This window comes from Leisingera coralii (genome assembly GCF_049056525.1).
Classification (GTDB): domain Bacteria; phylum Pseudomonadota; class Alphaproteobacteria; order Rhodobacterales; family Rhodobacteraceae; genus Leisingera; species Leisingera coralii.
This window is the reverse complement of record NZ_JBHUPT010000014.1, coordinates 1-111,291: the sequence shown is the minus strand read 5'-3', so window position 1 is coordinate 111,291 and position 111,291 is coordinate 1. Positions and strand designations below refer to the sequence as shown.

General features: G+C 65.1%; 108 protein-coding genes, 1 tRNA gene and 1 pseudogene (1 of these 110 only partly in view). 53 read left to right on the top strand and 57 right to left on the bottom strand.

Annotated features, from left to right (window positions below; genetic code table 11):
• The 7 genes from lptG to ACFMBG_RS05325 form a co-directional block, all read left to right on the top strand.
• Positions 1-75: the end of an LPS export ABC transporter permease LptG gene (gene lptG / locus ACFMBG_RS05355; protein WP_421053685.1), read on the top strand. The gene continues 1,029 nt to the left of window position 1, outside the view; only the last 75 of its 1,104 coding nucleotides appear in the window; its start codon lies off the left edge, out of view; its stop codon occupies positions 73-75.
• Positions 59-2,239 carry an LPS-assembly protein LptD gene (locus tag ACFMBG_RS05350; RefSeq protein WP_421053684.1) on the top strand — a complete coding sequence of 727 codons (2,181 nt, stop codon included), beginning with the start codon at positions 59-61 and terminating at the stop codon, positions 2,237-2,239. Before lptG ends, ACFMBG_RS05350 begins: the two co-directional genes overlap by 17 nt.
• Positions 2,224-3,483, top strand: a complete 1,260-nt coding sequence (locus ACFMBG_RS05345; protein WP_421053683.1) for a peptidylprolyl isomerase — start codon at positions 2,224-2,226, stop codon at positions 3,481-3,483. Before ACFMBG_RS05350 ends, ACFMBG_RS05345 begins: the two co-directional genes overlap by 16 nt.
• A complete protein-coding gene (pdxA, locus tag ACFMBG_RS05340) occupies positions 3,480-4,451 on the top strand; it encodes a 4-hydroxythreonine-4-phosphate dehydrogenase PdxA (protein WP_421053682.1) in 972 nt (323 codons plus the stop codon). Before ACFMBG_RS05345 ends, pdxA begins: the two co-directional genes overlap by 4 nt.
• Before the next feature lie 84 nt (positions 4,452-4,535).
• Positions 4,536-5,378 (top strand): 16S rRNA (adenine(1518)-N(6)/adenine(1519)-N(6))-dimethyltransferase RsmA, encoded by an 843-nt coding sequence (gene rsmA / locus ACFMBG_RS05335; protein ID WP_421053782.1) that lies wholly within the window; start codon positions 4,536-4,538, stop codon positions 5,376-5,378.
• 38 nt (positions 5,379-5,416) lie between these two features.
• Positions 5,417-6,184, top strand: a complete 768-nt coding sequence (locus ACFMBG_RS05330) for a pyridoxine 5'-phosphate synthase (protein ID WP_421053681.1) — start codon at positions 5,417-5,419, stop codon at positions 6,182-6,184.
• A gap of 95 nt (positions 6,185-6,279) precedes the next feature.
• Positions 6,280-6,819, top strand: coding sequence for a GNAT family N-acetyltransferase (locus ACFMBG_RS05325; protein ID WP_421053680.1), 540 nt, complete (start codon positions 6,280-6,282; stop codon positions 6,817-6,819).
• A 105-nt stretch (positions 6,820-6,924) separates the two neighbouring features.
• Here the strand turns inward: ACFMBG_RS05325 and ACFMBG_RS05320 are convergent, their stop codons facing one another.
• The 3 genes from ACFMBG_RS05320 to prfA all read right to left on the bottom strand — a co-directional run bounded on the left by ACFMBG_RS05320 (position 6,925) and on the right by prfA (position 9,728).
• Positions 6,925-7,605 (bottom strand): DUF4167 domain-containing protein, encoded by a 681-nt coding sequence (locus ACFMBG_RS05320; protein WP_421053679.1) that lies wholly within the window; start codon positions 7,603-7,605, stop codon positions 6,925-6,927.
• Between the two features lie 213 nt (positions 7,606-7,818).
• Entirely contained in the window at positions 7,819-8,670 is an 852-nt protein-coding gene (prmC, locus tag ACFMBG_RS05315) for a peptide chain release factor N(5)-glutamine methyltransferase (protein WP_421053678.1), read from the bottom strand.
• A 2-nt stretch (positions 8,671-8,672) separates the two neighbouring features.
• Positions 8,673-9,728, bottom strand: a complete 1,056-nt coding sequence (gene prfA, locus ACFMBG_RS05310) for a peptide chain release factor 1 (RefSeq protein WP_421053677.1) — start codon at positions 9,726-9,728, stop codon at positions 8,673-8,675.
• A 60-nt stretch (positions 9,729-9,788) separates the two neighbouring features.
• Between prfA and ACFMBG_RS05305 the strand changes: the two genes are divergently transcribed.
• A complete protein-coding gene (locus ACFMBG_RS05305; protein ID WP_421053676.1) occupies positions 9,789-10,088 on the top strand; it encodes a hypothetical protein in 300 nt (99 codons plus the stop codon).
• 61 nt (positions 10,089-10,149) lie between these two features.
• Here ACFMBG_RS05305 and ACFMBG_RS05300 read toward each other — a convergent pair whose 3' ends face one another.
• From ACFMBG_RS05300 to ACFMBG_RS05280, 5 genes are all read right to left on the bottom strand, one after another.
• On the bottom strand, positions 10,150-10,353 hold the full coding sequence (locus ACFMBG_RS05300) for a hypothetical protein (protein ID WP_421053675.1): 204 nt from the start codon (positions 10,351-10,353) through the stop codon (positions 10,150-10,152).
• A 437-nt stretch (positions 10,354-10,790) separates the two neighbouring features.
• Positions 10,791-11,231: a DUF1499 domain-containing protein gene (locus ACFMBG_RS05295; RefSeq protein WP_421053674.1), complete on the bottom strand. Its 441-nt coding sequence runs from the start codon at positions 11,229-11,231 to the stop codon at positions 10,791-10,793.
• 74 nt (positions 11,232-11,305) lie between these two features.
• A complete protein-coding gene (gene speB / locus ACFMBG_RS05290; RefSeq protein ID WP_421053673.1) occupies positions 11,306-12,253 on the bottom strand; it encodes an agmatinase in 948 nt (315 codons plus the stop codon).
• Complete coding sequence (speB, locus tag ACFMBG_RS05285) at positions 12,246-13,214, bottom strand: agmatinase (RefSeq protein ID WP_421053672.1); 969 nt, start codon at positions 13,212-13,214, stop codon at positions 12,246-12,248. Before speB (ACFMBG_RS05285) ends, speB (ACFMBG_RS05290) begins: the two co-directional genes overlap by 8 nt.
• A gap of 80 nt (positions 13,215-13,294) precedes the next feature.
• A complete protein-coding gene (locus ACFMBG_RS05280; protein WP_421053671.1) occupies positions 13,295-14,461 on the bottom strand; it encodes a M20 aminoacylase family protein in 1,167 nt (388 codons plus the stop codon).
• 63 nt (positions 14,462-14,524) lie between these two features.
• On the opposite strand from ACFMBG_RS05280, the gene mazG reads away from it, so the two are divergent.
• A complete protein-coding gene (gene mazG / locus ACFMBG_RS05275; RefSeq protein WP_421053670.1) occupies positions 14,525-15,340 on the top strand; it encodes a nucleoside triphosphate pyrophosphohydrolase in 816 nt (271 codons plus the stop codon).
• A gap of 77 nt (positions 15,341-15,417) precedes the next feature.
• Here mazG and ACFMBG_RS05270 read toward each other — a convergent pair whose 3' ends face one another.
• The gene (locus tag ACFMBG_RS05270; RefSeq protein WP_421053669.1) at positions 15,418-15,972 is read right to left on the bottom strand and encodes a hypothetical protein; all 555 of its coding nucleotides are present in this window, start codon (positions 15,970-15,972) and stop codon (positions 15,418-15,420) included.
• 268 nt (positions 15,973-16,240) lie between these two features.
• Here ACFMBG_RS05270 and ACFMBG_RS05265 point away from each other — a divergent pair, with 268 nt between their 5' ends.
• The 3 genes from ACFMBG_RS05265 (at position 16,241) to ACFMBG_RS05255 (ending at position 18,161) form a co-directional block, all read left to right on the top strand.
• Positions 16,241-17,182, top strand: coding sequence for a nucleoside hydrolase (locus ACFMBG_RS05265; RefSeq protein WP_421053668.1), 942 nt, complete (start codon positions 16,241-16,243; stop codon positions 17,180-17,182).
• On the top strand, positions 17,179-17,628 hold the full coding sequence (locus ACFMBG_RS05260) for a GNAT family N-acetyltransferase (protein WP_421053667.1): 450 nt from the start codon (positions 17,179-17,181) through the stop codon (positions 17,626-17,628). The genes ACFMBG_RS05265 and ACFMBG_RS05260 overlap by 4 nt, the downstream gene beginning before the upstream one ends.
• Before the next feature lie 257 nt (positions 17,629-17,885).
• On the top strand, positions 17,886-18,161 hold the full coding sequence (locus tag ACFMBG_RS05255) for a glycine zipper 2TM domain-containing protein (RefSeq protein ID WP_421053666.1): 276 nt from the start codon (positions 17,886-17,888) through the stop codon (positions 18,159-18,161).
• A 66-nt stretch (positions 18,162-18,227) separates the two neighbouring features.
• Here the strand turns inward: ACFMBG_RS05255 and ACFMBG_RS05250 are convergent, their stop codons facing one another.
• From ACFMBG_RS05250 to ACFMBG_RS05230, 5 genes are all read right to left on the bottom strand, one after another.
• Positions 18,228-18,395, bottom strand: a complete 168-nt coding sequence (locus ACFMBG_RS05250) for a hypothetical protein (protein WP_421053665.1) — start codon at positions 18,393-18,395, stop codon at positions 18,228-18,230.
• Positions 18,396-18,510: 115 nt separating this feature from the next.
• Entirely contained in the window at positions 18,511-18,963 is a 453-nt protein-coding gene (locus tag ACFMBG_RS05245; RefSeq protein ID WP_421053664.1) for an MEKHLA domain-containing protein, read from the bottom strand.
• 183 nt (positions 18,964-19,146) lie between these two features.
• Positions 19,147-20,421 carry a phosphopyruvate hydratase gene (eno, locus tag ACFMBG_RS05240; protein ID WP_421053663.1) on the bottom strand — a complete coding sequence of 425 codons (1,275 nt, stop codon included), beginning with the start codon at positions 20,419-20,421 and terminating at the stop codon, positions 19,147-19,149.
• A 183-nt stretch (positions 20,422-20,604) separates the two neighbouring features.
• Positions 20,605-21,501, bottom strand: a complete 897-nt coding sequence (locus ACFMBG_RS05235) for a DMT family transporter (protein ID WP_421053662.1) — start codon at positions 21,499-21,501, stop codon at positions 20,605-20,607.
• A gap of 244 nt (positions 21,502-21,745) precedes the next feature.
• On the bottom strand, positions 21,746-22,159 hold the full coding sequence (locus tag ACFMBG_RS05230) for a Fur family transcriptional regulator (protein ID WP_174146276.1): 414 nt from the start codon (positions 22,157-22,159) through the stop codon (positions 21,746-21,748).
• A 352-nt stretch (positions 22,160-22,511) separates the two neighbouring features.
• On the opposite strand from ACFMBG_RS05230, the gene ACFMBG_RS05225 reads away from it, so the two are divergent.
• Positions 22,512-23,834, top strand: coding sequence for a DEAD/DEAH box helicase (locus ACFMBG_RS05225; RefSeq protein WP_421053661.1), 1,323 nt, complete (start codon positions 22,512-22,514; stop codon positions 23,832-23,834).
• Positions 23,835-24,065: 231 nt separating this feature from the next.
• Here ACFMBG_RS05225 and ACFMBG_RS05220 read toward each other — a convergent pair whose 3' ends face one another.
• Both ACFMBG_RS05220 and ACFMBG_RS05215 read right to left on the bottom strand, forming a co-directional pair.
• Positions 24,066-24,770 carry an endonuclease/exonuclease/phosphatase family protein gene (locus tag ACFMBG_RS05220; RefSeq protein WP_421053660.1) on the bottom strand — a complete coding sequence of 235 codons (705 nt, stop codon included), beginning with the start codon at positions 24,768-24,770 and terminating at the stop codon, positions 24,066-24,068.
• A 154-nt stretch (positions 24,771-24,924) separates the two neighbouring features.
• The gene (locus ACFMBG_RS05215) at positions 24,925-26,343 is read right to left on the bottom strand and encodes a protein adenylyltransferase SelO (RefSeq protein ID WP_421053659.1); all 1,419 of its coding nucleotides are present in this window, start codon (positions 26,341-26,343) and stop codon (positions 24,925-24,927) included.
• Positions 26,344-26,400: 57 nt separating this feature from the next.
• Between ACFMBG_RS05215 and ACFMBG_RS05210 the strand changes: the two genes are divergently transcribed.
• Both ACFMBG_RS05210 and ACFMBG_RS05205 read left to right on the top strand, forming a co-directional pair.
• Positions 26,401-26,820, top strand: coding sequence for a cupin domain-containing protein (locus ACFMBG_RS05210; RefSeq protein ID WP_421053658.1), 420 nt, complete (start codon positions 26,401-26,403; stop codon positions 26,818-26,820).
• Positions 26,821-26,864: 44 nt separating this feature from the next.
• Positions 26,865-27,767: a fatty acid desaturase gene (locus tag ACFMBG_RS05205; protein ID WP_421053657.1), complete on the top strand. Its 903-nt coding sequence runs from the start codon at positions 26,865-26,867 to the stop codon at positions 27,765-27,767.
• Between the two features lie 82 nt (positions 27,768-27,849).
• Here ACFMBG_RS05205 and ACFMBG_RS05200 read toward each other — a convergent pair whose 3' ends face one another.
• Entirely contained in the window at positions 27,850-28,959 is a 1,110-nt protein-coding gene (locus ACFMBG_RS05200) for an anhydro-N-acetylmuramic acid kinase (RefSeq protein ID WP_421053656.1), read from the bottom strand.
• 143 nt (positions 28,960-29,102) lie between these two features.
• Between ACFMBG_RS05200 and tyrS the strand changes: the two genes are divergently transcribed.
• Positions 29,103-30,359 (top strand): tyrosine--tRNA ligase, encoded by a 1,257-nt coding sequence (tyrS, locus tag ACFMBG_RS05195; protein ID WP_421053655.1) that lies wholly within the window; start codon positions 29,103-29,105, stop codon positions 30,357-30,359.
• A 595-nt stretch (positions 30,360-30,954) separates the two neighbouring features.
• Here the strand turns inward: tyrS and ACFMBG_RS05190 are convergent.
• The gene (locus ACFMBG_RS05190) at positions 30,955-31,092 is read right to left on the bottom strand and encodes a hypothetical protein (RefSeq protein WP_421053654.1); all 138 of its coding nucleotides are present in this window, start codon (positions 31,090-31,092) and stop codon (positions 30,955-30,957) included.
• A gap of 46 nt (positions 31,093-31,138) precedes the next feature.
• On the opposite strand from ACFMBG_RS05190, the gene ACFMBG_RS05185 reads away from it, so the two are divergent.
• The 3 genes from ACFMBG_RS05185 to ACFMBG_RS05175 all read left to right on the top strand — a co-directional run bounded on the left by ACFMBG_RS05185 (position 31,139) and on the right by ACFMBG_RS05175 (position 33,759).
• Positions 31,139-32,065: a GNAT family N-acetyltransferase gene (locus ACFMBG_RS05185; RefSeq protein WP_421053653.1), complete on the top strand. Its 927-nt coding sequence runs from the start codon at positions 31,139-31,141 to the stop codon at positions 32,063-32,065.
• 101 nt (positions 32,066-32,166) lie between these two features.
• Positions 32,167-32,922 (top strand): 3-hydroxyacyl-CoA dehydrogenase, encoded by a 756-nt coding sequence (locus ACFMBG_RS05180; RefSeq protein WP_421053652.1) that lies wholly within the window; start codon positions 32,167-32,169, stop codon positions 32,920-32,922.
• A gap of 282 nt (positions 32,923-33,204) precedes the next feature.
• Positions 33,205-33,759, top strand: coding sequence for a sugar O-acetyltransferase (locus tag ACFMBG_RS05175; protein WP_421053651.1), 555 nt, complete (start codon positions 33,205-33,207; stop codon positions 33,757-33,759).
• A 146-nt stretch (positions 33,760-33,905) separates the two neighbouring features.
• Here the strand turns inward: ACFMBG_RS05175 and ACFMBG_RS05170 are convergent, their stop codons facing one another.
• From ACFMBG_RS05170 to ACFMBG_RS05160, 3 genes are all read right to left on the bottom strand, one after another.
• The gene (locus ACFMBG_RS05170) at positions 33,906-35,714 is read right to left on the bottom strand and encodes an ABC-F family ATP-binding cassette domain-containing protein (protein ID WP_476703264.1); all 1,809 of its coding nucleotides are present in this window, start codon (positions 35,712-35,714) and stop codon (positions 33,906-33,908) included.
• 63 nt (positions 35,715-35,777) lie between these two features.
• Positions 35,778-36,524, bottom strand: coding sequence for a GNAT family N-acetyltransferase (locus ACFMBG_RS05165; protein ID WP_421053650.1), 747 nt, complete (start codon positions 36,522-36,524; stop codon positions 35,778-35,780).
• A gap of 80 nt (positions 36,525-36,604) precedes the next feature.
• On the bottom strand, positions 36,605-37,078 hold the full coding sequence (locus tag ACFMBG_RS05160) for an outer membrane protein assembly factor BamE (RefSeq protein ID WP_421053649.1): 474 nt from the start codon (positions 37,076-37,078) through the stop codon (positions 36,605-36,607).
• A gap of 100 nt (positions 37,079-37,178) precedes the next feature.
• Here ACFMBG_RS05160 and ACFMBG_RS05155 point away from each other — a divergent pair, with 100 nt between their 5' ends.
• The 8 genes from ACFMBG_RS05155 (at position 37,179) to ACFMBG_RS05120 (ending at position 43,602) form a co-directional block, all read left to right on the top strand.
• Positions 37,179-37,715, top strand: a complete 537-nt coding sequence (locus tag ACFMBG_RS05155; RefSeq protein WP_421053648.1) for a YceD family protein — start codon at positions 37,179-37,181, stop codon at positions 37,713-37,715.
• A 225-nt stretch (positions 37,716-37,940) separates the two neighbouring features.
• Positions 37,941-38,147: a 50S ribosomal protein L32 gene (rpmF, locus tag ACFMBG_RS05150; protein WP_008558107.1), complete on the top strand. Its 207-nt coding sequence runs from the start codon at positions 37,941-37,943 to the stop codon at positions 38,145-38,147.
• A 37-nt stretch (positions 38,148-38,184) separates the two neighbouring features.
• Positions 38,185-39,297, top strand: coding sequence for a phosphate acyltransferase PlsX (gene plsX, locus ACFMBG_RS05145; RefSeq protein WP_421053647.1), 1,113 nt, complete (start codon positions 38,185-38,187; stop codon positions 39,295-39,297).
• 16 nt (positions 39,298-39,313) lie between these two features.
• Entirely contained in the window at positions 39,314-40,288 is a 975-nt protein-coding gene (locus ACFMBG_RS05140; RefSeq protein ID WP_421053646.1) for a beta-ketoacyl-ACP synthase III, read from the top strand.
• Positions 40,289-40,389: 101 nt separating this feature from the next.
• Positions 40,390-40,692: an integration host factor subunit alpha gene (ihfA, locus tag ACFMBG_RS05135; protein ID WP_008207184.1), complete on the top strand. Its 303-nt coding sequence runs from the start codon at positions 40,390-40,392 to the stop codon at positions 40,690-40,692.
• Positions 40,693-40,708: 16 nt separating this feature from the next.
• Entirely contained in the window at positions 40,709-42,157 is a 1,449-nt protein-coding gene (locus ACFMBG_RS05130) for a MerR family transcriptional regulator (protein ID WP_421053645.1), read from the top strand.
• 150 nt (positions 42,158-42,307) lie between these two features.
• A tRNA-Pro gene (locus ACFMBG_RS05125) sits at positions 42,308-42,384 on the top strand.
• 138 nt (positions 42,385-42,522) lie between these two features.
• Complete coding sequence (locus tag ACFMBG_RS05120; RefSeq protein ID WP_421053644.1) at positions 42,523-43,602, top strand: 2'-deoxycytidine 5'-triphosphate deaminase; 1,080 nt, start codon at positions 42,523-42,525, stop codon at positions 43,600-43,602.
• A 91-nt stretch (positions 43,603-43,693) separates the two neighbouring features.
• On the opposite strand, the gene ACFMBG_RS05115 is transcribed toward ACFMBG_RS05120, so the two are convergent.
• Positions 43,694-44,191, bottom strand: a complete 498-nt coding sequence (locus ACFMBG_RS05115) for an Lrp/AsnC family transcriptional regulator (RefSeq protein WP_421053643.1) — start codon at positions 44,189-44,191, stop codon at positions 43,694-43,696.
• Positions 44,192-44,295: 104 nt separating this feature from the next.
• Here ACFMBG_RS05115 and ACFMBG_RS05110 point away from each other — a divergent pair, with 104 nt between their 5' ends.
• Positions 44,296-45,447 (top strand): MFS transporter, encoded by a 1,152-nt coding sequence (locus tag ACFMBG_RS05110; RefSeq protein WP_421053642.1) that lies wholly within the window; start codon positions 44,296-44,298, stop codon positions 45,445-45,447.
• Here ACFMBG_RS05110 and ACFMBG_RS05105 read toward each other — a convergent pair.
• The 8 genes from ACFMBG_RS05105 to ACFMBG_RS05070 form a co-directional block, all read right to left on the bottom strand.
• Positions 45,422-45,628, bottom strand: a complete 207-nt coding sequence (locus ACFMBG_RS05105; RefSeq protein WP_421053641.1) for a hypothetical protein — start codon at positions 45,626-45,628, stop codon at positions 45,422-45,424. The two genes, ACFMBG_RS05110 and ACFMBG_RS05105, sit on opposite strands and share 26 nt — an antisense overlap.
• Before the next feature lie 125 nt (positions 45,629-45,753).
• On the bottom strand, positions 45,754-46,431 hold the full coding sequence (gene scpB, locus ACFMBG_RS05100; RefSeq protein WP_421053640.1) for an SMC-Scp complex subunit ScpB: 678 nt from the start codon (positions 46,429-46,431) through the stop codon (positions 45,754-45,756).
• Positions 46,431-47,225 carry a segregation and condensation protein A gene (locus ACFMBG_RS05095; protein ID WP_421053639.1) on the bottom strand — a complete coding sequence of 265 codons (795 nt, stop codon included), beginning with the start codon at positions 47,223-47,225 and terminating at the stop codon, positions 46,431-46,433. Before ACFMBG_RS05095 ends, scpB begins: the two co-directional genes overlap by 1 nt.
• The gene (gene nagZ / locus ACFMBG_RS05090; protein WP_421053638.1) at positions 47,218-48,222 is read right to left on the bottom strand and encodes a beta-N-acetylhexosaminidase; all 1,005 of its coding nucleotides are present in this window, start codon (positions 48,220-48,222) and stop codon (positions 47,218-47,220) included. Before nagZ ends, ACFMBG_RS05095 begins: the two co-directional genes overlap by 8 nt.
• 117 nt (positions 48,223-48,339) lie before the next feature.
• Entirely contained in the window at positions 48,340-49,521 is a 1,182-nt protein-coding gene (locus ACFMBG_RS05085) for an SPOR domain-containing protein (RefSeq protein WP_421053637.1), read from the bottom strand.
• 118 nt (positions 49,522-49,639) lie between these two features.
• Positions 49,640-51,385, bottom strand: coding sequence for an arginine--tRNA ligase (gene argS, locus ACFMBG_RS05080; RefSeq protein ID WP_421053636.1), 1,746 nt, complete (start codon positions 51,383-51,385; stop codon positions 49,640-49,642).
• Between the two features lie 175 nt (positions 51,386-51,560).
• Positions 51,561-51,860 carry a YciI family protein gene (locus tag ACFMBG_RS05075; protein ID WP_421053635.1) on the bottom strand — a complete coding sequence of 100 codons (300 nt, stop codon included), beginning with the start codon at positions 51,858-51,860 and terminating at the stop codon, positions 51,561-51,563.
• 167 nt (positions 51,861-52,027) lie between these two features.
• On the bottom strand, positions 52,028-53,179 hold the full coding sequence (locus ACFMBG_RS05070) for a deoxyguanosinetriphosphate triphosphohydrolase (protein WP_421053634.1): 1,152 nt from the start codon (positions 53,177-53,179) through the stop codon (positions 52,028-52,030).
• Between the two features lie 90 nt (positions 53,180-53,269).
• Between ACFMBG_RS05070 and ACFMBG_RS05065 the strand changes: the two genes are divergently transcribed.
• Positions 53,270-53,593, top strand: coding sequence for a HesB/IscA family protein (locus ACFMBG_RS05065; RefSeq protein WP_421053633.1), 324 nt, complete (start codon positions 53,270-53,272; stop codon positions 53,591-53,593).
• 121 nt (positions 53,594-53,714) lie between these two features.
• Here ACFMBG_RS05065 and ACFMBG_RS05060 read toward each other — a convergent pair whose 3' ends face one another.
• From ACFMBG_RS05060 to ACFMBG_RS05050, 3 genes are all read right to left on the bottom strand, one after another.
• Positions 53,715-54,626, bottom strand: coding sequence for a DMT family transporter (locus ACFMBG_RS05060; RefSeq protein WP_421053632.1), 912 nt, complete (start codon positions 54,624-54,626; stop codon positions 53,715-53,717).
• A complete protein-coding gene (locus tag ACFMBG_RS05055) occupies positions 54,626-55,687 on the bottom strand; it encodes a DUF6902 family protein (protein ID WP_421053631.1) in 1,062 nt (353 codons plus the stop codon). Before ACFMBG_RS05055 ends, ACFMBG_RS05060 begins: the two co-directional genes overlap by 1 nt.
• Positions 55,688-55,781: 94 nt before the next feature.
• Positions 55,782-56,450, bottom strand: a complete 669-nt coding sequence (locus ACFMBG_RS05050) for a hypothetical protein (protein ID WP_421053630.1) — start codon at positions 56,448-56,450, stop codon at positions 55,782-55,784.
• A 360-nt stretch (positions 56,451-56,810) separates the two neighbouring features.
• Between ACFMBG_RS05050 and xth the strand changes: the two genes are divergently transcribed.
• Entirely contained in the window at positions 56,811-57,617 is an 807-nt protein-coding gene (xth, locus tag ACFMBG_RS05045; RefSeq protein ID WP_421053629.1) for an exodeoxyribonuclease III, read from the top strand.
• A 100-nt stretch (positions 57,618-57,717) separates the two neighbouring features.
• Here the strand turns inward: xth and ACFMBG_RS05040 are convergent, their stop codons facing one another.
• Complete coding sequence (locus tag ACFMBG_RS05040; RefSeq protein WP_421053628.1) at positions 57,718-58,884, bottom strand: FAD-dependent monooxygenase; 1,167 nt, start codon at positions 58,882-58,884, stop codon at positions 57,718-57,720.
• 102 nt (positions 58,885-58,986) lie between these two features.
• The gene (gene dksA, locus ACFMBG_RS05035) at positions 58,987-59,409 is read right to left on the bottom strand and encodes an RNA polymerase-binding protein DksA (protein ID WP_421053780.1); all 423 of its coding nucleotides are present in this window, start codon (positions 59,407-59,409) and stop codon (positions 58,987-58,989) included.
• Between the two features lie 186 nt (positions 59,410-59,595).
• On the opposite strand from dksA, the gene ACFMBG_RS05030 reads away from it, so the two are divergent.
• The 8 genes from ACFMBG_RS05030 (at position 59,596) to minE (ending at position 67,357) form a co-directional block, all read left to right on the top strand.
• Positions 59,596-60,435 (top strand): AAA family ATPase, encoded by an 840-nt coding sequence (locus ACFMBG_RS05030; protein WP_421053627.1) that lies wholly within the window; start codon positions 59,596-59,598, stop codon positions 60,433-60,435.
• A gap of 237 nt (positions 60,436-60,672) precedes the next feature.
• Positions 60,673-62,043 carry a DUF2927 domain-containing protein gene (locus ACFMBG_RS05025; protein ID WP_421053626.1) on the top strand — a complete coding sequence of 457 codons (1,371 nt, stop codon included), beginning with the start codon at positions 60,673-60,675 and terminating at the stop codon, positions 62,041-62,043.
• Between the two features lie 33 nt (positions 62,044-62,076).
• Positions 62,077-62,244: a hypothetical protein gene (locus ACFMBG_RS05020; protein ID WP_421053625.1), complete on the top strand. Its 168-nt coding sequence runs from the start codon at positions 62,077-62,079 to the stop codon at positions 62,242-62,244.
• 20 nt (positions 62,245-62,264) lie between these two features.
• Positions 62,265-63,449: a vWA domain-containing protein gene (locus tag ACFMBG_RS05015; protein ID WP_421053624.1), complete on the top strand. Its 1,185-nt coding sequence runs from the start codon at positions 62,265-62,267 to the stop codon at positions 63,447-63,449.
• Positions 63,450-63,811: 362 nt separating this feature from the next.
• Positions 63,812-65,242, top strand: a complete 1,431-nt coding sequence (locus ACFMBG_RS05010) for an alkaline phosphatase D family protein (protein WP_421053623.1) — start codon at positions 63,812-63,814, stop codon at positions 65,240-65,242.
• A 198-nt stretch (positions 65,243-65,440) separates the two neighbouring features.
• Positions 65,441-66,205: a septum site-determining protein MinC gene (gene minC, locus ACFMBG_RS05005; protein ID WP_421053622.1), complete on the top strand. Its 765-nt coding sequence runs from the start codon at positions 65,441-65,443 to the stop codon at positions 66,203-66,205.
• Between the two features lie 37 nt (positions 66,206-66,242).
• Positions 66,243-67,091, top strand: coding sequence for a septum site-determining protein MinD (minD, locus tag ACFMBG_RS05000; RefSeq protein ID WP_476703263.1), 849 nt, complete (start codon positions 66,243-66,245; stop codon positions 67,089-67,091).
• Positions 67,092-67,093: 2 nt separating this feature from the next.
• Positions 67,094-67,357: a cell division topological specificity factor MinE gene (gene minE, locus ACFMBG_RS04995; RefSeq protein WP_421053621.1), complete on the top strand. Its 264-nt coding sequence runs from the start codon at positions 67,094-67,096 to the stop codon at positions 67,355-67,357.
• A 97-nt stretch (positions 67,358-67,454) separates the two neighbouring features.
• On the opposite strand, the gene ACFMBG_RS04990 is transcribed toward minE, so the two are convergent.
• Positions 67,455-68,627, bottom strand: coding sequence for a threonine/serine exporter family protein (locus tag ACFMBG_RS04990; protein ID WP_421053620.1), 1,173 nt, complete (start codon positions 68,625-68,627; stop codon positions 67,455-67,457).
• A 161-nt stretch (positions 68,628-68,788) separates the two neighbouring features.
• Here ACFMBG_RS04990 and ACFMBG_RS04985 point away from each other — a divergent pair, with 161 nt between their 5' ends.
• Positions 68,789-69,475, top strand: coding sequence for a M48 family metallopeptidase (locus tag ACFMBG_RS04985; RefSeq protein WP_421053619.1), 687 nt, complete (start codon positions 68,789-68,791; stop codon positions 69,473-69,475).
• 55 nt (positions 69,476-69,530) lie between these two features.
• On the opposite strand, the gene ACFMBG_RS04980 is transcribed toward ACFMBG_RS04985, so the two are convergent.
• From ACFMBG_RS04980 to ACFMBG_RS04960, 5 genes are all read right to left on the bottom strand, one after another.
• Positions 69,531-70,079 (bottom strand): RSP_2648 family PIN domain-containing protein, encoded by a 549-nt coding sequence (locus tag ACFMBG_RS04980; protein ID WP_421053618.1) that lies wholly within the window; start codon positions 70,077-70,079, stop codon positions 69,531-69,533.
• Between the two features lie 5 nt (positions 70,080-70,084).
• Positions 70,085-71,299, bottom strand: a complete 1,215-nt coding sequence (locus ACFMBG_RS04975) for an RSP_2647 family RNA methyltransferase (protein WP_421053617.1) — start codon at positions 71,297-71,299, stop codon at positions 70,085-70,087.
• 84 nt (positions 71,300-71,383) lie between these two features.
• Positions 71,384-72,052: a DUF6778 family protein gene (locus ACFMBG_RS04970; protein ID WP_421053616.1), complete on the bottom strand. Its 669-nt coding sequence runs from the start codon at positions 72,050-72,052 to the stop codon at positions 71,384-71,386.
• A 171-nt stretch (positions 72,053-72,223) separates the two neighbouring features.
• On the bottom strand, positions 72,224-72,496 hold the full coding sequence (locus tag ACFMBG_RS04965; RefSeq protein WP_421053615.1) for a hypothetical protein: 273 nt from the start codon (positions 72,494-72,496) through the stop codon (positions 72,224-72,226).
• The gene (locus ACFMBG_RS04960; protein WP_421053614.1) at positions 72,477-75,284 is read right to left on the bottom strand and encodes a [protein-PII] uridylyltransferase family protein; all 2,808 of its coding nucleotides are present in this window, start codon (positions 75,282-75,284) and stop codon (positions 72,477-72,479) included. The genes ACFMBG_RS04965 and ACFMBG_RS04960 overlap by 20 nt, the downstream gene beginning before the upstream one ends.
• Positions 75,285-75,630: 346 nt before the next feature.
• Here ACFMBG_RS04960 and ACFMBG_RS04955 point away from each other — a divergent pair, with 346 nt between their 5' ends.
• From ACFMBG_RS04955 to ACFMBG_RS04940, 4 genes and pseudogenes are all read left to right on the top strand, one after another.
• Positions 75,631-76,092 carry a DUF2852 domain-containing protein gene (locus ACFMBG_RS04955; RefSeq protein WP_421053613.1) on the top strand — a complete coding sequence of 154 codons (462 nt, stop codon included), beginning with the start codon at positions 75,631-75,633 and terminating at the stop codon, positions 76,090-76,092.
• Between the two features lie 85 nt (positions 76,093-76,177).
• Positions 76,178-76,609 carry an RDD family protein gene (locus ACFMBG_RS04950; protein ID WP_421053612.1) on the top strand — a complete coding sequence of 144 codons (432 nt, stop codon included), beginning with the start codon at positions 76,178-76,180 and terminating at the stop codon, positions 76,607-76,609.
• 143 nt (positions 76,610-76,752) lie between these two features.
• Positions 76,753-77,577: an arginyltransferase gene (locus ACFMBG_RS04945; protein WP_421053611.1), complete on the top strand. Its 825-nt coding sequence runs from the start codon at positions 76,753-76,755 to the stop codon at positions 77,575-77,577.
• Positions 77,577-77,960, top strand: a pseudogene (locus tag ACFMBG_RS04940) (VOC family protein). The gene ACFMBG_RS04945 and the pseudogene ACFMBG_RS04940 overlap by 1 nt, the downstream one beginning before the upstream one ends.
• A 171-nt stretch (positions 77,961-78,131) precedes the next feature.
• Here the strand turns inward: ACFMBG_RS04940 and ACFMBG_RS04935 are convergent.
• The 3 genes from ACFMBG_RS04935 to ACFMBG_RS04925 all read right to left on the bottom strand — a co-directional run bounded on the left by ACFMBG_RS04935 (position 78,132) and on the right by ACFMBG_RS04925 (position 82,651).
• On the bottom strand, positions 78,132-80,486 hold the full coding sequence (locus ACFMBG_RS04935) for a TRAP transporter large permease (protein WP_421053610.1): 2,355 nt from the start codon (positions 80,484-80,486) through the stop codon (positions 78,132-78,134).
• A gap of 14 nt (positions 80,487-80,500) precedes the next feature.
• Positions 80,501-81,427, bottom strand: coding sequence for a TRAP transporter small permease subunit (locus ACFMBG_RS04930; RefSeq protein WP_421053609.1), 927 nt, complete (start codon positions 81,425-81,427; stop codon positions 80,501-80,503).
• A gap of 141 nt (positions 81,428-81,568) precedes the next feature.
• Entirely contained in the window at positions 81,569-82,651 is a 1,083-nt protein-coding gene (locus ACFMBG_RS04925) for a TRAP transporter substrate-binding protein (protein WP_421053608.1), read from the bottom strand.
• 282 nt (positions 82,652-82,933) lie between these two features.
• On the opposite strand from ACFMBG_RS04925, the gene ACFMBG_RS04920 reads away from it, so the two are divergent.
• The gene (locus ACFMBG_RS04920; protein ID WP_421053607.1) at positions 82,934-84,361 is read left to right on the top strand and encodes a cache domain-containing protein; all 1,428 of its coding nucleotides are present in this window, start codon (positions 82,934-82,936) and stop codon (positions 84,359-84,361) included.
• A gap of 61 nt (positions 84,362-84,422) precedes the next feature.
• Entirely contained in the window at positions 84,423-85,067 is a 645-nt protein-coding gene (locus ACFMBG_RS04915; RefSeq protein WP_421053606.1) for a response regulator transcription factor, read from the top strand.
• A gap of 24 nt (positions 85,068-85,091) precedes the next feature.
• Here the strand turns inward: ACFMBG_RS04915 and ACFMBG_RS04910 are convergent, their stop codons facing one another.
• From ACFMBG_RS04910 to ACFMBG_RS04900, 3 genes are all read right to left on the bottom strand, one after another.
• Complete coding sequence (locus tag ACFMBG_RS04910; protein WP_421053605.1) at positions 85,092-86,237, bottom strand: lytic murein transglycosylase; 1,146 nt, start codon at positions 86,235-86,237, stop codon at positions 85,092-85,094.
• A 122-nt stretch (positions 86,238-86,359) separates the two neighbouring features.
• Positions 86,360-87,442 carry a capsular polysaccharide export protein, LipB/KpsS family gene (locus ACFMBG_RS04905; RefSeq protein ID WP_421053604.1) on the bottom strand — a complete coding sequence of 361 codons (1,083 nt, stop codon included), beginning with the start codon at positions 87,440-87,442 and terminating at the stop codon, positions 86,360-86,362.
• The gene (locus ACFMBG_RS04900; RefSeq protein WP_421053603.1) at positions 87,439-88,290 is read right to left on the bottom strand and encodes a HalD/BesD family halogenase; all 852 of its coding nucleotides are present in this window, start codon (positions 88,288-88,290) and stop codon (positions 87,439-87,441) included. The genes ACFMBG_RS04905 and ACFMBG_RS04900 overlap by 4 nt, the downstream gene beginning before the upstream one ends.
• A 405-nt stretch (positions 88,291-88,695) precedes the next feature.
• Here ACFMBG_RS04900 and ACFMBG_RS04895 point away from each other — a divergent pair, with 405 nt between their 5' ends.
• Both ACFMBG_RS04895 and ilvN read left to right on the top strand, forming a co-directional pair.
• Positions 88,696-90,447, top strand: coding sequence for an acetolactate synthase 3 large subunit (locus tag ACFMBG_RS04895; RefSeq protein WP_421053778.1), 1,752 nt, complete (start codon positions 88,696-88,698; stop codon positions 90,445-90,447).
• Positions 90,448-90,536: 89 nt separating this feature from the next.
• Positions 90,537-91,097, top strand: a complete 561-nt coding sequence (gene ilvN / locus ACFMBG_RS04890; protein ID WP_027237223.1) for an acetolactate synthase small subunit — start codon at positions 90,537-90,539, stop codon at positions 91,095-91,097.
• A 31-nt stretch (positions 91,098-91,128) separates the two neighbouring features.
• On the opposite strand, the gene ACFMBG_RS04885 is transcribed toward ilvN, so the two are convergent.
• On the bottom strand, positions 91,129-91,485 hold the full coding sequence (locus tag ACFMBG_RS04885) for a hypothetical protein (RefSeq protein ID WP_421053602.1): 357 nt from the start codon (positions 91,483-91,485) through the stop codon (positions 91,129-91,131).
• Between the two features lie 275 nt (positions 91,486-91,760).
• Here ACFMBG_RS04885 and ACFMBG_RS04880 point away from each other — a divergent pair, with 275 nt between their 5' ends.
• Positions 91,761-92,519, top strand: a complete 759-nt coding sequence (locus tag ACFMBG_RS04880; RefSeq protein ID WP_421053601.1) for a helix-turn-helix domain-containing protein — start codon at positions 91,761-91,763, stop codon at positions 92,517-92,519.
• 2 nt (positions 92,520-92,521) lie between these two features.
• On the opposite strand, the gene ACFMBG_RS04875 is transcribed toward ACFMBG_RS04880, so the two are convergent.
• From ACFMBG_RS04875 to prfB, 3 genes are all read right to left on the bottom strand, one after another.
• A complete protein-coding gene (locus ACFMBG_RS04875; RefSeq protein ID WP_421053600.1) occupies positions 92,522-93,292 on the bottom strand; it encodes a DUF2189 domain-containing protein in 771 nt (256 codons plus the stop codon).
• A 185-nt stretch (positions 93,293-93,477) separates the two neighbouring features.
• Entirely contained in the window at positions 93,478-94,923 is a 1,446-nt protein-coding gene (locus ACFMBG_RS04870) for a calcium-binding protein (protein WP_421053599.1), read from the bottom strand.
• A 76-nt stretch (positions 94,924-94,999) separates the two neighbouring features.
• Positions 95,000-96,127, bottom strand: a complete 1,128-nt coding sequence (gene prfB / locus ACFMBG_RS04865; protein WP_421053598.1) for a peptide chain release factor 2 — start codon at positions 96,125-96,127, stop codon at positions 95,000-95,002.
• A 100-nt stretch (positions 96,128-96,227) separates the two neighbouring features.
• Between prfB and ACFMBG_RS04860 the strand changes: the two genes are divergently transcribed.
• The gene (locus tag ACFMBG_RS04860; protein WP_421053597.1) at positions 96,228-96,545 is read left to right on the top strand and encodes a Hint domain-containing protein; all 318 of its coding nucleotides are present in this window, start codon (positions 96,228-96,230) and stop codon (positions 96,543-96,545) included.
• A gap of 9 nt (positions 96,546-96,554) precedes the next feature.
• Here the strand turns inward: ACFMBG_RS04860 and ACFMBG_RS04855 are convergent, their stop codons facing one another.
• The gene (locus tag ACFMBG_RS04855) at positions 96,555-99,056 is read right to left on the bottom strand and encodes a penicillin-binding protein 1A (protein WP_421053596.1); all 2,502 of its coding nucleotides are present in this window, start codon (positions 99,054-99,056) and stop codon (positions 96,555-96,557) included.
• Between the two features lie 328 nt (positions 99,057-99,384).
• Between ACFMBG_RS04855 and ACFMBG_RS04850 the strand changes: the two genes are divergently transcribed.
• Positions 99,385-100,788, top strand: a complete 1,404-nt coding sequence (locus tag ACFMBG_RS04850) for a nucleotidyl cyclase domain-containing protein (RefSeq protein ID WP_421053595.1) — start codon at positions 99,385-99,387, stop codon at positions 100,786-100,788.
• 55 nt (positions 100,789-100,843) lie between these two features.
• Here the strand turns inward: ACFMBG_RS04850 and ACFMBG_RS04845 are convergent, their stop codons facing one another.
• A complete protein-coding gene (locus ACFMBG_RS04845; protein WP_421053594.1) occupies positions 100,844-102,073 on the bottom strand; it encodes an N-acetylmuramoyl-L-alanine amidase in 1,230 nt (409 codons plus the stop codon).
• A gap of 92 nt (positions 102,074-102,165) precedes the next feature.
• Positions 102,166-103,311 (bottom strand): pyridoxal phosphate-dependent aminotransferase, encoded by a 1,146-nt coding sequence (locus ACFMBG_RS04840; RefSeq protein WP_421053593.1) that lies wholly within the window; start codon positions 103,309-103,311, stop codon positions 102,166-102,168.
• On the opposite strand from ACFMBG_RS04840, the gene ACFMBG_RS04835 reads away from it, so the two are divergent.
• Both ACFMBG_RS04835 and ACFMBG_RS04830 read left to right on the top strand, forming a co-directional pair.
• On the top strand, positions 103,310-104,689 hold the full coding sequence (locus ACFMBG_RS04835) for a M48 family metalloprotease (protein ID WP_421053592.1): 1,380 nt from the start codon (positions 103,310-103,312) through the stop codon (positions 104,687-104,689). The genes ACFMBG_RS04840 and ACFMBG_RS04835 overlap by 2 nt on opposite strands.
• Positions 104,686-105,450, top strand: a complete 765-nt coding sequence (locus tag ACFMBG_RS04830) for a DsbA family protein (protein WP_421053591.1) — start codon at positions 104,686-104,688, stop codon at positions 105,448-105,450. Before ACFMBG_RS04835 ends, ACFMBG_RS04830 begins: the two co-directional genes overlap by 4 nt.
• 76 nt (positions 105,451-105,526) lie before the next feature.
• Here ACFMBG_RS04830 and ispG read toward each other — a convergent pair whose 3' ends face one another.
• The 3 genes from ispG to hemA all read right to left on the bottom strand — a co-directional run bounded on the left by ispG (position 105,527) and on the right by hemA (position 109,324).
• Complete coding sequence (gene ispG / locus ACFMBG_RS04825; RefSeq protein WP_421053590.1) at positions 105,527-106,648, bottom strand: flavodoxin-dependent (E)-4-hydroxy-3-methylbut-2-enyl-diphosphate synthase; 1,122 nt, start codon at positions 106,646-106,648, stop codon at positions 105,527-105,529.
• A gap of 103 nt (positions 106,649-106,751) precedes the next feature.
• The gene (locus ACFMBG_RS04820) at positions 106,752-107,960 is read right to left on the bottom strand and encodes a helix-turn-helix domain-containing protein (RefSeq protein ID WP_421053589.1); all 1,209 of its coding nucleotides are present in this window, start codon (positions 107,958-107,960) and stop codon (positions 106,752-106,754) included.
• Between the two features lie 128 nt (positions 107,961-108,088).
• On the bottom strand, positions 108,089-109,324 hold the full coding sequence (gene hemA, locus ACFMBG_RS04815) for a 5-aminolevulinate synthase (RefSeq protein WP_421053588.1): 1,236 nt from the start codon (positions 109,322-109,324) through the stop codon (positions 108,089-108,091).
• Positions 109,325-109,715: 391 nt separating this feature from the next.
• Here hemA and ACFMBG_RS04810 point away from each other — a divergent pair, with 391 nt between their 5' ends.
• Positions 109,716-111,107: a M20/M25/M40 family metallo-hydrolase gene (locus tag ACFMBG_RS04810; RefSeq protein ID WP_421053587.1), complete on the top strand. Its 1,392-nt coding sequence runs from the start codon at positions 109,716-109,718 to the stop codon at positions 111,105-111,107.
• Positions 111,108-111,291 lie beyond the last annotated feature (184 nt).

Here is a 111,291-nt window from a genome sequence, read left to right as displayed (position 1 = left end):
CTGGCCGCCTGGGCGCCGCCCGCCGCTGCAATATTGTTGACCTTGGGACTGCTTCTCCATGCCGAAGACGGGTAATCTGCGCCGGGCGCTGCTTCTTTCCGCCGTACTGCCCTGGCTGGCGCTGACAGCCCCTGACCTGCAAGCGCAGACCGCAGTGCCGCCCGATCCGGCGCAGCCTGCGATGCTGGTGGCCGACCAGGTCTTCATCACCCCGGACCGCACCCTGGTGGCCGAGGGCAACGTTGAGGCGTTCCAGGGCAATATCCGGCTGCGCGCCCGCAAGATCACCTTTGACCAGAGCACCGGCACCCTGCAGATCGAAGGCCCGATCCGCATCGATCAGGACGGCGACATCACCATCCTGGCCAACGCCGCCGAGCTGGACCAGGACCTGCGCAACGGCCTGCTGACCGGCGCCCGCATGGTGTTCCAGCAGCAGCTGCAGCTGGCCTCGCTGCAGATGACCCGGGTCAGCGGCCGCTACACCCAGTTGTACAAGACCGCCGTCACCTCCTGCCACGTCTGCGACGACGGCCGCCCGCCGCTGTGGCAGATCCGGGCCGAGCGGGTGATCCACGACCAGCAGGAACGCCAGCTCTATTTCGAGAGCGCCCAGCTGCGGGTGCTGGATGTGCCGGTGTTCTATTTCCCGGCGATCCGCCTGCCGGATCCCTCGCTGGAGCGCGCCAGCGGGTTTCTGGTGCCGTCCGTGCGCTCCACCTCGAACCTCGGCACCGGGGTGAAGGTGCCGTATTTCTTCACCCTCGGCCCGCACCGCGACCTGACGCTGGCCCCCTATATCTCCTCCAGCACCCAGACGCTGGATGTGCGCTACCGCCAGGCGTTCCGCCGCGGCAGGATCGAATTCAACGGCGCCTATACCCGCGATGACCTGTTCTCCGGCGAGGACCGCGGTTATCTCTTTGGCGAAGGCCAGTTCGACCTGCCGCGCGACTTCCGCTTCACCTTCGACGTCAAGGCGGTCTCGGACGACGCCTATGTCGCCGACTACGGCCTGCCCGACCTGGACCGCCTGCGGTCCGAGGCGGTGCTTACGCGGTCCAAGCGCGACAGCCTGTTCCGGACCTCGCTTACCCACTACAAGACCCTGCGCGACAGCGAGGAGCAGAGCGACATCCCTTCCGGCATTGCCGAGGCCTTTTATCAGACCCGGTATTTTCCGGCCCTCACCGGTGGTGAGCTGCGGCTGACGCTGCAGGGCCACGGCCACCACCGCAGCTCCAGCGTCGAGGCCACCGCCACCGACAGCAACGGCCGCGACCTGTCCCGGCTGACCGCCGATGTCGACTGGCGCCGCAGCTGGCGCCTGGGCTACGGCATCCTCGCGGAATGGGAAATTGGCGCCGCAGGCGATGCCTTCCGCGCCTACGACGACGCCTTCTTCACCGAAGAAGTCACCCGCCTCACTCCGCGCAGCGCGCTCACCCTGCGCCTGCCGATGAGCCGACGCGAAGCCGGCGGCGCCAGCCAGTATCTGGAGCCAATCCTGCAGCTGGGCTGGCGCGACGAGGGCGGCGGCGACGTGGTCAGCGAGGAAAGCCGCTTTGTCGAATTCGACCAGGGCAACCTGCTGTCGCTGTCGCGCTTCCCCTCAACCGATGCCCGCGAAGACGGGCTGACCCTGGTCTACGGCGCCAACTGGGCCCGCTACGCGCCCACCGGCTGGCAGGCCTATGCCACCGCGGGCCAGGTGCTGCGCAGCGACGGCGACGACCGGTTCACCAAGAGCTCGGGGCTGGGCGGCACCACCTCGGACATCCTGCTCGCAGGCCAGATCAAATACGGCGACAGCCTGGCGATCTCCACCCGCGGCCTGCTGAACGGTTCGCTCAATTTCTCCAAGGCCGAATTCCGCGGCGAATGGCACACCGGCCGTTCCAGCCTTGCCGGCACCTACCTGTGGCTGGGCACTGACCCGGACGAGGACCGGGATGAGGAAAGCTCGGAGCTGTGGGTTGACGGTCGCTATGACATCAACCCCAACTGGTCTGCCAGCGCCCGGCTGCGGTATGACATCGCCGGCGCCCAAGCCACCCGCGCGGGCCTCGGCGTGGCGTACAGCAACGAATGCGTGACGGTCGACGTTTCGGTCAACCGCCGCTATACCTCAACAACAAGTGTTGAGCCGACAACGGATTTCGGCTTTACCATCTCGCTGAGCGGATTTTCCGTAAAAAGCGGCAGCAAACAGTACAGGCGGTCATGCAGCAAGACGTGAATACCCGGTTCCCGGCTCCTTTCCTTTCCCGTGCTCTCAGAACTGCGGCCGCGCTGGCCCTGGCCGCGGGGCTGGCCTGGAGCGGTCTGCCCGCGGGCGCGCAGAACCTCTTTGCCCCGGCGATCACCGTGAACGACCAGGTCATCACCCGTTACGAGCTGGAACAGCGCGCCCGCTTCCAGGCGGCGCTGCGGGTGCCCGGCGATCCGCTGGAAACCGCCCGCGAAGAGCTGATCAACGACCGCCTCAAGCTGGACGTGCTGCAGCAGGCCGGGATTGAACTCAGCGAAGAAGACATCACAGCGGGCATGGAAGAACTGGCCGGGCGCGCCAACCTGTCGCTCAACGATTTCCTCACCGCGCTGCAGCAGCAGGGCGTTGCGCCGCAGACGCTGCGCGATTTCACCAAGGTCGGGCTGGGCTGGCGCGAGTACACCCGCGCCCGCTTCCTGTCCCGCGCCCGTCCCACGCCGGAAGAGATCGACCGCGCCATGGGCACGGCGGGCACCGGCAGCGTCCAGGTGCTGCTGAGCGAATTCATCGTCCCGGTCAACGACCAGAACGCCGCCCAGGTCGAGGAACTGGTGGAGCAGGTCGCCCAGCTCAAAGGCTATGACAGTTTCTCCGCCGCTGCCGCCCAGTATTCGGCGGCGGGCAGCCGTAGCGACGGCGGACGCCTGCCCTGGATGCCGCTGACCAAGCTGCCGCCGCAGCTGCAGGAGGTTGTGCTGGCACTGCAACCGGGCGAGATTTCCGAGCCGCTGCCGCTGCAGGGCGCCGTGGCGCTGTTCCAGATGCGCGGCCTGCGCGAGGTGGAAGGCGCCGCCCCGCGCTACACCGCCATTGAATATGCCACCTATTTCCTGCCCGGCGGGCGCACGCCCGAAGCTTTGGCTGCTGCGCAGAAGGTGGTGAACAGTGTCGACACCTGCGAAGACTTCTATGGTCTGGCACAGGGCCAGGATCCGTCGGTTCTGGCGGTTGAAAGCCTGCCGCCTTCGGAGATCCCCAGCGATATCGCGCTGGAACTGGCCAAGCTGGATCCGGGTGAAACCTCCACCGCGCTGACCCGCAACAACGGCCAGACCCTGATGGTGCTGATGCTCTGCGGCCGCACCGCCGACCTCGGCGAAGGCGCCAACCGCGAAACTGTCGCCAATGCATTGGCGGCGCAGCGCATGACCTCTCTGGTTGACAGCTACCTGGAACAGCTGCGCGCGGATGCGCGGATCGACGTCAAATGAGCAAGCCCGGGCCCATTGCACTGAGCTGCGGCGAGCCCGCAGGCATCGGCCCGGAAATCGCCGTCAAGGCCTGGGAAACCCTGCGCGCCGCCTGCCCGTTCTTCTGGATCGGCGACCCGCGCCACCTTCCCGCTGGCACCCCGGTCAAGGAAATTGCCGCCCCGGCAGAGGCTGCGGCAGCTTGCGCGGACCACTTCCCGGTGCTGCCCCTCGCCTTCGGCGGCAGCGCGGCCAAGGGCACTGCCGACCCGGCCAACGCCGCCGGAGTCATCCAATCCATCGAAACCGCCGTGCGGCTGGTCCAGCAAGGTGAAGCCTCTGCAGTCTGCACCGCCCCCATCCACAAGAAGGCGCTGATTGACGGTGCAGGCTTTGCCTACCCCGGCCATACCGAATTCCTCGCGTCACTTGCAGGCCGGGACCGCGTGGTGATGATGCTCGCCAGCGAGCAGCTGAGAGTGGTGCCTGCCACCATCCACATCGCGCTTGCGGACGTGCCCAAGGTACTGACCCCTGAGCTCCTGCGCGAAACCGTTGAGATCACCGCTGCCGGCCTGCGAGAGCAGTTCGGCATCGCGTCGCCCCGCATCGCTGTCGCGGGCCTCAACCCGCACGCGGGCGAAGGCGGCGCCATGGGGTCCGAGGAGCTCGATTGGATCAACGGTCTGGTCGGCCAGATGCGGGACGAGGGGCTGGACATCACCGGCCCGCATCCCGCCGACACGATGTTCCATGCCGCTGCCCGCGCCCGCTACGACGCGGCCGTCTGCATGTACCACGACCAGGCGCTGATCCCGATCAAGACGCTGGATTTCGACCGCGGCGTCAACGTGACCCTGGGCCTGCCCTTCATCCGCACCTCGCCCGACCACGGCACCGCCTTCGACATCGCGGGCACCGGCCGGGCCAACCCCTCCAGCCTGATCGAGGCCCTGAAGCTGGCGCAAGCCATGGCCGCCAGCACTTGAATCTTCTTCTGGCGGGAAATATCCCCGCCGGAGGCATGAAAATTCTGGCGCACGGCCCGCGCCATGTCCCAAGGTACAGATGACATGAGCGCCATCGACTCCCTCCCTCCTCTGCGCGAAGTGATCGCAAAGCATCAGCTGTCCGCCCGTAAATCGCTGGGCCAGAACTTCCTCCTGGACCTGAACCTGACCGCCAAGATCGCCCGCCAGGCAGGCGACCTCACCGGCTGCGACGTGCTGGAGATCGGTCCCGGCCCCGGCGGCCTCACCCGCGGGCTGCTTGCCGAGGGCGCCCGCCGGGTGCTGGCGGTGGAGAAGGACAGCCGCTGCCTGCCCGCGCTGCAAGAGATCGCAGAGGCCTATCCGGGCCGCTTTGAGGTGATCAACGGCGACGCTCTGGAAATCGACCCGCTCGAGTATCTGACACCGCCGATCCGCATCGCCGCCAACCTGCCCTATAACGTCGGCACTGAGCTGCTGGTCCGCTGGCTGACGCCCAAGGAATGGCCGCCGTTCTGGCAGAGCCTCACCCTGATGTTCCAGCGCGAGGTGGCCGAGCGCATCGTGGCGCAGCCCGGCTCCAAGGCCTATGGCCGCCTGGCGATCCTGGCCCAGTGGCGGGCTGATGTCCGCATCGTGCTGTCGCTGCCGCCTGGCGCCTTCACCCCGCCGCCCAAGGTCTCCAGCGCCGTGGTGCATCTGGACGCCCTGCCCGAGCCGCGCTTCCCGGCCGATGCCGCGATCCTGTCCCGCGTGGTCGCCGCAGCCTTCAACCAGCGCCGCAAGATGCTGCGCGCCTCGCTCAAGGGTATCTCCCCCGATATCGAGGCGCATCTGACCGCCGCCGGCATCCCGCCGACCGAGCGCGCCGAACAGGTCAGCCTGGAGGCCTTCTGCGCGCTGGCCCGCGAACTGGCCAAGGCCTGAGCCCCTTCCCGAATTCCTTGCCGGAGCCTGATTTCCCGATGACCCAACCGGTTACGCCCCGCCCGACCCTGCTGTCCGTGAACGTCAACGCCGTTGCCTATCTGCGCAACCGGCGCGAGGTGCCCTGGCCCAACCTGATCGACATCGCCCGCGCAATCCTGGAGGCCGGGGCCCATGGCATCACCGTCCATCCGCGCCCGGATGAACGCCACATCCGTTTCTCCGATGTGCCGGATCTCTCACGCCTGATCGCCGAGGAATTCCCGCAGGCGGAGTTCAACATCGAAGGCTACCCGACCCGCCACTTCATCGACCTGGTGCTGGAGAACAAACCGCATCAGGTGACGCTGGTGCCTGACACGCCGGAGCAATCCACTTCTGATCACGGCTGGGATTTCGCCGCGGATGGCGGCATGCTCCTGCCCATCGCTGAGGAGTTCAAAGCGGCCGGAATCCGGGTTTCCTATTTCGTGGACGCAAACCCCGCCGATCCGGAACTTGCGCGGCAAGCAGGCGCCGACCGGATCGAATTCTACACTGGCCCCTACGCTGACCAGAGCGATTCAGATGCGACGGCCCGCGAATTGGACAAAATCACAGCCACCGCAAACGCCGCCCGCGCCCTTGGGAGCCTGATGATGAACGCAGGCCACGACCTGACCGTGGACAACCTGCCCGCCCTGCGCCAGGCCATTCCCGATCTGGCCGAAGTCTCCATCGGCCACGCTCTTACCGCCGATGCGCTGATGCTGGGCTTCCCGGAGGCAGTCCGCCGCTACCTGCGGGTGCTGGGCCACGAGGCGTGACCATCCAGGGTCCAGCCGCTGCGGAGCTTGACCGCCCGCCCCTCTGAGCGCCTATGGTGCGTGCAGCAGCCAGCCACCAGGGACAGGAGCAGCAGATGAAGTTTTCATCAGAGTACCGCGGCCACACCAGCGGGATCATCAGCCTTTTCCGGGCGGTTTTCGCCGACTCGGAGGGGGACGCCGAAGGCGATCTGATCGCGGGCCTCGTCAGCGATATCTTCACCAAAACACCGGAACAGGACTTTTTCGTCTATTCGGCCTGGGACGGCGGCACGCTCATCGGCTGCATCATCTTTTCACGGCTGCGCTACGATCAGGACAGCCGCACGGTGTTCATCCTGTCGCCTGTTGCCGTCGCAACCAGCCGGCAAAAGCAGGGGATCGGGCAGGCTCTGCTGAGGCACGGGCTGAATGAGATCCGCAACAAGGGCGCCGACGTCGCCGTGACTTACGGCGATCCCGCTTATTACAGCAAGGTTGGCTTCCGCCAGATAACCGAGGCGCAAGCCGCATCCCCTGTGCCGCTGCGGTTCCCGGAAGGTTGGCAGGCTCAGCCGCTCAACGGCGGAGAGCTTGCGCCCCTGCGCGGCCCATCAATGTGTATCGAGGCCCTGAACAATCCAGTTTACTGGTAGCGAAAGCACCAAGATCCGGATTGCCCCCGCAGCGTCACTTCAACAAGTAAAAACGCCCCGGGGCCATAGGCTCCGGGGGTCTTTGTTCATAGGAAATTGGGCCGCTTATTCAGCCGCTTCCGCAGGACCGTCTTCGGTCTTGGGCTTGGGCTTGGCACGCGGGCGGGTGGTCTTCTTCGGCGCGGGCTTGGCCTCTGCATCGCCGTCCCCAGCCGGAGCCGCATCCTCGGCCTTGGCTGCGGGCTTGCGGGTCCGCGGCTTGCGGGCCGGAGCCTTTTTCGGGGCCGCCTCAGCCGGAGCGTCCGCCGGGGCCGCTGCCTGGCTTTCCGGGGTCTCGACCAGGCCGCTGTCGGCGCCATTGCCGTTGTCGCCGCGCGGGTCGATCACCTCGGGCTGCGGAGAGCCTGCCGGATCCGCCGCTGGAGCAGCCGCCGCGGCCTCACGCTCCTGGCGCTCCAGCCGCTCGGCACGCTCGCGGTCGCGCTCGGCCTGGCGTTCGCGGTTCTGCCGCTCCTGCTCCTCGCGGCGCGCCTCGATTTCGCGCTGTGCTTCATTGAGCATGCGCAGATAATGCTCGGCGTGCTGCTGGAAGTTTTCCGCAGCAACCCGGTCATTGCTCAGCTGCGCGTCGCGGGCCAGCTGGTTGTACTTGTCGATGATCTGCTGCGGCGTTCCGCGCACCTTGCCTTCGGGACCGGAGCTGTCAAACACGCGGTTGACAACATTGGCGCCATTGGGACGGTTCCGGTTCGACTTGGAACGTGAACGTGATTTGGACGATCTCATCTGCCTAACGTCAGCCTTGAGTTAATGCGCCGTAGACCCAATCGTGCGCGCCTCAGCGCCGGATCATCAGCTTTTTTGGGCTTGATGCCGCGGGAAGGCTTGCAGAGCGTTCTCCTCAAGCGGCTGCCTCTGAGTAACCATTTTACGAAGCCCCAGACAAGGGGCACAATAGTATTTTCTGTGTTTTTTCTTTCGAAATCGCGAATTTCCGCGTCAAATGCTGCTCTTTGCCCCGGATTGTGCCCGCACCACCCGGTCGCGGCCGTCCAGATCCTGCAGCACGGCGATGCCGCTGAGCCCCGCCGCTTCCAGCAGCGCACTGACCGCCGGGCCCTGCGTCGGGCCGATTTCCAGCAGAACCCGGCCGCCCGGCGCCAGGTGTTCAGCCACCTGCGCCGCAATCCGCCGGTAGGCTCCCAGCCCGTCGCCGCCATCGGTCAGCGCAATGCCCGGCTCATGCCCGCGCACCTCCGCCGACAGGTCTTCCATCTCCTCCAGCGCGATATAGGGCGGGTTCGAGACGATCAGGTCGAACTGCCCCTCGACCCCCTCGAACCAGTCCGACTGCTGGATATCGGCACGCGCCTGAACCCGGTGCAGCACCGCATTGGCGCTGGCCTGCAGACAGGCCGCCTCGCTGATGTCCACCCCCAGCCCGGTCGCCTCCTGCCGTTCCGCCAGCAGCGTCACCAGGATGCAGCCGGAGCCGACGCCAAGGTCCAGAACCCGGCTGTAGGGCTCCGCCAGCGCCGCCTCGATCAGGATCTCGGTCTCGGGCCGCGGGTCCAGCACATCGCGCGAGACCTTGAAACGGCGGCCATAGAACTCCCGCTCGCCGATCAGATGCGAGACCGGAACCCGCACCGCCCGCAGCGCGATCAGCTGCTCATAGCGCTCGGCCACTTCCGGCGCCAGTTCCTCGGGGGCGATCAGCGTCACCCGGCTGGCCTCGATGCGGGCCGCGTGAGCCAGAAGCACCCGCGCATCCCGCGCCGGGTCCTGAACCCCTGCCGCCCGCAGCCGTGCCGTTGCTGCTGCCATCGCCTGTGCCGCGGTCTCTGCCATGCTCACTGCCCCATCTCTGCCAGCAGCCGCGCCTGATTGTCGGCGGTCAATGCGTCGATGATCTCCTCCAGGTCGCCGCCCATAACCTGATCCAGCTTGTAGAGCGTCAGGTTAATGCGGTGATCGGTCATGCGGCCTTGCGGAAAGTTGTAGGTGCGGATCCGCTCCGAGCGGTCGCCCGAGCCCACCTGGCTCGCCCGGTCCGCCGAGCGTTCGCTGTCAATCCGCTGCCGCTCCATGTCATAGAGCCGCGTTTTCAGCACCTGCATGGCAATCTCGCGGTTGCGGTGCTGGGACTTCTCCGAGCTTGTCACCACGATACCCGTAGGCAGGTGCGTGATCCGCACCGCCGAGTCGGTGGTGTTCACATGCTGCCCCCCCGCGCCGGAAGACCGCATGGTATCGATACGCAGGTCGTTGGGGTCGATCTGGATATCCACGTCCTCGGCCTCCGGCAGCACCGCCACCGTGGCTGCCGAGGTATGAATGCGCCCGCCGCTCTCGGTCGCAGGCACCCGCTGCACCCGGTGCACGCCGGATTCATACTTCAGCCGGGCAAAGACATTCTCCCCCTTGATATGGGCAACCACCTCCTTGATGCCGCCCAATTCTGTGGCCTGCTCCTCGATGATGTCGAATTTCCAGCCCTGCCCTTCGGCATAGCGCTGGTACATGCGCAGCAAATCCCCGGCAAACAGAGCCGCCTCATCGCCCCCCGTCCCGGGCCGGATCTCCAGCATCGCCGGACGGCTGTCCGCCGCATCCTTGGGCAGCAGGGCCAGCTGCAGCGCGTGCTCGGCCTCGGGGATCGCCGCCTTCAGCGCCGGGATCTCCTCAGCGGCCAGATCCTTCATGTCCGGATCCGACAGCATCAGCTCGGCCTCCTCAAGATCGCTCAGCAGCTTGCGGTAGGTGCCGATCTGTTCTGCCACCGGCCGCAGATCGGAATATTCCTTGGCCAGCGCGGCAATATCCCCGCCCCCGGCACCGTCCGCCATCGCGGCTTCAAGATACTGAAACCGCTGCAGGATCTGTTCCAGCCGTTCTTCGGGGACCATGGGCGCGCCTATTGCTGTTCATGTTTTGGCCATTTCACCCCCATGTGATATGCTAGAGCCATGAAACATGCCAGTGCCCTTGTCGTTTCCATTGTCATGACCGTTTCCGGCAGCGCCCTGGCAGATGTGACCGGACCGGGCGGCAAGACCATCGACTGCTACTGCACCGACAAGTCCGGCGCCCGGGTCGAACTGGGCGAGCTGCGCTGCCTCCAGGTGGACGGCCGCATGTTCATGGCGCAATGCCAGATGTCCCTGAACGTGCCGGTGTGGCGCGAGGTGCAAAGCAGCTGCCTGTCGGCGTCGCTGGAGCCGCTGCCCGGCCTTTCTGGCATCTCCTCAGAGCTGCCCCAGCTCTGAATTATGACGACCCAACAGCGTCACAGTTAATTCAGGGAGAAACAGAAGCCCTGCAACCGCCTCATTTTGACTTCACCCATTTTTCCAGCTCGCCATCGTAGCGGTAGGTCACCACCACGCCGCCCAAACTGATCGGATAGAAAACGTCGATGGTAGCGTCACCGATGCGAGAGTAGTGCTGAGCCCACTTGGATTTTGCCGCCTCAACACCCCTGCAGTGTATCCGCCGCCCGTCACCAAGATCGAGCACTGCAATATAATCCAACTGGCATTCCCCTCCTTCGCTGGGCGCATTCCAACTGGCGCCGGACCTCTTGGCACCCGAGGTGCGCCCAGGATTCATCACCATCATTCAAACCGGTAGAATTTCGGTCAGGCCTCCCCTCATCGGATGGCAGAGACTTCTTCCACCTTTGCCACCCTTGGGTTTATTCGCATTCTTGGAGTGTTTTCTGAGAGCGCAGCCGGGTCAAGGGTGGCGCAGCCACCGCGCGCACGCGCGGCTTGCCCTCGGCGCGGCAAGGCAAAGCACAATCGGAATGGCGTCTTCAGGGCCAGCCCTGCACCTGATGCGCTTCTCAGCAGACCAAAGGCTCATTCGCCGCAGGCGAAAGAGCCAGCGCCGCGCCCAGCGCGGCGCCCGGCCCAACTGTGAGGGGCTTTTTCCAAAAGCCCGCGAACAGGCGGGAGCACACCCCCCGGTCACTCGCTGGCCGAGGCTTCCTGCGAGGCCTCTTCCATCGCCGCCAGCCAGCCGTTGATCCGCTCCTTGTTGGCCCCCAGGTCGGATCGGCCGAACCGCAGGCGGGCGTAGACCTTCAGCAGATCCCCGTCCTGCGCCGCAGTGGTGTAATCGGGAAAGCCCAGCACCTGGGTGCGGGTGATATAGGTCACCATCCCGTCGTCCGGGCCGCCCGCCAGCACGCTGGTGCGCGGGGCATGGCTGGCGATGCGGTGGAACCGCTCCAGCCCGTCCGGCCCGGTGCGCACCACCCGGAACACGCCGCCGCGGAATTCCTTGTCCTCGGTGAACTCCGGCTGGGTGTTCCAGTCCAGCGGATCGCTTGGCGCCAGGCGGACAAAGCCCAGCCCGGCGACAACGGCGGCCAGCAGCAGCCAGCCAAACAGCATCAGCCGCTTCATTGCGGTTTCAAGGTCAAGCCTTGCCTCCTCCCTGCGCGGCCCTCCCCCGGCCTATTCGCTTGAGGCCGGACCGCTTATCTCGTTGCCACGCCCGGCAGCACGCACAGCAGCTCATAGAGCAGGTTTGCACCCACCAAAGCCGTGTTGCCCGAAGGATCATAAGGCGGCGACACCTCCACCAGGTCGCAACCCACAATGTTGACCCCCTTCAGCGCCCGGATCAGCTCCAGCGCCTGCGGCGTTGTCAGCCCGCCGATTTCCGGCGTGCCGGTGCCCGGCGCATAGGCCGGGTCCAGACTATCGATATCATAGGTCACATAGACCGGCCTATTGCCGATATCGCGGCGAATTTCCGCACCCATCTGGTGCAGCTGCCGCCCCCACAGCTCCTGCGCCGGGAAGTGCTGGAAGCCCCAGCTTTGCGCCTCCGTGAAATCGGTTGCCGCATAGCCGGTGCCGCGGATGCCGATCTGATAGGTCTTGTCCGGGACGATCAGCCCTTCCTCAAAAGCGCGGCGGAAAACGGTGCCATGGGTCTCGCGCTCGCCGAACATCTCATCGTTGACGTCGGCGTGGGCGTCCACATGCACCAGCGCCACGGGGCCGTATTTCCTGGCAATGGCGCGCAGGATCGGCAGGGTGATCGAATGATCGCCGCCCATCGCCACCGGGATCACCCCGCCCGACAGGATCGCGTCAAAGCTCTCCTGAATGATCCTCAGCGAATCCGGCAGCGAAAAGGTGTTGATCGCCAGATCGCCGATATCGGCAATGTTCAGGCTGTCGAACGGCGCCGCGCCGGTGGCCATGTTGTAGGGCCGCAGCATCGCGCTTTCGGAGCGGATCTGCTTGGGACCAAAGCGGGTGCCCGACCGCCAGGAGGTGCCGATATCCATCGGAACGCCCAGAACCGCAACATCCAACCCGTCCAGCGAGGTTGCCTGCGGCAGCCGCATAAAGGTGTTCGGACCCGAGAACCGGGCCAGGTCATTTCCGCTGATCGGTTGATTGAAGTCAGTCATTGTCTCTCATGTTCCAGCCCAGAAGGCAGATGATCTCCGTCGCCACATGTGCCCCGGCAATAGCAGTTGCGCCGGTTGTGTCAAAGGGGGGAGAGACCTCCACCACGTCACCGCCCTTGATATTGATGCCGGCAATCTCCCGCAGGATGCGCGCGGCCTGCGCCGAGGTCAGCCCGCCCCAGACCGGTGTGCCGGTGCCGGGGGCATAGGCCGGGTCCAGACAGTCGATGTCAAAGGTCAGGTATGTGGGACGGTCGCCAAGGATTTCCTTGATCCGCCGCGCGGTCTCAACCGGCCCGATCTCATGCACCGTGGGTGCGTCGATGATATTGACCCCCAGCGTATCCTCATTGGTGGTGCGGATCCCCACCTGGACGGAGGTCTTGGGATCCACGATCCCCGTCTTCACGGCCTTATAGAACATGGTGCCATGATCCACCCGGTCCATGTTGTCATCCGGCCAGGTGTCTGTGTGGGCGTCGAACTGCAGCAGCGAAACCGGCCCGTATTTCTCCGCATAGGCTTTCAGGACCGGAAAACTTATATAGTGATCCCCGCCCAGCACGACCGAGGCCGCATCCGCGGCCAGGATACCGCGGATATGCTCGGTCACGGCTGCCGGGAACTCCGGCACATTGGCATGGTCAAAGGCCATGTCGCCGTAATCCGCAATCGCCAGCGTGCTCAGCGGCTTATGCGGCCAGCCATAGGGCTCATCCGGGCTCTGCAGGGCAGACGCCTCGCGGATCGCCCGCGGCCCCAGCCGGGTGCCGGGCCGGTTGGTCACCGCCTGGTCGAACGGAATGCCGGTGACGGCAATATCCACGCCGGTCAGGTCCTTGGTGTACTTGCGGCGCAGGAAGGACGCCGCCCCGCCAAAGGTGATCTCGAAACTCAGCCCCTTCAGATCCTCGCGGGTGAAGGCGTGATCGATCATGTGCTTTGCGTCTTCGAGTGCCATGGCGGTACGTCCCTGTTGTGAGAATTCAGTTTTTTGATCAAATACCCGCTGCGCAGGCCCCTGTCATCTGCTCCGAGGCCTTACCCGCTCACCGGCTGCGCCCGCTCCACCAGCCGGGCAAAGAAGGAGGCACCCACCGGCGAAATCTCGTCATTGAAGTCATACTTCGGGTGATGCAGCCCGGCAGTGTCCCCCTGCCCCAGGAACAGGTAGGAGCCCGGCCGCGCCTGCAGCATATAGGCGAAATCCTCCGCCCCCATCTCGCGACCGCCGTCCGGCTCCACATTGGCCTCGCCCGAGATCTCCTTGGCCACATCGACGGCAAAGGCGGTCTTCTCCGCGTCGTTGTATGTGGCCGGATAGCCAATCTCATAATCCAGTTCCGCCTCAACGCCATAACTCGCCGCCTGCCCCGCCACGATCTCCTTCATCCGCCGCATCACCATCTTCTGCACTTCCGGGTTAAAGGTGCGCACGGTGCCGTTGATATAGGCAGTGTCCGGGATCACGTTGTCGGTGCTGCCGGTATGGATCTGGGTGACGGAGACCACCAGATCCTCCAGCGTATGGTGATTGCGCGACACGATAGTCTGGATCGCCTGGGCCATGCCACAGGCCGCCATCACCGGGTCACGGGTCTCATGCGGCATGGCACCGTGGCCGCCGACCCCCTGAATATGAATGTGGAAGGTATCAACCGCCGCCATCAGCGCCCCCGGCGTGGTCAGGAAATGCCCGACAGGCAGGCCCGGCGCATTGTGCAACGCATAGACCTCACCGATATCGAAGCGCTCCATGATGCCTTCTTCCACCATGATGCGGGCACCGCCGATCGCTTCCTCGGCAGGCTGGAAGATCAGCGCCGCCCGGCCCTTGAAGTTCCGCGTCTCCGCCAGGTATTTCGCCGCCCCCAGCAGCATCGTTGTATGCCCGTCGTGGCCGCAGGCGTGCATGTTGCCCGCGTGGCCGGAGACATACTCCACCCCGGTCTCCTCCGGGATCGGCAGCGCGTCCATATCTGCGCGCAACCCGATTGTCGGACCCTCCCCCTGCCCGTTGATGATCGCCACCATCCCGGTCTGCGCGATCCCTTCATGCAGCTCATCGACCCCGAACTCCCGCAGCCGCTCCGCCACAAAGGCGGCGGTCTTGGGCAAGTCCAGCGCCAGCTCCGGGATCTGGTGCAGATGCCGCCGCCAGGCCTTCATCTCCCCGGCGTAATCGGCAATACGGTTCACTACGGGCATTGGGGTGGACTCCTGCTCCAGACTCGGGATGATGCATCTGACACCGGAAAATGAGCAGCCGCAATGCAAGAAACAGACCTGATCCACGACGAAACCGCGGGCATTGAAAGGCTCCTGGAGATCATGGCGCGCCTGCGCGATCCGCAATCCGGCTGCCCCTGGGATATCGAACAGGATTTCGCCACCATCGCCCCCTACACCATTGAAGAGGCTTACGAAGTTGCCGACGCGATCGAGCGCGAAGCCTGGGATGAGCTGAAGGGAGAACTGGGCGATTTGCTGTTCCAATCCGTCTTCCACGCCCAGATGGCAAAGGAGGCCGGACACTTTACGTTCCAGGACGTGGTCAGGACGATGTCGGACAAGATGGTCTCGCGCCACCCGCATGTCTTCGGCGACGAAAGCCGCGAGAAATCAGCCCAACAGCAGACCCGCGACTGGGAGGCGATCAAGGCCGCCGAGCGCGCCGGCAAGGCGCAGAAGGGCACGCTGGATGGCGTTGCCGTCGGCCTGCCCGCCCTGTTGCGCGCCTACAAGCTGCAGAAGCGCGCCGCCCGCGTCGGCTTTGACTGGCCCTCTGCCGACAATGTCATCGCCAAGATCACCGAGGAATGCGCCGAGCTGGTCGAGGCCCGCGACACCCTCTCCCATGCGGACGTCGAAGAGGAATTCGGCGACCTGCTGTTTGTGATGGCCAACCTCGGCCGCCACCTGGGGGTCGAACCCGAAGCCGCCCTGCGCCGCGCCAACGCCAAATTCACCCGCCGGTTCGAAGGCGTCGAAGCCAAGCTCGCCGCCCGCGGCAAACGCCCCGAGGACAGCGATCTGGCGGAAATGGACGCGCTCTGGGATGCGGTGAAAGCGGACGAGCGCGCCTGAGCGCGCCCCGCATCTTCATCTTTCCCCAAATACTCAAATCCCGGCGGCCCCGCCGCCGGGTCCCGCCGGTTCCGGGATCAGACCAGGCTTGCCTTTTTCAGGGCCGAGGACATCGCCTTGTAGTCCTCGATGATCTTTTCCTTTTTCGCCAGCTCTTTCCACAGCTTCTCGGCGGTCTTCTTGTCATCAACCGCGACGTTGACCATCACGTCTTTCAGCTTTTTCACGTCAGTGATACCCAGCAACTTGGCCGCCTTCTTGGGATCGCCCATGCCGTTTTCGGCGACGTATTTCTTGTATTCATCGCTGCCGGTGAACCCCATCACATCCTTGTTCAGCATCTTCACGACCTCATCCTTGCCGGCCGCAATGATCTTCTTCCAGTCGCCGTTCTTGAAGTCGCCCTTGTCGGCCAGTGCCTTGGCGGCGAGATGGGTCTTGGAGGTGATGTTGACTGGCTCCTTGCCCTTCTTCTGGTCCATGTAGCGGGTCCACAGCGATTCCGGATTACCCTTGTTCTGGGTGAACATGAACTCGTTCAGGCAATAGCGCCGCTTGCAATAATCCATGTAGGCGGCGGTCATCTTCTTGTCCTTCAGAATGTCGCCAACAACTTTGGGTTCTTTGGGCATGTCTTGTTTTCCCTCAAAATTCAGAACTATGCTTTTTGTGGCAAACCGCGCCGTACACTTAACGCCCTGGATCCGGGCCGAAAAACCGCTCCCGCCTGCGGGCCGCCCCGCCCGTGACGCTGCGTAATCAGACCATAGGAAGCAAACGCCACAGCAGCAAACTTCCGTCGCAGAAAAATTCGGGAAATTTGCACGGGCTTGCCTGACGGCGGTTCAATCCCGGCTGAACTGCGCGTAGTCTCGTGGCTCACGATTTGCGGAGACAGCCATGAGCGCCAGGAAAATCATCATCGACACCGATCCGGGCCAGGATGATGCCGTCGCCATCCTGCTGGCGCTGGCCAGCCCTGAGGAGCTGGACCTGCTCGGCATCACCTGTGTCGCGGGCAATGTGCCGCTGGAGCTGACCAGCAAGAACGCCCGCATCGTCTGCGAGGCCGCAGGCCACACGGATGTAGCCGTATTTGCGGGCAGCAAGGCGCCGCTTTCCCGGCCGCTGATCACCGCGGAACATGTGCACGGCCAGACCGGACTCGACGGCCCGGAGCTGTGGGAACCGCAGATGCCGCTCGCCGAGGGCCACGGCGTCGATTTCATCATCGAAAGGCTGCGGGAGCATGATCCGGGCACCGTCACCCTCTGCACCCTGGGTCCGCTCACCAATATCGCCGCCGCCTTCAATACCGCGCCCGACATCATCGAACGGGTGCAGGAGATCGTGATGATGGGCGGCGCCTATTTCGAGGTGGGCAACATCACCCCAGCGGCAGAATTCAACATCTATGTTGACCCGGAAGCCGCTGAAATCGTGTTCAGATCCGGCGCACCGATCACCGTGATGCCGCTTGATGTGACGCATAAGGTTCTGGCGACCAAGCCGCGTGTCGAGGCGATCCGCGCCCTCGATACCCGCGCCGGCCATTTCACCGCCGAAATGCTCGACTTCTTCGAACGCTTCGATGTGGAGAAATACGGCTCCGAAGGCGGCCCGCTGCATGATCCCTGCGTCATCGCCTGGCTGCTCAAACCGGAGCTGTTCTCCGGCCGCCATGTGAATGTGGAAATCGAAACATCTTCCGATCTCACTCTCGGCATGACCGTTGCCGACTGGTGGGGGGTCACCAACCGCACACCCAATGCCCTGTTCATCGGCGACGCGGACGCGGACGGCTTCTTTCACCTTCTGACCGAAAGGCTCGCCCGCCTATGAGCGCCGCCCTGCACCTTGCCAAGCCCGAACACCTGGACACCGTGCTCGCGCTGGTCGCCGCCTTCCATGCCGAATCCGGGCTGGAGAGCAGCGACGAGCACCGCCGCGCCGGGATCGAGCCGCTGCTGAACGGCCACCCCTATGGCGCGGTCTACCTGATCGGCCCAACCCGGGCGCCGATCGGTTATATCGTGATCACCTTCGGCTGGTCAGTGGAGTTCGGCGGCATGGACGGATTTGTCGATGAGCTTTACATCCGCCCCGCCGTGCGCAGCCGCGGCATCGCTACCGAAGTGCTGACCGAGCTGCCGAAATCGCTGGCCACCGCCGGCATGCGCGCCCTGCATCTGGAAGTCGACCGGGAGAACGAGACCGCACAGCGGCTCTACCTGCGCACTCGCTTCCAGCCGCGCAAAAACTACATCCTGATGACCAAGAACCTGTAACGCTGGGCCCGGCAGCCGTTTCCCGGCGCGGGAAACGATCCGGAAATCACCTGATTTCCGGGCCGGAATTCGTGCCGAATTCCGGTGCGCCACAGCCGCCCGGCGGAAGCTTGCCGCCAGATACCCTGCGCGGGCGGAACGGCGCCGCAGCCGGAAACTCACACCATAAAACGGAACCATCCGCCAGCGGCCGGCGTTATAGTGCCATCCGCGGCCCTGAAACAGGCCGCCCGGACCAACGAAATTGGAGGAAAAACATGAATTTCCGCTGGATCCCCGTTCTCGCAAGCAGTGCCGTTCTGGGCCTGGGCGCCTGTACCAACCTGACCCCGGAACAGCGCACCGTCGCTGGCGTGGCAGGCGGCGCGGCAGCCGGCCTGATTGCGGCCGACGCGCTCAAGGCCGATGACGACTGGCGCCTGATTGCCGCCCTGGGCGGCGCAGCGGCCGGCACCCTGGTTGCGCAGAACAACCAGTCCAATCAGTGCGCCTACTCCCGCGGCGACGGCACTTACTACACTGCCCCCTGCTGATGCTTCAAACTGGCGTCCCGCCCCGGCGGGGGCGCCAGTTGCAGGCGGACGTCCCCGGACGCCGGATTACAGCCCGGCCAGCAATGGGTAATTGTCGTACATGTTCATCCGCAGCACCGGATCATCGGCCGAGGCCGGCTGGCCGCTGAACGGATAGGTCCCGGCACCGCTGCACCCCAGAAGTGTTGAAAGAATTGCACAGATTGCCACTGTGCGCAGTGTACGCGTCGTCATGGCCTGTTCCCCTTTCCCGCAGCGCTGACCGCGCCGCGCAAGGTAAACTTACCATAACACCAGCGTGAGTGTCTGTGATCCGGACCACTCAAGCGCAGTGTTTACAGCTGCAGCCTTACAGAATGGCGTACTCCCGGAAGGTGGCGGCCTCCCCCGCCTTGGCGCCACCCGGTCCCAGCAGCGGCCAGATGACCGCATTGCGGATCTCGAACCGCCGCCCCGAGGCGCTGATCCGCACACCCGCGTAATTTTCGATGAAGCCCTTCTCCCGCATCCCTGCAAACATCGCATCGCGCTGCTCCCGGTGCGCTGGCTCCGCCGTCAGGCGCGATGGCATTGCGGTCAACTGGTCCCACCCCATCTCCCACAGCCGCTGCGCCGCCAGGTTGCCATAGGTCAGCACCGGGTCCTCCGCGGTGTTGTGCGACAGCACTGGAAACGGCGCGCGGTACAGCGCCTCGGCATCCGCCCCTTCGAGCAGCGCCCGGCCTGTTACTTGCGCAAAGGACCGCAGCAGCAGCTCGGCATGCGCGGATTGATAACGGTTTTCCGAACCCGGTGCCTGCATCTCTGCCTCTCAAGGAATAGTATCCTGCAGGAGCAATAGACCGCCCCGGCCCATTCTTCCAGCCGCTTCCCCGCAAACGGGCAGCCCGCCGCACCTGCGGGCCAGGGCCGGCAAAAAGGAAAGCCCCGCCAATCCGGCGGGGCTTTCAGGCGGGCTATCCCGCCATTCTTTCGGCCAGAGGCCTTACTTCAGGATCGAGCGGCCCGCGTATTCGGCCACTTCGCCCAGCGCTTCCTCGATGCGGATCAGCTGGTTGTACTTGGCAAGCCGGTCAGAGCGCGCCAGCGAGCCGGTCTTGATCTGGCCGCAGTTGGTGGCCACCGCCAGGTCGGCGATGGTGGCGTCCTCGGTCTCGCCGGAGCGGTGCGACATCACGTTGGTGTAGCGTGCGCGGTGGGCCATATCGACCGCCTTCAGGGTCTCGGTCAGCGAGCCGATCTGGTTCACCTTCACCAGCATCGAGTTGGCGCAGCCGCGCTCGATACCCTCGGCCAGACGCGCCGGGTTGGTCACGAACAGATCGTCGCCCACCAGCTGCACCTTGTCGCCGATCTCCTGGGTCAGCGCCTTCCAGCCGTCCCAGTCATCCTCGGACATGCCGTCCTCGATGGAGATGATCGGGTAGTCGTTCACCAGCGCCGCCAGATAGGCCACGTTCTCTTCGGACGACAGGGTCTTGCCCTCGCCGGACAGCACGTATTTGCCGTCCTTGTAATACTCGGTCGCCGCGCAATCGAGCGCCAGGTAGATTTCCTCGCCCGGTTTGTAGCCGGCCTTCTCGATGGATTTCAGAACAAAATCCAGCGCTTCGCGGGTGGAGGCGATGTTGGGGGCAAAGCCGCCCTCGTCGCCGATGCCGGTGCTGAGGCCTGCCGCCGACAGCTCTTTCTTCAGGGTGTGGAACACTTCGGAACCCATGCGAACGGCTTCGCGGATGTTGTCCGCGGCCACCGGCATGATCATGAATTCCTGAATGTCGATCGGGTTGTCGGCATGCTCGCCGCCGTTGATGATGTTCATCATCGGCACCGGCAGCACCCGCGCCGAAGTGCCGCCGATGTAGCGGTACAGCGGCTGAGTGGTGAAATCCGCGGCTGCCTTGGCCACCGCCATCGACACGCCCAGGATCGCGTTGGCGCCCAGTCGGCCCTTGTTCTCGGTACCGTCCAGCTCGATCATCGCCTGGTCGACGGCCACCTGCTCGGTTGCGTCAAAGCCGACCAGCTCCTCGGCAATCTCGCCGTTCACCGCGGCAACCGCTTCCAGCACGCCCTTGCCCATATAGCGGGACTTGTCGCCGTCGCGCTTCTCCACCGCCTCGTAGGCGCCGGTCGAGGCGCCGGAGGGCACGGCAGCGCGGCCCATGGTGCCGTCTTCCAGGATCACGTCGACCTCAACCGTCGGGTTGCCCCGGCTGTCGAGGATCTCACGGGCGTGAATGTCGATAATGGTGCTCATCTGTCCATCCTTGGTTTGGCCTGAAAGCGGCGCGTTCCGTTGCCAGCGTCATACCAGCCGCGGCGGAAATGTAAACCGGGAACGTTATCGCTAACACCTCTAAAACCGGCGGTTTAGGGCTAACAAAACGCTGTTTGCGCCAACAGCTGTGCAGAAAGTTGCGCGGCGGCGCAGGCTGAGACCTCAGGCCGCAGCCGCGGCTGCCGCACGGCGGGCCCGGCGCGCCAGCCGCTGCTCGCGCACAAAGGTATAGAGCCCGGACCCGATGATCAGCGCGGCCCCGGTCAGGGTCATCGTGTCGGGCCGCTCGCCAAAGACGATGACGCCCACCAGAATCGAAAACAGCAGCCTGGTGTAGCGGAACGGGGTCACCGCCGAGGCATCCCCCACCCGCATCGCGGTGACGATGCCGTAGTAGCCCAGCACCCCGAACAGCACCCCGCCTGCCATCATCAGGTATTCATTCTGCTCCATCACCTGTGCCTCGCCGGGCGTAAAGGCCAGCAGCAGCAGCCCCGCGGGAATAACCGCCAGAAACGCCTGGAAGCTGACAACGGTGGAGGGCACCGCGCTGTCCATCACCCGCGTCATCAAATCCCGCGCTGCAACGCCCAGCACCGCAATCACCACCAGCAATGCGGCGGGTTCAAAACTGTCGAGCCCCGGGCGGATGATCAGCAGAACCCCGGCAAAGCCAGTGCAGATCGCCAGCCAGCGGCGCCAGCCGACGTCTTCGCCCAGAAACAGCGCCGCCCCCATGGTGATCACCAGCGGAGTTGCCTGAAACACGGCGGCCACAACCGAGATATCGACCAGCGCCAGCGCCGAGGCGAACCCCATGGCCGAAACCGCCTCGGTCCCCGCCCGCAGCACCGGCCGCAGCCGCCAGGAGCGCGGCGCGAACAGGCGGTGCCCCTGCATCTTCGCCATCACCGCAAAGACCAGCCCGCTCCCGATACCGAGGAAGATCAGGATCTGCCCGACCGGCAAGGTGCCAGACAGCTGCTTGATGAACATGTCTTCAAGCGTGAAAAATGCCATCGAGGCAATAACCAGCAGAATACCGTGCAGGTTGTTCATGAGCGCGCGTCCATCGTTCCGCCCAGCGGGGCTGCCGGGCTCCGGGGGACAAAAGCGGCAAAATGCCCCGGCGGCAACTCCGTTTCCGACGCCCTGCAATGACAAGACGTGAGCACACTCATCAATTTTCGTGATGTGCCAGTCTCTACCCGCCACCGGCGCAACCGGAATTTTGCAAAAATTCCGGCCAGGAAAACGCATGTTTTCCTGGCCGTTTTCCGTGCCGGAAAACGGCTCCGCCGCCTCAGTCCTGCTTGCGCGGCACCCCGTATAGCTCCAGCTTGTGGCCGCGCAGCTCATAGCCCAGCTTGCGGGCGATCCGCTCCTGCAGTTCCTCGATCTCCGGGTCGCAAAACTCGATCACCTCGCCCGAGTTCATGTCGATCAGGTGGTCATGATGCTCGCGGTCGGCATCCTCATAGCGCGCGCGCCCGTCGCCGAACTCCAGCCGCTCCAGAATGCCCGCCTCCTCGAACAGCTTCACGGTGCGGTAGACGGTGGCGATCGAAATCCCCGCATCCATCGCGCTGGCACGGGCATAGAGCTCCTCGACGTCAGGATGATCATCGCTGTCCTGCAGCACCTGGGCAATCACCCGGCGCTGGCCGGTCATGCGCAGGCCCTTGCGCTCGCAGCGGGCGATAATCGTCTTTGCCATTTGCGTCCTCGCGGTTTTCTGGGCTTCCTCTTTAGCGGATGCAAAAGCCCGCGAAAACCGGCTTTTCATATGCATCAGCGGTTGACAATCGGCTTATCCACAGCCATTTGGCACCCAGGCATCCCTCCCTGCCGCGTGAGCAGAGGCCAAAGACCGGACGCGCATGATGCGCATGACCAATGTTCCGGGGTCTAGTGATATGCCGCCATTCCCAAAATCACGCGTGGGGATTGCAGAGGCCAGCGGCCTGGCATCCGGCCAGCGCGCGCCCGAGGTCCCTGCCCCGCATGAAACCGCTGCCCAAGCAGCGGACCCGGCCAGTGCAGACCGCAGGGCCGTGAAAGGACGATACGTGACTGAATTTTCGACCATGGGGCTGCCTGAGAAGCTCCTCGCCCGCCTCAAGGACATGGGTCTGAACGACCCGACCCCGATCCAGGCCCGCGCCATTCCCCATGCCCTCAACGGCAAGGACGTGCTGGGCCTGGCGCAGACCGGCACCGGCAAGACCGCCGCCTTTGGCGTGCCGCTGGTGGCGCGGATGCTGGAATACGGCCGCAAGCCCGCCGCGATGACCGTGCGCGGCCTGGTGCTGGCGCCGACCCGCGAACTGGCCAACCAGATCGCCGACACGCTGAAGGGCCTGACCGAAGGCACCCCGATGAAGGTCGGCCTGGTGGTGGGCGGCGTCTCCATCAACCCGCAGATCGCCCGCATCGCCAAGGGCACCGACATCCTGGTTGCCACTCCGGGCCGCCTGATCGACATCCTCGACCGCGGCGCGCTGGATCTCGGCTCCTGCGACTTCCTGGTGCTCGACGAGGCCGACCAGATGCTGGACCTCGGCTTCATCCACACCCTGCGCAAGATCGCGGCGCTGATCCCGCAGGAACGCCAGACCATGCTGTTCTCGGCCACCATGCCCAAGCAGATGAACGAGATCGCCAACTCCTACCTGCAGAGCCCGGTCCGGATCGAGGTCTCGCCCCCGGGCAAGGCTGCCGACAAGATCACCCAGTCGGTGCACTTCATCGCCAAGGCCGCCAAGCTGGACCTGCTGAAGGAACTGCTGGACCAGCACAAGGATGAGCGCACCCTGGTCTTCGGGCGCACCAAGTGGGGCATGGAAAAGCTGATGAAGACGCTTGACAAGGCAGGTTTTGCCGCAGCGTCCATCCATGGCAACAAATCCCAGGGCCAGCGCGAACGCGCCTTGGCCGCCTTCAAGGCAGGCGAGATCAAGGTGCTGGTTGCCACTGACGTGGCCGCCCGCGGGCTTGATATTCCGGACGTGAAATACGTCTACAACTACGAGCTGCCCAATGTGCCGGACGCTTATGTCCACCGCATCGGCCGCACCGCCCGCGCGGGCAAGGACGGCCAGGCAGTGGCGCTTTGCGCCCCGGATGAGATGGAAGAGCTGAAGGCGATCCAGAAAGTGATGAAGATCACCATCCCCACCGCCTCCGGCCGCGCCTGGGAAGCAATGCCCGACCCGGCTGCGCCCGGTGGCAAACCGGGCGGCCGTCCTGGCGGACGCCGCGGCGGTCCCGGCGGCGGCAAGCCCGGCGGACGGCGCCGTGGCGGCGGAGGCGGCAACAGCGGCCAGGGCAAACCGCAGGGCGGCAAGCCCGGCAACGCCCAGCGCCGCGGCCAGAAACAGCGCGCGCGCTGACTCTTCCCCGCGCGGATCCGGGTCAAGGACGGCAAAGCCGCAGCGCGCCAGCGCTGTTTATCCTTGACGCGGATCAGCACTTCACACACTTGAAATGGCGCTTAAGGGCAGACCTGCCCTTAAGCGCCTCTCAGCAGAATACATTCTGCGCTGCGCAGCAGCGCCCGGCCCAAGCCTGACGGCAAATTGCCCAGGCAATTTGCCTGGAAAGGCGCGGGAGCGCTCACCCCGCTAAACCGCCCGCAGATCCGCCCAGACCGGCAAGTGATCCGAGGCGATATGCGCAGGCCGCACCAGATGCACCCCATGCGCCACCGCCTCCAGCCGCTTGCAATGGGCGATCCGGTCCAGCGCCCCCAGGGGCCTCAGCGCCGGAAAGCTCGCTTTCGGCGGCAGGAAGGTCAGCGCCGGGGCGATATGCTCCAGCACCGGCGTGCGCGACCACTCGTTGAAATCCCCTGCCAGGATCACTGCCGCGTCATCCGCCTGCGCCGCCCGGGCCAGGGCATGCATCTGCTCGCGCCGGGCCCGCCCGGTCAGCCCCAGATGCGTGCCGATCACCCGCACCGGCCCCACCTCTGTTTCCAGCAGCGCCCAGACCGCACCGCGCGGCTCCAGCCCCGGCAGCGCGATGTGCCCCTTTGCCCGCAGCTGCACGCCGTTGCGGAAAAGCACCGCATTGCCATGCCAGCCAAGAGACCCGGCGCCCCCCAGATCGGCCGCCTGCCAGCCGGTCTCCTCGACCAGGAAATGCGGCAGCGCCGCGGGCCGCGGCGGCAGCCGCTTGTCAGCCTCCTGCAGCACCGCCACATCAGCGCCCAGCCCCGACAGCACCTGAAGGGTGCGCTCCGGCCGCCGGCGCAAGTCCATGCCGACGCATTTCTGGATGTTGTAGGTGGCAATCCGCAGGGTATCCGGCGGGGGGGTCTTTGGCATCTGCTCTCTCCGGGGCCTTTCAGAAGTTTGGCGCAGAATGCGGCCCAAGCACAACCGGCTTCAGGCCGCAACCGGCACAGGGGGCTGTCTGCCCCCTCTTGAGCTTTCAGCTCAATTCACCCCCGAGGATATTTTCAGCCAGATGAACAGGGGATCAGGTGCCGCAGAAGGTCGCCGGCACCACTTCCTCCGGCAGCGGCGGGCGCTGCAGATCGCTGTGCTCCGGCTGATCCGCATAAGGAGTCGCCAGCACATCATTCAGCCTGTGGAACAACGCATAGTCCCCGGCCACCGCGCCGGCGATCATCTCCTCGATCCGGTGGTTGCGCGGGATGAAGGCCGGGTTGGCCCCGCGCATGACGCTTTCCGGATCCGGCTCCCCGTCCAGCCGCGCCTGCCAGCCCTCCGCCCAAGCGTCAAAAGCCGCGGGATCGGTGAACTGGTCCCGTGCCGTGCCGTCTGCCAGGGCGCGGAAGGTATTGGTGAAATCGCTCTGGTTCTCTGCCATCCGCCCCAGCAGGGAGGTGATCAGCTCCAGGTCGCCCTCCTGCGCCGAGGTGATCCCCAGCTTGGCCCGGAAGCGCCGCAGCCAGGCCGTCTCGGTCAGCGCGGGCATCGCATGCACGATCTCCGTCGCCTCCTCCACACCCGCCTCCGGGTCGTCCAGCTGCTGGATCAGCGCGGTGGCCAGCTGTGCAAGGTTCCAGACCGCAATCGTGGGCTGGTTGGCATAGCAATAACGCCGCCCGCGGTCGATTGAGGAAAACACTGTATGGGGGTGATACACATCCATGAAGGCGCAGGGCCCGTAGTCGATGGTCTCGCCGGAGATCGAGAAGTTGTCTGTATTCATCACCCCGTGGATGAAACCCACCCCCATCCAGGCGGCGATCAGCTCCGCCTGCGCATCGCGCACGGCCTTCAGCAGCCCCATCGGCCCCTCGGCCCCGGGATAGTGGCGCGCAATGGCATAGTCCGTCAGCTGCTTGAGGCTCGCCTTGTCGCCGCGCGCGGCAAAGACCTGGAAGGTGCCCACCCGCAGATGGCTGGCCGCCACCCTAGTCAGTACCGCACCGGGAAGGCCGCCCTCGCGCCAGACAGTTTCACCGGTTTCCACCGCCGCCAGCGCCCGGGTGGTCGGGATGCCCAAGCTGTGCATCGCCTCGCTCACCACATATTCGCGCAAGACCGGCCCCAGCCAGGCCCGCCCATCGCCATTTCGGGAGTACGGCGTGCGGCCCGAGCCCTTCAGCTGGATATCCCGGCGCTTGCCGTCTGCTCCCACCGTCTCCCCCAGCAGGATCGCGCGCCCGTCGCCCAGCTGCGGATTGTAGGTGCCGAACTGATGTCCGGAATAAAGCTGCGCCAGCGGATCGGCCCCCTCCGGCACCTGATTGCCGCTGAACACCTCCGCCATCTCCACGGCCTCACCGGGCGTAATCCCCATGATCCGCGCCAGATCATCATTGAACGCTACCATCTTTGGCGCCTTCACAGCCTGCGGCGGCAGTTTGGAGTAGAACTGCCCCGGCAGGGCGGCATAGGTGTTGTCAAAGGGGATCATGAGTGTCATGGCCCAAACATATGACTGGAATATAGATTTACCAGCACCAAAGCAGGGAGAGCAGCCATGAATGCAGACCGGATCATCCAGCACCTGGGCCTGCAGCAGCACCCGGAGGGCGGCTGGTACAAGGAAACCTGGCGTGCGGAGAACGAAGGCCGCCCCGCAGGCACCTGTATTTACTTTCTTTTGAAGGCTGGCGAGAGCAGCCACTGGCACCGCGTCGATGCCACCGAGATCTGGCTCTACCACGCCGGCGCGCCGCTGGTGCTGTCGATGGCGGCAACGGACGAGGGCCCGGCGCAGGACCACCTGCTGACCCCGGACCTGAGCCAGGGCGCCCCCCAGCTGATCGTGCCGGAAGGCCACTGGCAGGCGGCGCGTACCACAGGGGACTACACGCTGGTCAGCTGCACCGTCTCCCCCGGCTTCCAGTTCGAGGGTTTCGAGCTGGCCGCGCCCGGTTTCGACATCCCGCGCGGCTGACCCGCCCCTTGCAGCGAATCGCCGGGCTGGACAAGACTGTCCATATGCCTGCCCATTTGGATCACACTGCCCTGATCAAGGCGCTGCCGCCGGACACCAAGGCGGCGCTGACCGCCCGCTCCGACGCGGCGGGCCTGCGCCATTTGGCGCTGTATCTGGCGGCCCTTGCCGCCTGCACTGCGGGGATTGCGCTGCAGGTCCCCCTCTGGCCGCTGCTGATGCTGCCGCAGGGGGTGCTGCTGGTGTTCCTTTTCACGCTCAGCCACGAATGCACCCACCAGACGCCGTTCCGCAGCAAATGGCTGAACGAGGCAGCGGGCCATGTCTGCGCCGTTGCCATCGCCCTGCCCTTTGTCTGGTTCCGCTACTTTCACCTGGCGCATCATAAATACACCAATGACCCGGAGCGCGACCCGGAATTGGAACACGGCCCCCGCCCGGCGACCGTGCCGCAATGGCTCAGATACCTGAGCGGCTGGGGCTACTGGCGCGGCATGGCCGGAACCCTCTGGCGCAACGCCTTCGGCACCATCAGCGCATCCTACCTGCCCGAACGCCGCCATGCGGATATGCGGCTGGAGGCGCGTGTGCTGCTGGTGATCTATGCTGCCGCGCTGCTCAGTCTTCTCCTATCCCCGCTGGTGCTGTGGCTGTGGATCGTGCCGCTCTTGATCGGGCAGCCGGTCCTGCGGGCCTATCTTCTGGCGGAACATGGCCTCTGCCCGCCGGTCGCCGATATGCTGGAGAACTCCCGCACGACCTACACCAGCCGGCTGGTGCGCTTTTTGGCCTGGAACATGCCCTTCCACGCCGAACACCATTCTTTCCCGAACGTGCCGTTCCACCAGTTGCCTGCCTTCCACGCCATCACGCGGGCACATCTGAAGTCCACTTCGGACGGCTATACCGAGTTCACAGGAGATTACCTCCGCCAGCTTTCCCGCTGACCCGCACGCCGCGGGCGGCAAATTTCTTCTGAAGAAATTTGGCAAGAATTTTCTGAAAATTCTTGCGCGGGGACGCTGCCGGTCATTCCCCCGGCACGCTCACCACCCCGCCGCCGACACAGGCGCTGACGCCGGTGGTTCCGGGCGCCGAGGTCGGCATCCCGCGCGCCACCCGCACCGCCAGATGGGCAAAGGCCTGCGCCTCCAGCATGTCGCCATCCAGGCCTGCGTCCTCAATGGGCTTCACGGGGCAATCGAGCGACACCCGCAGCATCTCCATCAGCACCGGATTGTGCCGCCCGCCGCCGGTGGCCAGAACCACCTCCGGCGGTTCCGGGCAATGTTCCATGCCCTGCGCCACGGACGCCGCGCACATCGCCGTCAGGGTCGCGGCCGCATCGGCGTTGCTCAGCTCCCGCACCAGTGTCACCATCTCGGCAAAGTCGTTCCGGTCCAGCGACTTGGGCGGCATTCTTGCGAAATACGGCTCCGCCAGAAACAGCTCCAGCGCGCCGGTCTCCACTTTGCCGGAGCGCGCCACCTTGCCATCCGCGTCCCAGGGAATCCCCAAGCGTTCCTGCACCAGGTCGTTGACCGGCGCATTGGCGGGGCCGGTGTCAAAGGCCAGCAAAGCCCCCGGCTCCTCCGGCCGCTCAAACCGCGGGTCCACATAGGTCAGATTGCCCACCCCGCCCAGGTTCAGGAAACACAAGGGCCGTTCGGCACCTATGTATTTCGCGCAGGCAAAGTGAAAGAACGGCGCCAGCGGCGCGCCCTCGCCGCCCATCGCCACATCGTCAGAGCGGAAGTCCCACACCACCGGCTTGCCCAAGGTCTCGGCCAGCGCCGCGCCGTCGCCCACCTGCAGCGTGCCTTGCCGCCGCGGCGCATGGGCCAGGGTCTGGCCGTGAAAGCCGATGATCTCCACATCCGTGAATTCCGCCAGCGCCGCCGCATGGGCGGCATCACAGATCGCTGCCGCAGCCTCCACCTCCGGCCCGGCCCACTTACCCAGGCCCGCGCGCAGCACACTGCGCTCCTCCGTGGTATATTCACGGTAGCTGCTCTTGCCGAAGCCGTGGATGCGCGCGCCGTCGGTCACCACCACAGCCGCATCCACCCCGTCCAGCGAGGTGCCGCTCATCGCCCCCAGCGCCCGTACCGCACCCGTTTTTGCAATGGCCCTGCTCATGGCCTGCCCCCATCCTTCAGGATCCGGGCCGTGCCGCCCGTTGCGGGGGATACTACAGCGCATATTTTGCCGGGAAAACAGGTTCCAACCGGCGCCAATGCGATTTATAGGGCATGGTGCAAAACCATAGACCGAGGCATGTTATGACCTACACACCGAAATCGGATTTCATCGCAGTGATGATGGAACGCGGGTTCCTTGCGGACTGCACCGATTATCAGGGCCTGGACGAGGCTCTGCTCAGCGGTGTGCGCCCGGCCTATATCGGCTTTGACGCAACAGCCAAGTCGCTGCACGTCGGCTCGCTGATCCAGATCATGATGCTGCGCTGGTTCCAGAAGACCGGCCACCAGCCGATCACCCTGATGGGCGGCGGCACCACCAAGGTGGGCGACCCTTCCTTCCGCGCCGACGAGCGCCCGCTGCTGACCGAAGCCGAGATCGACGAGAATATCGCCGGCATCAAGAAGGTGTTCTCCGCCTACATCGACTATGAAACCGACGCCCCCAACAAGGCGCTGATGCTGAACAACGCCGAATGGCTGGACGGGCTGAACTACCTGGAATTCCTGCGCGACATCGGCCGCCATTTCTCGGTGAACCGGATGCTCAGCTTCGAAAGCGTGAAGTCCCGCCTCGACCGCGAGCAGTCGCTCAGCTTCCTTGAGTTCAACTACATGATCCTGCAGGCCTATGACTTCATGGAGCTGAACCGCCGTTACGGCTGCATCCTGCAGATGGGCGGCTCGGACCAATGGGGCAACATCGTCAACGGCATCGACCTCACCCGCCGGGTGATCGATCACGAGGTCTATGGGCTCACCTCGCCGCTGCTGACCACCTCGGACGGCAAGAAGATGGGCAAGACCGCCGAAGGCGCGATCTGGCTCAACGCCGACATGCGCAGCCCCTACGAGTTCTGGCAGTTCTGGCGCAACACCACCGATGCGGACGTGGGCCGCTTCCTCAAGCTCTACACCGAGCTGCCGGTCGAGGAATGCGAGCGCCTGGGCGCGCTGGCGGGTTCCGAGATCAATGCCGCCAAGGTGATCCTGGCCAATGAGGTGACCACCCTCTGCCACGGTGCCGACGCGGCCGCGGCGGCGGAAGCCACCGCGCGCGAGGTATTCGAGAAAGGCGGCATTGGCGACGACCTCCCGACCCTCTCGCTGTCGCCCGCCGATTTGGGCGACGGCATTTCGGTGGTGCAGCTGATCGTGAAATCCGGCCTTGCCAAATCCGGCAAGGACGCCAAGCGCCTGATTGCCGAGAACGGCGCCAAGATCGACGACCAGCCGCTCACCGATGCAGGCCTGATGATCGACGCGGGCGCCCTGTCCTCGCCGATCAAGCTGAGCGCCGGCAAGAAGCGCCACGCCCTGGTGCGTCTGGACGGCTGAACCGCCTGACATGAAACGCTGAAAAGGGAGCCTCCGCGCTCCCTTTTTTGTTGCCCGCGAACTCTCCCGCCCATTCCTGGCCCATCATAGATGAGCCTTCAAGGTTGGGCATGGCGCCGCGCTGACGCGCGGCGCAGGTGCGCTTCTCTCGCGACAGCGCCCTTCAGGCCAGCGCAGAGGCAAGGGTGAGCAAGCTTTCCGGAAACGCTCCTCGGGCGCGGTCCGCTTGTGAAGCTTGGCCCATCGGCTGCCTTGCGGCCCAGCGGCGCCACCCTCGCAACAGCCCTGTCAGGCCAGCACCGGGTCAAGGCTGAACAAGTTCCTGGAAACGCTCCGGGGGAGCGTTTCGCTTGTGAACGGGTAGAGCCCAACAGCCGCCGAGCGCAGCACGGTTCGTCCTTGAGGCGATAACGGCCGGAATACGGTTGGAATGGCGCCTTAAGGGCAAACCTGCCCTTAAGCGCTTCCCAGCGCTGAGTATCGTCCAGGAAACTGTCCGGGGACAATTTCAGGTACGAACGGGCGGAGCCCCTTGCGCCGCGCAGCGGCGCCCGGCCCAAGGCCGCACAAGGGCGCGGGAGCCCTCCGGGCCGCTTCAGAACAGCAGCGCTTCCAGCAGCGTCAGCAGCAAAAACACCGGCACCGACAGTCCGATGGCGATCAGCAGCGCCGCCGCCTTGGTCATCCGCGGCGCGGCCGCCGCCTGACCCATGATCTGTTTTGTCTTTTTCATGCGCTCATTAACCCTCATTTAGGTTTCCAGCGCGTTAATGCGGGGCATGTTTGATGCGCTCCACGACTCCGCCATGCCGCACACCGAGGCTGCATCCCAGCACCCGCGCGCGCTCCAGCAGAGCCCCGAATTCGCCCGGGCCTTGCGCGCCTGCGGACAGGCGCCGGTGACCTTGCCGCAATTGCAGGACATGCTGGTGCTGCAGCAGCGCCTGCCGGGCGGCCTGCCGCTCGCCATGATGAACCGCGCAGTCATTCCTGACCCGGAAGCCCTGCGCGAAGCGCTGCAAGCACACGCCCTGGGCCGCACCCCGCTGATCCTGTCTCCGGAAACCCGGACGCCGGATCTGGCCCGCATCGGCGCGGTGCCGCTGATGAGCCCGGCCCATGCGGCGCTGCTGGACCTCTCCGGCACCCCGGACCAGCGCCGCGCCGCGCTGCACCAGAAATGGCGCAACCGGCTGAAACACGGCGAATCCCAAAACCTGCGGCTCACCCGCCAGAACCTGCCGCACGACCCGCTCCATTGGCTGTTCGAAGCTGATGCCAAACAGCAGGGCACCCGCAGCTACCGCAGCTGGCCGATCGGCCTCACCCTTGCCTATGCGCAGCAGAACAAGGGCCAAGCGAAACTGTTCCAGGCCTTCGAGGGGAAGGAGGCGGTGGCCGCCGTCCTGATCCTGCTGCACGGCACCGGCGCCACCTATCACATGGCCCACACCACCGCCCGCGGCAAACAGCTCAGCGCCCATAACCTGCTGCTGTGGGAAACCGCCAGCTGGCTCGCCGCCAAAGGCATCCGCCAGCTCGACCTCGGCCTGATCAACACCGAGGATGCCCCCGGCCTCGCCCGGTTCAAGCTCGGCACCGGCGCCAGGCTGCGCCGCTTGGGCGGCACCTGGGGCTGGTGGCCGCCGCTCGGCCGCCTGCTGCGTCCGCTGGCGGCACTCGACCGCCGCCTGATGACCGGCTGACATCCGCACTCCAATAGCCGCGACGTCCCGTCCCGCTGGACAGGCAGGGTCTGCGCCCATTATATGAACGCATGTTCAGATAACCGGGAGGAGCCCCGCTCATGAAACTTGCAGACACCGCAGCCGTCGTCACCGGCGGCGCCTCCGGCCTCGGCGAGGCCACCGCGCGCTATTTCGCGGAACAAGGCGCTCAGGTCACCATCCTGGACCGCGACGCCGAGCGCGGCGCTCAGGTGGCGGAAGAAATCGGCGGCCATTTCGCCCAGACCGACGTGACCAGCGAGGAATCGGTCTCCGCCGCCATCGCCCATGCGGCAGAGAAGATGGGCAAGATCACGGCTTGCGTGAACTGCGCCGGCATCGCCATCGGCGCCAAGACCGTGGGCAAGGACGGCCCGCATCCGCTGGACGCCTACAAGCGCACCATCGACATCAACCTGGTCGGCACCTTCAACGTCGCCCGCCTCGCCGCTGTCGAGATCGCCAAGAACGCGCCCGAGGATGACGGCGCCCGCGGCGTGATCATCAACACCGCCTCCATCGCCGCCTTCGACGGGCAAAAGGGCCAGGCCGCCTATGCCGCCTCCAAGGGCGGGGTTGCCGGCATGTGCCTGCCGATGGCGCGTGACCTTGCGTCTTCCGGCATCCGGGTGATGACCATCGCGCCGGGCATCTTCATGACCCCGATGCTGGCCGGCCTGCCGGAAGAGGTGCAGCAGCAGCTCGCCGCCGACGTCCCCAACCCCGCCCGCCTGGGCGATCCGCGCGAATACGGCCGCCTGGCCGGCTTCATCGTCGAGATGGGCTACCTCAACGGCGAGGTCATCCGCATCGACGGCGCCCTGCGCATGCGCTGACGCTTCCGCTCCTGATTGCGGGTCAAGGGCGGCAAAGCCGCCGTGCGCAGCACGGTTCACCCTTGACGCGCAAGCAGGGGCACACACTCGAAATGGCGCCTTCAGGGGCAGACCTGCCCCTGAAGCGCTTCTCAGCAAATCCTTCGACGCTGCGCAAGCAGCGCGCGGCCCAAGGCCGCACAAAGGCGGCTTGGCGCAGCCAAGGCACCTGCGGGCGCGGGAGCCCTCCGCCATTTGACAAGCCGCCGCGCCCGGTGTCCTCTCCCCGGCAAGGAGACCCCGATGACCAAAACCGAACGGCAGAAGATGCAGGCGGGCGAGTGGTACTGTTGCCTGGACAGCGAACTGGCGGCGTTGCGCCACCAGGCCCGCGTTGCGGTGCACCAGCACAACATGGCGGCCCCTGATCCAGCTGAGGTCTTAAGCCCGCCGCTCGCCGCACTCTTTGCCGGCCACGGCAAAAACTGCCTAATCGAGACGCCGTTTCACTGCGCCTATGGCATCAACATCAGCCTCGGCAACAACGTCTATTTGAATGCGGGCTGCACCATTCTGGACACTGCGCCCGTGACCATAGGCGACGGCACCATGCTGGGGCCGAATGTGCAGATCTACTGCGCCCAGCACCACAAGGACAGAGACTTACGGGCGAAAGGCCTCGAAATCGCATACCCCGTCACCCTGGGCGCCGACGTCTGGATCGGCGGCGGCGCCATCATTCTGCCGGGCGTCACCATCGGCGATGGCGCCATTGTCGGCGCAGGCGCAATTGTGACCAAGGATATCGCCGCAGGTGAAACCGTGACCGGCAATCCCGCGCGCCCCCGGCACAGGTGACCGGACGGTCAGGGCAGCGCCCGCCGCCTTAACCTGCGCTTAGAATTTCCTGATGAATTCCAAAGTTTTACGGCAGGAACTTTGACCAAATGTTTCGCGCGCGAAACATTTGGTCAGCCTCTCTGTCCTAATTGAAAAGAGCCGCTTCAGCTTTCGGCCTTTTCCTCCAGCAGCAGCCATTCTTCCTCGGCGGCCGCCAGCTTTTCCTGCCGCTCCACCAGCGCCTCTGTGGCCTTCTTGAACTTGACCGGCTCGCGGGTGAACAGCTCCGGATCCGCCATCAGTTCCTGCAGCTTGCCGATCTCCGCCTCGAGGCGCTCGATCTCGCCCGGCAGCGCTTCCAGCCGGTGCTTTTCCTTGAAGCTGAGGCCGTCCTTGGGCTGGCTCTCCTGCTTGGGCTTTGGCTTTGCCGGTTTCACCTTCTCAGGCCGTTCCGCCACCTCCAGCGGCCCGCGCTGCGCAATGTAATCGCTCCAGCCGCCGGCGTAAGCCGTGGCCTTGCCGTCGCCCTCCATCGCAATTGTCGTGGTCGCCACCCGGTCCAGGAAATCCCGGTCGTGGCTGACCAGCAGCACGGTGCCGTCGTAATTGTCCAAGAGCTCCTGCAGCAGGTCCAGCGTCTCGACATCCAGGTCGTTGGTGGGTTCGTCCAGCACCAAGAGGTTCGAGGACCGCGCCATCAGACGCGCCAGCAGCAGCCGCGCCTTCTCGCCGCCCGACAGCGACCGAACCGGCGCCCGCGCCTGGCGTTCGTCGAACAGGAATTCCTTGAGGTAGCCCACCACATGCTTGGGCTGGCCGCGCACCATCACCTGATCCGCCTTGCCGGAAATCCCCAGCAAGGGATCCGCGGTCAAGTTCTCCCACAGGGTCGAATCGCCGTCCAGCTGGTCGCGGGTCTGGTCGAACAGGGCGATCTCCAGGTTGGTGCCCAGCTGCACGGTTCCCGTATCCGGCTCTTCCATGCCCAGGAGCATTTTCAGCAGCGTGGTTTTCCCCGCGCCATTGGGGCCGACAAAGGCCACCCGGTCGCCGCGCTGCACCTTCAGCGAGAAGTCCTTGACGATCTGCTTGCCGCCGAACGCCTTGCTCAGCCCTTCGGCCTCGATCACCTTGCGGCCCGATTTGGGACCCGCCTCCAGCGCCATCTCGGCGGCACCCTGGCGCTTGATCTGGGCAGAGCGTTCCGCCTTCAGGTCCTGCAGCGCCCGCACCCGGCCCATGTTGCGCTTGCGGCGGGCAGAGATGCCTTCCACCGCCCAGCGGCTTTCCGACTTGATCAGGCGGTTCAGCTTGTGGCGCTGCATGTCCTCGTCTTCCCAGACCTTGTCGCGCCAGGCCTCGAAATGCTCAAACCCCTTCTCCTGGCGCCGCACCTCGCCGCGGTCCACCCACAGGGTCGCGCGGGTCAGCGCCCGCAGGAACGCACGGTCGTGGGAGATCAGCACAAAGGCCGCCCGGGTGGCCTTCAGCTCGTTTTCCAGCCAGGTGATCGCCTCGATATCCAAATGGTTGGTCGGCTCGTCCAGCAGCATCAGGTCCGGTGCTTCGGCCATCAGCTTGGCCAGCGCGGCACGGCGGCGCTCGCCGCCGGAGGCGGTCTCGACGGGCCGTGCGGGATCGAACTTCAGCCCCTCGCCTGCGCGCTCCACCTTGTACATCTCGCCGGGGTCCAGCTCGCTGGCGGCAAAATCGCCGAGTGTCGCGAACCCCTCCATCTTGGGATCCTGCTCCATGTAGCCCACCGACTTGCCCGGCGGCACCACGATGTCACCCTGATCGGCTTCAACAATCCCCGCCATCACCTTCATCAGGGTGGATTTTCCCGAGCCGTTGCGGCCCACCAGCGCCACCCGGTCGCCGGGCTGCACCACCAGATCGAGGTTGGCGAAAACCGGATCGCCCCCGAAGGTGAGGGAAATGCCGGACATCTGCAAAAGAGGAATACGTGCCATGCCAGCCAGCTACCCCGGCGGCAAAATCACGTCAACGCTCCCCGTTCATCTTTCCCAAAATACTCAAAACCGCCCGGCCACCGCCCGCAGCAACCGTTTGCGGGCTGCCGGGATGGCCCCGATTTCCAAGCCCGTGAACACATGCAGCGTGTTCATGTGGGGGTCGATTACCGCATGATCGCTGACCCAGCCGCCCATCATCAGGTAGCTGCGCAGCAAGGGCGGCATCGCCAGCATCGCCCGTTTCGCATCCGGCTTGCGCCGCAGCCGGGCGGCAAAGCGGAACACATCGGGTGCCTTCACCTTTGGCCGCCAGTGATCAGGGGCCAGGTGGCGGTGCTTGAGCAGGGCAAAGGCGTCCAGATAGGCCTCTGCCGACGTGCCGGCAAAGGAGGAGCAGCCAAACAGCATCTGCACGCCGCCCCCATCGACAAACGCCGTGATTGCCCCCCAGGCAATGCGCAGGATGTCCGGGTCGTGCCAGTCAGGATGGATGCAGAAACGGCCCAGCTCCACCATCCGGCCCGCGAAGCCCTGAAGCCCCTGCAGATCATAGAATTGCGCCGCATAGCTGCGCTCCAGCTCCGCGCCGCTCTCCAGCACCAGCAGCCGGAAACAGCAGACCAGCGCGCCGGTGCCTGTGTGCTCGACCAGAACATGCGCGCAGAGGCCGTCAAAGGCGTCGCAATCGGTGGCGGGGGTCCGGAAGCACAGCGCCCGCAATGTTTGCGCCGCGGCAATATCCGCCGCCCCAAAGGCAAGGCGGGCGCGGTATTGCCCCTTGCTCAGCAAAACATCCGGCTCTGCCATCGCTGCCCCCTGCTGCAGGCCCGCGCTGTTGCGGCGCGCATCCCCTGACGTAGGCGCTGCGGCACAGCCGTGAAGCCGGGCTATTCGTTATTGAGGAACTGATCCGGGCCGAAGTTTCCGAGGTTGCCCAGAAGCTGGCGCAGGAAGGTGCTGTCCTGCACGCTGGAACTGGTCACCCGCCGCTCCAGCGGCACCACCTTGCCGTCTTCCAGGCTGTAGCGCCGGATCCCCTCCACCACGCCCTGGGCGTCAAAGCTGATTGCCACCAGGTCCCGCGCCACCGGTTCCGGCGCGGTGGCGCCATAATGGCGGAAGCGGGTCGCCACATAGTAGTAGCCGCTGTCGTTCAGCACACCGGTCGAGGACGGCACACCGATGGTTTCGGCCACCGAATCCCGGGTATCGATCCCCGGCACCACCTCGGCCAGCTGGCCGGGCGTCGGCACGTAGCCATGCTTGCGGTAGACCGATGTGCAGGCCGCCAGCGCCAGTCCGGCTGCTGCAAATACCGCGCCGCGCAGAACGGACTTGTAATGAAACGCCTTTGCAAACATGAGGGCCCCCCGAGCCTCGCCGCACTGCGCGGCTTGAATACGTCTTTCAACCCGATTACCTAATGACCGCTTCCGGTTCAAGAAACGAAAGTCCCCTAACATGTCTGAGAGCACTGCTTTGCGGGTGGCGGACCTGCCGCAGAACACCCCGACCGCCTTTGAAATCATCCCGGGCAAGGAGGAGCTGGCCGCCCTGGCCGCGGAGCTGGGGGTGAATGCCCTGCGCAAGGTCCGCTTCACCGGAGAGATCAAGGCCCTGGGCAAGCGCGACTGGCAGCTGACCGGCAGCCTGGGCGCCACCGTGGTGCAGGATTGCGTGGTGACGCTGGAGCCGGTGACCACCCGGATCGAGGAAAAGGTCAGCCTCACCTATGTCACCAATTTCGAGACCCCGGAAGGCACTGAGGTGGAGATGCCCGAGGACGACAGCATCGAGCCGCTGGGCACCCACATCGACCCGGCCGCGGTGATGGCCGAGGCGCTGGCGCTGCACATCCCGCCCTACCCGCGCAAGGACGGCGCCGAACTCGGCGAAGCGGTCTATGCCGAAGAGGGTGTGGCGCCGATGCGGGACGAGGACACCAAGCCCTTTGCCGGGCTCGCTGCGCTGCGCGGGCAGCTGAAAGATGAGGACTGAGCGCAGAATTTTTGCACATGCGGAAATTGCATCTGGCGCCAGCCGCGCCCCTGCCCTAAAAAACTCCTTGCGCCGCCGGAGATTCGCAGTATTTTCGCGCGCTCATCGGAATTTTTGGTTGGACAATGCTGAGGCAGGCGCCTAAACGCACGTCACACCGATCGAACACGAATGCAATCGCGCCGCGGGGATGGCCCCAAGGCCCAAACAGACAAAGGTTGAGACATGGCCGTCCAACAGAACAAAGTATCCAAATCGCGCCGCAACAACCGCCGCGCGCACGATGCACTGGTTGCTGCGAACCCGAACGAATGCGGCAACTGCGGCGAGCTGAAGCGCCCGCACCACGTGTGCCCGTCCTGCGGCCATTACGACGACAAGGAAATCGTCGCGGCAGCTGACGAAATCGAGATCGACGAGGACGCGGCGTAAGCCACGAACAGGATCCTGATGCCAGGCAGGCTTTCGCATGACGGGTAAACCCGCGAAAAATCAGGCAGAAGCCGGCCGCATCATCATTTCTGTTGACGCCATGGGCGGAGACGCCGGCCCCGCAGTTGTGGTGGCCGGCATTGCCATGTCGGCACAGAAGAACCCGGATATCGGGTTCATCCTGCACGGCCCCGCCGAACAGCTGACACCTCTGGTCGCCAAGAAACGCGCGCTCAAGGGCCGCGTCGAAATTCGCGATGCCCGCGATGTGGTGACGATGGAGGACAAGCCCTCCCAGGTGATGCGCAACGGCAAGGGCACCTCGATGTGGGCCGCCCTGGAGGCGGTCAAGAACGGCGAGGCGGCGGGCGCGGTTTCCTGCGGCAACACCGGCGCGCTGATGGCGCTGTCGATGCTGCGCCTGCGCAAGCTTCCCGGCATCAACCGCCCGGCCATCGCCATCCTGTGGCCGTCGCTGAACCCGCAGGGGTTCAACGTGATGCTGGACGTCGGCGCCGACGTGAAGGCGGATGCCGAGGATCTGCTGCAATACGCCCTGATGGGCACTTCCTATGTGCGCAACTCGATGGACATCGCCTGCCCGAGGGTGGGGCTGCTGAACGTCGGCACTGAGGAGCACAAGGGCCGCGCTGAGCTGAAAGAGGCCTATGGTCTGATTGCGGACAATGCGGCCCAGGCGAACTATGAGTTCGTGGGCTTTGTCGAAGGCAGCGACATTCCCGGCAATGCGGTGGACGTGATCGTCACCGACGGCTTTACCGGCAATGTGGCGATCAAGACCGGCGAAGGCACCGCCCGGGTGATGCGCACTGCGCTGCGCGAAGCGTTCCAGTATTCCTTCCTGTCGAAGATCGCGGCGCTGCTGGCGATGACCTCGCTCAAGCGGCTGTCCAAGCGGATGGACCCGCGCCGGGTCAACGGCGGGGTGTTCCTGGGCCTCAACGGCACCGTGGTGAAATCCCACGGCGGCGCGGACGCCACCGGCGTCTCGGCGGCGGTGAAGCTCGCCTTCCGCCTGGCTCAGCACGGATTCGCCGAAAAACTGGCGGCGCGGGTTGCATCTGCCGGCGCGCATACCCAAGATAATACTGCCCCCCGCGCTCTGCGGGCGGCCACTGAAAAAGACTGAAATAGGCAGGCACCGGATGACGCGACGCGCGGTAGTTGTTGGCACAGGCCACTATCTCCCTGAACGGGTGGTTGAAAACGCGGAATTCGAGGCCTCGCTGGACACTTCGGACGAATGGATCCGGTCCCGGTCCGGCATTGAACGCCGCCATTTCGCCGCTGAGGGAGAAACCACATCGGATATGGCTGCCAAGGCTGCAGAGCGCGCTTTGGCGGATGCAGGCCTGACGGCTGAAGATGTGGACGCCATTATCGTGGCCACTTCCACCGCCGACCTCACCTTCCCCTCTGCCGCCACCATGGTGCAGTCCAAGCTGGGCATGACCAAGGGCTTTGCGTTTGACGTGCAGGCGGTCTGTGCGGGCTTTGTCTATGCCCTGAGTAACGCCAATGCGCTGATCGCCTCGGGCCAGGCGGAACGGGTGCTAGTGATCGGCGCCGAGACCTTCAGCCGGATCATGGACTGGACCGACCGCTCCACCTGCGTGCTGTTCGGCGATGGCGCCGGGGCGCTGCTGCTGGAGGGCCAGGAGCTGGCAGGCACCAACAAGGACCGCGGCATTCTGGCCACCGACCTCAACTCGGACGGCCGCTACAAGGATCTTCTCTACGTCGATGGCGGCGTTTCGTCGACCCAATCGACCGGCTATCTGCGGATGCAGGGCAACCAGGTGTTCCGCCACGCGGTCGAAAAGCTCGCCTCTACTGCGAACACGGCTCTGGACCGCGCCGGGCTTTCGGCCGCGGACGTGGACTGGATCGTGCCGCATCAGGCCAATATCCGCATCATCCAGGGCACCGCCAAGAAAATGGGCCTGAGCATGGACAACGTTGTGGTAACCGTGCAGGATCACGGCAATACCTCCGCCGCCTCCATTCCGCTTGCCCTGTCTGTCGGCAAAGAGCGCGGCCAGATCAAAGAAGGCGACCTGATCGTGACCGAAGCCATCGGCGGCGGTCTGGCCTGGGGCGCCGTTGTGTTGCGCTGGTAACCGTTCCGCCCGGATTCCTGCCCGAAACACCCCGCGCAATTCATTGATATTGACAGGGAATTTCCCCGCGCCATATGCTTTGGCAAACAACGGGGATTGGTATGGGCGAAAAAACACTGACACGAATGGATTTGAGTGAAGCAGTTTTCCGGGAAGTCGGCCTGTCGCGCAACGAAAGCGCGCAGCTGGTGGAAAGCATGCTGCAGCATATGTCGGACGCCCTGGTGCGCGGTGAACAGGTGAAGATCTCCTCGTTCGGGACATTCAGCGTAAGGGACAAGTCTGCCCGGGTCGGGCGCAACCCGAAGACCGGCGAAGAAGTGCCGATTCAGCCGCGCCGCGTGCTGACCTTCCGGCCCTCCCACCTGATGAAAGACCGCGTGGCAGACGGCAACCGTAAATAACGGGACCAATTGAGCCATGTCAAAATCACCGGACGCCTTCCGCACCATCAGCGAAGTTGCGGACTGGCTGGGCGTGCAGGCGCATGTCCTGCGCTTCTGGGAGAGCAAGTTCACCCAGGTCAAACCCGTGAAGCGCGCCGGCGGGCGGCGCTATTACCGGCCTGCGGATATGCGGCTTCTGGGCGGCATCAAGAAACTGCTGCATGACGACGGGATGTCGATCAAGGAGGTGCAGGCGCTGCTGCGCGAGCATGGCGCCGCCCATGTGGCGGAGTTCTCGCACCCGGTGGACGCCGCAGCCGAGGACCACCCCGCGGCGCCGCCTGCGGACAAGCTGGGCGATGACTGGCAAAGCTCGCTGGATCTGAGCCATGAGCAGGCCGCGCAGGATGCGGCCGGTGCCGGTCCTGACACCAGCAACGTGGTCGGCTTCCCGCAGCAGCCCGCCGCCGGGCCTGAACCGGAAGCCGCAGCAGAAGACACTCTGCAGGAACCGGCAGGGGCCCCCGCCGCGGTCAGCCCTGCCGCCCCGGACAGCCTTCCGGACACGCCTTTGGATCCTGACGCTGCAGAGCCTGACAGCCCGCCGGAACCGGCCGATGCGCAAGCGCCGCAGATGCGGATGGATCTGTCCCCGCCCGCCGCAGAGGCGGAAGCCGAGGCAGAGGCCGAGGCCGGCCAGCCCGGCTCCAGCATGGCTGCTGCACAAGAGCTGGCGGCGGAAGACCCCGCTCCGGCGGCAGAAACCGATACCGTCTCGCCGTGGAGCGATGCCGCCGCGGGGGAAACGCCCGAAGACGCTCCCCCGGCAGAAGCCGCCCCGCAGGAGCCCGCTCCGGCAGACCGCCCTGCGCCGCTTGAGCCGCCGCCCGCGCAAGCTGACCCGGCGGAATCGGAGGATGCATCTGAGGCAGCAGCGCAAGCGCCCGCCGCGGAGGACACCGCGCGGCCTGCCGAAACCGAACCGCATGCAGAGCCGGCACAGGACACCCTGGTCGCGGCGGCGGGGCTTCAGCCCGATGAACCGCTGGACTTTGGCACGGGTGCTGAACCCTTTGCCGCGTCGCTGGCGGAGGGCGAAACCGAGGATGAAGCGGAAGCGGCTGACCCTGCGGCCTCCTTCCCGCCGCATGATCTGGACGTGGCCGCGCGGCAGGTGGATGCGCTGGAATTCGCCTCCGGCTTTGACCCGGACGCGGACACTGAGGCGGGGCCGCCGCAAGACAGAACGGCGGCAGCAGAAGCGCCCGTTCAAGCCCCTGAGCCGGAGGATACGGCCGAGGCCCCTGCCCCGGTTGTGCCGCATCATGCTGTTCTGGCCCATCTGGCCGCCATCCGCAGCCTGCCGCCGCACACCGTGGCCGGGATCGCCGCCTGTGCCGGAGAACTGCGGGCTTTGGCCGCAAGGGGCGCGGCTGCAAAGGCGCCGGAATCCGGCGCGGATTCCGGTCCGGAAATCACCTGATTTCCGGGCCGTTTCCCGTTCCGGGAAACGGCAGTCCCGGGGGGCGGGGCGCCGCAACTGCCTCAGCCGTCTGAATTTCTTTGCGGGGGCATAAAAAATCTTTCCCTCCCCTCTTGCTCCTGCCGTGAAAACGGTTAGAAGGCTTTGCAACGGGCTATGGCGCAGCCTGGTAGCGCGTCCGTCTGGGGGACGGAAGGTCGCAGGTTCGAGTCCTGCTAGCCCGACCATTTGAAAAACGCCCGGGTGTTCATGCACCCGGGCGTTTTCATATCCTGCGCAGGGCTTTGGCGGTTGCGCTCAGGGATTGCGAACTGAGGCCAATTGAGCCAGCATCGCCGCAATGCCGGCGCGGAGGGGGACAGGAAATGACAGGCGTTTTGCCCAGCCAAACCATTGAAAACATGCTGGATCGCGGGGAGATCACCGTCAGCACACCGCTGGTGGAAGGCCAAGTCCAGCCTGCGAGCCTCGACCTGCGGCTGGGCACTGTGGCCTACCGGGTGCGCGCCTCATTCCTGGCTGGCCAGGGCAGCAGCGTTTCCGACCGGCTGAGCGAGTTTGAGATGCACCGGATCAGCCTGGATGGCGGTGCGGTGCTGGAGAAGGGCTGCGTCTATGTGGTGCCCTTGATGGAAGGGCTGGCGCTGCCGCAGGATGTCTCGGCGGTGGCCAATGCCAAGAGCTCCACCGGGCGGCTCGACCTCTTGACCCGCACCATCACCGACGGCGGCGAGGAATTCGACCGGATCAAGCCGGGCTACACCGGGCCGCTCTATGCCGAGATCTGCCCGCGGTCGTTTTCGGTGCTGGTACGGCCGGGCATGCGGCTCAACCAGATCCGGTTCCGCCGCGGCCAGGCGGTATTGTCGGATGCGGAGCTGAAGATGCTGCACGCGGGCACGCCGCTGGTCGATGGCGAGGCGGTGATCGAGGACGGTCTTGGCTTTTCCGTCGATCTGAAGCTGCCGGGCACCGATCTGGTCGGCTACCGCGCCAAGCCGCACACCGGCGTGATCGACCTGGACCGGATCGGCGAATACGACCCGCAGGAATACTGGGAAGAGGTGCGCACCAAGGATGGCCGCATCATCCTGGACCCCGGCGCGTTCTATATCCTGGTGAGCCGCGAGGCGGTGCATATCCCGCCCGCCTTTGCCGCCGAGATGGCGCCTTATCTGGCGATGGTGGGCGAGTTCCGGGTGCATTACGCGGGCTTCTTCGACCCCGGATTCGGCCATGACGCGGCGGGCGGAGCCGGGTCGCGCGGAGTGCTGGAGGTGCGCTGCCACGAGGCGCCGTTTGTGCTGGAGCACGGCCAGGTGGTGGGGCGTCTGGTCTATGAGAAGATGGCCGAGGTGCCGGAGCAGCTCTATGGCGCTGGGATTGCGTCGAACTACCAGGGCCAGGGGCTGAAACTGTCCAAGCATTTCAAGACGCCTGCCTGATCACGGTTAGGGCAGCGCCCGTCCGAGGGCGGAAACGAAGTGCCCGCCCGTGGGGGCGGACGGGCACTGCCCGGCCTATCGGCCGGGCGGTCTATTTCACTGGACCGCCGTCTGCCAGCCCCTCCGTTGTGCCCGCTTGCACCGGCCTGTCCAGATGGGTGGACAGCACCGTGTAGGTGCGGGTGGCGCGCACGCAGCCGACCTCGTAGATCCGCGCCAGGAGCCCCTCCAGCGCCTTGGGAGAGGCGACGCGGACCTTGAGGATCAGGTTGGTGTCCCCGGCGGAGCTGTGCACCTCCTCCAGCTCCGGCATGTCCTGCAGCGCCAGCAGATCGGTGGTCACGCCCCAGCCCTCGGTATCCACATGGATGAAGGCCAGCAGCGGCTTGCCCACCGCAGCGCCGTCGAGCCGTGCAATGGTCGCCTCGATCGCACCAGAGGCCCGCAGCCGCTTGACCCGTTCATGCACCGCGGGTGCCGACAGCCCGACTTGCTGGCCGATGGCGGCGTAGGAGAGTGTCGCGTCCTGGCACAGCGCGCCTAATATTTTTCGGTCCAAAGCGTCCAGCGCACGGGTGTTCCCAGCCATTTTCCGAACTCCATCTGTTTTTTCTGCCGCCTGAACTGCCCGCCCTTCACAGAACCACATTCAGTACGTAGCTAAATTACCTGAACAATTTTCGAGGTAAACCCATGCGAACCCCGATTCTGATCCTGATGAGCGCAATTGGCGTGATTGGCGCAAACTCGCTGCTGCTATCGCCGGTGGTGACGGCTGTCAGCCAAACCCTGAATGCCACCACGGCAGAGGTGATGCGGGCGGCCAGCGCCTATGGGCTGGGGGTGGCGGCGGCGGCGCTGCTGCTGGCGCCGCTGGGGGACCGGATCGGCGCGGGGCGGCTGCTGCGCGCCGCGCTCTTGCTGCTGGGGGCCGGGCTGGGGGCCAGTGCGGCGGCACCGGATGTCTGGACGCTGATGGCGGCGCAGGCGGTCTGCGGGCTGGCGGCGGGGGCTGCCCTGCCCTCGATCTACACGCTGGCGATGGTGATTGCCCCCAAAGGGCGCGAGGCGCGGGTGCTGGGCTATGTGCTGGCGGGCTGGACCGTGTCGATGGTGCTGGGGGTCAGCGTCAGCGCCTGGGCCACCGACCTGGCGGGCTGGCGCGCGGTCTATGGCACGCTGGCGGGCGTGGCGCTGCTGCTGTGGGCCGCCTCCGCCTCCTTGCGCGCCGCGGGCAGCCCCAGCGGCCAGGCGACCTCGCCGCTGACGGCGCTGCGGGTGCCGGGGATCTTCCGCGGGCTCTTGGCAACTGCCCTGCTGATGCTGGGGTTCTACGGCAGCTATTTCTTCACCGGCGCCCATATCACGCAGGAATTGGGGCGCAGCACCACCCAGGCGGGCCTGCTGCCGCTGTTCTATGGCATCGGCTTCGGCCTGGCCGTGCTGCTGGATCCGCTGCTGGACCGGCTGGGGCTGGCGCGCGCCACCGCGCCGGTGCTGCTGGCGATTACGGCCAGCTACCTGCTGATGATGGCTGTGGCGCCGCAATACTGGCTGCTGCTGGGCGCGGCCCTGGTCTGGGGCGTGTTCCAGCATCTGGGCCTCAACCTGCTGGTGGCGCGGCTCACCGCCCTGGACCCGTCCCAGCGCGGCGCCATCATGGGGCTGTACAGCACCGTCACCTATCTCTGCGTCTTTGCCGCGCCCTTTGCCGGCGGGCTGCTGTTTGCCGGCTGGGGGCTGGCAGGCTGCATGGCGCTGTCGGCGCTCTTGGCCCTCAGCGGCGCGGCTGAGGCCCTGGGCCTGCGCCGCACGCCTCTCAGCCCCGGCGGCGCCCCTGCTTGACAGAAGGAATGCGCGAGCGCCCGGCCTGCTGCACGGGCGGGGCGCTGCGACCCTGCCCTTGGCTGCGGCCCTGCTGCCTGCTGCGCTTGGCAACCGCGTTGATGCCGGCATTCACACCGGCATTGACCGCGCGGCTAACCAGCCGCCGCAGCACCATGTTGATGATCCAGTTGATATTCATGCCCTTGGCCTCAGTTTCTGCCCTGTCCGCGATCTTAAGCACAGATTAAGACAATTCCGGGGCACGGAACACCACCGGGGCAAGAAACCAGCGAACACAAATGCGCAGACCGCGGCGGCGGAGGGTTACTCCTCGAACAGTTCGGCCTGTTCTTCCGGCTCGTCGTCCTCGTCGCCGCCCTGGCCCATCGGCAGGCTGCCCGGCGGCGGCCGGTTTTCCAGCAGGCCCGCGGCGCGCAGTTCCTTGAGGCCCGGCAGGTCGCGGGCGCTTTCCAGCCCGAAATGGTCCAGGAACTCCGGTGTCACCACGAATGTCACCGGGCGGCCCGGGGTCATCCGGCGGCGGCCGAGGCGGATCCAGTCCATCTCCATCAGCTGGTCGATGGTCCCGCGCGACACAGAGACGCCGCGGATCTCCTCGATCTCGGTGCGGGTCACCGGCTGGTGATAGGCGACGATCGCCAGGGTTTCGATCGCGGCGCGGCTCAGCTTGCGCAGCTCGGTGGTTTCCTTCTGCATCAGGAAACCAAGGTCCGGCGCGGTGCGGATCGCCCAGGCCTCGCCCAGCCGCACCACCCGCACGCCGCGCCCCTCATAGCGCTTGCGCAGATGCTCCAGCGCCTCGCGCGGGTTGCAGCCATGCGGCATCCGCCCCTCAAGGTCGCGCAGGGTGACAGGCTCGGCGCTGGCAAACAGCACCGCTTCCACCATCCGCTCCTGCTCCGCCATCGGCGGCGCGTCGAACAGCGTGTCGTTGTCTTCGCGGATGGGAGCGCCGGGGCTGTCCATAAGCTGGTCTTCCATCAGGTATCCTCGTTCAGGCTGCGCAGCTGGATCGGCGCAAATGTTTCGCTCTGGCGCAGCTCAGCCTTGCCTTCCTTGACCAGCTGCAGCGAGGCGGCAAAGGTCGCCGCGGTGGCCGACCGGCGCTTCACCGGATCGCTATGCCAGCCGTCCGGCAGGTAGCTGATCAGGTCGGTCCAGTCACCGGTAAAGCCCAGCAGGTGGCGCATGCGGTCCAGCGCCTCCTCCATGGTGAAGACCGAGTCGCGGTCCATCACGAAGGGGCGGAAATCCTCCTTGGTGCGGATGCGGGCATAGGCCTGCATCAGATCCAGCAGGTTGGCGGTATAGGTGACGGTCTTGATCCGGGCGACGGTCTCCACCTCGCCGCGGGCAAAGAAATCGCGGCCCAGCCGGTCGCGGCCCATCAGCCGCGCGGCAGCGTCGCGCATCGCCTGCAGGCGCTCCAGCTGGAACGCCAGGTGGGCGGCCAGCTCCTCGCCCGAGGGGCCCTCCTCCTCCGGATCGGGGGGCAGCAGCAGGCGGGACTTCAGGAAAGCGAGCCAGGCGGCCATCACCAGGTAGTCGGCGGCAAGCTCGATCCGCAGTTCCTTGGCCTTCTCGACAAAGGCCAGGTACTGGCGCGCCAGCTCCAGCACCGAGATCCGGCGCAGGTCGACCTTCTGGGTGCGCGACAGGGTCAGCAGCAGGTCGAGCGGGCCTTCGAACCCGTCGACATCCACGATCAGGGCCTCGGCCGCCAGCCGTTCCTCTACGCTCGTGTCCGCTTCCGAAAAGAGTGTCTGCTCAGCCATACACCTGCCCGCCCATGAGGGCGGCAAGTTCGTCTTCAGCGGCCTGAATGTCAAGGTCCGCAGGGGGTTTGCGGGCCGCCAGCGCCCGGTCTGCGCGGGTTTGTGCTGCCTCCGTCATGCGGCCTGCGGCCTCTGCCACCGCGATGCGGTCGGCCAGCGGGGCGTTACACAGCAGGACCACGTCGCAGCCTGCGGCGATCGAGTCGCGGGCAATGTCCGTCAGCGATCCCTTGAGCGCCTTCATCGAGATGTCATCGGTCATGATCAGCCCGTCAAAGCCGATCTGCTCGCGGATCAGCTGCATCATCACCAGTGAGGTGGTGGCCGGGCGGCTGTCGTAAGCGTCATAGACCAGATGCGCGGTCATCCCGAGCGGGATGCCGTTCAGGGCGCGGAAGGCAGTAAAATCGCTATGCTCCAGAGTGCGCGGTTCAGCGTCCACATGCGGCAGGTCCATGTGGCTGTCGGCGGTGGCGCGGCCGTGGCCGGGGATGTGCTTCAGCACCGGCAGTACGCCGCCGTCCAGATGGCCCTGTGCCACGGCGCGGCCGATAGCGGCCACAGCCTGGGTGTCTTCGCCATAACAGCGGTTCTTCAGGAATTCATGGGTGTCCGCGCAGGCCACGTCGGCAATCGGCGCGCAGTTGCTGTCGATGCCGAGGCCATGCAGCTCATGCGCGATCAGCCGGTAGCGCAGGTACATGGCGCGTTCAGCGCCATCGCCGGCCCGCTGCACGTGCTCCAGCGGCGGCAGCCACTCGCGCCCCAGCGGTTTGCGGAGGCGCTGCACCCGGCCGCCCTCCTGGTCGATGGTGATCATGCAGTTCCGCCCCACCGCCTCGCGGAAGTCGTTGCACAGCGCGCGGACCTGATCGGCGTCTTGGATGTTGCGGGCAAACAGGATGAAGCCGAAGGGATCGGCATCGCGGAAGAACGCCTTTTCATCTGCGCTCAGGCGCAGGCCGTCGGCGTCGAGGATGGTGGCTCCAAAAGTCATGAGTATGCCCTATCGCCCCCTTGAATGCGGGAGGGCATCGCCCGGCCCGGGGTGGGTGCAAAGCGCCCGCCCTGGGGGCGGGTCGGGCGCTGCCCGGCCTGACGGCCGGGCGGTTCGTTACCGCGTGGTTACCGGAATGCAGTCGGCATTGCCAGCCACCAGTGCCGAGCAGAAGCGGCGGGCGTCGGAGAGGCCGGCAAAGCCCATTGCCCGCAGGCGGAAGAAGGTGCGGCCGCCGCTTTCGGCGCGCTGGATCACCCGCTGCTTGCCTTCCAGGTAGTCGGCAAAGCGGGCATGGATGCGGTCCCATTCGGCGCGCGCGACCTCCGGGCTCTCATAGGCGCCAAGCTGCGCCAGCCTGGTGCCGGCTGGAAGGGAGGCCGGGTCGACATCGACGGTGGCGGCAGGCGCTGCCGGTGCGGCTGCGGCCGGAGCGGGGCTGAACCGTGCAGGCCGGGCCGATGGCCGCAGCGAGACCTTGACGCCGGGCGCATTCAGAATTGCAGGCGAAGCAGCCGCAGCGGCCAGTGCCGGCTGCAGCGGTTCCGGCTGCACGATGGCGGGCGCCTGTGCCGAGGCGGGCACCGGGTCCGGCAGCGTCTCCGCCTCGCGGGCGAGTTCCGCAACCAATGCGTCAATATCGCCGTTCTGGAAGGAGGCCACCGCCTCCCCGCTGACGCCGGGGGTTTCAGCCGCCTCGGGTTCTGCCGGAACGGGTGGCAGCTCTGCCGGGGCGGTCTCGGCGGCCAGCTGCGGCAGCGGCTTGTCATCTTCGGTGAGCCGGATCGCGGGCGGCGCCAGGGTCAGCCGGTCGGCCGGAGCCTCGGCGCTGCCGCTGGCCGCAACCGCATTCACCGCCAGCCCCTGGTGATCCGCCTGGGAGCCGCCCGGGTTGGCGGGCTGCTCGCGCATCGGGCCTTCCGCGGCACGTACCACCGGCACGCCGCTGACGTCGCGCATCACCAGCTTGTAGCCCCAGAAACCGACCCCTGCGACCAGCGCCACCGAGGCCGCGGCGCCCAGCAGGCTCAGGGTTCTGGAGAATCGCGCCCGCAGCCCTGCCGGGGCGGCGTAGGCCGCGTAATCCTGCGCGTCGTAGCCCTGCCCGTCAGGCTGGTACCCGTAAGCGGGATCCTGATAGCCGTAATCCGGCTCCGCTCCCGGACCGGTGTAATGCTGGCCCGCATGATGCTGATCGGAGTACTGCTGCCCGTAGGAACCGCCAGTTGCGGTGTCCTGCTTCTGAACACCGCCCTGTGAATAGGCGTGCCCTTGGCCCGCCTGCGCAAAATACGCCATTGTCCGCCTCACTGCCCGGTTTGGCAGCGCATTAGCTGCGCTGCGCCCCAAGTCTCTTGAACTGCCTCATTCCGGCGGATGTGCAATTTTCACCGCAGGGGGCCCTCGCCCCTTTTGGTTATCGCATCTCTTCTGCCGGTTTCACGCCAAGAATACCAAGACCAGCTGAAATGACAACGGAAACGGCCTTGGCCAGGGCCAAATTCGCATGTGTTGCCGATTGGCTGCTCTCGTTAACAAACCGTAAACCTTCTTGCGATTTGCCGAGGTGGTAGAGCCCGTGCAGCTCCGACGCGAGATCATAGAGATAGAAGGCCACCCGGTGCGGCTCATGGGTGCGGGCGGCGATTTCCACCTGGCGCGGCCACTCGGCCAGCTTCTTGGCCACCGCCAGCTGTGCCGGATCGGCAATCAGGCTGAGGTCGGCAGCGTTCAGTGTGGCATCATCCGCGGCAATGCCCTGCTCACCCGCCTTGCGCAGGGTCGAGCAGATCCGCGCATTGGCGTATTGCACATAAAAGACCGGGTTGTCCTTGGACTGCTCCAGCGCCTTGTCGAGGTCGAAGTCGAAGCCCTGATCGTTCTTGCGGGTCAGCAGCATGAAGCGGGTGACATCCGCGCCCACCGCATCGACCACATCGCGCAGGGTCACAAAGGTCCCTGCCCGCTTGGACATCTTGAATTCCTGGCCGTCCTTGAACAGCTTCACCAGCTGGCACAGCTTGATATCCAGCGGCACTTGGCCGTCGGACAGTGCCGAAACGGCGGCCTTCATCCGCTTGACATAACCGCCATGGTCGGCGCCGAAAATGTCGATCAGCTCGTCAAAGCCGCGCTCCACCTTGTCGTAGTGATAGGCGATGTCCGGCGCGAAATAGGTCCAGGAGCCGTCGGATTTCTTCACCGCCCGGTCGACGTCGTCGCCGTGGTCGGTGGATTTGAACAGGGTCTGCTCGCGCGGCTCCCAGTCGTCGGGCTTCTTGCCCTTCGGCGGCTCCAGAACGCCCTGGTAGATCAGGCCCTTGGCCTCCAGCGCCTTCAGCGCCGCCTCGATCTTGCCGGTGCCGTAGAGGGATTTTTCGGAATAGAACACATCCATTTCGATGCCGAGCTGGGCCAGGTCCTCGCGGATCAGCTCCATCATCGCATCGGTGGAGAACTCGCGCACGTCGGCCAGCCAGACGTCCTCCGGCTGATCCAGGTAAGCATCGCCCACCTTGTCCTTGAGCGCCTGCCCCACGGGCACCAGATAGTCGCCGGGATAGGTGCCGTCGGCAAAGGCGATTTCCTGGCCGTGCGCTTCCAGGTAGCGCAGGTAGACCGAGCGCGCCAGCACATCGACCTGGCCGCCGCCGTCGTTGATGTAGTACTCGCGCGTGACGTCATAACCGGCATAGGCCAGCAGAGCCGCCAGGGCGTCGCCGAACACCGCGCCGCGGGTATGGCCCACGTGCAGCGGTCCGGTCGGGTTGGCAGAGACATATTCGACATTCACGCGCTTGCTCGCGCCCATGTCCGAGCGGCCGTAATCCGTGCCTGCGTCCAGGACGGATTTCAGCACACCCTGCCAGATGCCCGGCGCCAGCCGCAGGTTGAGGAAGCCGGGGCCTGCAACTTCGGCCGAAGTGATGCGCTCGTCCGCGGCCAGTTTCGCGGCCAGCGCCTCGGCGATGTCGCGCGGCTTCATCCTGGCGGGCTTGGCCAGCACCATCGCCGCATTGGTCGCCACATCGCCATGGGCGGCATCGCGCGGAGGTTCCACCGCGACATTGGCAAAATCGAGCCCCTCGGGCAGCACGCCTTCGCCGGTCATGGCGGTCAGGCTGTCAATCACAAGCGAGCGGATATCGGTAAAGAGGTTCATATCTGGCGTCCCATATGTTCAGGACTGCGGATACCGAGGCCCGCAGGCAGGGTCAACAGGATTGCAGGGGCAGCCCGGGGCCTCAGGCGGAGCGCGCCGGAAAATTCGAATTTTCCGGCCATTTTTCCGCGCCGGAAAAATGCGCCGCTGCCGCGGCGCAGCGCCTGCCCGGCGGTTAGGAGAGCATTCCCTGGATGGCGGAGGCGGTGCCCCATTGGGTGATCGTGTAACGGCGCAGGGAGGCGACGTAATAGGGGTCCTGCAGGATCAGCCGCTCCACGTCCTGGCGGGTTTCGGCCTCCACATTCCAGATTGCGCCGGGAAAATCCTGCATCGGCCGCATCGCCAGCGCGCCGCCGATCTGCAGCTCCGGATGGGCGCGCACAAAGGCGATATGGGCGTCGCGCCGTTTCCTGTCGCCGCGCACCCGGTCCATCTCCGGTTTGTCTGTGAATGTGACGGTCCAGCGTGCCATGGCTTTCCCCTTGCTGCCTCTCCCGCGGATACCGCCGATGCGCCGCGGGGTCATAGGGCCAGATGATAGCACGGCTTACAGCCAATTCCCGAATCCGGTGGCCGGACCCGGTAGGCAGGCAAGGCGCCTCCGGACCTGTTTCCCCGTCTTGCTTCGCGGGCCTGAGCTCAGACTTCGACCTTCACCCCGATCAGCCGCTCATGCTGCTGCAAGGCAAAGCGGTCGGTCATGCCGGCAATATAGTCCGACACGATACGGGCCAGCGCGGTGCGGTCCGCGGCTGCGGCGATGTCGGCGTGCCAGCGCTCCGGCATCTCCAGCGGGTTGTCCAGGAAATAGGGAAACAGCGCCTCCACCACCTTGGCGACCTTGGCGCGCTTCTCCATCACCGAGGGCGCCCGGTACATGCGGGTGAACAGGAAGGCACGGATTTCCTTCAGGTCGCGCCACAAGGGATCGGAGAATTTCACCACCGGCTGCCCCAGGGCGCGGACCTCCTCGACGCTTTGCACGCCGGAGTCCGCCAGCAGCGTGCGGGCGGTGTCGATCACGTCGCCCACCATCACCCCGAAGAAGCGGCGCAGCGCCTCGTGGCGGCGGCGGTTGGGGTCAAGGCCAGGGTAGAGCCGGTCCACCTCACCGTATGCCTTGTCCAGCAGAGGCAGCCGGGCCAGATCGTCGTCGCTGAACAGCCCGGCGCGCAGCGCGTCGTGCAGATCGTGGTTGTTGTAGGCGATGTCATCCGACAGCGCTGCCACCTGCGCCTCGGCGCTGGCGTGGGTGTGCAGTTCAAGATCTACCGCGGCGTTGCATTCGGCCAGCGCCCAGGGCAGCTCCCCCACGACTGGGCCGTTGTGTTTGGCAATCGCTTCAAGGGTTTCCCAGGTGAGGTTCAAGCCGTCGAACTCAGCATAATGCCGTTCCAGCCGGGTCACGATGCGGATCGCCTGGGCATTGTGGTCAAAGCCGCCATAAGGCGCCATCAGCGCGTGCAGCGCGTCCTCGCCGGTGTGGCCGAAGGGCGTGTGGCCCAGGTCATGCGCCAGCGCCACCGCCTCGGTCAGTTCCTGGTTCAGCCCCAGCGCGCCCGCTATGGTGCGGCCCACCTGCCCCACCTCGATCGAATGGGTCAGGCGGGTGCGGTAATTGTCGCCCTCATGCTCCACAAACACCTGGGTCTTGTGCTTGAGCCTGCGGAACGCGCTGGCGTGGATGATCCGGTCGCGGTCGCGCTGATAGGGTGAGCGGAAGGAGCTTTCCTCCTCCGGAACCTGCCGCCCGCGGCTGCGGTCCGGCATCGTGGCATAAGGCGCATGCATAACAAATCTTTTCCTTGGCAAATCTTGCTGCCTGGATTGCACCTTTCTATATAATGTCTTGCGCTGCAACATCAGCTTTGGAGAGACCGCATGAACCTGCCCCCGAAAGTCACCGACCGCGCCTTTGCCCGGCTGGCCGAGATCGGCGCCGCGGATCAAGGCCAGGCGCTGCGCGTCGCGGTCGAAGGCGGCGGCTGCTCCGGCTTCCAGTATGAGATCGCGCTGGACGAGGCAAAAGATGACGATCTGGTGCTGGAGGGCCAGGGCGAGAAAGTGGTGGTCGATGCCGTCTCGCTGCCGTTCCTGGAGAACGCCGTGATCGATTTCACCGAAGAGCTGATCGGCGCGCGGTTCACCATCGAGAACCCGAACGCCACCTCCAATTGCGGCTGCGGCACCTCGTTCTCGATCTGATCCCGGCTTTGAACCCGCGTTCTCCGGCGCGGAGAACGTCCGGAAAACACGCGTTTTCCGGGCCGGAATTATCGCATAATTCCGGTGCCCCTTGCGGGGCACAGGCACCCGGTTTCAGGTGTCAGGGATCAGTTTGCAGCCGTCCCGCATTGCGCAGCCGCGGCATCGCCGGGACAAACTGGTCCCAGACCAGGTAAAGGCCCGAAGCAATCACGATGGCACCGCCGGCATAGGTGGAGGCGGGCGGGAACTCGCCAAAGAACACCGCGCCAATGACCGCCATCCAGATGAACTGCAGGTTCATAAGCGGCGTGACAGCGTAGGAGGCCAGCAGCCGCAGCGCCACCACCAGCAGCCAGCGCGCCCCGAACAAGAGGAAGGCATAGGCGGCCGCCCAAGCAACATCCGTGAGCGGCATCGGCAGCCAGACAAAGGGCAGCAGCAAGAGCATCACCAGGCAGATGGTCAGGTTGGGATAAAAGACCTGGGCCAGGGAATTGCTTTCATACCGGCCGATAAACCGCGCCAGAGTCATGGAAAACGTGCCGGAAACCGCCGCCCCCAAGGCCACAAGATGGCCCAGGGACGCAGATGCAAACCCGCCCGGAAACAGGAACAGCACCCCTGCAAAACCAGCGCCGAGGGCTGCCCAGGCCGCCGGGCGCACCGGCTCCTTCAGCACCAGACCGGACATGGCGCCCGCCAGCAGCGGCATCAGGCCGATGAAGACAAACACCTCGGCAAAGGGAAGCAGCCGGAAGGCATAGAAGAAACACACGGCGGCAATCAGCGTCGCCCCGGAGCGCAAGGCCATCGCCCGGGGGCATACGGTGCGGAAGCCGCCGCGCATGGCGGGCAGCCGGTCCGCCAGCAGGCAGAAGCCTGCAACCATCGCGCCGGACAGCGCATAGAGCTGGGCCGCTGCATACTGGCCTGCGAGCAGCTTGGTGATCCCGTCAGCGGAGGCAATCAGCCCGGTGTAGGCGACCACCAGAAGCGCCCCGGCCAGGGCCTGGTTGCGGGAACAGCCCATCACGCCGCCCCCGCGCTGCCCGCCCGGGCAAAACCTTCGAAAAATCCGGCAAATCCGGCACAGCTGCGCTCTGCCGCGGTAAGGATGCCATGCTCCTCCTCGCTCAGCATCGCCTCGGCGCGCGCTTTCACGGCGCTCCAGCTGGCCCGCGCCGTTCCGGCACCAAAGACGGCTTCAGACAGGCTCCTCAAGATGCTTCCTCCCTGCTGCGCCGACACATGCAAAGCCCCTGCAGGGACCGGCTGCCTGTAGGCCGGGCGGCCGGACAGCAGCATGAGCCAGTTGACCACAAAATACTCGTGATACGCATCATGAAGTCCACAAAATTCATCTTTAGAGAGAGAATAGGCGGAAACCTGCCCGTCGAGCCAGGCTTCCCATGCCGCCGGCGGCTGCTGCCCGGCATAGCGCAAGGCAATGCAGATCTCCGCCAGAAGGTCGGCATTCTGGTCGAGAAACGCCACCAGGCCGGCAAACTCCAGGCTGGTGATTGCGGCCTCCGGCACGTCCGGATCCCGGCGCCCGTACTCGGACAGGTAAAAGACGATATGGGTCAGCTCGTAGGCGGCTTTTTTGTTCGGAATGGCAAAGGTTTGCGGGCGGGAGATAAAGCCGCGGAGCCGGTCGTCCAGCCCCTCATCCCGCATAGCGATGCCGCGCCGCGCCAGCAGGCGGCGGGCCTCGGCGCGCTGCAGGTCCGAAAGCTCTGCCTGGGCCAGCCCCTGGGCGGCAACCCATTGGGCAATCTGCGCCCCGGTCTGCCCCGGCAGTCCAAGATCCTCCAGGTCCAGGCAGATTGACAATATAAAGCGGTAATACTGGCGGAAGAAACTGATGTGGCGCGCCGCCCCCTCGTAAAACGGCTGCAAGGGCTGCAGGGCGTCAGCGGCAACATCTGCCCCGGTGCATTCGAGAATGTTCAGCAGCTCGGCATTTTCCTTGAGCCAGAACACGTCTTCCTGGCTGCGCCGGTGCAATGCGAAACCGGCGATCAGCGCGTCTTGCGCACAAGCCCGGGACTGGCGGGCGGCAGGAGAGAAGAACGGGATGATCTGGGCCATGAGAACCTCTTGCGGATGGGAGCGGCGCGGCGGCGGCCCCGAAACCGGAGCCGCCCTGGGTCAGGGGCCGGGAGGAAAGCCGGCCCCGCCAGGATCAGCTGCCCGAGGAGAACAGCCGGGTGGCATCCCCTGCGCTGGTGCGCGCCTCAGCCGCAGGTGCGGAGCCCGAGGAGAACAGATGGGTTCCCTCGCCCGCGCGGGTTTCAGCCGTGGCCGCCGGTGCCGAGCCGGAGGAGAACATCTGCGTCAGGTCGCCCGCCGCGGTTTCAGACTGTGCGGCAGGGGCGGAACCCGACGAAAACATTTCTGTCAGCTCCCCCGCTGCCGCATCGCCGCGCAGGGCAGGTGCGGAGCCGGAAGAGAACATCTCCGTTAGATCGCCGGATGCAACATTTGAGTGTGCGGCGGGTGCGGAGCCGGAGGAAAACAGCTGTACCAAGTCTCCTGCTCCAATGTCCGCCTGCGCCGACGGTGCCGAGCCGGAAGAATACATCTCCACCAGGTCGCCCATTGCGGTTTCCCCAGTGGCCGCGGGCGCCGATCCGGATGAGAAAAGCCCGGTTTCCCCGCCTGCCCAGCTTTCGGCCTTCTGCGGCATCGATCCGGAGGAAAACAGCGACACGCCCTCCCCTGCCATCAGATCCGCGGTGCATTCGGGCGCAGAGCCGGAAGAGAACATCTCAGTGGCATCGCCCGTGAACAGGCTGGCACCTGCAATCGGGCGGGTTGCGCGGAAGTCTTTGATTTTACGCTGAGCAGTCATGTTGGAACCCCATTCGTTAGAGACAAAAGGCTCCTTGACGCTGGCACGGCTACCGCACAGCGCAAACAGAAAATGCAATTTCACATTGCATTTTCTGCAAATTGCAACTTTAACTTCAACTCGCTATTTTTTGTGAATTTTAATTTAATTCAATTAATCCACAAAATATACACCGCTTTATTCACACGTTGATTTTTGCAAAATAGATCAAATCAACCTTAGGGTTATTTTTCATAAGCGCAAAACCACGCGATTCGGCCGCGCAGCGGTGATTCGGTGAGCCTGCGGCGGGCTTGCCCCGCGGCGCTGATTGAGCGATAGATCGGCCTCAAATGCCGCAACCTGCGCCGGAGACAAGCCATGAAAATCGCCACCTTCAACATCAATGGCATCAAGGCCCGGGCCCAGGCGCTGCCGGATTGGCTGGATGAGGCGCAGCCCGACGTGGTGCTGCTGCAGGAAATCAAGTCGGTGGACGAGGCGTTCCCGCGCGAAGTGTTCGAGGAGCGCGGCTATAACGTGGAGACCCACGGGCAGAAAAGCTTCAACGGGGTGGCGATCCTGTCGAAACTGCCGCTGGAGGATGTGCGCCGTGGCCTGCCCGGCGATGACAGCGACGAGCAGGCGCGCTGGATCGAGGCCACCGTGGCGGGCCGGCAGGCGATCCGGATTTGCGGCCTCTACCTGCCCAATGGCAACCCGGTGGAGCTGGAGGCGGACGGCAGCCCGGTCGCGGGTGGAAAATACGCCTATAAACTCGCCTGGATGGAGCGGCTGAAGGCGCGGGCCGAGGCGCTGCTGGCAGAGGAGATGCCCGCCCTGATGGCAGGCGACTACAACATCATTCCTCAGGCAGAGGATGCCAAGCGGCCGGAGGCCTGGGTGGAGGATGCGCTGTTCCGCCCGGAAAGCCGCGCCGCGTTCCAGCGGATCGTCAACCTCGGCTTCACCGAGGCGTTCCGTGCGCGGCACCAGGGGCCGGGGCATTATTCCTTCTGGGATTACCAGGCCGGGGCCTGGAACCGCGATGACGGCATCCGCATCGACCACTTCCTGCTGACGCCGCAGGCCGCCGACCTGCTGCTGGACTGCCAGATCGACAGGGATGTGCGCGGCCGCGAAAAACCCTCCGACCACGTGCCGGTCTGGGTCGAGCTCGATCTGTAAGCGCCGTCCGCGCCGCGCGCCAGCGCGGCGCCACGCCCAACCGGTCCGGGTTCATCCCCGATGAAATCGGACTGGGCGGGAGGACACCGCCCGACCCGCCTCAGGCGGTGACGTCGTGGCGGTAGATCCAGTCGAACTGGCTGACCATCTTCTCCGGCGCAAATCGGCCGCCCAGTTTCAGCACCTGATGCGCCGGCCAGCTGAACGGCGCCCGCAGGTGGTATTTCCAGGCATTGCGGCTGGCGGCCTGCACCACTTTCTCTGCCCGCTCGCGGCGGCGCGACTGATACAGCGCCAGGCCGGCGCTGATCCCTTGCGACTCCTGCAACGCGCGGGCCAGCACCCAGGCATCCTCCAGCGCCAGATTGGCGCCCTGCGCCATGAACGGCAGCGTCGGATGCGCGGCATCGCCCAGGATCGCCGTATTCCGGCCGTGCCAGCGGGCCGCCACCGGATGCCGGAACAGCCCCCAGAGCAGCACCTCCTCCACCGCTTCCAGCAGGGCCGCGGCACTGCCGCCAAAGCCGGCAAAGGCGGCACGCAGGTTGGCCGGGTCATCTTTGAAATGCCAGCTTTCCTCGGCCCAGGCGCGGCGCTCCTGCACCGCCACCAGGTTGACCAGGCTGCCATCACGCAAGGGGTAGGCCACCAGATGCCGCCCGGGCCCCATGAAAAGCTGCGCCTCGGGCGGCAGGTTCAGGTGATTGGGCACGGTGGCGCGCCAGGCCACCTGGCCGGTGAACGATGGCGTGTCAGCGCCATTGAGCGCAGCACGGGTTTTCGAGTGCAAACCATCGGCGCCGATCACCAGGTCGCCGCCGCATTGGGCGCCATTGCCAAGATGCACCACGGGCTGCGGTCCGGGCTCGACCCGCTCCACTTTCTGCAGCAGCCGTACCTGCACGCCCTCGCGGCGCGCGGCACCGGCCAGAATACCGACCAGATCCGAACGGTGCACGAAGTAGTAACGCAATCCGGCCGCGTATTCATCGAGATCCAGCCGCAGCACCTCGTTGCCGCGGCGGTGGCCGCGCAGCACCACCGCGCGCGCCCGCTGCGAGCACCAGGCCAGGTCATCGGCCAGCCCCAGCGCCTTCAGCACCGCAACACCGTTGGGGGTGATCTGCAGGCCCGCGCCAACCTCGGAGATTGCCTCGGCCTGCTCCAGCACGGTCACGCTGGCGCCCTGGCGGCGCAGCGCCAGCGCTGCGGTCAGGCCGCCGATCCCGGCGCCGATGACGGTTATTTTCAGGCCTTTGAGTTCCATGGGCTCCTGCAGATTCTCCGCCCGCCCCCAATGAAACAAAAAACGCCGGAGCAAAAGACCCCGGCGTCATCTAATTGTCGGTTTGTCCGCCGCAGACAGCGGTCAGTCGTCGCGGTGGACTTTTTCGCGGCGCTCGTGGCGCTCCTGGGCTTCCAGGCTCATCGTCGCGATGGGACGCGCATCCAGGCGCTTCAGCGAAATCGGATCGCCGGTCACCTCGCAATAGCCGTACTCGCCCTCGTCGATGCGGCGCAGCGCAGAGTCGATCTTGGCGACCAGCTTGCGCTGGCGGTCGCGGGTGCGCAGCTCCAGAGCGCGGTCGGTCTCTTCGCTGGCGCGGTCGGCAACATCGGGGATGTTGCGGGTGTTGCCCTGCAGCCCTTCGATGGTATCGCGGCTGTCGGACAGTAGTTCCTGCTTCCAATTCAATAGCTTGCGTCGGAAATACTCAAGCTGCCGTTCGTTCATGAACGGCTCATCTTCGGCCGGTCGGTAGTCGTCCGGCAGAAACACTTCTTGCTTCATTTCGGCTCCTTCGGTCTGGCCCATAATGTTGGTCATAATTTGCACCTGAACATTTTGGCTCCCCCTCTGCCGCAGCGTTTATCCCTATCGGGAAGGAATGTCACTACACAATAGTGGCGCGGTTTGGTTAAAAGCGTGATAAGAACTGGGCGCTGCGGCCCCAAACTGGACCGGAACAGGAAAGATATGCAATTTCAGGGCACTAAGGAATATGTCGCAACGGATGACTTGAAGGTTGCGGTGAATGCGGCGGTGACACTGGAGCGGCCGCTGCTGGTCAAGGGCGAGCCGGGCACCGGCAAGACCGAGCTGGCCAAGCAGGTGGCGGAAGCCCTGGGGCTCAGGATGATCGAGTGGAACGTGAAGTCCACCACCCGCGCCCAGCAGGGGCTGTATGAATATGATGCCGTCAGCCGCCTGCGCGACAGCCAGCTGGGCGACGAGCGCGTGCATGACGTCAAGAACTACATCAAGAAGGGCAAGCTGTGGGAAGCGTTTGACGCGGACGAGAAAGTCGTCCTGCTGATCGACGAGATCGACAAGGCCGATATCGAGTTCCCCAACGACCTCCTGCAGGAACTCGACAAGATGGAGTTCCACGTCTACGAGACTGGCGAGACGGTCAAGGCCAAGCACCGCCCGATCATGATCATCACCTCCAACAACGAAAAGGAACTGCCGGACGCCTTTTTGCGCCGCTGTTTCTTCCACTACATCCGCTTCCCGGATGCGGAGACGATGAAAAAGATCGTCGAGGTGCACCACCCCGGCATCAAGGAGGCGCTGCTGACCGCCGCGCTGACCCAGTTCTACGAGATCCGCGAGACGCAGGGCTTGAAGAAGAAGCCGTCGACCTCCGAGGTGATCGACTGGCTGAAGCTCTTGCTGGCCGAGGATCTGAGCCCCGAGGACATCGCCCGCGACGGCGCCAGCGCGCTGCCGAAACTGCATGGGGCGCTTTTGAAGAACGAGCAGGACGTGCATCTGTTCGAGCGGCTCGCCTTCATGGCCCGCGGGCGTCGCTGAGGCCTGGCGGCCTGGCTGCCCCGCGCCCGGCCCTGCCCGTCTCAGTGCAACGGCCCGTGCCGTAGCCTCTTTACGGCGGCCGCCCTTTTCCGGCGGCTGCCCGTTTCGCTTCAAATTGCTGCCGCATTCCACTATCAGAAGGAAATGAGCCGGGCGTCCAGGTCCGGGCTGATAGGAGACGCCTGATTGCCTGCTGACGCTGCCCCGGTTTCACACCTCCCTGCCTGCCGACAGGGCTTGCGCCTGCTGCGGTGCGCTGCCGCGGGGGCCGCGCTGCTGGCACTGGCCGCATGCGCTGTCCCGTCCGCGCGGGTGGAGGCACCGACCCGGGCAGCGGCGGCTCCGGCAGCGCTGCCGCCGGTCAAGGTGTTCACCCGCCAGCGGCCGCAGCCGCCGCAGCGGTCCAACGCCGACATCGCCCGCGATTTTCTCGACCTGCATTTCCGGCTGGAGGGTGGCAGCACCCTGCCCCAGTTCACCCGGTTCGAAACCCCGATCACCCTGCGGGTGACTGGCGACCCTGCGCCAGGTCTCAGCCGCGACCTCAATACGCTGCTGGCGCGGCTGCAGAACGAGGCCGGAATTCCGATCCGCCGCGTCTCCGGCGACAGTGCCAGCATTACCATCCAATCGGTCTCCCGTGCCGAAATCCGCCGGGCACTGCCCAAGGCGGCCTGTTTCGTGGTGCCCAACGTCTCGTCGCTGGCGGAATACCGGCGTAACCGGCGCAGCCCGCGCACCAACTGGTCGCTGCTGCGCAGCCGCGAGCGGCTGGCGGTGTTCATCCCCAATGATGTCAGCCCGCAGGAGGTGCGCGACTGCCTGCACGAGGAGCTGGCGCAGGCGATCGGACCGCTGAACGATCTGTACCGGCTGCCGGATTCGATCTTCAACGACGACAACATCCATGCGGTGCTGACCGGCTTTGACATGCTGATCCTGCGCGCCACCTATGCGCCCGAGCTGCGCACCGGCATGAGCCGGGCGGAAGTCGAGGCGCGGCTGCCGGCAATCCTGGCGCGGCTCAATCCGGGCGGCACCCGCACCGCGGCCACCTGGCTGCCGGAAACACCGCGGGCCTGGATCACCGCCTTTGAACAGGCGCTGGGACCCGGCACATCGCTGCGCGAGCGGCTGCGCGCCGCCAACCGCGCCGCGGCGATTGCCCGCGACCGGGGCTGGCAGGACCACCGCCGCGCCCTGAGCCACTACACGCTGGGCCGGATGCTGCATGTGCGCGAGCCGGAACTGGCGCTGCAGCATTTCCAGACCGCGATGACCTATCTGCAAGGCCAGCCCGGCACCCGGATCCACCAGGCCAAGCTGTCGGTGCAGCTCGCAGCCTATGAAATTGCCACCGGCGACGGGGCGGCGGCGCTGGCGCGGCTTGGCCCGGCGGTGGCGACCGCTGCGGCGCATGAGAACGCCGCCCTGCTGTCCACCCTGCTGATGCTGCAGGCCGAAGCGCTGGAGCTGGAGGGCCGCAATGCCGAGGCCCGCCGGGTCAGGCTGGACAGCCTGGGATGGGCAAGGTACGGCTTTGGCCCGGATTGGGTGGTCGAGGCCCGGCTGGAGGAAATCGCCGCGCTGCGCCCCTCCGGCTCCTGATCCTGCAACAAGAGACAACGGACGGAAAAGACCATGATCGTAATCGCAGGCGTGCTGCTGGGCGCCCTCATCGGCGCGCTGAAGGCCCGCAAACGTGGCGGCAACACCCTGGACATGCTGCAATACGGGGCTGTCTATGCCATCGTTTTTGGTATTCTCGGCCTGCTGGCAACCATCCTGACGCACCGGGTGCTGGCGTAACCAAGTCCTGAGGCTCCGCGATGTTCCAGCCCTTCTTTGAAAACCTGCGCAAGGCAGCCATTCCGGTCAGCTTGCGCGAATACCTGACATTCCTTGAAGGGATGAAAGCGGGGCTGGCGACCTATGACATCGAGGCCTTCTACTTCCTCGCCCGCGCGGCGATGGTGAAGGATGAGCGCAACATCGACAAGTTCGACCGCGCCTTTGCCGCCACCTTCGAGGGACTGGAGGCAATCCCCGCCGAGGCGGTGATGGAAGCCGTCGACATCCCCGAAGACTGGCTGCGCAAGATGGCTGAGAAGCATCTGAGCGCGGAGGAAAAGGCCGAGATCGAAGCGCTTGGCGGCTTCGACAAGCTGATGGAGACGCTGAAGGAGCGGCTTAAGGAGCAGCAAGGCCGCCATCAGGGCGGCAACAAGTGGATCGGCACCGCGGGCACCTCACCCTTTGGCGCCTATGGTTACAACCCCGAAGGCGTGCGCATCGGCCAGGACAAGAGCCGCCACCAGCGCGCGGTCAAGGTCTGGGACAAGCGCGAGTTCAAGAACCTGGACGGCGATGTCGAGCTCGGCACCCGCAACATCAAAGTGGCGCTGAAACGCCTGCGCCGCTGGGTCCGCGAGGGCGCGCAGGAGGAGCTGGATCTGGACGGCACCATCCGTTCCACCGCCGAGCACGGCTATCTGGACGTGAAGACCCGGCCGGAGCGGCACAATGCAGTGAAAGTGCTGCTGTTTCTGGACGTCGGCGGCTCGATGGATCCGCATATCCAGGTGGTGGAGGAGCTGTTCTCGGCTGCGCGGGCCGAGTTCAAACATCTGGAATACTACTACTTTCACAATTGCCTGTATGAGGGCGTTTGGCGCGACAACCGGCGGCGCTGGAACGAGAAGATCCCCACCCATGAGGTGCTGCACACCTACGGGCCGGATTACAAGTGCATCTTTGTGGGCGATGCCTCTATGTCGCCTTATGAGATCGCCTATCCCGGCGGCGCCAACGAGCACTGGAATGAGGAAGCGGGTCAGGTCTGGCTGCAGCGCGCGCGCGAAGCCTGGACCTCGAACCTGTGGATCAACCCGGTGCCGGAGAAATACTGGGACTACACCCATTCGATCGGCATGATCCGGGAAATCTTTGAGGACCGCATGGTGCCAATGACGCTGGACGGTCTGGAACGCGGCATGCGCGAGCTGAGCCGCTAGGCCTGCCCCCTCGAATAAACGTTTCCTCCGGCCAAGCGCCCCTCCCGCGCCCGCAGGCGCACTGGCTGGCGCCAGAGCCCCTTGGCAGCCTTGGGCATGGCATCCTGCTTGCCAAGGCAAGCAGGATGCGCGCCGGACCTGAAAGTCCGGCGCCGGGCCCAACCGGGAGGCCGGCATTTCCAATGCAGGCCGGACGGGCGGGAGCGCCCCCTCTCTGCGCGGAACAGAAGGCCGGCCGCCCCAGAGCCCGGGGTATCCGGGGGCGCTACCGGGAAATACACTGCAGAAAACGAAAAAGGGGATCTTTGGCCGCGTTGTGCCGGTTGATTGCGCCAACTCGCGCACCTAGGTGCTGAGGCTGTATGAGCAGCGGCACCCCGATCACCGGCCCCATCCTGATCCTCGACGATCTGTGCGATGGCCAGATGCAGCTTGCGGCGCTGTTCATTGCGCCCAAGGGGCAACCCGTGCCGCCTGTTTCCATCGACGGCACGGACCTTCAGCCCGAGCCGCTGGCGGAGTACGCGAAAGTATCGGTCCTGCGCGCGCGCTTTTCGCTGCCTGCGGACCGCCCCTCCGCCTACCAGTGGAACGGCCAGCATTTCGAGGTTACCGGCGGCTTTGGCGGCGATATGCGGATTGCCTATGCCTCCTGCAACGGCGAGGAGCATGGCGACCTGGACCGCGACGGCAAAGAGCGCAACGCCATGTGGGCGCGGATGGGGGCTGAGCACTGTGTGCGGCCTTTTTCGCTGCTGCTGCACGGCGGCGATCAGGTCTATGCCGACGAGGTCACGGAGGGCCACCGGCTGAGCGATGGCTGGCCGGACAAACTGCCCAGCGATCCCTCGCGGGAGGATCTGGCCAGCCTGCGCAGGCATCTGCGGGAAGGCTTCCTGCGCCGCTACTTGGCGGTTTACAGCGCGCCAGAACTGGCCTGGATTGCGGCCCGTGTCCCCTCTTTGATGCAATGGGACGACCACGATGTCTGCGACGGCTGGGGCAGCTTGCGCCGCTCCAGCACCTATTCGCCGGTGGGGCAGACGCTGTTTGCGGCGGCCAGGGAGGCGGCGCTGCTGTTCCAGCACGGCTGCTGCGACGGCGACCTGCCTTCGCGGTTCGCCGACCCCAACGGCACCCACCTGGGCTGGCGCATCGAGGCGCCCGGCCTGCGGCTGCTGGCACCCGACCTGCGTTCAGAACGCAGCCGGCGGCGGGTGATGGCTCGGGGCGGCTGGCGGATGATGAAGGCGGAAGCCAAGCGGGCAGCACCGGGGCGGACCTTGCTGCTGTCCAGCGTGCCCTTGCTGGGGCCGCGGCTGTCGCTGCTGGAGCTGTTGATGGTGCTGACGCCGCGGATGCAGAAATACGAGGACGACCTGCGCGACCAGTGGCAGAGCCGGGCGCACCGCGCCTCCTGGCGGCGAATGCTGCGCATGATGCGGGATATTGCCGCCAAGGACGGTCAGCAGGTGACCGCGGTGTCCGGGGAGATCCATCTGGCCACGCGGGGCGAGATGGCCCTTAATGGCGGCAAGGTGCTGCATCAGCTGGTGGCCTCCGGCATTTCCCACCGTGCACCGCCCAGGGCCTGGGCGCGGGTGCTGGGCGTGTTGTCCTGGCTGGGCGATGCGCCCCTGCCCGGCCACCCGATCCGCATCCGCAAGATCCCCGGCCAGGCCGGGCGCTATGCGGCGGAACGGAACTATCTGATCCTGGAACGCCGGGGGGCGGAGTGGGCCGCCACCTGGGACCTTGAGACTTCGGGCCAATCGGCGCCGCTGCCGCTCTAGCTGGTGCAAACGCCGGAACGGCAATGCCTTTCTGCACAATCTGAGGCTGTTTGCGTGCGGAAATCCGCCGGTACTCCCGGCATCCGGCGCATGTCCGCCGAGGCCGCCACGCCCCGGTTGAACGGTCCGGCACCCAACCGCTACGCAGAAGAAAAAGAAGCGGCGTATCAAGGCCGCACCCCCGAGCAGGAGCATCGCGTGAGCGTGCCGCATCAAGAGATAAAACCCCGTGGCGGTGCCCCCGCCGCCGCCGTGAAGCCCTTCCAGATCCGCGGGCGGTATTTCACCGCCGTCGCGCTGCGCCCCGAGGACGGACCGCTGGACCAGGCGTTTTACGCCGCACTGGACGCGCAGCTGCGCTGGAGCCCGCATTTCTTTGACGGCGCACCGCTGATCCTGGACCTCGCCCAGGCGCCGGGGCTGACCCGATCCGCAGAGCTGCGGGCGCTGGTGGACAGTTTGCGCAGCCGCGGCCTGGCGGTGTTCGGCGTGCAGAATGCCTCGCCGCAGCAGCGGGCGGCGGCGGATGACGCCGGGCTGATCACCATTGCCAGCGGCAAGGATGCGCCGCTCAACATTGAAGGCAGCGCAAGACCCGGTACCCGCCGGGAAATCCCCAAGAAATTGCGGCCGCCGGAAAACCGGCTGATCACCCAGCCGGTGCGCTCGGGCCAGACCGTGGTGGCCGAGGGCGGTGATCTGGTGGTGGTCGGGCCGGTGAGTTCGGGCGCTGAGCTGATCGCGCGCGGCAGCATTCACGTCTACGGGCGCCTGCGCGGCCGCGCCATGGCAGGCGCCGAGGGCGACGAGAGCGCCCGGATCTTCTGCCACAGCCTGGATGCCGAGCTTCTGGCGGTCGCCGGGCTCTACCGGACAAGCGAGAATCTGGAGCCCGAATTGCTGAACCGCCCGGTGCAGGTGTTCCTGCAGGACGAGCGGCTGTGTGTGGAAGCCCTGGGATGAAGGCTGCGATGAAACCTGGGATGAGAGAGGCAGGACAATGACCAAGGACCTGAAACTGGAAGCGCCGCTGGGCCGGGTGATCGTGGTCACCTCGGGCAAGGGCGGCGTCGGCAAGACCACAACTTCGGCGGCAGTAGGCGCCGAGCTGGCCCGGCGCGGCCACAAGACGGTGGTGATCGATTTCGACGTGGGGCTTCGCAACCTGGACATGATCATGGGCTGCGAGCGCCGGGTGGTGTTCGACTTCATCAACGTGATCCAGGGCGATGCCAAGCTGAAGCAGGCGCTGATCCGCGACCGGCGGCTGGACACGCTGTCGGTGCTGCCGACTTCGCAGACCCGCGACAAGGACGCGCTGACCCGGGAAGGTGTCGAGAAGGTGCTGCAGGAGCTGCGGCAGGAGTTCGATTACATCATCTGCGACAGCCCGGCGGGCATCGAGCGCGGCGCGCAGATGGCGATGTATTTTGCCGATGAGGCGATTGTGGTGACCAACCCCGAGGTGTCCTCGGTGCGCGACAGCGACCGGGTGCTGGGGCTCTTGAACAGCATCACCGAACGTGCCGGCAAGGAAGGCGCCGAGCCGGTCAAGGCGCAGGTGCTGATCACCCGCCACGACAAGGCGCGGATCGACAGCGGCGAAATGATGCCGGTAGAGGATGTGCTGGAAATCCTGGCGGTGCCGCTGCTGGGCATCATCCCGGAAAGCACGGCGGTGCTGCGGGCCTCCAACCTCGGCGTGCCGGTGGTGCTGGACGAGCCCTCGGCTGCCGGGACCGCCTATGAAGACGCGGTGGGCCGGCTGATCGGCGAGCAGATCGAGATGCGGATTGCCGCGGACCGGCGTCCGGGCCTGCTGCAGCGCCTGTTCGGACGGACGGCCTGAGCATGTTCGGATTTTCCCTCCGTCCCCGCAAAGCCTCTGCCCGCACCGCCAAGGAGCGGCTGCAGATCCTGCTGGCGCATGAACGCAGCGGCAGCGGCGGCTCCCGCCCCGATTGCCTGCCGCAGTTGCAGCGCGACATCCTGGAGGTGATCCGCCGCCACATGCAGATCGGCGACGAGGCGATCGACATCCGCATGGAGCGCGGCGACGAGCTGTCCAGCCTTGAGATCAACATCGAATTCCCGGGAAAACTGGGAGTGAACTAGGGCCGGGGCCCTAGGGGCTGGCGGTCAGGCTGCGGGCTGTTTTCCGTTGTGCAGCCCAAAGCCTGACCGCCACTTCCCCCGGCTGAGGATGCCGGCGCTAGCTGGCGAGGTTGCGGTTCTTCTGCGCATACAGCGCCAGCGCCGTCACCTGCCCCGCCACGATGGCCGAGAACATCAGCAGTGCCGACAGGCCGATGCTGGCGTCTGCCATCAGGGTTTCATTGAACAGCGACTGCGTCGCGCTCATCAGCACCCGGCTGCCGGGGACCAGGATCAGGATGCCCTGCACGATGTAGATGGCGCCGGTGAGGTTCAGCGTCTTGGCCAGCCAGGTGCCGTAAAGGGTGATGCACATGGCGGTGACCCAGGTGCCGACGATCCAGCCGCCGCCAAAGCCGAGGTAGAGCGGCCCCCACATGCCCAGCACGGTGACCGGCAGCGCCCGCAGGATGTCCACCATGCGCGCATTGAAGATCACGCCGATCGAGAATGACAGTGCGGGCAGCGCCAGGTAGGGCATCCACCACAAGACGCCGTTCACGTTCTCCACCTGCGGCGTTGCCCCCCACAGCGCCGCACCGATGCTGACGCCGATGTAGATGCCGATGAACAGTTTCATCAGCACGAAGATCGACTGGGCAAACAGGCTGGAGCCGGAAATCACATCGTTAAAGGCAAGGCATTCCAGCGAGTTGGCAATAGACAGCCCCGGCACGAACAGCACGATGGCGGCGATGCAGGTGCCCCAGACCGGCACCTCCACCCCCATGCTGCTGACCAGCGAGACCGCCAGCCCCGCAACCAGCGCCGACAGGAATTCGACCAGGATCACCCGGTCGCCGCGGCAGAACAGCTGGCAGAGCCAGACCAGGAAGCCCAGCACTGCCGACAGCGCAATCGTCGTCAGCGCGCTGCCGATGAGGGTCAGGAAGGCGGGCGGAATGGCGATATTGGCCAGCATGATCAGCCAGCCGGGATAGCGGCCCGGCTCCTCGATCCCCGGGTCCTCCACCGCGTTGATGCGGATGATGGTGCGCGCCAGCAGGCTGAGGTTGATCTGGGCAGGCTCCAGGCGGCGGATGATGAACTGGTTGTCCTCGTCCGGGAACTGGCAGGAGATCGAGGTGGGCGTGGCCTGCACGATCACGTTGATGCCTTGCTTCCTGGCATAGAACTGCAAGTATTTCTCGATCTTGTAGGGCGCGCAGCCGCTGCGGTGCAGGGTCTCGCCGGTGTCGGCGATATTGCGGAGCTGTGAGAGCGGTGCCATGTGCCGGAAGCCGTTGTTCTGTGGTGTCTTGGAGTCCAGCCCCCTTAATGGATGCGGCGCGCGGCTGCGAGTGAGGATTTTGCATGGCGGCCTGCGCTGGGTGCAAGGCTTCCCGGCTGCTGCCTCTTGCTGGCGGCGCGGTTTCGGCCCATATCTGAAGCATGCTGCGTCTCATTCCAATCCTGCTGGCCGTGCTCTATGGCCTTGTGATGTACCGGATTTCCGTCTGGCGCACCAACCGCGAGCTGGACCAGCGCTCTACCGAGCTGGCAGACCCGCGGCTGAAGCGGCTGACCGACCGGCTGGCGGCGGCACTGAACATCGCCCGCATCCCGGTGCATATCTACGAGGTCGACCCGGTCAACGGGCTGGCGGCGCCGGACGGGCGGATCTTCATCACCCGCGGGTTTTACCGCAAATACCAGAATGGCGAGGTAAGCGCCGAGGAAATGGCCTCGGTCATTGCCCATGAGCTGGGCCATGTGGCGCTGGGGCATGCCCGCAAGCGGATGATCGATTTCTCCGGCCAGAATGCGCTGCGCACGGCGCTGATGCTGATCCTGGGCCGCTACATCCCCTTTATCGGCCCGTGGATTGCCGGGGTGCTGACTTCGCTGCTGGCGGCACGGCTGTCGCGCGGCGACGAGTATGAGGCGGATGAGTATGCCGCGGCGCTGCTGACCAAGGCAGGGATCGGGCTGGCACCGCAGAAAAGCCTGTTTGCCAAACTCGAGGAACTGACCCAGCAGCGCGCCGGCATGGCGCCTGCCTGGCTGATGAGCCATCCCAAGACCGATGAGCGGATCGCGGCGCTGGAGCGGCTTGAAGCGAAATGGGCCAAGGGCTGAGTCTGGGGCAAAGGCGGGATTGAGGGGCCGGCCCCTCAAACTCCCCGGAGTATTTTCACAAAGAAGAAGAGAGGGCCTTGGCGAGCCGCGGCAAGCGGGCTTTCTTGAGCAGCGGACGCATTTCCCAGCTGCCGCCCGACAGGCGGTTGGCCTCGGCCAGAACCTCATCCCCCAGCGCTTCCATGCCCGTGCTGTCCTGCAGCCAGAAACGGTAGAGCAATTCATCCGGGCCGAGGCGCTCCAGCCCCTCCTCCGCTAGGGTGTGGCGGGGAAAGTCCTTGTTGTTCACTGTCACGACGGCATCGGCATGGCCTGCAATGGCGGCGGCCAGCACATGGGTGTCGGCACTGTCGGGCAGCCAGAGGCGCGCCTCTGTGCCCGGGGCAGGGGCGACCTCGGCCTTGGGCCAGCGGGCGCGGAGCAGGGCGATTTCCGCCTTGGCCTGTGCCGCGCCTTCGGGGCCGAGTTTCAGCGCTGCGCGTTCCCATTCGCCAAGGATGCGGGCGGACCAGAGCGGGGTGAAATAGCCCAGCCCGGCCGCACCCAGCAGCATCTCCCGCATCACCGTCGGATACAGAACACAGGTGTCGAGGAGCAGCTTCACCGGGTTCAGTCCAGCCGGAAGAACACGGCCTTCAGGTAGCCGCTTTCGGCCAGCTGCGGCAGCTGCGGATGATCGGGGCCGGCGTAGCCGGTGTGGATCAGCGCAGACCTGCGGCCCGCCTTGCCGATGCCGCGGGCCGAGGCGTTGCGGAACTTGGCAAGGTCTGCGGCGTGCGAGCAGGAGCAGAGGCCCAGGTAGCCGCCGGGTTTCACCAAGGGGGCTGCCAGTTTGGCAACGCGTTCATAGGCCCTCAGGCCCGCCTCGAGCGCCTGTTTCGATGGGGCAAAGGCGGGCGGGTCGCAGATCACCACGTCAAAGCTCTCGCCTTCTTCGCCAAGCGCGGTCAGCACGTCAAAGGCGTCGCCCTGGCGGGCGGTGAACTTGTCCTGGTGGCCGCTGGCTGCGGCGCCTTGCGCGGCCAGCTCCAGCGCGGCGGCGGAGCCGTCGACGCAGGTGGCGTGCCCTGCCCCGCCTGCCAGCATCGCCAGGCCAAAGCCGCCGACATGGGAGAACACGTCCAGCACCTTGGCGCCGGGCGCGGTAAGGCGCGCGGCAAAGGCGTGGTTTTCGCGCTGGTCGTAGAACAGGCCGGTTTTCTGGCCGCCAGTGAGGTCAGCCATGTAGGTGGCGCCGTTCATCAGGACCGGTACCGGCGCGCTGGGGGCCTCACCCAGCAGGGTCTGGTTCTGATCGTCGAGCCCTTCGAGGCCGCGGGTGCGGCCGGAGGCGTTTTTCAGGATCACCTCGGCGCCGGTCACCTCCGCCAGCGCGGCGGTGAGCATGTCCAGATGCGCCTCGGCCCAGGCGGCGTTGGGCTGGACCACGCAAGCCGCACCAAAGCGGTCGATCACCACGCCGGGCAGCCCGTCGGATTCGGCATGCACCAGCCGGTAGAAGGGGGCGTCATACAGACGTTCACGCATCTCCTGCGCGCGGGACAGGCGGGCGGCGAACCAGGCCTGATCGATCACCGCCTCCGGATCGCGGTCGAGGATCCGGGCGATGATCTTGCTCTCCGGGTTCACCGAGACCAGCCCCAGCGGGCGCTGCGCCTCATCCTCCAGCACTGCCAGGGCGCCGGGCGCCAGCTTGCGGGTGCGCCGGTCGGTGACCAGTTCGTTGGCATAAACCCAGGGAAACCCGTGCCGGATGGCGCGGGCGTTGGACTTGGGCTTCATTTTCACGCGGGGGCGCTGCGGCGCATCGGGGGAGGCTGTCATGGCCCCCTCATATCCTTTAGCCCCGAACAGGAAAAGGGGCCGCTTGGCCCCTCCCGGCAGAACTTCCATTCCTGCGCGCCGGTTCTACTGCAGTGCCTGCAGCAGGCCGAGGCGCGCATTCCGGTAGCTGCCGGGCCTGGTCAGTTCCTGCCGGATCACATTGGCCAGGTGGCCGGTGATGCGCACCTTCTGGGTCTGGCCGCGCGACATTGCTTCCAGGGCGCGGGCGCCGCCAAAGGCCTTGAGGTCCGCCTCGACAGTCTTTTCCGGACGCAGCAGCGCGCCGGTGACCGGATCAGTCAGCTGAATCTTGAAGGTGATGGCGTGGATGCCGCCGGTGGTATAGCGGGCTTTTTGCGTCAAGGCGTGGAAGCGCAGCACCTCGACATGCAGATTGGCGCCGATCGGGCCTTCCAGCCCGCGGCTGCCGGCTTCCATCGCGCTTTGCACAATGGCCTGCACCTGGGCATGGCGGTCGCCAAACGGATCCTCGCGCCAGACGATGTCGCCCTTGGGCAAATAGCTGTTGGCCTCCGACACTGTCAGACTGCGCGGCACCTCGACGGTGACGCGGCTTACCCGCAGGGCCGGCAGCGGATCAACCTGCGGCAGCGGTTCATAGCCGTCGGGGACGCTGACTGCCGCGTCGGGGGCTGGTTCGAACGGCAAGTTGCGCGAGGGCATGTCGACCGATGCGCAGGCGGAAACCATCAGCCCGAGAGAGGCGAATGCGAGGCTGCGGACGATGTTCATGGCTCTGCTCCTTACCAGTGGTCCGCCGCCGGGTGAGGGTCCAGCAAGCGGGGTCAATGGCAGGGTGCGGGTCAATCGGGGCGGAATTGGGACAAATTAAGTCCAATTTAGCGAAAAATTAACGAATGTTGACGGCCGGGTAACATCTCCCGGCCATCGGGGCCCCAGCGGTCACCGTGCGCGGGAGCGCCAGCCGCCGCGGCGCCGCGGCTTCTCCGCGCCCGCCAAACCGTCGCGCAGCACGGCCGTCATCGGGTGATCCGGCTGATCATTGCCATAGAGCTCCAGCAGCACCTGGATGTCGGCGCGGCTGTCGCGGGCGGCGTCCATGCCCAGCGCCCAGTCAAAGAAAATGCTGCGGCATTGCGCATCGGTGATGCCGTCGATCCGGTAGGATTCGTAGATCAGACCGCGCGGGTCCTGTTCAGTGCTGCCCTTCTTCATCCGCCCCTTCCCCTTGCAAGGCTTCCGCTATGATCGCAGCGCAGCGTGTGTAGCGGGCCTGCAGTTCCTGCTCCAGCGCGTCCAGCCGGGCGTAGCCGGTGGTGCGGCAGAGAAACTGCGCCCCGCCCTCGCCGATGGCATCGGACTCGATGGCCTTGCCGGAGAGCAGCCGCGCTGCGCATTGCACGGACCAGAATAGACGGTAACTGGCGCCGAGGTATTCTGCATCCGCGTCATTCAGCCATCCGGCAGCGACAGCCCCGGCCAGGCCCGCGGCCACATCGCGCGCGCCGGAGCCGGAGGTCAGCGCGCCCGCTTGCGAGATCAGCTCCACGTCCATCATCCGCCCGGCGCCGTTCTTGACGTCCCAGCCGCCCGCGGGCGTCTTGGCGGCGGCGAGCCGCGCGCGCATCTGCGCCACCTCCTGCAGTACCTTGGCGCGCTCCCGCGGCTGCGCCAGGAAGCCCGCCCGGAAATCCTCGATTTCCGCGGCAAGGCTGGCCACTCCGGCAACCACCCGGGCACGGGTCAGCGCCAGATGCTCCCAGACCCAGGCCTCGTTCTGCTGGTAGAGGGTGAACCCCGCCAGGCTGACCGCCACCGGCCCCTGGGTGCCGGAGGGACGCAGCCGCATGTCGACCTCATAGAGGCGGCCCTGCGACATCGGCGCCGACAGCGCGGTGACAAAGGCCTGGGTCAGACGGGCGAAATAGGGGCGCGTGGCCAGCGGGCGCTTGCCCTCCGACATCTCCGCCGTGCCGGGATCATAGATCACGATGATGTCGAGGTCGGATTGCGCGTGGATCTGCCCGGCCCCGAGCGAGCCCATCGCCAGCACCGCCGCGCCGCGGCCCGGCGGCGGCCCGTGCTTGCGGGTGAATTGATCCACCACTTCCGGGGTGATCCCGGCGATCACCACCTCGGCCAGTTCGGCATATTGCGCCCCGGCCTGGCGGCCGTCGATCAGCCCGCGCAGGTGGTGCACCCCGATGCGGAAGTGCCATTCCTTGCACCAGCGGCGGGTGGCGTCGAGGCGGGATTCGTAATCGCGTTCCAGGGACAGGCGCCGGTCCAGCTCTGCCCGCAGTTTGGCCGCCCCCGGCCAGGGGTCGAAGAAGGAGCCGCCGATCACCGCATCGAACACCGCAGAATTGCGGGACAGGAAGCTGGCCAGCTCGCGGGAGGTGCCGGCGATGTCGATCAGCAGGTCAATCAGCTGCGGATTGGCGCCGAACAGCGAGAACAGCTGCACCCCGGCAGGCAGCCCCGCAAGGAACCCGTCGAGCGCCAGCAGCGTCTCTGCCGGTTTGGCGGTTTTGGCAACACGGGCCAGCAGTTCCGGCTTCAGCCGTTCGAAGATCTGCGCACCGCGGGCGGAGCGAAGTGCCGGGTAAGTCGGCCAGCGGGCGATGACGGCGCCGTCGAGCTCTGCCGTGTCCTCCGCCAAGGCAGCAGGCGGCGGGGTGGCGCCGGGGGAAAAGAACCCCTCGGTCAGCGTGTGCACCTCTTCCAGTCGTTCCTTGATTTCCGCCATCAGCGGCTCCGGGTCGCGGTCCATCAGGCAAGCCACCCGGGCGATCCCGTCCTCGGATTTCGGCATCCGGTGGGTCTGGGCGTCGTGCACCATCTGGATGCGGTGCTCGACCTCGCGGTGAGCGCGGTAATGGCCAGTCAGGGTCTCTGCCACCTCCGGCGGCACCCAGCCCTTGTCCGCCAGCGCCGCCAGCCCTTCGACGGTGCCGCGCAGGCGCAGGCTCTCGTCACGGCCGCCAGCAATCAGCTGCCGGGTCTGGGTGAAGAACTCGATCTCGCGGATGCCGCCGCGGCCCAGCTTCATGTCATGCCCCGGCACGTTGAGGGCACCGCCGGTGCCCTTGTTCTCACGGATGCGGAGGCGGATGTCATGGGCGTCCTGGATGGCGGCAAAGTCCAGGTGCCGCCGCCAGACGAAGGGGCGCAGGGTGCTGAGGAACTTCTCCCCCGCCTTGATGTCGCCGGCGCAGGCGCGGGCCTTGATATAGGCGGCGCGCTCCCAGGTGCGGCCCAGGCTTTCGTAGTAGTGCTCGGCCGCCTCCATGGCCAGGCAAACGGGTGTCACCGCCGGGTCCGGGCGCAGCCGCAGGTCGGTGCGGAACACATAGCCGTCGCCGGTGCGGTCGCTGAGCGCGGCGCACATGTTCTTGGTCGCGCGCACCATGCCCTGGCGCGCCTCGTAGAAATCATCCGGGTCGAACCGGGTTTCGTCGAACAGGCAGATCAGGTCGATATCGGAGCTGTAATTGAGCTCATGCGCGCCCATCTTGCCCATTGCCAGGATGGTGAGCCCGCCCGCGGTCCCGATATCATCCTCCGTCAGCCCCGGCAGCTTCTTGCGCCGGATCAGCGCGGCGATCTCCGCCTTGATGGCCACATCCGCGCTTAGCCCGCCGAACTCCGTCAGCGCGCCGGTCACCTGCTCGAGGCTCCAGCCGCCGCTGAGGTCGCACAACCCGGTCAGCAGCGCCAGCCGCCGCTTGGCCTGGCGAAGGCCCGGCTTAATCTGCGTCCCTTCCAGCGCCCGGCAGTCCGCCAGCACGTTCTCCAGCGCTGCGTCTGGATCCTGCATCGCCTCCGGCAGCCAGTCCGCCTCCCGCGCGGTCAGCTCCTTGAGGTAGGGGCTGGAGCCGCAGGCCCCGGCCAGCAGATCCGCCAGATCGCCGGAGAGCGCCGGCACCAGCGCGCGCGCTTCGGCGCCAAGTTCGGGGTCAAAGGGGCGGGGAATGCGGGTGATCTGCAGGGCGGTCGTCATGCTCCCGACACTGTTCCCGCGGCACCGCCGCGTCAATGGCCGAATTGCCGCGCGGTACTGTGCGTTCTCCTGTGCCGCCGCGCATTTTCGAGGTTTTCGTCATCCCTATTCAGCATCCGTTGCTTGGTGGTGAGGCAGCATGACTGCGCGGTCCGCTGACGGTCAGGCCCTAGCAGGCGCAAATAGCACGTCTCACCCGCACAAAACCCACTGCTGGCCCGGGTGCTCCCGCTTTCCGGCTCACATGTGAAAAAGATTTACATAAGGGCTTGAAACCCCCGCGGCGGCTTCCGATATGCAGTAATGTGAAAGAGATTTACATACACCCGCAACCAGGAGGACCCCGATGACGAGTTTCACCCAAACCGCCCCCCATGCACCGGTGCAGGGCTGGTTTTCCCGCAGCGAAGCCTGGCTGGACAGCAAGGGCAAAGGCGCCTGGATTGCCGCCATGGTGCTTGGCTTTGTGTTCTTCTGGCCGGTGGGCCTGGCCCTTCTCTTCTACATGATCTGGAGCAAACGCATGTTCAGCAAATCCGCCTGCCGCCACAAACGCAAATCCTGGGCGCGCCACGGCTTCTCGGCGATGAAACCTTCGGGCAACAGCGCTTTTGACGCCTACAAGGCCGACACGCTGCGCCGCCTGGAGCAGGAACAGCATGATTTCGAGGCGTTCCTGGAGCGCCTGCGCGAAGCCAAGGACAAGGCCGAGTTCGACCAGTTCATGGATGAGCGCGCCCGCGCCGCCGATCATGGCGATGACGCGGAGGATGAGGACGAAGACGGCGGCGAACCCAAGCGCCACTAAGCCGCCCTCCTCCTCCGGCTGCCCCGCCCCCGTCCGGGCGGGGCTTACGCGACCTGCCTCTTCCCCCTCGCAAAGGACCCCATACATGACCGCCCTGCCCGACCCCGACTACCAGGCAGAATTTTATGCGTCTGTTCCAGCCAAGCGGCTGATCGCCTGGATCATCGACAGCATCCTGATCTTCGCCCTCAGTGCCGCCGCGGTGGTGCTGACCGCCTTTACCGGCCTCCTGATCTGGCCGCTGCTGTATCTGGCGGTGGGCTTTGCCTACCGGACCGTGACCATCGCCAACGGCTCCGCCACCTGGGGGATGCGCTTTGCCGGGATCGAGCTGCGCGACAGCGCGGGCCAGCGGCTCGACAGCGGCCTGGCAGCCTTGCACACCGCCGGCTATTCGCTGTCGCTGGCACTGCCGGTGCTGCAGGTGATCTCGATCATCCTGATGCTGACCTCGCCGCGCGGCCAGGGCCTGACCGACCATTTCCTCGGCACCGTAATGCTGAACCGGCGGGTTTGAGCGAAATCCGCAAGACAGCGTTAAACCATTTTCCACAAGGCTACTTGGCGCACCGGAACCGCGTTGCTATCATCAATCGGAGTACCTGCCGCTTGTTCCAGGCGCCCGTTTGATCCGTCCCGCGAAACTGCTGAAGAGTTCCGATGCGCCATACCCTTCCCATTGCACCGCAGTTCTACGTGACAGCGCCGCAGCCCTGCCCCTATCTGGAGGGCCGGATGGAGCGGAAGCTGTTCACCGCACTGCAGGGCGACGGGGTGGAGCAGCTCAACAACAGCCTCAGCCAGCAGGGCTTCCGGCGCTCGCAGAACGTGCTCTACCGGCCGTCCTGCTCTGAGTGCTCGGCCTGCCTTTCCGCACGGATCGATGTCTCGGCCTTCACCCCGACGCGCAGCCAGAAGCGCACGCTCAAGCGCAATGCCCATCTGGAGCGGCGGGCGACATCGCCCTGGGCAACCGAGGATCAGTTCGCCCTGTTCCGCCGTTACCTGGACAGCCGCCACGCCGACGGCGGCATGGCCGACATGGATGTCTTTGAATACGCCGCGATGATCGAGGAAACCCCGGTGCGCAGCCGGGTGGTGGAATATGCCGAGGAAGGCAGCAACCAGCTGACCGCGGTGTCGCTCACCGATGTGCTGGAGGACGGCCTCAGCATGGTCTATTCGTTCTATGCGCCGGACCAGCCGCAGAACTCGCTCGGCACCTTCATGATCCTCGACCACATCAGCATCGCGCGCGAGGCGGGCCTGCCTTACGTCTACCTGGGCTACTGGGTGCCCGGCAGCCAGAAGATGGGCTACAAGGCCAAGTTCTCAGGCCTTGAGATCTATCACCAGAGCGAATGGAAGAAGATGACCGACCCGTCGGAATTCGAGACCGCCAGCCATCCGCTGTCGACCGATCCGATTGCCGAACAGGTCGCCAATATCCAGCTGCCCGAACAGCCCATTCACCGCAGCCGCTGATGCAGTACCTCCATGCCGTTTCCCTGGTGGTGCCGGACTATGACGCCGCCATCGCCTTCTACTGCGGCCAGCTCGGCTGGCAGCTGGCCGAGGACATCGATTAGGGCCGCAAGCGCTGGGTGCGCATCCTGCCGCCGGGCGCCGCGCAGGGCAGCCTGGTTCTGGCCCGCGCCGAAGGCCCTGAGCAGCAGGCCGCCATCGGCAACCAATTCGGCGGCCGCGTCGGGCTGTTCCTGGCCACGGACAATTTTGCCCGCGACCACGCCGCGATGCAGGCCCAGGGCGTGACCTTCGAGGAAGACCCGCGGCACGAGCCTTATGGCACCGTCGCGGTCTGGTGCGACCCGTTCGGCAACCGCTGGGACCTGATCCAGTTCGCCTGAGCCGCCCGCCGCGCCTGACGATCCCCGCAAGGATCCCCTGTTCATCTGGCTGAAAATATCCCGGGGTGAATGCGCGCCGCGCGCGCAGAGGGGCAGCGCCACTCCCCCCGCAAGAAAAGCAAAGGGGCCCGCTTGGGGCCCCTTTTTCCGTTTCCTTATCCTGTTCCCGGATCAGTTCGGGATCAGCGCCGGGACGATAGTCACGATCGACGGGAAGGCCCAGAGGATGCCGATGCCCACCACCTGGATCAGCACGAAGGGCACGATCCCGCGGTAGATATGGGCCGTGGTCACTTCCTTGGGGGCCACCCCGCGCAGGTAGAACAGCGCAAACCCGAAGGGGGGTGTCAGGAACGAGGTCTGCAGGTTCACCGCCACCATGATGGTCACCCATTTCGGATCGAAGGACCCGCCATAGATCACCGGCCCCACGATCGGGATCACGATGTAGATGATCTCCAGGAAGTCCAGCACGAAGCCCAGGAAGAACAGCACCAGCATCACGATCAGGAAGACCGTCATCTCGTTGTCGAAGCTCTTCAGGAACTGCTGGATGTAGTGCTCGCCGCCAAAGGAAATCACCACCAGGTTCAAAAGCTGCGAGCCGATCAGGATGGTGAAGACCATCGAGGTCACCTTGGCGGTTTCCCGCACCACCGGGCTCAGGACGCCCGACTTGAACAGCACCCAGCAGCCGAACAGCAGCCCGAACAGCGCATAGAGATACGCGGCGTAGGCGACAATGAAGGCAATCCAGGTTTCAACCGTGACCCCGCCCTGGTTCACCCGCAGGTCGAAGTTCATGCCGACCAGGATGCACAGCATCACGGCAAAGGTGGACCAGATGATGATCTTCCCGGAGCGTCCCTCGTCCTGCAGCTTGCGGTAGGCCGCCAGCATGATGGCGCCGCCCGCCCCCAGCGCCGCAGCCGGCGTCGGGTTGGTGATGCCGCCCAGGATCGAGCCCAGCACCGCAACGATCAGCACCAGCGGCGGGAACACCACCCGGATCAGATCGTTCCTGGCGCAGCGCGCAGCGGCCTCGCGGCAACCCCACAGCGCCAGCAGCAGCGGCAGCGCAATCCACAGCACGGTGACACCTGCGGAGGTGGTCGGCGCAATTGCCACCAGGTCCACCAGCGCAATCAGCAGGATGCCGATGGAACCCAGGATCAGCGGCTTGGCATCGCGCGAGGGCGCCACGCCGCGGCCGAATGCCAGCACCAGGCCCAGAACAACCATGATCACGGCAATCCCGGTGCCAATCGGCGCCGCGGCAGCGATCTTGGCTTCGCGGGCGGCGGCGATTTCCTCGTCGCTCAGTTTCTTGGACAGGGCCACGCCGCCTGCTGCGTCGATGGCATCCTGTTCTGCCACAGCGGCGTCCCAGGCCTCCTGCCCGTGCAGGTCGATCATGGCCGCCTTGCACTCGGCGCCCACGTTGGTGCGCAGAGAGGCGGTTTCACCGGCATCGGAGAAGGTCGATACGGTGATGTTCTGGCTGCCGACTAGGTTGACGCTGGCCAGCAGAATGGCGCCGCCGATCAGGGCGGCCGGAACTGCCAGGAACCAGGTCAGGCCTTCGTTTCGGGTGATCACCTCGCCGGTGCCGCCGTCGATGGTCACGGCAGGCGCCTTGTGCGGGTTCAGAAGGGCAAAGCCAAAGGCGTAGACCGCATAGAGGATCGCCAGCAGGATACCCGGCAGCAGCGCCGCCTGGAACAAGGTGCCGACCGAAACCACCGCCGGCTCGCCCAGATAGGTGAGCGCGTCGGAGCAGCCTGCCTCCATCGCGCGGGTTTCCTGCGCGGTGGAGTAAAGGTCGCCTGCCAGCGTGCCCAAGAGAACGATCACGATGGAGGGCGGGATAATCTGGCCGAGGGTGCCCGAAGCCGCGATCACACCGGTCGCCAGTTCCGGCGAGTAGTTGTTGCGCAGCATGGTGGGCAGTGCCAAGAGGCCCATGGTCACCACGGTGGCGCCGACGATGCCGGTGGAGGCCGCAAGGAACGCGCCCACAACCACGATCGATACCGCCAGACCGCCCGGCAGCGGGCCGAAGACGCGCGCCATAGTGGTCAGCAGGTCATTGGCGATCTTGGAGCGTTCCAGGGTGATACCCATCAGCACGAACATCAGCACCGCCAGCAGGGTTTCGATCGACGCGCCCGCCAGCACCCGCTCGTTCATCCGGTTGACGATGAAGGAGACGTTACGGTCCAGAGCCACTTCCCAGCCCTGAATGAACACAGGCTCGGCGATCCGTGGCAAATCCGGATAGCGGAAGGTGGATATCTTGTCGGGCCTGATGCCCGTATTCACCAGATCGCGGTAGGCTTGCGACGACGTGTCGATAGCCTGGTGGATCAGGATGCCCGCACTGTCCAGCGCGGCGATGATCCCGAAGGAGATGATCCCGGCACCACCGATGGCAAAGGCCACCGGAAAGCCGGAGAGGATGCCCCCGAAGAGGCAGAAAAATACGATGAGCAGGCCGATCTCGACGCCATCAAGTCCAAATAGCATGTTTCCGACGTCCCTTAATGCGTGCCTTCGTAGGCTTCTTCACCCTCTCCAAGGCTGTCCTTGTCGAGGTATTTGTTTTCGCTGCCCTGGCCTTCGACGAACTCCAGGAAGGAGCGGTAGAAGAAGGCGATGGCGTGCAGGAAGACGAGGCCGGCGAAGGCGATCAGCAGGATCTTGAACAGGAAGTAGGCGTTGAACCCGTTCGGGCTGAAGCCGATGGTTTCCACGTTCCAGCGCAGCGCGCGGGATTTCATCACCAGCCGTTCAAGCGTGTCCGAGGCCGAAGGGTTCGGCACGATCAGGTGCCGCCACAGGAAGAACCAGCCATACATCCAGGTGAGTACCGCGGCGGGCATCATGAAGATCAGCGAGCCGATCATGTCCACGACCTTCTTGGCGCGGAAGCTGATGCCGGAATAGATCAGGTCAACCCGCACATGGCCGCCCTGCACAAAGGTGTAGGTCACGCAAAGGCAGACCACCAAGGCATTGTAGAACTTCAGTTCTTCGGCAAACCAGCTGATGTCCTGGCTGAACGGGATGCCAAAGCCGAAACTGATGTCCGGCCGCGCGAAGACCCGCTGCATGAAGACGATGATGATCTGCTGCAGCACCATCAGGAGGCCTGCCCAGGCAAAGAAGCGGCCGACGGTGTTGGCCAGCCCCTCGAGGCCCCGCACCATGCCCCACATGAAGCCGCGGAAGTATAGGCCGATGGCAGTCAGCACCAGGAAGGTGGTGAAGACGACAAAGAAGAATTCGACCGAGCCGCCATAGTAGACGAAGCGCATGATCGAGGCCTTGTCGGACCAGTCGAGCCAGAGCTGCGGATGGGTGACGGCGTAGCCGAGATCATAAAAGGCGCCGGCGATGTTCTGGATCAGCCAGACAAGTCCGCCCCAGATTGCGCCAAAGAAGGTGATGCCACTCTCTTCCTGCATGTTTCCCCCGGGAAGATTGCTGCGAAGTTGCGGTGGCAGGCTGGGCACACGGCGCTGCTGGCCGGCCGTCCCGCGCTACGGGCAACTGCATATGGATCCCCCGCCTGCGGCGGAGGATCCGGTTAATGCCAGTCAGGCGGATCAGCCCAGGACGCGGTCGCGCTGAACGCGGTAGGCGCCTTCGGATTTGGTGATCCAGCCGGAGGAGGCTTTCATCGAGGTTTCGACGCTGCTGCGGATCTTGGCAAACAGCTCGTCGCCCATGAACTCGTCCAGGGTTTCCTTGGTGGCCTGGCCGAAGGCGCTCCAGACGCTTTCCGGGAATTCCAGGGTCTTCACGCCGCCGGACTGCAGGCGCTGCAGCGCTGCACCGTTGTTGTTCATGAACTGTGCCAGGCTCCACTGGTGGCCGGCGGCCGATGCCATCTCGATAATCTTCTGGTGGGCCGGCGACAGACCTTCGAAGACTTCGCGGTTGGTGGCAACCGACAGCGCCGCGCCCGGCTCGTGGAAGCCCGCGGTGTAGTAGGTCTTGGTGATTTCCTGGAAGCCGGCCTTTTCGTCCGCCCAGGGGCCGATCCACTCGGTGCCGTCGATGGCGCCGGAGGAGAGCGCCTGATACACTTCGGAGCCGGGGATGTTCTGAACCGATGCGCCCAGCTTGCCCAGTGCCTTGCCGCCCAGGCCCGGCATCCGGAACTTGAGGCCGTTGAAGTCCTCGGGGCCCTTGATTTCCTTGTTGAACCAGCCGCCGGCCTGAGGGCCGGTGTTGCCGCCGATGAAGGATTTCAGGCCGAAGATCTGGCCCAGCTCGTCATGCAGCGCATGGCCTTCGCCGTGGTAGTACCAGTTCACCAGTTCCTGCGGGGTCATGCCGAAGGGCACGGCGGTGAAATAGGCGTAGCCCGGGTGCTGGCTGACGAAGTAATAGTCAGCCGCATGGTACATGTCGGCCTGGCCTGCGGTCACGGCGTCGAACACTTCGAAGGCACCGACCAGCTCGCCTGCGGCTTTGACGTCGATGGTCAGGCTGCCATCGGACATGGCGGTAATGGCGTCGGCAACGTACTGCGCGGAATCATGCACACCCGCCAGGCCGCGGCCCCAGGTGGTGACCATGGTCAGCGTGCGGTTGCCCTGGGCATAGGCCGGCGCAGCCAGGGTGCTGGCTGCTGCGGCGGAGCCGCCCAGTGCGGACGTTTTCAAGAAAGAACGGCGATCCATAAATTATTCCTCCCATTATCATTCGGATTGCCCGGAAGGTCCCCCCGGGCGGATCGGTTCGAGTGCGGCCAGCCTAGCGGCGGCGGATTTTATGTGAATACCTAGTACTGCGTAGAACGGCACGTTTTTCGAGGCTGGACGGGAAAAGTTGACGCATTTCTTGCGCGAATCACCAGGCGGCGACACACGCATCGGACGTAAACGTGCCCTGCCTCTTTGATTCTTCTGGGCGGCTGCGCAATGATTCGGTACAAGAATCTGACCAATTCCGGGACCCCGTTGATGCGTCTATTCGAAACACTTTTGCGCCCCACCTACGCGCAGAAACTGTCGCTTCTGATGACCTTGCCGCTGATCGTGGCGGGCACCGCGATTGCGGTTCTGGTGGGCTACCAGTCGCGCGCCTTGGCCGAGCGCGAGATCCAGGCGCTGGAGGTTCAGCTCCTGGAAGCCAAGAAGGCGGAGCTGCGCAACTACGTGACCCAGGCGCGCAACGGCTTTGCCCATATCTATGGTCTGGCGGCGCCGGATGATGCGGAGGCCAAGGAGCAGGTGGCGCAGATCCTCAGCGCGATGATCTACGGCAAGGACGGTTTCTTCTTCGTCTATGACTACGACGGCACCAATCTGGTCAGCCCGCGGCAGACCGAATTCATCAACCGCAACTGGGCCGGGCTGACCGACAGCGCGGGCGTGCCGGTGGTGGATGAGTTCATCCGCCTGGCCCGCGACGGGGCCGGCTGGCACAGCTTCACCTGGGAGAAGCCTTCGACCGGGGAAGAGGCGCAGATGATCGCCTATGTACTGGGCCTGCAGGACTGGCAGTGGGCGATCGGCACCGGCGTATTCATCGACGACGTGCTGGCCACGGTGGCCGCCTCACGTGCCGAGGTGGAAGCGCGGGTGCAGCGCACCTTCCTTTATATTGGTGCCATCACCCTGATATCGCTGATGCTGGTCTTTGCCTCCGGCATGTTCCTGAACATCCGCGAGCGGCGGCTGGCCGATGCCAAGCTCAAGGAACTGACCCAGCGGGTGTTCGACGCCCAGGAGGAGGAGCGCGGCCGGGTGGCGCGGGAGTTGCATGACGGGATCAGCCAGCTGCTGGTGGGGGTGCGCTATGCGCTGGACAACACCCGCCGCCGCCTGACCCGCGGCGATGGCGTGGGCGCGGTGGCGCCGCTGGAGAAAGGCACGGAGAGCCTGCTGACCGCCATCACCGAAGTGCGCCGGATCAGCCGCGACCTGCGCCCAGGGGTGCTGGACGACCTGGGGCTGGGCCCGGCGCTGAAGGCGCTGACCGATGATTTCGCAGCCCGCACGGGGATCGAAACGGCATTCTCTACCGTGGTCTTCCGCAACCGGCTGGACCAGGATTCCAAGATCGCCCTCTACCGCATCGCCCAGGAGGCGCTGACCAATATCGAACGCCATGCGGAGGCCACCAAGGTCAGCATCGACCTGCGCGGCCACACCAAGGGCGCCACCATGCGGATCACCGACAATGGCCGCGGCCTGCCGCCACGTGATGCCCGTACCGGCCCCGGCATCGGCCTCAGAAACATGCAGGAGCGGATCGAGCAGCTTGACGGCACCTTGCGCATTCTGTCATCACGGGGCACCCAAAGCGGCACGGTGATCGAGGCGAGCCTGCCTCTCAGCCACCTGCTGCCGCCGGGCGAGGAGGGAACGCCTGCACAGCTGCCGTGACCAGGGAGGATACGGCAAGGTGCGTGGCTCCCGGGCAATGGAAAGCTGCATTGGGGGAATGATGGCTGATCCGGTGAAGGTTCTGATCGTGGATGACCACCCGATGGTGGCCGAAGGCATCCAGTCGATCCTGGAAAGCTATGACGATATTCAGGTCGTCGGCTCGCTGACCGACGGGCGTGATGCGGTCGACCAGATGGGCCGCCTGGCGCCTGACGTGGTGCTGATGGACCTCAACATGCCCAAGCTTGGCGGCCTCAGCGCCACCGAGATCATCCTGGAGCAGCACCCCGGCACCCGCATCCTGATCCTGTCGATGCATGACAGTGCCGAGTATATCTCCACCGCGCTCAGCCACGGGGCGATGGGCTATGTTCTGAAGGACGTCCCCACCGAGGAGATCAAACAGGCCATCGACGCGGTGATGGAGGGGCAGACCTATCTCTGCACAGGCGCAGCTGGATCCCTGAAACCCAAGGGTGACGATACCCGCGAGGCGCTGACCGGGCGGGAGCAGACCATCCTCTTGGAGCTGGCGCAGGGCAAATCCAACAAGGAAGTCGCCCAAGCGCTTGATATCTCGGTCAGAACCGTCGAGACGCACCGCAAGAACATCAAGCGCAAGCTGGGCATATCCTCCACCGCCGGGCTGACCCGCTATGCGCTGGAGCATGGGGTGCTGCAAGGCACCGGCGCCGGGTTCTGACCCTCCCCCGATCTTAGACTGGCCCTATTTCAAACTGGCCAGCAGCGCCTGTGACGGCTCCCCGGTTGCGGGCAAGCCGCGGCTGGACTGGTAGCCGCTGATTGCCTGGCGGCTTTTCGGCCCCAGCACCCCGTCGGCACCGCCGGTATCGAAGCCTTTGGCGGTCAGGCGTTTCTGCAGCAGGATGCGGTCGTCCTTGGTCAGCCCGAACTGGTCCGGCGGGAAGCTGGTGCGCAGCGGGCCCCCGCCGGCGATGCGGTCGGCCAGATGACCCACCCCGATCGCGTAAGCATCCGAGTTATTGTAGCGTTTGATGGCATTGAAATTTCCGGTCACCGCAAACTTCGGCCCGCCCGCCTGCGGCTGGATGATACGGCCTGCCGGGGTGCCGGGAGCCCCGGCCTCTCCGCCCCACTTCAGCCCGCGAGTCCAGCCGTTGCGCTGCAGATAGGCGGCGGTAGAGGCCAGCGCGTCGCTCGGGTCCTCCGACCAGATATCGCGCCTCCCGTCGCCGGTGAAATCCACGGCAAAGGCCTGATAGGAGGTCGGGATGAACTGGGTATGCCCCATGGCGCCTGCCCAGCTGCCGGTCATCCGGGCGGGCGTGATGTCACCGTTCTGCAGGATCCGAAGCGCAGCCAGCAGCTGCTTTTCAAAGAACGCCCCGCGCCGCCCGTCATAGGCCAGCGTCGAAGTGGCAGAGATCACCGGCACGTCGCCGCGGCGCTCGCCAAAGAAGCTCTCCAGCCCCCAGATGGCGCAGATGATTTCCGCATCGACGCCATAGGTGCGCTCCAGCGCCCGCAAGGTGGCGCCATGCCGGGCAAAGGCGGCACGGCCCTTGGCCAGCCGCTCATCCGAAACGGCGATGGACAGGTAATCCTCCAGCGAGCGCTTGAATTCGGTCTGGTTGCGGTCGCGCTTGATAACCCCTGGCAAATACCCTGCCCCGCGGAAGGCGGCGCGCAGGGTGGCCGGCGATATCCCCCTGGCTTCAGCGCGGGAGCGGAAGGCGGCCACCCACCGGTCATAGCCCGCATTGGGTACAGGCCGCAGATCCGCGGGCAGGCCGGAGGCGCCGGAACGGCCCCCGGAAGGCACCGTGCTGCTGCAGGCCGTGAGCCCGAAGGCTGCGAGACCGAACCCGAAATGACGCCGTGTGATGTTCATGCTGACTGCCCGTTCTGGTGATTGCCGCCCGCCCCTTGCTGCAGGGCTTTTGCCTTACAGGCTGCCAGAAACCTGCCGGGGCGCCAAGGTCCTGAATTGCGTCAGAGCAAAGACCTGCCGCCCTATTGACCCGCCAGCCGGCCCGGCGTCTGCCCGGCCGTAAACCGCTCCCTCGGGAATCCTGCCCGGGAAAAAATCTCCCAGATCCTTTGCTCCAGGCCCGCTGCGCCGATTTCGAGGCAATTGTTCCGGAAGTACCAGGTCATGAACTGCGCATAACCGCCGGTGCGGGCCAGCGCGCGCTGCAGCGCCTCGGCAAACTGACCCGGCCCGGTGACGGTTTGCGCCATGTGGTGAAAGTCGGACTTGCCATAAAGAATGGCCGGCGTGCGGTGCAGAAACCCTTCGACCGCCGAGGAGGAGTTGATCGAAACCGTGGCGCAGCTGGCGGCGAGAATGTCGTGGATGTTGGCGCCGGAAATCATCACCCGCCTGTCCCCGGCCGCAATCTCCGCCAGCTCCGCCATGGTTCCGATATCCGCCAGCTTGGGATGCAGCTTGACCAGCACGGTCCGGCCGCCCGCGCCCTCCAGCACATCCTGCAGCATGGTGATATCGGTAAACTCCGTTGCCCCGGCCTTGAACGGGTAAGAGCCTTGGAAGAATAGGGAAATACACCCTTGCGGAATGTCCTGCCGCTCCCTTGGGGCGCTGTAACGGGTCCGGCGGGCGTCCTTCAATGTCCGTTGCAGCCGCCCGTAGAACCGCTTGGCGTATTGGTACGGGATCATGTTCTCCCGGAACTCCCTGGCTCCGATCGGGCTGAACTCGCGGGTTCCTTCCGGGGCCAGGTGCCAGAAGCCTTCAAGATACGCGAAGGCTGCGTTCAGCACATTGGGCATTTGCACGTGGCGGTCATCCAGAATGTGCAGATTGCCGTCTTCGAAGCGGCCGCCGGGAACATGCCGCGTGCTGATCTTGATGCCGGGATCCATAGCCCGGACCTCACAACCGATCCCTTCAGCTGCCAGCATTTTCCGGATAGCACCATAAAGCTGCAGGAAGCTGCGCGAGAGGTCTTGATCTAAATGCTTCTTGCGCAAATGGATTATGACTTTGGGCACCGGAGGCTTCCCTGCAAAAAACTGCATACGAGTATCGCGATCCCCCGCGGCAGGTCCAGCCCCCGGCGCCCCTTTGGTCAATCCCGCAGCGCGTCGGCACGCAGCCCTTCGCGCTCATAGTGGCGCGGCAGCACCCGGCCATAGAGCTGCCGGGTGCGCTCCACCCCGCCGCACATGCCCTCCTGCTCGACAAAGGAGAAGATGCCGACATAGCGCTTACGCGGACCTTCGACCGGAGCGACGCGGTGAAGGGAGTAGCGGCCCCGGAAGATCTGCAGATCGCCGGGCTGCAGCACCAGCTTGCGCACCAGCGGCGAGCCGCCCGCCAGCACCCTCGCGACGCCATCGTAATTTTCATCCGCCGGGGTGCGCAGCATCGGCGCATACTCAAACTCGCCGCCGCCCTCACCGTTCTGAATCGCCAGCGTCACGGTGTAATTGTTGGTGTCGAAATGCCAGGGGAAGCCCTGCCCCGCCTCGACCATGTTGATGATCACATCGGCCAGCGGATCGTCATAGCGGAAGAACCGGTCCTCCGGCTCACCTAGCGCCTCGCGGACAAAGGGCATGAAGCCGGGAAATTCGTAGATCGCCCGCAGCGGGCTGTCCGCGCCAAAGTTGTCGGCCGGGATAAAGGCGTTGGAGCGGTCGTAGAACTGCCGCACCGGGTGGGTCTCCGGCAAGGTGCTGTCATCCTTGGAGAAATAGGCATTGGTCCGGCTGAAGGACTTGTGGCCGCTGCCCGCCACCGCATCGGCCTCGGCCACCAGCCTGGCTATGCCTGCCTCATGCACGAAGCCGGGCAGCACCGCGCAGCCGTCGGTTTCAAGGTCGCGCTGCAGATCCGCGATCAGCCGGTCATAGGCGCTGGAGCCGGGCCGGTCGATCGGATACCGCCCGAGATCCACCAGATCGGAGAGTTGAACCATGTTTGCTTCCTTCCCTGTAATCTCATTCTTAGGTTGAGCTTGCCTGCTGCGGGGGCGCTGATCTGGCACAATCGGGACACGGGCGTGCCGGTTTTGAACGATTTCGCAACTCTGTGACCGGGCAGTTTCGCGGAAATTTCGCTGCACCCGGGGTCGCGAGCAAGAAAATGTCCCCGCGCAGGACCTTTTTGACACGTTTGCCGGTTGACGCCCCTGTCCAGCGCCCATAATGTCCGCTGCAACGCAATGAGGAGCCTGTGGACGTGACCACCCTAGTCGTAATCGTAGGAACCAAGCGCATGGGCCGGTGACGGTTGACCATAATCGAACCCATGCGCCTCCGACTTGAAATCGGGGGCTTTTTTTATGCGTAATGACGATGCCGCCAATTGGAGCAAAAAGCAGATGACACGTGAGATGACCGGCGCGAAAATGGTTGTTCAGGCCCTGAAGGATCAGGGTGTGGACGTAGTCTTCGGATACCCTGGCGGCGCCGTGCTGCCGATCTATGACGAGATCTTTCTGCAGAATGACATCCGCCACGTCCTGGTGCGTCACGAACAGGGCGCGGTCCACGCCGCCGAGGGCTATGCCCGCTCCACCGGCAAGCCCGGCGTTGTCCTGGTGACCTCCGGCCCCGGCGCCACCAATGCGGTGACCGGCCTTACCGATGCGCTGCTGGATTCGATCCCGATCGTGGTTCTGACCGGCCAGGTGCCGACCTTCATGATCGGTTCGGATGCTTTCCAGGAGGCTGACACCGTCGGCATCACCCGCCCCTGCACCAAGCACAACTGGCTGGTCAAGGATACTGACGCGCTGGCCGGCACCCTGCATGAGGCCTTCCATGTCGCCAAATCCGGCCGCCCCGGCCCGGTTCTGGTCGACATCCCCAAGGACGTGCAGTTCGCCAACGGCAAATACCAGGCGCCGAAACCGGCTGCCTCCCATTACCAGCCGCAGCTCAAGGGCGACATGGACGCGATCACCGAGCTGGTCGAAGCGCTGGAAACCGCCAAGCGCCCGGTGTTCTATACCGGCGGCGGCGTGATCAACTCCGGCACTGCGGCCAGCCAACTGCTGCGCGAACTGGTGGATGGCACCGGCATTCCGGTCACCTCGACCCTGATGGGCCTGGGCGCCTACCCCGCGTCCGGCAAGAACTGGCTGGGCATGCTGGGGATGCACGGGCTCTATGAGGCCAACATGGCGATGCACGGCTGTGACCTGATGATCAACATCGGCGCCCGCTTTGACGACCGGATCACCGGCCGCATCGACGCCTTCAGCCCGAAATCGAAAAAGGCCCATATCGACATCGACCCTTCCTCGATCAACAAGGTGATCCGGGTCGATATTCCGATCGTCGGCGACGTCGCCCATGTGCTGGAAGACATCCTGAAGGTCTGGAAATCGCGCGGCCGCAAGGTGAACCGCGAGGCGCTGGCCAAGTGGCAAAAGCAGATCAATGAATGGCGCGCGGTGAACTGCCTCTCGTTCAAGAACTCGGAAAAGACCATCAAGCCGCAATACGCGCTGCAGCGCCTGGAGGAGCTGACCAAGGGCCGCGACCGCTATGTCACCACCGAGGTCGGCCAGCACCAGATGTGGGCGGCGCAATATTTGGGGTTCGAGGATCCGAACCGCTGGATGACCTCAGGCGGGCTTGGCACCATGGGCTACGGCTTCCCGGCCTCGCTCGGGGCGCAGATGGCGCATCCGGACGCGCTGGTGATCAACGTGGCAGGCGAAGCCTCCTGGCTGATGAACATGCAGGAAATGGGCACCGCGGTGCAGTTCCGCCTGCCGGTCAAGCAGTTCATCCTCAACAACGAGCGCCTGGGCATGGTGCGCCAGTGGCAGGAGCTGCTGCACGGCGAGCGCTACAGCCACAGCTGGTCCGAGGCCCTGCCCGATTTCGTCAAGCTCGCCGAGGCCTTCGGCTGCAAGGGTATCTGCGTCAGCGATCCCAAGGACCTGGATGATGCGATCATGGAAATGATTGAATACGACGGGCCGGTGATCTTCGACTGCCTGGTGGAGAAGCACGAGAACTGCTTCCCGATGATCCCGTCGGGCAAGGCGCATAACGAGATGCTGCTGGGCGAGGCGGAGACGCAGGGCGTCATCCAGGCCGGCGGCGCAGTGCTGGTGTAACCGCGGCCGGGCCGCAAAATTCTTATGAAGAATTTTGCCAAAAGTTTTCTGAAAACTTTTGGCAGCGACAAACGAAAGGACGGCGACTGATGTCTGCCCTGCATATCAAAAAAGGCTCCACCCGCCATTCCGCCTACAACTTGCGCCCGACATTTTCGGACGTGCAGGAGCGCCACACCATTGCGGTGCTGGTGGAAAACGAACCGGGGGTTCTGGCCCGCGTCATCGGCCTGTTTTCGGGCCGCGGCTACAACATTGAAAGCCTGACCGTGGCCGAGGTCGACCATACCGGGCACCTAAGCCGCATCACCATCGTCACCACCGGCACCCCGCAGGTGATCGAGCAGATCAAGGCGCAGCTGGGCCGCATTGTTTCGGTGCGCGACGTGCACGACCTGACCGTCGAAGGTGTCGCGGTGGAGCGGGAACTGGCGATCCTGAAGGTGTCGGGCGAAGGCGACAAGCGGGTCGAGGCGCTGCGGCTTGCGGATATCTTCCGCGCCAATGTGGTCGACAGCACGCTGAACAGCTTTGTTTTTGAAATCACTGGCGCGCCGGACAAGATCGACGCGTTTGCGGAGCTGATGCGCCCGCTTGGCCTGGCCGAGATTGCCCGTACCGGCGTTGCCGCGCTGCTGCGCGGAAACTGAACCTGCTGCCGGCCTGGAAACAGGCCGGTTCTCAGCCTTGGCTGGCCTGACGCGGTGCGGAAACGCCCCGCTTTTTTGCTGCTCGCAGCGGAAAGGGAACAACGGTGCCGCCGCTCTGTTCCGCTGCGCCGGCTTCCGGCCCGCAAACCTCTGCTGCTGACAGCCGGTCCGCCAGGTCCGGGCTGCCTTGTTCGATCAGGACCGAAAGGTTTTCGGCAATCCTGATATTTCCGCTTATGGTCAGATCGAATTCAACCCAATCCCCTGGATTGAATTCCCGAAACTCTGCCCCACCTTCATTTGCATAAAAAGCAAGATCCCCCTGATCTTCACACCAGATTACGGCTTTAGTCAGGGTTTCATCCCGCCACAAAACGACTCCAATCATACCAGTCCTCGCATTGCCGCATTTTGATTTTGAAACAATTGAGGTGACGCCAACATGATAAAATCCGCACTGGCCTATTGCATTTTGTGTCGGCTCGACTAGCCTGCTGACGTGGAATAGCACCAGCCATGACGCCAAAGGGAGGCGGCCACTTACGCCTCACAGGCGGAGTCTGGCACGTTCAGCCTGGAAGCACCGCAAAAGCATCGCCAAAATTCGAACCGTCAGGGTCAAAAATGAACAGTCAGAACCGCTCGCCAGCTGATTTGAGAAACATGTTCGGCGCCAATTTGCGTCAATTGTCGCGGCAATACCCGTCAGTTTCCGAACTGTCCCGCCAGCTTGGCATCAACCGCACACAATTCAACCGTTACCTGTCAGGCGAGAGCTTTCCGCGGCCGGATGTGCTGGACCGTATCTGCCGCTTCTTTGATGTCGATGCCCGTATTCTTCTGGATCCGGTGGAAAAGCTCTCCAAAGCCGGCCAGGTGATAAATGGCGCGTTTCTGGCGGATTTCCTTGGCCTAGGCGTGCAGCGGCTGAGCGAGGAGTTTTTCCCGTCCGGGTTTTACCGTTTTACCCGCCGCAGCTTCATCAATGACGACAAATTCGTAATTGGCCTGGTCTATGTGTTCCGGGACGCGGGCGTGACCTACATCAAGGGTTTTGAGGCCAAGGAGGCGATGTACAGCCAGGGGCTGCCGGCCACCCCGGCGGTGCGCGAGTTCCGCGGCTATGTCAGCGGCCACGAGGACGGCGTCGCCTTTGTCATCGCGCGGCGCAGAGCGATGACCTATTCCTTCAACTACCTGGCCCGCGAAGCCTCACTGGAGAACAATTACTGGTCCGGCTACGTCGCCCGCACCGTGCGCGAGAGCCCGACCGGCGAGCGGGTGACGCGGATGGTTTACGAACACCTGGGCCGCGAAACCGGACAGGTTCTGGCCGCTGCGCGCAGTGCTGGCTTTGCTGACGAGGCAGACCTGCTGCCTTTCCACCGCCGTCTGCTGCACACCGGCCAGCCCTTCCGCTGACGCTATTGCGCGGCAGCTTGGCGGTAGATGTGCCAGGTGGCGTGACCCAGCAGCGGCAGCACCAGGAACAATCCCAGGAACCAGGGCAGCAGCGCCGCAAAGGTGGCGGCGGCAATCAGCGCGGCCCAGATCATCATCACCATGAAGTTCTGCTGCACATACTGGAAGCTGGCGATCATCGCGGTGACAAAGTCCACTTCCCGGTCCAGCAGCAGCGGCAGGGAAATCACCGTGATCATGTAAAGCAGCAGCGCAAACAGTGCCCCTACAGCAGTGCCGACTGCCAGCATCGTCAGACCGTTGGCCGTCAGGAACACCTCGGCGGAGCTGGAAATATTGGTCATCGTCGCATGCCCCATGAACAGGGCAAAGATCATGTGGCCGAGGAAAAACCAGAACAGGAACACCACGATGATGATGGCGCAAATCGAGGGCAGCTGGCGGCGGCTTTGCTGCAGCACCACTCCGAGGATGCCGCCAAAGGCAATCGGCTGCCCCTGCTCCAGCCTGTGCGACACCTCGTACAGCCCCACCGCGGCGAAGGGGCCGATCAGCGGGAACCCGATTGCTGCCAGAACCAGCCAGTAGGTAGTGCCGGTTTGCATGGTGATCCAGGCCATTGCCCAGCCCGCCAGCACATAGAAGCCGGCAAAGAACAGCCCGTACAGCGGCTTGGCCCGGAAGTCGCTCCATCCCCGGCGCAGCGCCTCAATCAGCATGGGCATGGCAGCGGGCCGCAGTTCCGGCACCCCAAACGGCTTTTCTGTGGTCATCGCGGCTTGTCCTCCCAAATGCCTGTTTCCGACAGCCTAGCCGCGAACCTGGCCGCAAAAAATACCTTGCAGATACATATTTGAATGAACTGCGCAGACGGCGCGCCGCAACTTACACCGCACCCATTGCGCGAAAGAGACGGGCCTAGCGCCCGTCTTTCTGGCTGGCCAACGGCAGCTTGCGGTCAGACGAAGACAAAATCGTCGGCCGTCAGCGCCAGCCCTGCTTCCCCCTCTAGCCTAACCGTTCCGCCGTCATGGGTAATCAGGCGGTCGCCGGCGTTGTTGGTGATACTGAGGCTGGCGAAACCGCCGCTGTGGCCGCGGATCTGCAGGATGTCGGTGCCATCCATGAAGTCCCGGACCAGATCATCGCCGGCAGCAAACACAAAGGTGTCAGCCCCGGCGCCGCCGGTCAGCGTATCGTTGCCAGCGCCGCCCTTGAGGGTATCTTTGCCGCTGCCGCCGGCCAGCCTGTCGTTGCCGGCTCCGCCGTCCAGCGTGTCGGCGCCGGCCAGCCCGGTCAGCCGGTCATTGCCCCCTTTCCCTTCAAGAAGGTTCGCACCGCTGTGCCCCGTCAGCCTGTCCCCCTTTGCCGTGCCGGTCAGGTTTTCGATGGAAGATGCTTGCACGAATCCTGTACCGTCGGCGCCCAGGTTCCCTCCAGGCGCGCCTGGGTTCTGCCAGGCGCCATCCAAGTTCAGCGAGAACACCACACCACCGGAGTATTTCGAGAAATCAACGGTATCCCGGCCGCCGCCGAGCCGGACCAGGCCGGCGCTTCCGGCGCCGACCACGACGGTGTCATTTCCGTTGCCTGTGGATATCAGTTCAACAAAGGCATTGCCGGTGCGGACGCTATCCTTGCCGTCGCCTGTACGGACGACGTCAGCGCCGTTTGGGCCGATCACGACCGTATCATTGCCATCGCGGGTGCTGACAAACTCTGCGAACCCCTTGCGGACGACAACCTTGTCATCGCCTGCATTGGTGCGGATTGTACCCACCCCGCCGGTGCCGACGGTAATCACATCGCCCTTGGCCCTGTCCGCCGAACTGCTGCCAAGACCGGTTTCGATGTTATTCACAAACGCATTGCCGGTAGTGACAATGTTCTCCTCGGCAAAGAGGTGGATGGAAAACGTGCTGCCCTCCTGGTTTTCCCCCAGTTTGAGCTCGTGCTTTTTACCATCCCAGCCGTTGATCTGCCGCACGCGGGTGGAGTCCAGGTCCACCCGGGAATTGTAGCCCAGTTCCAAGTAGTCGATCCGGCGCCCGGTTTCCCCGTCCAAATCAGTGATCCTGGTCAGGTTATTCTCCGCAGCGCCGCCGAACCGGACGATCTTGGCCGTCCAGTCTTGCCCGGTGAGGCCGATATCTGCCACCAGCCTGTTGTCCGCGTTTCCTTCGAAGACGTTATAGGTGTTCAGGAAACGGTCGAACCATTCAACGTCGTTTTGGCCTTCGAGACGGGGAATGGCGGTTTCGCCATCAAATGTGAGATTCAGCTCCACCCGTGCCATGACACACCCCCGAAACCATGAAAAACAACCCTGACTATTACCAGCAGAGAGCGTTTCATCCGGGCGCGCAAGGTGGCGATTTCGATAGCTTGCGCGGGAGGTTTTCAACGAAATAAGCTCCAGGCATTACGCCCGGAGCTTACAATTCAGTCAGCAGGTATAGCCTGTGGCTGCCGCCGGGAGATCAGTCCTCTCCCTGGGCCTCGGAGCGGCTCTTGCCGGAGACATTCATGGCCAGGGTCGCCGCCATGAAACCATCCAGATCGCCATCCAGCACACCCTTGGTATCGGAAGTTTCGTGCCCGGTGCGCAGGTCCTTCACCATCTGGTAGGGCTGCAGCACGTAGGAGCGGATCTGGTTGCCCCATCCGGCATCGCCCTTGGCCTCATGCGCGGCGTTGATCTCGGCGTTGCGGCGGTCCAGTTCCTGCTGATACAGGCGCGATTTCAGCGCCTTCATGGCGATATCGCGGTTCTGGTGCTGCGATTTCTCCGACGAGGTCACCACGATGCCGGTCGGAATGTGGGTGATCCGCACCGCCGAGTCGGTGGTGTTCACGTGCTGCCCGCCCGCACCCGAGGAGCGGTAGGTGTCGACGCGGATGTCGGCCGGGTTCACCTCGATCTCGATATTGTCGTCCACCACCGGGTAAACCCAGACGGAGCTGAACGACGTGTGCCGCTTGGCAGCCGAGTCATAGGGCGAGATCCGCACCAGCCGGTGCACGCCGCTCTCGGATTTCAGCCAGCCATAGGCATTGTGGCCGGAGATCTTGTAGGCCGCGGATTTGATGCCCGCCTCGTCGCCCGCGCTTTCGGACTGCAGCTCGACCTTGTAGCCCTTCTTCTCGGCCCAGCGGACATACATCCGCGCCAGCATCGAGGCCCAGTCGCAGCTCTCGGTGCCGCCCGCGCCCGCGTTGATTTCCAGGAAGGTGTCGTTGGCATCGGCCTCTCCGTCCAGGAGCGCTTCCAGCTCCTTCTCGGCGGCCTTTTCCCTGAGCGCGGCCAGCGCGCCCTCGGCATCCTTGACGACCTCCGAGTCCTCTTCCATCTCGCCCAGCTCGATAAGCTCGATATTGTCGGAGAGGTCCTGTTTGATGCCTTTGTAGGTATTGATGGAATCCACCAGCGCCTGGCGATCGCGCATCAGTTTCTGCGCGGCCTCCGGGTCATCCCAGAGGTTCGGGTCTTCGACCCGTGCGTTGAATTCCTCCAGGCGGAATTCGGCGGTTTCCCAATTCATCCGCTGGGCCAGCAGCTCCAGCGACTTCTCGATCTCCGCCACGATGTTCTGGGTTTCCGCGCGCATGGGGTATCCTTGCAATATCCGGGCAATCTCAGGTCAGGCCTGCGTGATAAACCACCCTTGCGCCGCTCGCAAGCCGCCACGCTTTGCCCCGCCGCCGAAGGTGCTGCTGAACATCGCCGGCAACACTGGCGGCAGCCTTACCGGCACCGCGACGCTGCTGGACGGCAGCAGCATCCGCCAGCAGCCCGGCGGCAAGGTGACCTATGTGCACCTGCTGTTTGACCGGCATGAGATCATCTATGCCGAAGGCGCGCCATCCGAAAGCTTCCCCCCCGGCGGCCAGGCGGTGTCGGCGCTCGATGCACCGGTGCGGGAGGAGCTGTTCCAGATCATGCCGGATCTGCGCTGGTACCCCGGCACCCATGGCGCCATGGCGCGCCAATGCATGACGCGCCATGAGGCTGTGCTGCTGATGTAGATCAGCGCCTTAGTACAGCCCGCCAGAACTGACGGTGCCGAAGGTGGCCTTGGGCCCCAGCACCGCGGTGCCGCCACTGGAGGTGGTGACCTTGCGGCCGGATTGCTGCACTTCCTCGACCAGCGGCAGGTTGGACCCCATCGCAAAGCCGCCGTCGTAGGTCAGGCCAAAGATCGGCTCGGCACCATCCCGAAAGTATTCCGCGACCACATAGGGGCCGGAGGCATCATCCGGCAGCCGTGCGCCGGTGTAGCGGTCGATCTTGATGAAATGGCCGCCTTCCGGCACCTCGAACGGGCCGCCGCCGAATTTCTCCACCGCCTTGGTCATGAACTGCTGGAACACCGGGCCGCACATGGTGCCGCCATAGGCGCCGCGGCCCATCGGGCGGGGCTGGTCAAAGCCCATGTAGCAGCCCGCGACGATGTTGGAGGTGAAGCCGACGAACCAGACATCACGCGAATCGTTGGTGGTACCGGTCTTGCCCGCGGTGGGCACCGGCAGGTTGATCACGCTGGAGGCGGTGCCGCGGTCGACCACGCCCTTCATCATCGAGGTGAGCTGATAGGCGGTGACCGGATCCATCACCTGCTCGCGGTCGGTGACGATGCGCGGCGCCTGCCCTGCGGCCAGCTGCGGGTCGGCACAGTCCACGCAGTCGCGGTCGTCATGGCGGTAGATGGTGCGCCCGAAGCGGTCCTGCACCCGGTCCACCAGCGTCGGCTGCACCCGCTCGCCGCCATTGGCGAACATCGCATAGGCCGCCACCATCTTATAGAGCGTGGTCTCCTCCGCCCCCAGCGAGTTGGCCAGGTAGGCGCCCATGTTGTCATAAACGCCAAAGCGCTCGGCATAACCCGCCACCACCGGCATCCCGACCTCCTGCGCCAGGCGGATGGTCATCAGGTTCCGGCTCATCTCGATACCGGTGCGCAGCGGCGTCGGCCCATAGAACTTGTTGGTGGAGTTCTTGGGCCGCCACAGGCCTTGCGGCGTGTTGATCTCGATCGGGGCATCGACGACGATGGTCGCCGGGCTGTAGCCGCTGTCCAGCGCCGCCGCATAGACAAACGGCTTGAAGCTGGAGCCCGGCTGGCGCAGCGCCTGGGTCGCGCGGTTGAACACCGAGTGCTGGTAGGAGAAACCGCCCTGCATCGCCAGAACCCGGCCCGAGTTCACGTCCATCGCGACAAAGCCGCCCTGCACTTCCGGCACCTGCCGCAGCGACCAGTGGCTGAAGGCATCGTCCTTTTTCTCGGCCCGCACCAGCACCACGTCGCCGCGGGTGAAGTTGTCGGCAAAGCTGCCTTTCATCCACTTGATGTCGGAGCGTGGCACCGAACCGGTGCCCTCGCTGTCCTCGACGCCCACGGTCAGGGACTCGCTGCCCACGTCCAGCACCACCGCCGGATACCATTTGCCGCCCAGGTCGATATCGCGCGGGACATCGGCGTTTGCCAGCGCCTCGCGCCAGCTGGTCTCATCCGCCAGCTGGGCTTCTTCCAGCTGCACGCCGGTGCCGCGCCACTTGCCGCGGGAGCGGTCGTATTTCTCCAGGCCGCCGCGCAGTGCCAGCGCCGCCTCGGCCTGCATCTCGTGGTCGAGGGTGGCGCGCACGGTAAAGCCGCCGGTAAAGAACTCGCCTTCGCCGAAGTCCTGGGTCAGCTGGCGGCGGATTTCGTCGGTGAAGTAATCCCGCGGCGGCAGCGCGGTCCGGAAGGCCTCGAAATCGCCGTTCTGGACCGAGCGCAGCGGCTGCGCGACCTCGACCTCATAGACATCGGCGGAGATATAGCCGTTCTCGCGCATTTCCCGCAGCACGTAGTTGCGCCGCGCCAGCAGACGGTCCTTCTGGCGCACCGGGTGGTAGTCCGACGGCGCCTTGGGCATCGAGGCCAGCGTCGCTGCCTCATGCGGTTCCAGCTCGCTCAGCGTCTTGTTGAAATAGGTCTGCGCGGCGGCGGTCACGCCATAGGAGTTCTGGCCCAGGAAGATCTCGTTCAGGTACAGCTCCAGGATCCGCTCCTTGTCGAGCGTCTCCTCCAGCCGGGTGGCAAGGATGATCTCCTTGATCTTGCGCTCGGCCCGGCGGTCGCCGGACAAGAGGAAGTTCTTCATCACCTGCTGGGTGATGGTGGAGGCGCCGCGCACGTTCTGCCCGCGCGACCGCACCGCCTCGATCGCCGCGGCCGCGATGCCGCGGGCGTCATAGCCCGAATGGCTGTAGAAGTTCTTGTCCTCGGCCGAGATGAACGCCTGTTTCACCAGGTCCGGGATCTCATGCGACGGGGTGAACAGGCGGCGTTCCTTGGCGAACTCGTCGATCAGGTGGCCTTCGCCCGAATAAATCCGGCTGATGGTCGGCGGCTGGTACTGGGCCAGCGATTCATGGCTCGGCAGGTCGCGCCCGTAAATCCAGAACACCGCCCCGATGGTCAGCGCCACCATCGCCACGCCGAGGGTGATGGTGCTGAAGATGGAGCCGAAGAAGGAGAGTATGAACCTGAGCACGGGGTGTGGCCTTTCTCGCGAGGTGCCGCCTATATAGGCGCGGCGGTGTCCGGGGTCAAAGCATGCGGCGGCGAAAGTGTGCTGTCTTGAAACCTGCCGCCCGGAGAATTGGTTTTGAGCCGCCTGTGATGTATCCTGACCCGGCAATATTAACAGCGGCTGCCCGATTTTCCCAATGCTTGCCGCGGTTCGGCGCAAGCGGCGGGCAGGCTGAGCGCACGTGCACGCAACTGCCGCCTTGGCCTGCCTCCCCATCTCCCGCCCGCCAGCCGAGGCGCGTGCCCAATTCAGGTTTCACCCGGCAGCCCGAAAGGTGGAGGAGACTGCCATGGCAAAACTCGGAGCGCCGGTCGGCGGCGGCAAGAATGCCGTGAACGACCCCAAGGACGTTGTGCTGGTCCAGAAGATGCTCAACGAACACGCGGCGACCGTCGGCTACAAGCGGGTGCCCACCAACGGCAAGGTGGGCCAGCCGACGATCCTCGCCATCGGCCAGTTCCAGCAGCAGGTGGTGAAGACCAAGGTGACCAGCCTGGTCGAGCCCGGCTCCAAGACCTTCAAGATGCTGGACAGCTCCCCGGTCAAGGTCGCCGAACAGTTCGCCAAGGCGCAGGGCGGCAGGCCTCTGCCCGCCAAGGGCAAGATCTACGAGGTAAAGTGGCGGGGCAAGACCCACTGGTTCACCGAGGACGACATGGGCGACGCCGTCGACGCCATCCAGAGCCGGCTGCACACCGAGACCATGGCGTTCATGAGCACGCTGAACAACTACCGCGACCAGTACCGGGAGATGCAGAAGGGGTTCTGGACCTTCTTCGTGAAGATGGTGACCCCCAATGCCGACATCGAACGCCCGGCGAAGTCGCTGAAGAAGGCGGACGCCGCCGTCGGCAAGCTGGTGAACATGACCTACGGCAAGAACAAGAAAAGCCTGCTGGATTCGTTCAAGCAGATGAAACAGACCAAGATCCTGCTCGACGCGGTGGCGATGGATCTGAACACGCTGTCCAAGGAACTGGGGCAAAGCGCCAAGGTCTGCGAGGAAATCTCGGTCGACCTGCGCGACGGCGCCGCCGACATCGTGCAGCTGATCCTGGTCACCAATGGTGTGAACCCCGCCACCGCCGGCGTCGTTGTCGCCGCCAGCAAGAACACCGTCCAGGAGATCGCCAACGGCTGCATTCTCAAGGGCCAATGGGTCAAGGCCGGCGGCGTGGCCGGTTCCTTCAAGCGCGTCGCCTTTGCCACGGTGGCGGGCGGCTTCTCCGGCTGGCTGGGTGCCAAGGCCGGGCAGCTCGTCATGAAGGGGGTCGGCGAGCGGCTGGCCAGCCGGATGGTCAATTCCCGCTGGATCAACAAATACCTGTGGAGCACCGCGGCCCGCTGGGGCGGCAAGGAAATCGAGATCATCCTGGGCCGCTTCACCGCCATCCCCCGCAAGATCGGTGCCGAGATCGTGCTGCAGACCGTCCTGCGGATGGCACATAAGTTCTTCACCGGGCGGGCCATTGCCAAGGCCCTGACCAATCACATGAGCGCCTTGGAGAAAATCGTCAGCTCCTGCATGGAGAAAACCAAAGCCGAAGGGCAGCTTATGGACTGCATCGCCGCCAAGCTGGAAAAGCAGGGGCTGATGGCAAAGGTCGCCGATGACCTTCTGGCCCCGCACAAGCAGCAGCTCGAGCGCGAGATCGAAAAGGCGCTGGCCAAGGCCGAAGCCAAGGCTGGCTAAAGAAGAGACCTCAGCAGCTCGGACCTTCGTGCAACGGCGCGAAGGCTCCTTCGCACTATTTCCGCACCAGGGCGCGGCGGGCGTCGTCCTCAGCGTGCCAGGCAATCAGACCGTTCAGGATGCCGCGCGCGGCCTTGGCGCGCCAGTCCGCGTCCACCAGGTTCTTGAGATCGCGCTTGCTGGACAGAAAGCCGATCTCCACCAGCACCGAGGGAATATCCGCCGACTTCAGCACCGAAAACCCGGCGGAGCGCAGCGGCCGGTTGTTGATCGGCTTCCCTTGTCCGCGCAGTCCCTCGATCAGCGCCGCCGCCAGCGCATCGCTCCTCGGCTGGGTTTCCTGCCGGGCCAGATCCAGCATCACGCTGGTCACCCCATCGTCCGCCTGGCTGAGGTCGGTGCCCGACAGCAGGTCGCCGCGCAGATGCCGCTCCGCCAGTTTGGCCGAGGCCACATCCGAAGCCTCCTTGGACAGCGTGTAGACGGTAGAGCCATGCGCGCGGCCTTCGGAGATCGTGTCCGCATGCAGAGAGATGAACACATCGGCACCTGCCTGGTGCGCCATCGCAATGCGCCGTTCCAGCGACACGAAATAGTCGTCATCCCGGGTCATCATCACGGTGAACTGGCCGGAGCGCACCAGAGCCTCCCCCAGCTCGCGGGCGAATTGCAGCATGAGGTGCTTCTCGACGACCACGTCGGTCTCTGCGCCCGGATCAATGCCGCCGTGGCCCGGATCCAGCATCACCAGGAGCGGTGCGTTCTCGTCGCGCGCAGCCCTGCCCTGCATCACTTCAGGCGCCGGCAAGTCCCAGCGCGGATCCTGCGGGGCACCGGCGCTGGCGGCAAACTCCTGCGCCGTGGCAGGCTCCAATGACACCGCCAGCCGGGCCGCGGCGGTCACCTGATCGACGCTCATTGCAGCCGAGGACACCTTCATCGGCTCCGCCAGCTGCAGCACCAGCCGCGACCAGCCCGGCACATAAGTGCCGAACTGCGCAGCGGTGATCTGATCGCCCTGCACCAGCTTGTCCGCCGTCAGCCCGGTCCAGTCGACCTCCTGAAAATCCAGTACCAGCCGCGGCGGACCGTCCAGGGTGAACAGCCGGTAAGGCACACCCTGGCTGAGGCCTAGCGACACCTCTGCTCCCCGCCCGGCATCGCGGACTTGGCTTTCGGTGGCGTCAATGCGCGCCAGGCCACTGAAGCCGCTGTTTCCGGATTGCGCCCAGGCACCCGCCGCCAGAGCCCAAATCAGTGCGGTGAGTGTAATCAGTCTGCCCATGCTCGCCTCTTGCCCGGCCTCTTGGCCTTTTGGCGGGCAGACTAGGCAATTTGCGCGGCCTTGGAAATCCGCCTTCTGCAGTTATCCCCCGCTCAGTCCCTGGACGCCATGTACAGTGCCAGCCGCGCCAGCCCCTCCTCGATATCCACGGTGGAGCGGGCATAGGAGAAGCGCAGCGTGGTGGCGCCGCGGACAGGATCGAAATCCAGCCCCGGGGTCACCGCAACGCCCGCCTTTTCAAGGATTTCGGCGGCAAAGCTGCGGCTGTCATCTGTCAGGTCCGAGACGTCGGCATAGACATAGAACGCCCCGTCCGGCGGCGCGATTTTTGTGAAACCGGCCTTGGGCAGCCCTTCCAGCATCAGCTGGCGGTTCTTCGCGTAGACAGCCAGGTTTTCCCGCATCTCATCCTCGCAGTCCAATGCGGCCAGCGCCGCGACCTGGCTCGCATGCGGCGCGCAGATGAACATGTTCTGGGCAATCCGCTCCACCACCCGCACATGATCCTCCGGCACCACCATCCAGCCGACCCGCCAGCCGGTCATCGAGAAGAACTTGGAGAAGGAATTGATGACGTAGCATTCATCCGTCAGCTCCAGCGCGGTGACCGCCTTCGCCTCATATTCCAGCCCGTGATAAATCTCGTCGGAGATGAAGCTGGCACCCTCCGCCTGGGCCGCATCGATCAGCGAGCCCATTGCTGTACGGTCCAGCATGGTGCCGGTGGGGTTGGCGGGCGAAGCCACCATCAGGCCTGCCAGTTTCTGCCCCGCAAGGTCCGCCGCCACCGGCTGCAGCCGGTTTTCGGGTGCGGTCTGGATGTCCACCGGCGTCAGCCCCAGCGCCTTGAGGATCTGCCGGTAGGAGGGATAACCCGGCGCGCCGATCCCAACCCGGTCGCCGCTGTCGAAAAGCGCCGTGAAGCTGAGCAGAAAAGCGCCGGAGGAACCCGGCGTCACGATCACCCGCTCCGGGTTCAGGTCGACGTTGTACCAGTCGCCGTACAACTGCGCGATGCGCTTGCGCAGTTCCGGCAGGCCAAGCGCAACAGTGTAGCCCAAGGCATTGTTTTCCAGCGCATTCCCCAGCGCCTTCAGCGCTCCGGCAGGCGCCCCGGTCGAGGGCTGCCCGACCTCCATATGGATGATGTGGCGGCCGGCCTCCTCGGCCTTGCGGGCGGCTTCCATCACATCCATCACAATGAAGGGATCGACCTCGGACCGGCTTGAGTTTCGCATGCTTATCTCCCAATGTGCGCGCATGAGTTTTGACCGTTTCTTCCGGCTGGCGTCAATCCCGGCTCTTGTTCTTTGCGCGCTGGTTCAATTTTCGGCAGCGGCGCAGGCAGCATCCATTTCATTGCTGCGCGATCCGGATATCGAACACGGGCTGAACCGGCTGGCGGCCCCGGTGCTGCGCGCCGCGGGGCTGAACGCAAACCGGGTGCGCATCCTCTTGGTCAATGACTCGTCCTTCAATGCCTTCGTTTTGGATTCCCGAACGATTTTCGTGCATTACGGGCTGATCCTCAAGGTCACTTCTCCGGAGATGCTGCAGGCGGTGCTGGCCCATGAGGCCGCCCATATCACCAATGGCCACCTGTCGCGGCGGATGCAGAATCTGCGCTCCGCCAACAGTGCTGCAGGTCTGGGCCTGGCACTCGCTGCGCTGGCAGCTGCGGCCGGCGCAGGCGAGGCGGCCGGCGGAATTGCCATCGGCACCCAGAACTCCGCGCTGCGCAGCTTCCTGGCCCATACCCGGGCCGAAGAAAGCTCTGCCGACCGCTCCGCCGCCGATTACCTGAACCGCGCCGGCATCAGCCCGCAGGGGCTGGTCGACCTGCACCGCGCCTTTGCCGGCCAGGAAGTGCTGAGCGCGGGCACCCAGGATCCCTATACCCGCTCCCATCCCCTGAGCCGCGACCGCATCCGCGCCGCGCAGGCCTATCTGGCGGCGCATGGCGACAAGGGCGAGGCCAGCCCGGAGGCGCAATACTGGTTCGCCCGCGTCCGCGGCAAGCTGTCGGCCTTTACCAGAGCGCCGAAATGGACCCTGCGCCGGGTGCGCGAGGAACAGTTCAAGGACGTCCGCCTGATGCGCGAGGCCGCCGCCTATCACCGGCAGAACAGTCTGAAGAAGGCACTGAAGGCGGTGAACGGCGCGCTGGCCATCCGCCCCTCCGACCCCTTCTATCATGAACTGAAGGGGCAGATCCTGATCGAGAACCGGCAGTGGAACGCCGCCTTGGCCGCCTATGGCAAGGCCGTGAACCTTGCTCCCAGGGACCCGCTGATCCTGACCGGCTACGGGCGCGCCCAGCTGGCCGCAGGCCAGCCCAAGGCGGCGCTCAAGTCGATGGAGCGCGCCCGCGCCATCGATTTCCGCAACCCGGTGCTGCTGCGCGACATGTCGCTGGCCTATGCCAGGACCGGCCAGACCGGCATGGCCGCCCTGGTCACCGCCGAACGCTATGCCTTGCAAGGGCGCCTTGATGACGCCGGCATTCACGCCAAACGGGCCGTTGCCCAGCTGCCAGCAGGATCCCCCGCCGCCCGGCGGGCGCAGGATGTGCTGTCGGCCTATGAACAAGCTCAGAAGAGAAAGAGAAGAAAATGACCCCTTTCACCCGCACCGCCACCGCGGCTGCCACCGCCCTCGCCCTGCTGGGCGTGCCTGCAAAGGCCTTTGACATCAACAGCATGTCCGAAGCCGAGCGTGAAGCCTTTGGCAATGAGGTCCGCGAATACATCCTGGCCAACCCTGAGCTGATCCTGGAGGCGGTCGACCTGCTGGAGCAGCGCCAGCAGCAGGCAGAGGCTGCCCGCGATGACGTGCTGGTCGCCGAGAACCTGGAGGAGCTGCAAAACGACGGCTATTCCTGGGTCGGCGGCAACCTCGACGGCGACATCACCCTGGTCGAGTTCATGGACTACCGCTGCGGCTACTGCCGCCGCGCCGCGCCGGAGGTGGAAAAGCTCCTGGAGAGCGACGGCAACATCCGCCTGGTGATCAAGGAGTTCCCGATCCTGGGCGAAGCTTCAGTGCTGTCCTCGCGTTTTGCGGTGGCCACCAAGCAAGTTGCAGGCGGCGATGCCTATAAGCAGGTGCACGATGCGCTGATCGAGTTTGGCGGAGAGCCGAATGAGGTTGCGCTGCGCCGCCTGGCCGAAGGGCTGTCGCTGGATGCCGATGCAATCTTTGCAAAGATGGACAGCGAAGAGGTGACCGCCGAGCTGCGCCAGACCCGCGCGCTGGCGCAGAAGATGGCGATTTCCGGCACCCCGACCTTTGTTCTGGGCAATGAGCTGCTGCGCGGCTACCTGCCTGCCGACCAGATGGAGATCATGGTGGCGGAGATCCGCGAGAAGCGCAGCTGAGGGTCACCCTGAACCGGCGGGACCGGGGCGCTGCCCCGGACCCCGGGATATTTCCAGCCAGATGAAGAGCGGATGCTCACTCCGCTGCATCCTGGGCCGCCTCGATCTGGGCGGCCTTTTTCTCGACCTCTTCGACGATGTGGTCGACCATCTGCTCGTTGGACATCTTGTGGCTGGCCTTGCCCGCCAGATAGACCATGCCGGAACCCGCACCGCCGCCGGTGAAGCCGACATCCGTCATCAGCGCCTCGCCCGGGCCGTTCACCACGCAGCCAATGATGCTGAGGCTCATCGGGGTGTGGATATGGGCCAGCCGCTCCTCCAGCGTTTCCACCGTCCTGATCACGTCGAACCCCTGCCGCGCGCAGGAGGGGCAGGAGATGATATTGACGCCGCGGTGACGCAAGCCAAGGGATTTGAGGATCTCGAAGCCCACTTTCACCTCCTCCACCGGATCGGCGGAGAGGCTGACGCGCAGCGTGTCGCCGATCCCCATCCACAGCAGCTGGCCCAGGCCGATCGCCGATTTGATGGTGCCGGAGACAAAACCGCCCGCCTCGGTGATGCCCAGGTGGATCGGCGCGTCGGTGGCCTCTGCCAGCTGCTGGTACGCAGCGGCCGACATGAAGACGTCGGACGCCTTCACCGAAATCTTGAACTCGTGGAAGTCGTGGTCCTGCAGAATGCGGATGTGGTCGAGGCCGGACTCCACCATCGCTTCCGGACAGGGCTCGCCGTATTTGTCCAGCAGGTGCTTTTCCAGGCTCCCTGCGTTCACCCCGATCCGGATCGAGCAACTATGGTCGCGGGCAGCCTTGATCACCTCGGCCACGCGCTTCTCGTCTCCGATATTGCCCGGATTGATGCGCAGGCAGGCGGCACCGGCTTCCGCGGCCTCGATGCCACGCTTGTAGTGGAAATGGATGTCGGCGACGATCGGCACCGGGCTTTCGCGGACGATCTCCTTCAGCGCCTTGGAGGACGCCTCATCCGGCACCGAAACCCGCACCAGGTCGGCACCCGCCTCAGCCGCGGCCTGAACCTGTGCCACAGTGGCCGCCACATCGGTGGTCAGCGTGTTGGTCATGGTCTGCACCGCAATCGGGGCATCACCGCCAACGGGCACATTGCCCACATGGATCTGGCGGCTCTTGCGGCGCTCGATATGGCGCCAGGGGCGGATGTGGTTCATCGACATGCAGTTCGTGTCCCGGCTGGATCCTGTTAGTGGTTAGATACGTGCAGACGCCCGGCGCTGCAATGGCAGCACCGGGCGTCTTGTGCGAATTCCTGCGAAAGGGTTATTCGGCGGGCTGCTGTTCGGCCTGAAGCTGCGCAACCAAAGTCGCCAAGGCCTCGTTCTTGCCATCCTGCAGATCGGCAAGTTCAAACCGGCCGGTGATCGCATCCATCGACAATTCGACGTTCTTGGTAACCTGCCCGCGCTTGCCGACCGGACCGAAATGCTCGCCGTTCACCGCGAAATAGATGGCGCTGCTTTCCCCGGTGCGCAGACGCGGCGCATCCTCGGTCAGGGGCACCTCGAACCGCTGGCCTGCATCCATGATGGTTTCCAGGATCACGCTGCCATCGGCCGCGGTGACCTGCACCCAGGAAGGTCGCACCGCCACCATTTCAACGCCCGGCTGAACTTCGGCCACCACCTGCGGCACCGGCTGCGACGGCGCATCTTCCTCAAACGTCATACTGGCCTCGGCCAGGGCGACAGTGGGCAGTTCCGGCGCGGCAAAGTTGCCGATGGTGGCGGGATCCAGGGTCGAAATCGGCGCGTCGCGCGCCACCAGAACCGGCACATCCAGCGCCTGCGGGCGGTAGAGCCGGTCCAGCGCCTCAGCCGCCGGATCCTGGCTGCCCTCGGCAACTTCCAGCACCGCGCTGCTGAGCGGGTCGAGATCCGCCAGCACCGCCGGGGTCTGATCCACCGGTGCGAACTGCACCTGCTGCACCTCTTTCAGCACGGCCCAGCCGCCATAGGTGATGCCGCCGATCAGCGCCGTCAGCACCATCAGCGAACCAACTGCACGCGGTTCGATCTGGCTGAGGAAGCTGCTGGGAGCAGGAATGAAGGGCGTATTCGGAGAAGCAAAGGCATCGCCGCCCAGACCGGTGGACTTGGCGGTCGGCGCCGCGCCCGACTTGCTGCGGCTGGACGCCTCGGCCGACATGCCATGGGCGACGGAAAACCCGCTTTCCTTGCAGAAATCCTGGAACGCCTGCTCGGCATCCATGTTGAGGTAGCGCGCGTAGGAGCGCACATACCCTGCGATGAATCCGGGGGTGTCAAAGGCGGAAGGATCGGAGTTTTCGATGGCGGCGATGTAGGAAGCCTTGATCCGCAGCTCGCGCTGGACGTCGAGCAGCGATTTGCCCATCGTCGCCCGCTCGCCGCGCATCACGTCGCCAAGCTTCAACTCGAAATCATCAAAACCTTTCGGCTCTGGTGGTTCGCCATGCTCTTCTTGCTTGCGCTGGGTGAAGCGCCCGATCATGCCTGCCGTCCCATAAATGCCTGTCGCCTCGTTGCAGAGTGGTGAAAGAATCACATTCGCGACTCAGATCCACTCATTAGTTGACAACAGCGTAACACACTCAGCGTAAATTTACACTGATCAGTATGTTAACCGGCAAGTTCGGCACGATTCAGCGCACAATGCGACCACAATGAGTCCATCGCCTTGACCAGCGCATCGATCTCCTTGGGGCCATGCACCGGCGAGGGCGTGAAGCGCAGCCGTTCGGTGCCGCGCGGCACGGTGGGGAAATTGATCGGCTGCACGTAGATGCCGTAGTCCTCCAGCAGGTGGTCGGACAGCACCTTGGTGTGGACCGGGTTGCCGACGATCACCGGAACGATGTGGCTGCCGTGGTCGATGATCGGCAGGCCCAGCCCCTTGAGCCGCAGTTTCAGGACCTTGGCCTGGTCCTGGTGCTTGTCGCGCAGATCCTGCGCGCCCTTGAGAAACGCCACGGAGGCCGCCGCCCCTGCCGCCACGGCGGGCGCCAGAGAGGTGGTAAAGATGAAGCCCGGCGCATAGGAGCGGATGGCATCGCACATCTTGGCGGAGGCCGCGATATAGCCGCCCATCACGCCATAGGCCTTGGCCAGGGTGCCATTGATGATGTCGATCCGGTGCGCCAGCTGGTCGCGCTCGGTCACGCCGCCGCCGCGGGGGCCATACATGCCGACTGCGTGCACCTCGTCGATATAGGTCAGCGCGCCGAACTCCTCGGCAAGATCGCAGATCTCGGCAATGGGGCCGAAATCGCCATCCATCGAATAAACCGATTCAAACGCAATCAGCTTGGGCGCCTTGGGGTCGTCGGCTTCCAGCAGCTCGCGCAGATGAGCGACGTCATTGTGGCGGAAGATGCGCTTGGCACCGCCGTTGCGGCGCACGCCTTCGATCATCGAGGCATGGTTCAGCGCGTCGGAATAGATGATCAGCCCGGGGAACAGCTTGGGCAGAGTGCTCAGCGTCGCATCATTGGCGATATAGGCAGAGGTGAACAGCAGCGCCGCTTCCTTGCCGTGCAGGTCGGCCAGTTCCGCTTCCAGCCGCTTGTGATAGACCGTGGTGCCGGAGATGTTGCGGGTGCCGCCGGAGCCTGCGCCGGTGGCGTCGATCGCATCATGCATCGCCTGCAGAACAACAGGGTTCTGGCCCATGCCGAGGTAGTCGTTGCCGCACCAGACGGTGATGTCCTGCTTGGTGCCGTCCGGACGGGTCCAGACCGCATGCGGGAAATGGCCCTTCTTGCGCTCGATATCGATGAAGGTCCGGTAGCGTCCTTCTTCGTGCAGGCTGGCAATAGCAGCGTCCAGTTTCGCGGTATAGTCCACCGGCATCTCCATAGCTAATTGTGCCTCACAGAAGCACTCGGGCTGTGTAAAGGGCTTGGCCGTCCGGCAGTAAGACCACATTCACGTTCAGGAATGGTTACCGCAGGTGCCCCTTTCGATCAACTGCATACGCGCGCCAGGGGGTGTGCAACATTGATGCAGGTCAAATAAAACTTAGTCCAAGCCCGGGCAAAGACAACTGCGCCGCACCAGCCGCCGTTTGCGACACCTCTGTCTTGGTTCCGGGGCACGGATGTTCAGTAGCAGTATCGAAAGCTTGCAGCCCGAAAAATACGGGAAAATCCTGCGCTGCTCCCTCTGGCCCCTCCCCGAACGCGCTGCTAGGGTCCGCGGCAAATTGGCCCAAATCGCGGGCCTCCCCGGACAAACAGGAGAGCAAGAGATGGCACTGAATGACGTTCTGGACCGGATCGACGCAGAGCTGGACGCCGCAACCGGGCGGCTGATGGAGCTGTTGCGGATCCAGTCGATTTCCACCGACCCGGCCTATATGGCAGAGTGCGACAAGGCCGCGGACTGGCTGGTGGCCGACCTAAACAGCATCGGCATCAGGGCGGAGAAACGCACCACCCCGGGCCACCCGATGGTGGTCGGCCACGTGGGTGAGGAAAATGCGGACGCGCCGCATGTGCTGTTCTACGGCCACTATGATGTGCAGCCGGTCGACCCGCTGAACCTCTGGAAAACGCCGCCGTTCGAGCCGCAGCTGGAGGAAACCCCGAACGGCACCGTGATCCGCGGCCGCGGCGCCTCCGATGACAAGGGCCAGCTGATGACCTTTGTCGAGGCCTGCCGCGCCTGGAAGGCCGTGAACGGCTCCCTGCCCTGCCGCATCACCTTCTTCTTCGAAGGCGAAGAGGAATCCGGCTCGCCCTCGCTGATCCCCTTCATGGAAGCCAACGCCGAAGAACTGAAAGCCGACATCGCGCTGATCTGCGACACCTCGATGGTGTCGCGCGGGGTGCCGTCGATCTCCTCGCAGCTGCGCGGCATGCTGAAGGATGAGTTCACCGTGATCGGCCCGCGCATCGACCTGCACTCCGGCCACTACGGCGGCCCCGGCCTGAACCCCCTGCGCGAGCTCAGCCGCATCGTCGCCTCCTTCTACGACGAGGAGACCGGCAAGGTTGCCGTCGAAGGCTTCTACGAAGGCGTGCACGAGGTGCCCGAGGACCAGCTGCGCCAGTGGGAGGGCTGCGGCTTTGACGAGAAGGACTACCTCGCCAACGCAGGCTACACTCAGGCGCATGGCGAAAAGGACCGCTCGGTGCTGGAACAGCAGTGGGCCCGCCCGACGCTGGAGGTGAACGGTCTCTGGGGCGGCTACAACGGCGCCGGCTCCAAGACCGTGATCCCGTCGGAGGCGCATTGCAAGATCACCTGCCGCCTGGTCGGCGACATGGACCCCGACGCGCTGCGGGTGAAGATCCGCAAGCATGTGGAAGCGCAGCTGAAACCCGACTGCAAGGTGGTCTGGGACAACGATCTCGAAGGCTCCAAGGCCTCCGTCATGGACATCACCCGCCCCGAGTTCGCAGCAGCGCGTTCCGCCCTGTCGGACGAATGGCAGCGCGAGGCGGTGTTCTGCGGCATGGGCGGCTCGATCCCGATCGCGGGTTTCTTCAAGTCGATCCTGGGCATGGAATCGATGCTGGCCGGCTTTGCCAACGAGGATGACGCGATCCACTCGCCGAACGAGAAGTACGACCTGAAAAGCTTCCACAAGGGCATCCGCTCCTGGGCCCGCATCCTGGACGCCCTGTCACGCAAGTAACCTGCGGCGGGCGGACGCTCCTTGGGGCTCCACCCGTTTGCCAGCCTTTTGGCAGTCCGGGCAATTTTCCCGCCGGAACAAAAACCTGCCGTACAACCGGCGGCCCGGGCGCTCTCCCGCCCGTCATCGCGCCTCTGGCGAGGCCCTCTTCCCGTTGAGCCTGGCGCCGCGGACGCGGCGCGGG

Coding starts and splice junctions, on each gene's coding strand:
- ACFMBG_RS04990 (WP_421053620.1), bottom strand. CDS start 68,627: ATGGCACCGCTCTCACAGCTCCGCAATATCGCCGACACCGGCGAGACC.
- ACFMBG_RS05030 (WP_421053627.1), top strand. CDS start 59,596: ATGCAATTTCAGGGCACTAAGGAATATGTCGCAACGGATGACTTGAAG.
- ACFMBG_RS04935 (WP_421053610.1), bottom strand. CDS start 80,486: ATGCTATTTGGACTTGATGGCGTCGAGATCGGCCTGCTCATCGTATTT.
- prmC (WP_421053678.1), bottom strand. CDS start 8,670: ATGGCAGAGACCGCGGCACAGGCGATGGCAGCAGCAACGGCACGGCTG.
- ACFMBG_RS04970 (WP_421053616.1), bottom strand. CDS start 72,052: ATGAACATCGTCCGCAGCCTCGCATTCGCCTCTCTCGGGCTGATGGTT.
- ACFMBG_RS05230 (WP_174146276.1), bottom strand. CDS start 22,159: ATGGCAAAGACGATTATCGCCCGCTGCGAGCGCAAGGGCCTGCGCATG.
- ACFMBG_RS05320 (WP_421053679.1), bottom strand. CDS start 7,605: ATGAGATCGTCCAAATCACGTTCACGTTCCAAGTCGAACCGGAACCGT.
- ACFMBG_RS04920 (WP_421053607.1), top strand. CDS start 82,934: ATGCGTCTATTCGAAACACTTTTGCGCCCCACCTACGCGCAGAAACTG.
- ACFMBG_RS04945 (WP_421053611.1), top strand. CDS start 76,753: ATGCGCCATACCCTTCCCATTGCACCGCAGTTCTACGTGACAGCGCCG.
- dksA (WP_421053780.1), bottom strand. CDS start 59,409: ATGAAGCAAGAAGTGTTTCTGCCGGACGACTACCGACCGGCCGAAGAT.
- ACFMBG_RS05130 (WP_421053645.1), top strand. CDS start 40,709: ATGTCAAAATCACCGGACGCCTTCCGCACCATCAGCGAAGTTGCGGAC.
- ACFMBG_RS04895 (WP_421053778.1), top strand. CDS start 88,696: ATGACACGTGAGATGACCGGCGCGAAAATGGTTGTTCAGGCCCTGAAG.
- ACFMBG_RS05330 (WP_421053681.1), top strand. CDS start 5,417: ATGACCCAACCGGTTACGCCCCGCCCGACCCTGCTGTCCGTGAACGTC.
- ACFMBG_RS04820 (WP_421053589.1), bottom strand. CDS start 107,960: ATGATCGGGCGCTTCACCCAGCGCAAGCAAGAAGAGCATGGCGAACCA.
- scpB (WP_421053640.1), bottom strand. CDS start 46,431: ATGGAAGACCAGCTTATGGACAGCCCCGGCGCTCCCATCCGCGAAGAC.
- mazG (WP_421053670.1), top strand. CDS start 14,525: ATGCAAGAAACAGACCTGATCCACGACGAAACCGCGGGCATTGAAAGG.
- ACFMBG_RS05070 (WP_421053634.1), bottom strand. CDS start 53,179: ATGCATGCGCCTTATGCCACGATGCCGGACCGCAGCCGCGGGCGGCAG.
- ACFMBG_RS05250 (WP_421053665.1), bottom strand. CDS start 18,395: ATGACGACGCGTACACTGCGCACAGTGGCAATCTGTGCAATTCTTTCA.
- ACFMBG_RS05020 (WP_421053625.1), top strand. CDS start 62,077: ATGATCGTAATCGCAGGCGTGCTGCTGGGCGCCCTCATCGGCGCGCTG.
- ACFMBG_RS05140 (WP_421053646.1), top strand. CDS start 39,314: ATGACGCGACGCGCGGTAGTTGTTGGCACAGGCCACTATCTCCCTGAA.
- ACFMBG_RS04965 (WP_421053615.1), bottom strand. CDS start 72,496: ATGAAGAAGGGCAGCACTGAACAGGACCCGCGCGGTCTGATCTACGAA.
- minE (WP_421053621.1), top strand. CDS start 67,094: ATGTTCGGATTTTCCCTCCGTCCCCGCAAAGCCTCTGCCCGCACCGCC.
- ACFMBG_RS05170 (WP_476703264.1), bottom strand. CDS start 35,714: ATGGCACGTATTCCTCTTTTGCAGATGTCCGGCATTTCCCTCACCTTC.
- pdxA (WP_421053682.1), top strand. CDS start 3,480: ATGAGCAAGCCCGGGCCCATTGCACTGAGCTGCGGCGAGCCCGCAGGC.
- prfA (WP_421053677.1), bottom strand. CDS start 9,728: ATGGTCCCCGAAGAACGGCTGGAACAGATCCTGCAGCGGTTTCAGTAT.
- ACFMBG_RS05155 (WP_421053648.1), top strand. CDS start 37,179: ATGTCTGAGAGCACTGCTTTGCGGGTGGCGGACCTGCCGCAGAACACC.
- ACFMBG_RS05210 (WP_421053658.1), top strand. CDS start 26,401: ATGAATGCAGACCGGATCATCCAGCACCTGGGCCTGCAGCAGCACCCG.
- ACFMBG_RS05190 (WP_421053654.1), bottom strand. CDS start 31,092: ATGAAAAAGACAAAACAGATCATGGGTCAGGCGGCGGCCGCGCCGCGG.
- ACFMBG_RS05010 (WP_421053623.1), top strand. CDS start 63,812: ATGAGCAGCGGCACCCCGATCACCGGCCCCATCCTGATCCTCGACGAT.
- ACFMBG_RS05160 (WP_421053649.1), bottom strand. CDS start 37,078: ATGTTTGCAAAGGCGTTTCATTACAAGTCCGTTCTGCGCGGCGCGGTA.
- ACFMBG_RS05055 (WP_421053631.1), bottom strand. CDS start 55,687: ATGGCCCAGATCATCCCGTTCTTCTCTCCTGCCGCCCGCCAGTCCCGG.
- ACFMBG_RS05085 (WP_421053637.1), bottom strand. CDS start 49,521: ATGGCGTATTTTGCGCAGGCGGGCCAAGGGCACGCCTATTCACAGGGC.
- ACFMBG_RS04975 (WP_421053617.1), bottom strand. CDS start 71,299: ATGACAGCCTCCCCCGATGCGCCGCAGCGCCCCCGCGTGAAAATGAAG.
- ACFMBG_RS05105 (WP_421053641.1), bottom strand. CDS start 45,628: ATGAATATCAACTGGATCATCAACATGGTGCTGCGGCGGCTGGTTAGC.
- ACFMBG_RS04830 (WP_421053591.1), top strand. CDS start 104,686: ATGACCCCTTTCACCCGCACCGCCACCGCGGCTGCCACCGCCCTCGCC.
- ACFMBG_RS05295 (WP_421053674.1), bottom strand. CDS start 11,231: ATGAAGCGGCTGATGCTGTTTGGCTGGCTGCTGCTGGCCGCCGTTGTC.
- ACFMBG_RS05200 (WP_421053656.1), bottom strand. CDS start 28,959: ATGAGCAGGGCCATTGCAAAAACGGGTGCGGTACGGGCGCTGGGGGCG.
- ACFMBG_RS05095 (WP_421053639.1), bottom strand. CDS start 47,225: ATGGCTGAGCAGACACTCTTTTCGGAAGCGGACACGAGCGTAGAGGAA.
- prfB (WP_421053598.1), bottom strand. CDS start 96,127: ATGCGCGCGGAAACCCAGAACATCGTGGCGGAGATCGAGAAGTCGCTG.
- ACFMBG_RS05060 (WP_421053632.1), bottom strand. CDS start 54,626: ATGGGCTGTTCCCGCAACCAGGCCCTGGCCGGGGCGCTTCTGGTGGTC.
- eno (WP_421053663.1), bottom strand. CDS start 20,421: ATGAGCACCATTATCGACATTCACGCCCGTGAGATCCTCGACAGCCGG.
- ACFMBG_RS04845 (WP_421053594.1), bottom strand. CDS start 102,073: ATGGGCAGACTGATTACACTCACCGCACTGATTTGGGCTCTGGCGGCG.
- speB (WP_421053672.1), bottom strand. CDS start 13,214: ATGGCACTCGAAGACGCAAAGCACATGATCGATCACGCCTTCACCCGC.
- ACFMBG_RS05265 (WP_421053668.1), top strand. CDS start 16,241: ATGAGCGCCAGGAAAATCATCATCGACACCGATCCGGGCCAGGATGAT.
- ACFMBG_RS05260 (WP_421053667.1), top strand. CDS start 17,179: ATGAGCGCCGCCCTGCACCTTGCCAAGCCCGAACACCTGGACACCGTG.
- ACFMBG_RS04810 (WP_421053587.1), top strand. CDS start 109,716: ATGGCACTGAATGACGTTCTGGACCGGATCGACGCAGAGCTGGACGCC.
- ACFMBG_RS05040 (WP_421053628.1), bottom strand. CDS start 58,884: ATGGAACTCAAAGGCCTGAAAATAACCGTCATCGGCGCCGGGATCGGC.
- speB (WP_421053673.1), bottom strand. CDS start 12,253: ATGACTGACTTCAATCAACCGATCAGCGGAAATGACCTGGCCCGGTTC.
- rsmA (WP_421053782.1), top strand. CDS start 4,536: ATGAGCGCCATCGACTCCCTCCCTCCTCTGCGCGAAGTGATCGCAAAG.
- ACFMBG_RS05115 (WP_421053643.1), bottom strand. CDS start 44,191: ATGGCTGGGAACACCCGTGCGCTGGACGCTTTGGACCGAAAAATATTA.
- ACFMBG_RS05185 (WP_421053653.1), top strand. CDS start 31,139: ATGTTTGATGCGCTCCACGACTCCGCCATGCCGCACACCGAGGCTGCA.
- ACFMBG_RS05205 (WP_421053657.1), top strand. CDS start 26,865: ATGCCTGCCCATTTGGATCACACTGCCCTGATCAAGGCGCTGCCGCCG.
- ilvN (WP_027237223.1), top strand. CDS start 90,537: ATGTCTGCCCTGCATATCAAAAAAGGCTCCACCCGCCATTCCGCCTAC.
- ACFMBG_RS05180 (WP_421053652.1), top strand. CDS start 32,167: ATGAAACTTGCAGACACCGCAGCCGTCGTCACCGGCGGCGCCTCCGGC.
- ACFMBG_RS04875 (WP_421053600.1), bottom strand. CDS start 93,292: ATGACCACAGAAAAGCCGTTTGGGGTGCCGGAACTGCGGCCCGCTGCC.
- ACFMBG_RS05280 (WP_421053671.1), bottom strand. CDS start 14,461: ATGCCCGTAGTGAACCGTATTGCCGATTACGCCGGGGAGATGAAGGCC.
- ACFMBG_RS04885 (WP_421053602.1), bottom strand. CDS start 91,485: ATGATTGGAGTCGTTTTGTGGCGGGATGAAACCCTGACTAAAGCCGTA.
- ACFMBG_RS04915 (WP_421053606.1), top strand. CDS start 84,423: ATGGCTGATCCGGTGAAGGTTCTGATCGTGGATGACCACCCGATGGTG.
- ACFMBG_RS04910 (WP_421053605.1), bottom strand. CDS start 86,237: ATGAACATCACACGGCGTCATTTCGGGTTCGGTCTCGCAGCCTTCGGG.
- ACFMBG_RS05305 (WP_421053676.1), top strand. CDS start 9,789: ATGAAACATGCCAGTGCCCTTGTCGTTTCCATTGTCATGACCGTTTCC.
- ACFMBG_RS05065 (WP_421053633.1), top strand. CDS start 53,270: ATGAACCTGCCCCCGAAAGTCACCGACCGCGCCTTTGCCCGGCTGGCC.
- ACFMBG_RS04900 (WP_421053603.1), bottom strand. CDS start 88,290: ATGGTTCAACTCTCCGATCTGGTGGATCTCGGGCGGTATCCGATCGAC.
- ACFMBG_RS05345 (WP_421053683.1), top strand. CDS start 2,224: ATGCAGCAAGACGTGAATACCCGGTTCCCGGCTCCTTTCCTTTCCCGT.
- rpmF (WP_008558107.1), top strand. CDS start 37,941: ATGGCCGTCCAACAGAACAAAGTATCCAAATCGCGCCGCAACAACCGC.
- ACFMBG_RS04840 (WP_421053593.1), bottom strand. CDS start 103,311: ATGCGAAACTCAAGCCGGTCCGAGGTCGATCCCTTCATTGTGATGGAT.
- ACFMBG_RS04880 (WP_421053601.1), top strand. CDS start 91,761: ATGTTCGGCGCCAATTTGCGTCAATTGTCGCGGCAATACCCGTCAGTT.
- ACFMBG_RS04925 (WP_421053608.1), bottom strand. CDS start 82,651: ATGGATCGCCGTTCTTTCTTGAAAACGTCCGCACTGGGCGGCTCCGCC.
- ACFMBG_RS05215 (WP_421053659.1), bottom strand. CDS start 26,343: ATGACACTCATGATCCCCTTTGACAACACCTATGCCGCCCTGCCGGGG.
- xth (WP_421053629.1), top strand. CDS start 56,811: ATGAAAATCGCCACCTTCAACATCAATGGCATCAAGGCCCGGGCCCAG.
- ACFMBG_RS04950 (WP_421053612.1), top strand. CDS start 76,178: ATGACCGCCCTGCCCGACCCCGACTACCAGGCAGAATTTTATGCGTCT.
- ihfA (WP_008207184.1), top strand. CDS start 40,390: ATGGGCGAAAAAACACTGACACGAATGGATTTGAGTGAAGCAGTTTTC.
- ACFMBG_RS04835 (WP_421053592.1), top strand. CDS start 103,310: ATGCTTATCTCCCAATGTGCGCGCATGAGTTTTGACCGTTTCTTCCGG.
- ACFMBG_RS04985 (WP_421053619.1), top strand. CDS start 68,789: ATGCTGCGTCTCATTCCAATCCTGCTGGCCGTGCTCTATGGCCTTGTG.
- ACFMBG_RS04930 (WP_421053609.1), bottom strand. CDS start 81,427: ATGCAGGAAGAGAGTGGCATCACCTTCTTTGGCGCAATCTGGGGCGGA.
- ACFMBG_RS05015 (WP_421053624.1), top strand. CDS start 62,265: ATGTTCCAGCCCTTCTTTGAAAACCTGCGCAAGGCAGCCATTCCGGTC.
- ACFMBG_RS05165 (WP_421053650.1), bottom strand. CDS start 36,524: ATGGCAGAGCCGGATGTTTTGCTGAGCAAGGGGCAATACCGCGCCCGC.
- tyrS (WP_421053655.1), top strand. CDS start 29,103: ATGACCTACACACCGAAATCGGATTTCATCGCAGTGATGATGGAACGC.
- ACFMBG_RS05120 (WP_421053644.1), top strand. CDS start 42,523: ATGACAGGCGTTTTGCCCAGCCAAACCATTGAAAACATGCTGGATCGC.
- minD (WP_476703263.1), top strand. CDS start 66,243: ATGACCAAGGACCTGAAACTGGAAGCGCCGCTGGGCCGGGTGATCGTG.
- plsX (WP_421053647.1), top strand. CDS start 38,185: ATGACGGGTAAACCCGCGAAAAATCAGGCAGAAGCCGGCCGCATCATC.
- ACFMBG_RS05350 (WP_421053684.1), top strand. CDS start 59: ATGCCGAAGACGGGTAATCTGCGCCGGGCGCTGCTTCTTTCCGCCGTA.
- ACFMBG_RS05050 (WP_421053630.1), bottom strand. CDS start 56,450: ATGACTGCTCAGCGTAAAATCAAAGACTTCCGCGCAACCCGCCCGATT.
- argS (WP_421053636.1), bottom strand. CDS start 51,385: ATGAACCTCTTTACCGATATCCGCTCGCTTGTGATTGACAGCCTGACC.
- ACFMBG_RS05325 (WP_421053680.1), top strand. CDS start 6,280: ATGAAGTTTTCATCAGAGTACCGCGGCCACACCAGCGGGATCATCAGC.
- ACFMBG_RS05245 (WP_421053664.1), bottom strand. CDS start 18,963: ATGCAGGCACCGGGTTCGGAAAACCGTTATCAATCCGCGCATGCCGAG.
- ACFMBG_RS04850 (WP_421053595.1), top strand. CDS start 99,385: ATGGCAAAACTCGGAGCGCCGGTCGGCGGCGGCAAGAATGCCGTGAAC.
- ispG (WP_421053590.1), bottom strand. CDS start 106,648: ATGTCGATGAACCACATCCGCCCCTGGCGCCATATCGAGCGCCGCAAG.
- ACFMBG_RS04955 (WP_421053613.1), top strand. CDS start 75,631: ATGACGAGTTTCACCCAAACCGCCCCCCATGCACCGGTGCAGGGCTGG.
- ACFMBG_RS05110 (WP_421053642.1), top strand. CDS start 44,296: ATGCGAACCCCGATTCTGATCCTGATGAGCGCAATTGGCGTGATTGGC.
- ACFMBG_RS05255 (WP_421053666.1), top strand. CDS start 17,886: ATGAATTTCCGCTGGATCCCCGTTCTCGCAAGCAGTGCCGTTCTGGGC.
- ACFMBG_RS05175 (WP_421053651.1), top strand. CDS start 33,205: ATGACCAAAACCGAACGGCAGAAGATGCAGGCGGGCGAGTGGTACTGT.
- hemA (WP_421053588.1), bottom strand. CDS start 109,324: ATGGAGATGCCGGTGGACTATACCGCGAAACTGGACGCTGCTATTGCC.
- ACFMBG_RS05075 (WP_421053635.1), bottom strand. CDS start 51,860: ATGGCACGCTGGACCGTCACATTCACAGACAAACCGGAGATGGACCGG.
- ACFMBG_RS05235 (WP_421053662.1), bottom strand. CDS start 21,501: ATGAACAACCTGCACGGTATTCTGCTGGTTATTGCCTCGATGGCATTT.
- ACFMBG_RS04960 (WP_421053614.1), bottom strand. CDS start 75,284: ATGACGACCGCCCTGCAGATCACCCGCATTCCCCGCCCCTTTGACCCC.
- ACFMBG_RS05270 (WP_421053669.1), bottom strand. CDS start 15,972: ATGCCCAAAGAACCCAAAGTTGTTGGCGACATTCTGAAGGACAAGAAG.
- ACFMBG_RS05220 (WP_421053660.1), bottom strand. CDS start 24,770: ATGCCAAAGACCCCCCCGCCGGATACCCTGCGGATTGCCACCTACAAC.
- nagZ (WP_421053638.1), bottom strand. CDS start 48,222: ATGACTTTTGGAGCCACCATCCTCGACGCCGACGGCCTGCGCCTGAGC.